Source organism: Escherichia sp. MOD1-EC6162, assembly GCF_002965125.1.
Taxonomy (GTDB): domain Bacteria; phylum Pseudomonadota; class Gammaproteobacteria; order Enterobacterales; family Enterobacteriaceae; genus Escherichia; species Escherichia marmotae.
Genome location: NZ_PTSB01000014.1, coordinates 1 through 115343 on the forward strand (window position 1 = coordinate 1; position 115343 = coordinate 115343).

Annotated in this window: 105 protein-coding genes, 2 pseudogenes and 1 riboswitch; of the genes and pseudogenes, 35 read left to right on the top strand and 72 right to left on the bottom strand. The window is 51.3% G+C overall.

Features of this window, described 5'->3' with window-relative positions; translation table 11 throughout:
* Positions 1-190: 190 nt before the first annotated feature.
* The 21 genes and pseudogenes from A9587_RS13120 to glcD all read right to left on the bottom strand — a co-directional run.
* Positions 191-418, bottom strand: a pseudogene (locus A9587_RS13120) (ABC transporter permease); the annotation flags it as partial.
* 1201 nt (positions 419-1619) lie between these two features.
* A complete protein-coding gene (gene yghD, locus A9587_RS13125; protein ID WP_105263492.1) occupies positions 1620-2156 on the bottom strand; it encodes a GspM family type II secretion system protein YghD in 537 nt (178 codons plus the stop codon).
* Between the two features lies 1 nt (position 2157).
* Entirely contained in the window at positions 2158-3336 is a 1179-nt protein-coding gene (gspL, locus tag A9587_RS13130; RefSeq protein WP_105263493.1) for a type II secretion system protein GspL, read from the bottom strand.
* Positions 3333-4310, bottom strand: coding sequence for a type II secretion system minor pseudopilin GspK (gspK, locus tag A9587_RS13135; protein ID WP_000633185.1), 978 nt, complete (start codon positions 4308-4310; stop codon positions 3333-3335). Before gspK ends, gspL begins: the two co-directional genes overlap by 4 nt.
* Positions 4307-4912, bottom strand: a complete 606-nt coding sequence (gene gspJ, locus A9587_RS13140) for a type II secretion system minor pseudopilin GspJ (protein WP_000822465.1) — start codon at positions 4910-4912, stop codon at positions 4307-4309. The genes gspK and gspJ overlap by 4 nt, the downstream gene beginning before the upstream one ends.
* Complete coding sequence (gene gspI / locus A9587_RS13145; protein WP_000820075.1) at positions 4909-5280, bottom strand: type II secretion system minor pseudopilin GspI; 372 nt, start codon at positions 5278-5280, stop codon at positions 4909-4911. Before gspI ends, gspJ begins: the two co-directional genes overlap by 4 nt.
* On the bottom strand, positions 5277-5840 hold the full coding sequence (gspH, locus tag A9587_RS13150; RefSeq protein ID WP_105263494.1) for a type II secretion system minor pseudopilin GspH: 564 nt from the start codon (positions 5838-5840) through the stop codon (positions 5277-5279). The genes gspI and gspH overlap by 4 nt, the downstream gene beginning before the upstream one ends.
* A gap of 3 nt (positions 5841-5843) precedes the next feature.
* Positions 5844-6299: a type II secretion system major pseudopilin GspG gene (gene gspG, locus A9587_RS13155; RefSeq protein ID WP_001517083.1), complete on the bottom strand. Its 456-nt coding sequence runs from the start codon at positions 6297-6299 to the stop codon at positions 5844-5846.
* A gap of 16 nt (positions 6300-6315) precedes the next feature.
* Positions 6316-7539, bottom strand: a complete 1224-nt coding sequence (gspF, locus tag A9587_RS13160; protein WP_016262541.1) for a type II secretion system inner membrane protein GspF — start codon at positions 7537-7539, stop codon at positions 6316-6318.
* Positions 7539-9032, bottom strand: a complete 1494-nt coding sequence (gene gspE / locus A9587_RS13165) for a type II secretion system ATPase GspE (protein WP_000249315.1) — start codon at positions 9030-9032, stop codon at positions 7539-7541. The genes gspF and gspE overlap by 1 nt, the downstream gene beginning before the upstream one ends.
* On the bottom strand, positions 9032-11092 hold the full coding sequence (gene gspD, locus A9587_RS13170) for a type II secretion system secretin GspD (protein WP_000498809.1): 2061 nt from the start codon (positions 11090-11092) through the stop codon (positions 9032-9034). The genes gspE and gspD overlap by 1 nt, the downstream gene beginning before the upstream one ends.
* A 29-nt stretch (positions 11093-11121) precedes the next feature.
* Positions 11122-12081 carry a type II secretion system protein GspC gene (gene gspC, locus A9587_RS13175; protein ID WP_000135106.1) on the bottom strand — a complete coding sequence of 320 codons (960 nt, stop codon included), beginning with the start codon at positions 12079-12081 and terminating at the stop codon, positions 11122-11124.
* A gap of 17 nt (positions 12082-12098) precedes the next feature.
* On the bottom strand, positions 12099-12509 hold the full coding sequence (gene gspS2, locus A9587_RS13180; RefSeq protein WP_001309757.1) for a type II secretion system pilot lipoprotein GspS-beta: 411 nt from the start codon (positions 12507-12509) through the stop codon (positions 12099-12101).
* A gap of 65 nt (positions 12510-12574) precedes the next feature.
* Positions 12575-13384, bottom strand: coding sequence for a prepilin peptidase PppA (gene pppA, locus A9587_RS13185; protein ID WP_105263495.1), 810 nt, complete (start codon positions 13382-13384; stop codon positions 12575-12577).
* A 456-nt stretch (positions 13385-13840) separates the two neighbouring features.
* Positions 13841-18400 (bottom strand): lipoprotein metalloprotease SslE, encoded by a 4560-nt coding sequence (gene sslE / locus A9587_RS13205; RefSeq protein WP_105263496.1) that lies wholly within the window; start codon positions 18398-18400, stop codon positions 13841-13843.
* A 493-nt stretch (positions 18401-18893) separates the two neighbouring features.
* Entirely contained in the window at positions 18894-20576 is a 1683-nt protein-coding gene (gene glcA / locus A9587_RS13215) for a glycolate permease GlcA (RefSeq protein ID WP_000259271.1), read from the bottom strand.
* A gap of 354 nt (positions 20577-20930) precedes the next feature.
* Positions 20931-23102 carry a malate synthase G gene (gene glcB / locus A9587_RS13220; RefSeq protein WP_105263497.1) on the bottom strand — a complete coding sequence of 724 codons (2172 nt, stop codon included), beginning with the start codon at positions 23100-23102 and terminating at the stop codon, positions 20931-20933.
* A 21-nt stretch (positions 23103-23123) separates the two neighbouring features.
* Complete coding sequence (locus A9587_RS13225; protein WP_000853256.1) at positions 23124-23528, bottom strand: GlcG family protein; 405 nt, start codon at positions 23526-23528, stop codon at positions 23124-23126.
* A 4-nt stretch (positions 23529-23532) separates the two neighbouring features.
* Positions 23533-24756: a glycolate oxidase subunit GlcF gene (gene glcF, locus A9587_RS13230; RefSeq protein ID WP_105263498.1), complete on the bottom strand. Its 1224-nt coding sequence runs from the start codon at positions 24754-24756 to the stop codon at positions 23533-23535.
* Positions 24757-24766: 10 nt separating this feature from the next.
* Complete coding sequence (gene glcE / locus A9587_RS13235) at positions 24767-25819, bottom strand: glycolate oxidase subunit GlcE (RefSeq protein WP_000943105.1); 1053 nt, start codon at positions 25817-25819, stop codon at positions 24767-24769.
* Complete coding sequence (gene glcD, locus A9587_RS13240; RefSeq protein WP_105263499.1) at positions 25819-27318, bottom strand: glycolate oxidase subunit GlcD; 1500 nt, start codon at positions 27316-27318, stop codon at positions 25819-25821. The genes glcE and glcD overlap by 1 nt, the downstream gene beginning before the upstream one ends.
* Positions 27319-27568: 250 nt before the next feature.
* Here glcD and glcC point away from each other — a divergent pair, with 250 nt between their 5' ends.
* Entirely contained in the window at positions 27569-28333 is a 765-nt protein-coding gene (glcC, locus tag A9587_RS13245; protein ID WP_001517090.1) for a transcriptional regulator GlcC, read from the top strand.
* 6 nt (positions 28334-28339) lie between these two features.
* Here glcC and yghO read toward each other — a convergent pair whose 3' ends face one another.
* Positions 28340-29482 (bottom strand): protein YghO, encoded by a 1143-nt coding sequence (yghO, locus tag A9587_RS13250; protein ID WP_001517091.1) that lies wholly within the window; start codon positions 29480-29482, stop codon positions 28340-28342.
* 371 nt (positions 29483-29853) lie between these two features.
* Between yghO and A9587_RS13255 the strand changes: the two genes are divergently transcribed.
* From A9587_RS13255 to spt, 4 genes are read left to right on the top strand one after another with little or no spacing between them, the layout of a single operon-like run.
* A complete protein-coding gene (locus tag A9587_RS13255; RefSeq protein WP_001517092.1) occupies positions 29854-31575 on the top strand; it encodes a fatty acyl-AMP ligase in 1722 nt (573 codons plus the stop codon).
* Entirely contained in the window at positions 31572-32486 is a 915-nt protein-coding gene (locus tag A9587_RS13260; RefSeq protein WP_016249207.1) for an NAD-dependent epimerase/dehydratase family protein, read from the top strand. Before A9587_RS13255 ends, A9587_RS13260 begins: the two co-directional genes overlap by 4 nt.
* A 31-nt stretch (positions 32487-32517) precedes the next feature.
* Entirely contained in the window at positions 32518-32766 is a 249-nt protein-coding gene (locus A9587_RS13265; protein ID WP_000248105.1) for an acyl carrier protein, read from the top strand.
* Positions 32766-33938, top strand: a complete 1173-nt coding sequence (gene spt / locus A9587_RS13270) for a serine palmitoyltransferase (protein ID WP_000524948.1) — start codon at positions 32766-32768, stop codon at positions 33936-33938. The genes A9587_RS13265 and spt overlap by 1 nt, the downstream gene beginning before the upstream one ends.
* Before the next feature lie 34 nt (positions 33939-33972).
* Here the strand turns inward: spt and lptG are convergent, their stop codons facing one another.
* From lptG to A9587_RS13305, 7 genes are read right to left on the bottom strand one after another with little or no spacing between them, the layout of a single operon-like run.
* Entirely contained in the window at positions 33973-35052 is a 1080-nt protein-coding gene (lptG, locus tag A9587_RS13275; protein WP_105263500.1) for an LPS export ABC transporter permease LptG, read from the bottom strand.
* The gene (gene lptF / locus A9587_RS13280; protein ID WP_000779618.1) at positions 35049-36119 is read right to left on the bottom strand and encodes an LPS export ABC transporter permease LptF; all 1071 of its coding nucleotides are present in this window, start codon (positions 36117-36119) and stop codon (positions 35049-35051) included. Before lptF ends, lptG begins: the two co-directional genes overlap by 4 nt.
* A 30-nt stretch (positions 36120-36149) precedes the next feature.
* Positions 36150-36707 (bottom strand): YtfJ family protein, encoded by a 558-nt coding sequence (locus A9587_RS13285; protein ID WP_000952663.1) that lies wholly within the window; start codon positions 36705-36707, stop codon positions 36150-36152.
* A gap of 11 nt (positions 36708-36718) precedes the next feature.
* On the bottom strand, positions 36719-37543 hold the full coding sequence (locus tag A9587_RS13290) for a hypothetical protein (RefSeq protein ID WP_038354416.1): 825 nt from the start codon (positions 37541-37543) through the stop codon (positions 36719-36721).
* Positions 37543-38892 carry a lipopolysaccharide biosynthesis protein gene (locus tag A9587_RS13295; protein ID WP_000896902.1) on the bottom strand — a complete coding sequence of 450 codons (1350 nt, stop codon included), beginning with the start codon at positions 38890-38892 and terminating at the stop codon, positions 37543-37545. Before A9587_RS13295 ends, A9587_RS13290 begins: the two co-directional genes overlap by 1 nt.
* Positions 38893-38937: 45 nt before the next feature.
* Entirely contained in the window at positions 38938-39696 is a 759-nt protein-coding gene (locus A9587_RS13300; RefSeq protein WP_000339328.1) for a hypothetical protein, read from the bottom strand.
* 31 nt (positions 39697-39727) lie between these two features.
* A complete protein-coding gene (locus tag A9587_RS13305) occupies positions 39728-40441 on the bottom strand; it encodes a dTMP kinase (protein ID WP_105263501.1) in 714 nt (237 codons plus the stop codon).
* A gap of 173 nt (positions 40442-40614) precedes the next feature.
* Here A9587_RS13305 and A9587_RS13310 point away from each other — a divergent pair, with 173 nt between their 5' ends.
* Positions 40615-41307, top strand: coding sequence for a dTMP kinase (locus tag A9587_RS13310; RefSeq protein ID WP_001517097.1), 693 nt, complete (start codon positions 40615-40617; stop codon positions 41305-41307).
* Positions 41308-41355: 48 nt separating this feature from the next.
* On the opposite strand, the gene pitB is transcribed toward A9587_RS13310, so the two are convergent.
* Positions 41356-42855, bottom strand: coding sequence for an inorganic phosphate transporter PitB (pitB, locus tag A9587_RS13315; protein ID WP_000933317.1), 1500 nt, complete (start codon positions 42853-42855; stop codon positions 41356-41358).
* A gap of 301 nt (positions 42856-43156) precedes the next feature.
* Positions 43157-45016, bottom strand: a complete 1860-nt coding sequence (gene gss, locus A9587_RS13325; protein ID WP_001517098.1) for a bifunctional glutathionylspermidine amidase/synthase — start codon at positions 45014-45016, stop codon at positions 43157-43159.
* A gap of 204 nt (positions 45017-45220) precedes the next feature.
* Here gss and yghU point away from each other — a divergent pair, with 204 nt between their 5' ends.
* On the top strand, positions 45221-46087 hold the full coding sequence (gene yghU / locus A9587_RS13330; RefSeq protein WP_000131798.1) for a glutathione-dependent disulfide-bond oxidoreductase: 867 nt from the start codon (positions 45221-45223) through the stop codon (positions 46085-46087).
* Positions 46088-46228: 141 nt separating this feature from the next.
* On the opposite strand, the gene hybG is transcribed toward yghU, so the two are convergent.
* The 10 genes from hybG to yghX form a co-directional block, all read right to left on the bottom strand.
* The gene (hybG, locus tag A9587_RS13335; RefSeq protein ID WP_000334894.1) at positions 46229-46477 is read right to left on the bottom strand and encodes a hydrogenase maturation factor HybG; all 249 of its coding nucleotides are present in this window, start codon (positions 46475-46477) and stop codon (positions 46229-46231) included.
* A 12-nt stretch (positions 46478-46489) separates the two neighbouring features.
* Positions 46490-46831: a hydrogenase maturation nickel metallochaperone HypA gene (gene hypA, locus A9587_RS13340; protein ID WP_000544957.1), complete on the bottom strand. Its 342-nt coding sequence runs from the start codon at positions 46829-46831 to the stop codon at positions 46490-46492.
* A complete protein-coding gene (gene hybE, locus A9587_RS13345; protein ID WP_000134011.1) occupies positions 46824-47312 on the bottom strand; it encodes a hydrogenase-2 assembly chaperone in 489 nt (162 codons plus the stop codon). The genes hypA and hybE overlap by 8 nt, the downstream gene beginning before the upstream one ends.
* The gene (locus A9587_RS13350; protein WP_001221938.1) at positions 47305-47799 is read right to left on the bottom strand and encodes a HyaD/HybD family hydrogenase maturation endopeptidase; all 495 of its coding nucleotides are present in this window, start codon (positions 47797-47799) and stop codon (positions 47305-47307) included. The genes hybE and A9587_RS13350 overlap by 8 nt, the downstream gene beginning before the upstream one ends.
* Positions 47799-49502, bottom strand: coding sequence for a hydrogenase 2 large subunit (hybC, locus tag A9587_RS13355; protein ID WP_000083056.1), 1704 nt, complete (start codon positions 49500-49502; stop codon positions 47799-47801). The genes A9587_RS13350 and hybC overlap by 1 nt, the downstream gene beginning before the upstream one ends.
* Entirely contained in the window at positions 49499-50677 is a 1179-nt protein-coding gene (hybB, locus tag A9587_RS13360) for a Ni/Fe-hydrogenase cytochrome b subunit (protein ID WP_000017694.1), read from the bottom strand. Before hybB ends, hybC begins: the two co-directional genes overlap by 4 nt.
* Positions 50667-51653, bottom strand: coding sequence for a hydrogenase 2 operon protein HybA (gene hybA, locus A9587_RS13365; RefSeq protein ID WP_001081870.1), 987 nt, complete (start codon positions 51651-51653; stop codon positions 50667-50669). Before hybA ends, hybB begins: the two co-directional genes overlap by 11 nt.
* A gap of 2 nt (positions 51654-51655) precedes the next feature.
* The gene (gene hybO, locus A9587_RS13370; protein WP_000145417.1) at positions 51656-52774 is read right to left on the bottom strand and encodes a hydrogenase 2 small subunit; all 1119 of its coding nucleotides are present in this window, start codon (positions 52772-52774) and stop codon (positions 51656-51658) included.
* A 189-nt stretch (positions 52775-52963) separates the two neighbouring features.
* A complete protein-coding gene (gene yghW / locus A9587_RS13380) occupies positions 52964-53251 on the bottom strand; it encodes a DUF2623 family protein YghW (RefSeq protein WP_001059136.1) in 288 nt (95 codons plus the stop codon).
* Between the two features lie 119 nt (positions 53252-53370).
* Positions 53371-54258 (bottom strand): YghX family hydrolase, encoded by an 888-nt coding sequence (yghX, locus tag A9587_RS13385; RefSeq protein WP_123057483.1) that lies wholly within the window; start codon positions 54256-54258, stop codon positions 53371-53373.
* 156 nt (positions 54259-54414) lie between these two features.
* On the opposite strand from yghX, the gene gpr reads away from it, so the two are divergent.
* Positions 54415-55455 carry an L-glyceraldehyde 3-phosphate reductase gene (gene gpr, locus A9587_RS13390; protein ID WP_000262134.1) on the top strand — a complete coding sequence of 347 codons (1041 nt, stop codon included), beginning with the start codon at positions 54415-54417 and terminating at the stop codon, positions 55453-55455.
* Between the two features lie 39 nt (positions 55456-55494).
* Here gpr and A9587_RS13395 read toward each other — a convergent pair whose 3' ends face one another.
* The gene (locus A9587_RS13395) at positions 55495-55989 is read right to left on the bottom strand and encodes a TIGR00645 family protein (protein ID WP_001517102.1); all 495 of its coding nucleotides are present in this window, start codon (positions 55987-55989) and stop codon (positions 55495-55497) included.
* Positions 55990-56115: 126 nt separating this feature from the next.
* On the opposite strand from A9587_RS13395, the pseudogene A9587_RS13400 reads away from it, so the two are divergent.
* Positions 56116-56508: pseudogene (locus A9587_RS13400) on the top strand (SDR family oxidoreductase); the annotation flags it as partial.
* Positions 56509-56788: 280 nt separating this feature from the next.
* On the opposite strand, the gene exbD reads toward A9587_RS13400, so the two are convergent.
* Positions 56789-57214 carry a TonB system transport protein ExbD gene (gene exbD / locus A9587_RS13405; RefSeq protein ID WP_001240714.1) on the bottom strand — a complete coding sequence of 142 codons (426 nt, stop codon included), beginning with the start codon at positions 57212-57214 and terminating at the stop codon, positions 56789-56791.
* A 6-nt stretch (positions 57215-57220) separates the two neighbouring features.
* A complete protein-coding gene (gene exbB / locus A9587_RS13410) occupies positions 57221-57955 on the bottom strand; it encodes a tol-pal system-associated acyl-CoA thioesterase (protein ID WP_000527841.1) in 735 nt (244 codons plus the stop codon).
* 251 nt (positions 57956-58206) lie between these two features.
* On the opposite strand from exbB, the gene metC reads away from it, so the two are divergent.
* Both metC and yghB read left to right on the top strand, forming a co-directional pair.
* The gene (metC, locus tag A9587_RS13420; protein WP_016262554.1) at positions 58207-59394 is read left to right on the top strand and encodes a cystathionine beta-lyase; all 1188 of its coding nucleotides are present in this window, start codon (positions 58207-58209) and stop codon (positions 59392-59394) included.
* A gap of 139 nt (positions 59395-59533) precedes the next feature.
* Complete coding sequence (yghB, locus tag A9587_RS13425; protein WP_000268420.1) at positions 59534-60193, top strand: DedA family general envelope maintenance protein YghB; 660 nt, start codon at positions 59534-59536, stop codon at positions 60191-60193.
* Between the two features lie 39 nt (positions 60194-60232).
* On the opposite strand, the gene yqhC is transcribed toward yghB, so the two are convergent.
* The gene (gene yqhC / locus A9587_RS13430; protein WP_016249216.1) at positions 60233-61132 is read right to left on the bottom strand and encodes a DNA-binding transcriptional regulator YqhC; all 900 of its coding nucleotides are present in this window, start codon (positions 61130-61132) and stop codon (positions 60233-60235) included.
* A gap of 193 nt (positions 61133-61325) precedes the next feature.
* Here yqhC and yqhD point away from each other — a divergent pair, with 193 nt between their 5' ends.
* The 4 genes from yqhD to yqhH all read left to right on the top strand — a co-directional run bounded on the left by yqhD (position 61326) and on the right by yqhH (position 64842).
* Entirely contained in the window at positions 61326-62489 is a 1164-nt protein-coding gene (gene yqhD / locus A9587_RS13435) for an alcohol dehydrogenase (RefSeq protein ID WP_001058791.1), read from the top strand.
* Between the two features lie 103 nt (positions 62490-62592).
* Complete coding sequence (gene dkgA, locus A9587_RS13440) at positions 62593-63420, top strand: 2,5-didehydrogluconate reductase DkgA (RefSeq protein WP_000184343.1); 828 nt, start codon at positions 62593-62595, stop codon at positions 63418-63420.
* Positions 63421-63619: 199 nt separating this feature from the next.
* Complete coding sequence (locus tag A9587_RS13445; protein WP_001248952.1) at positions 63620-64549, top strand: YbjP/YqhG family protein; 930 nt, start codon at positions 63620-63622, stop codon at positions 64547-64549.
* 35 nt (positions 64550-64584) lie between these two features.
* Positions 64585-64842 carry a lipoprotein YqhH gene (yqhH, locus tag A9587_RS13450; protein ID WP_001517105.1) on the top strand — a complete coding sequence of 86 codons (258 nt, stop codon included), beginning with the start codon at positions 64585-64587 and terminating at the stop codon, positions 64840-64842.
* A gap of 44 nt (positions 64843-64886) precedes the next feature.
* On the opposite strand, the gene A9587_RS13455 is transcribed toward yqhH, so the two are convergent.
* The 7 genes from A9587_RS13455 to ygiW all read right to left on the bottom strand — a co-directional run bounded on the left by A9587_RS13455 (position 64887) and on the right by ygiW (position 74705).
* Positions 64887-67106: a YgiQ family radical SAM protein gene (locus A9587_RS13455; protein WP_001517106.1), complete on the bottom strand. Its 2220-nt coding sequence runs from the start codon at positions 67104-67106 to the stop codon at positions 64887-64889.
* A gap of 110 nt (positions 67107-67216) precedes the next feature.
* Positions 67217-68629: a cell division protein FtsP gene (gene ftsP / locus A9587_RS13460; protein WP_001517107.1), complete on the bottom strand. Its 1413-nt coding sequence runs from the start codon at positions 68627-68629 to the stop codon at positions 67217-67219.
* A 71-nt stretch (positions 68630-68700) separates the two neighbouring features.
* Positions 68701-69438, bottom strand: a complete 738-nt coding sequence (gene plsC, locus A9587_RS13465; protein ID WP_000965727.1) for a 1-acylglycerol-3-phosphate O-acyltransferase — start codon at positions 69436-69438, stop codon at positions 68701-68703.
* A gap of 228 nt (positions 69439-69666) precedes the next feature.
* Positions 69667-71925, bottom strand: a complete 2259-nt coding sequence (gene parC / locus A9587_RS13470; protein WP_001281917.1) for a DNA topoisomerase IV subunit A — start codon at positions 71923-71925, stop codon at positions 69667-69669.
* 137 nt (positions 71926-72062) lie between these two features.
* Positions 72063-73670: an ABC transporter substrate-binding protein gene (locus A9587_RS13475; protein WP_105263503.1), complete on the bottom strand. Its 1608-nt coding sequence runs from the start codon at positions 73668-73670 to the stop codon at positions 72063-72065.
* Positions 73671-73778: 108 nt separating this feature from the next.
* Positions 73779-74261, bottom strand: a complete 483-nt coding sequence (locus A9587_RS13480) for an AraC family transcriptional regulator (protein WP_016262556.1) — start codon at positions 74259-74261, stop codon at positions 73779-73781.
* Positions 74262-74312: 51 nt separating this feature from the next.
* Positions 74313-74705, bottom strand: a complete 393-nt coding sequence (ygiW, locus tag A9587_RS13485; RefSeq protein ID WP_000712662.1) for an OB fold stress tolerance protein YgiW — start codon at positions 74703-74705, stop codon at positions 74313-74315.
* A gap of 151 nt (positions 74706-74856) precedes the next feature.
* Between ygiW and qseB the strand changes: the two genes are divergently transcribed.
* The 4 genes from qseB (at position 74857) to A9587_RS13505 (ending at position 77898) form a co-directional block, all read left to right on the top strand.
* The gene (gene qseB, locus A9587_RS13490; RefSeq protein WP_001221482.1) at positions 74857-75516 is read left to right on the top strand and encodes a quorum sensing response regulator transcription factor QseB; all 660 of its coding nucleotides are present in this window, start codon (positions 74857-74859) and stop codon (positions 75514-75516) included.
* A complete protein-coding gene (gene qseC / locus A9587_RS13495; protein ID WP_000673336.1) occupies positions 75513-76862 on the top strand; it encodes a quorum sensing histidine kinase QseC in 1350 nt (449 codons plus the stop codon). Before qseB ends, qseC begins: the two co-directional genes overlap by 4 nt.
* Positions 76863-76971: 109 nt before the next feature.
* Positions 76972-77553 (top strand): NADPH:quinone oxidoreductase MdaB, encoded by a 582-nt coding sequence (gene mdaB, locus A9587_RS13500; RefSeq protein WP_000065441.1) that lies wholly within the window; start codon positions 76972-76974, stop codon positions 77551-77553.
* A 30-nt stretch (positions 77554-77583) separates the two neighbouring features.
* Entirely contained in the window at positions 77584-77898 is a 315-nt protein-coding gene (locus A9587_RS13505; protein WP_000633738.1) for a putative quinol monooxygenase, read from the top strand.
* A 44-nt stretch (positions 77899-77942) separates the two neighbouring features.
* Here the strand turns inward: A9587_RS13505 and A9587_RS13510 are convergent, their stop codons facing one another.
* From A9587_RS13510 to A9587_RS13530, 5 genes are read right to left on the bottom strand one after another with little or no spacing between them, the layout of a single operon-like run.
* Complete coding sequence (locus A9587_RS13510; RefSeq protein ID WP_001517109.1) at positions 77943-78830, bottom strand: MurR/RpiR family transcriptional regulator; 888 nt, start codon at positions 78828-78830, stop codon at positions 77943-77945.
* Positions 78827-79774, bottom strand: coding sequence for an iron-siderophore ABC transporter substrate-binding protein (locus tag A9587_RS13515; protein WP_001517110.1), 948 nt, complete (start codon positions 79772-79774; stop codon positions 78827-78829). The genes A9587_RS13510 and A9587_RS13515 overlap by 4 nt, the downstream gene beginning before the upstream one ends.
* A gap of 10 nt (positions 79775-79784) precedes the next feature.
* Positions 79785-80822, bottom strand: a complete 1038-nt coding sequence (locus A9587_RS13520) for a FecCD family ABC transporter permease (protein WP_032141510.1) — start codon at positions 80820-80822, stop codon at positions 79785-79787.
* Positions 80823-80830: 8 nt separating this feature from the next.
* Positions 80831-81814 carry a FecCD family ABC transporter permease gene (locus A9587_RS13525; protein ID WP_001517111.1) on the bottom strand — a complete coding sequence of 328 codons (984 nt, stop codon included), beginning with the start codon at positions 81812-81814 and terminating at the stop codon, positions 80831-80833.
* Complete coding sequence (locus A9587_RS13530) at positions 81811-82620, bottom strand: ABC transporter ATP-binding protein (protein WP_000940884.1); 810 nt, start codon at positions 82618-82620, stop codon at positions 81811-81813. Before A9587_RS13530 ends, A9587_RS13525 begins: the two co-directional genes overlap by 4 nt.
* Before the next feature lie 373 nt (positions 82621-82993).
* Between A9587_RS13530 and A9587_RS13535 the strand changes: the two genes are divergently transcribed.
* Positions 82994-85135: a TonB-dependent siderophore receptor gene (locus A9587_RS13535; RefSeq protein ID WP_001051713.1), complete on the top strand. Its 2142-nt coding sequence runs from the start codon at positions 82994-82996 to the stop codon at positions 85133-85135.
* Between the two features lie 55 nt (positions 85136-85190).
* Here the strand turns inward: A9587_RS13535 and parE are convergent, their stop codons facing one another.
* Genes parE through nudF form a run of 5 tightly spaced genes read right to left on the bottom strand, consistent with a single transcriptional unit; the run spans position 85191 to position 89597 of the window.
* Positions 85191-87083: a DNA topoisomerase IV subunit B gene (parE, locus tag A9587_RS13540; protein ID WP_000195279.1), complete on the bottom strand. Its 1893-nt coding sequence runs from the start codon at positions 87081-87083 to the stop codon at positions 85191-85193.
* Between the two features lie 28 nt (positions 87084-87111).
* Positions 87112-87693: an esterase YqiA gene (yqiA, locus tag A9587_RS13545; protein WP_000105733.1), complete on the bottom strand. Its 582-nt coding sequence runs from the start codon at positions 87691-87693 to the stop codon at positions 87112-87114.
* Positions 87693-88520 carry a 3',5'-cyclic-AMP phosphodiesterase gene (gene cpdA / locus A9587_RS13550; protein WP_000444754.1) on the bottom strand — a complete coding sequence of 276 codons (828 nt, stop codon included), beginning with the start codon at positions 88518-88520 and terminating at the stop codon, positions 87693-87695. The genes yqiA and cpdA overlap by 1 nt, the downstream gene beginning before the upstream one ends.
* Positions 88521-88544: 24 nt before the next feature.
* Positions 88545-88967 carry a DUF1249 family protein gene (locus A9587_RS13555; RefSeq protein ID WP_000833390.1) on the bottom strand — a complete coding sequence of 141 codons (423 nt, stop codon included), beginning with the start codon at positions 88965-88967 and terminating at the stop codon, positions 88545-88547.
* On the bottom strand, positions 88968-89597 hold the full coding sequence (nudF, locus tag A9587_RS13560; protein WP_000917113.1) for an ADP-ribose diphosphatase: 630 nt from the start codon (positions 89595-89597) through the stop codon (positions 88968-88970). It abuts the gene before it with no gap.
* A 204-nt stretch (positions 89598-89801) separates the two neighbouring features.
* Between nudF and tolC the strand changes: the two genes are divergently transcribed.
* From tolC to dsbI, 6 genes are all read left to right on the top strand, one after another.
* Positions 89802-91283 (top strand): outer membrane channel protein TolC, encoded by a 1482-nt coding sequence (gene tolC / locus A9587_RS13565; protein WP_000735302.1) that lies wholly within the window; start codon positions 89802-89804, stop codon positions 91281-91283.
* 147 nt (positions 91284-91430) lie between these two features.
* A complete protein-coding gene (locus A9587_RS13575; protein ID WP_000831543.1) occupies positions 91431-92102 on the top strand; it encodes a DUF1190 family protein in 672 nt (223 codons plus the stop codon).
* A 5-nt stretch (positions 92103-92107) separates the two neighbouring features.
* Complete coding sequence (locus A9587_RS13580) at positions 92108-93268, top strand: glutathionylspermidine synthase family protein (protein ID WP_000442874.1); 1161 nt, start codon at positions 92108-92110, stop codon at positions 93266-93268.
* A 483-nt stretch (positions 93269-93751) separates the two neighbouring features.
* On the top strand, positions 93752-95548 hold the full coding sequence (locus A9587_RS13585; protein WP_000459873.1) for an aryl-sulfate sulfotransferase: 1797 nt from the start codon (positions 93752-93754) through the stop codon (positions 95546-95548).
* A 17-nt stretch (positions 95549-95565) separates the two neighbouring features.
* Positions 95566-96234 carry a thiol:disulfide interchange protein DsbA/DsbL gene (locus tag A9587_RS13590; protein WP_000040026.1) on the top strand — a complete coding sequence of 223 codons (669 nt, stop codon included), beginning with the start codon at positions 95566-95568 and terminating at the stop codon, positions 96232-96234.
* 14 nt (positions 96235-96248) lie between these two features.
* Positions 96249-96920, top strand: a complete 672-nt coding sequence (gene dsbI, locus A9587_RS13595) for a protein-disulfide oxidoreductase DsbI (protein ID WP_001517113.1) — start codon at positions 96249-96251, stop codon at positions 96918-96920.
* A gap of 48 nt (positions 96921-96968) precedes the next feature.
* Here dsbI and ygiD read toward each other — a convergent pair whose 3' ends face one another.
* Positions 96969-97757 (bottom strand): 4,5-DOPA dioxygenase extradiol, encoded by a 789-nt coding sequence (gene ygiD / locus A9587_RS13600; RefSeq protein ID WP_010378843.1) that lies wholly within the window; start codon positions 97755-97757, stop codon positions 96969-96971.
* Between the two features lie 142 nt (positions 97758-97899).
* Here ygiD and zupT point away from each other — a divergent pair, with 142 nt between their 5' ends.
* Complete coding sequence (gene zupT, locus A9587_RS13605; RefSeq protein WP_000115865.1) at positions 97900-98673, top strand: zinc transporter ZupT; 774 nt, start codon at positions 97900-97902, stop codon at positions 98671-98673.
* Positions 98674-98730: 57 nt separating this feature from the next.
* Here the strand turns inward: zupT and yqiD are convergent, their stop codons facing one another.
* Both yqiD and ribB read right to left on the bottom strand, forming a co-directional pair.
* A complete protein-coding gene (yqiD, locus tag A9587_RS25455) occupies positions 98731-98901 on the bottom strand; it encodes a protein YqiD (RefSeq protein WP_000469265.1) in 171 nt (56 codons plus the stop codon).
* A gap of 262 nt (positions 98902-99163) precedes the next feature.
* Positions 99164-99817 carry a 3,4-dihydroxy-2-butanone-4-phosphate synthase gene (ribB, locus tag A9587_RS13615; protein ID WP_001076995.1) on the bottom strand — a complete coding sequence of 218 codons (654 nt, stop codon included), beginning with the start codon at positions 99815-99817 and terminating at the stop codon, positions 99164-99166.
* Positions 99818-99920: 103 nt separating this feature from the next.
* Positions 99921-100069: riboswitch (FMN riboswitch) on the bottom strand.
* Between the two features lie 122 nt (positions 100070-100191).
* On the opposite strand from ribB, the gene ubiK reads away from it, so the two are divergent.
* Positions 100192-100491 carry a ubiquinone biosynthesis accessory factor UbiK gene (ubiK, locus tag A9587_RS13620; protein ID WP_001517114.1) on the top strand — a complete coding sequence of 100 codons (300 nt, stop codon included), beginning with the start codon at positions 100192-100194 and terminating at the stop codon, positions 100489-100491.
* Positions 100492-100524: 33 nt separating this feature from the next.
* On the opposite strand, the gene glgS is transcribed toward ubiK, so the two are convergent.
* Positions 100525-100725, bottom strand: coding sequence for a cell surface composition regulator GlgS (gene glgS / locus A9587_RS13625; RefSeq protein WP_001517115.1), 201 nt, complete (start codon positions 100723-100725; stop codon positions 100525-100527).
* A gap of 268 nt (positions 100726-100993) precedes the next feature.
* Between glgS and A9587_RS13630 the strand changes: the two genes are divergently transcribed.
* The 3 genes from A9587_RS13630 (at position 100994) to ibsE (ending at position 103609) form a co-directional block, all read left to right on the top strand.
* Positions 100994-101623, top strand: a complete 630-nt coding sequence (locus tag A9587_RS13630) for an OB-fold-containig protein (protein WP_105263504.1) — start codon at positions 100994-100996, stop codon at positions 101621-101623.
* 26 nt (positions 101624-101649) lie between these two features.
* A complete protein-coding gene (locus A9587_RS13635) occupies positions 101650-103311 on the top strand; it encodes a flotillin family protein (RefSeq protein ID WP_000341014.1) in 1662 nt (553 codons plus the stop codon).
* A gap of 238 nt (positions 103312-103549) precedes the next feature.
* Positions 103550-103609, top strand: coding sequence for a type I toxin-antitoxin system Ibs family toxin (ibsE, locus tag A9587_RS13640; RefSeq protein ID WP_001387082.1), 60 nt, complete (start codon positions 103550-103552; stop codon positions 103607-103609).
* Between the two features lie 118 nt (positions 103610-103727).
* Here ibsE and hldE read toward each other — a convergent pair whose 3' ends face one another.
* Genes hldE through ygiF form a run of 3 tightly spaced genes read right to left on the bottom strand, consistent with a single transcriptional unit; the run spans position 103728 to position 109373 of the window.
* Positions 103728-105161: a bifunctional D-glycero-beta-D-manno-heptose-7-phosphate kinase/D-glycero-beta-D-manno-heptose 1-phosphate adenylyltransferase HldE gene (gene hldE, locus A9587_RS13645; protein ID WP_000869164.1), complete on the bottom strand. Its 1434-nt coding sequence runs from the start codon at positions 105159-105161 to the stop codon at positions 103728-103730.
* Positions 105162-105208: 47 nt separating this feature from the next.
* Positions 105209-108049, bottom strand: coding sequence for a bifunctional [glutamate--ammonia ligase]-adenylyl-L-tyrosine phosphorylase/[glutamate--ammonia-ligase] adenylyltransferase (gene glnE, locus A9587_RS13650; protein ID WP_010378851.1), 2841 nt, complete (start codon positions 108047-108049; stop codon positions 105209-105211).
* Positions 108050-108071: 22 nt separating this feature from the next.
* Positions 108072-109373, bottom strand: coding sequence for an inorganic triphosphatase (gene ygiF, locus A9587_RS13655; RefSeq protein WP_000046322.1), 1302 nt, complete (start codon positions 109371-109373; stop codon positions 108072-108074).
* A 241-nt stretch (positions 109374-109614) separates the two neighbouring features.
* Between ygiF and A9587_RS13665 the strand changes: the two genes are divergently transcribed.
* Both A9587_RS13665 and cca read left to right on the top strand, forming a co-directional pair.
* Positions 109615-110235: a TIGR04211 family SH3 domain-containing protein gene (locus A9587_RS13665; RefSeq protein ID WP_001125318.1), complete on the top strand. Its 621-nt coding sequence runs from the start codon at positions 109615-109617 to the stop codon at positions 110233-110235.
* 63 nt (positions 110236-110298) lie between these two features.
* Positions 110299-111537, top strand: a complete 1239-nt coding sequence (gene cca, locus A9587_RS13670) for a fused tRNA nucleotidyltransferase/2',3'-cyclic phosphodiesterase/2' nucleotidase/phosphatase Cca (RefSeq protein WP_001517122.1) — start codon at positions 110299-110301, stop codon at positions 111535-111537.
* A gap of 181 nt (positions 111538-111718) precedes the next feature.
* On the opposite strand, the gene bacA is transcribed toward cca, so the two are convergent.
* Both bacA and folB read right to left on the bottom strand, forming a co-directional pair.
* Entirely contained in the window at positions 111719-112540 is an 822-nt protein-coding gene (gene bacA / locus A9587_RS13675; RefSeq protein WP_105263505.1) for an undecaprenyl-diphosphate phosphatase, read from the bottom strand.
* A 90-nt stretch (positions 112541-112630) separates the two neighbouring features.
* Positions 112631-112999 carry a bifunctional dihydroneopterin aldolase/7,8-dihydroneopterin epimerase gene (gene folB / locus A9587_RS13680; RefSeq protein ID WP_010378860.1) on the bottom strand — a complete coding sequence of 123 codons (369 nt, stop codon included), beginning with the start codon at positions 112997-112999 and terminating at the stop codon, positions 112631-112633.
* Between the two features lie 105 nt (positions 113000-113104).
* On the opposite strand from folB, the gene plsY reads away from it, so the two are divergent.
* A complete protein-coding gene (gene plsY / locus A9587_RS13685) occupies positions 113105-113722 on the top strand; it encodes a glycerol-3-phosphate 1-O-acyltransferase PlsY (RefSeq protein ID WP_001272800.1) in 618 nt (205 codons plus the stop codon).
* Positions 113723-113766: 44 nt separating this feature from the next.
* Here plsY and tsaD read toward each other — a convergent pair whose 3' ends face one another.
* Positions 113767-114780, bottom strand: coding sequence for a tRNA (adenosine(37)-N6)-threonylcarbamoyltransferase complex transferase subunit TsaD (gene tsaD / locus A9587_RS13690; protein ID WP_001264356.1), 1014 nt, complete (start codon positions 114778-114780; stop codon positions 113767-113769).
* A 237-nt stretch (positions 114781-115017) separates the two neighbouring features.
* Between tsaD and rpsU the strand changes: the two genes are divergently transcribed.
* On the top strand, positions 115018-115233 hold the full coding sequence (gene rpsU, locus A9587_RS13700) for a 30S ribosomal protein S21 (RefSeq protein ID WP_001144069.1): 216 nt from the start codon (positions 115018-115020) through the stop codon (positions 115231-115233).
* The last annotated feature ends 110 nt before the right edge of the window (positions 115234-115343 follow it).

Sequence of the window (115343 nt, forward strand, 5' to 3'; positions counted from 1 at the left end):
CATTAAAATTTTTTCACATGAACCGATTAGTATAATATTAGATTATACAAAAAACGCACTCACCAAATTTGAATTTAAAAACACAGTTCACAACTTAAGAAGCACAAATTTAAACACATTGATAAAGCAATGAAAATCCCACAAACACTCTAGTTATTAAAATACATAAAAACCGTTATAAAAACAGTTATAATCTATCAAAAACAAAAAAATTAAGTAAAAACACCGGGAATGAGATGTCTGGCATCGTGCGGTGCATAATGTAACCAAAAATGCCCAACAGTATCAGCAAATGCGCAGAGGGTTCGAGAATCGCCCACAAATATCCCAGACGGAACTTACCAAAGCGTGTTCGTATTTCTCGTAGAAATAATGCCTCTACGGTGACTTTCTGGACTTCAAATCCACTTCTTGCCATTTGATGATGTGATCCTAATCTCTTCAGGTACGCTACCGCCCCTGGCTTAACAGCTACCAATACACTGGAGGTAATACTTGTTTGTAACTGGATAAATTTTATTCAGACCAATCAGGCACTTTGTAGCACCCGCGACCAATTTCGCCGGAAATTATTTCGGCAGGGATAAATTGGTTTATTTCTGTCTCTTTTCTCTATCCTATTCTTCAGGCATGAATGTATTCGGTCTTCCTGGAATGTCAGGAAAACAAGCCATTTCAGAATGTAGAGTTAATTCCCATGAAAATGCCCCATCGTTATTTCTACCTCTTTGTGACTACTCTTTATGGCTAAAAAAAGACACAAAGCTTCATGCATCCTGGATTACACCGGAACACATATCTTCATAACGATTTGTTAATTTCGCGAGAAAATTATTATTTATTACCAATATTAACTACTTGATTATAAATCCTCATAAGAATTTGGTGTGCAACAACACCTGCAATCTGCCTTATCTCAGAACGCACGCGATTTATTACCCTTAAATTGTTTTCTGCAAAACTATTTCCCTATTTAAAATTCACTCATTCACTGCTTGTTTATATCTCCTATATACCTGATACAGTAATATTTGTGATTAAGATCACACTGAAATAGTTTTATTTAGCTCACGCGAAGTAATACCTACAGAAACTATTTCTATCAATTAAAATATACAACATGATTATTTGCTGCGTGCATTTTGACCTGTATTATGACCAGCACTATCCTCAGATTGATATATCAAACGGGATAATGTTTAAAATTGATTAATAATTTCTGTGGAAATTGTTTTTTTATTTAAAATTTACTTCCTGATTGTCTCCAGGAATTTTATCAATTTCCAGGCTACACAAAATACAGATCAGTTAATAATTATCCTATATGTTTTGCCCTATCAATTACCACTCAATGATTTATGAAATCTATTAATACTGGTAATATATCACCACTCTTAAGCGTATTTGCAGTCAGGAAAAGTATTGATTAACGGGGGTTAAATAGTGAGAAACGAATTTCTGCAGTATTGCTGAACACTCCATGATGGTATGGAAGGAGGACTCATTCTTACGACATCAATACTCAGCCCGGTGAGCGAGTTTGACAGTTCCGCACTCACCATTGGGCTAAGGGTTATCAGGTGGAGTTAAGGGGATGACTATGACAAGGATGGCAACACCTACCCCCGCCTAAACTCCAGTCGCTGCACATTCACCATTCCTGGCTTCTCACCTGCACTGACATCAATTTGTGTCACCCGCAGCGCATACTTTTCATCCAGTGCGTTTAACCAGTTCAGCAGGTCATTAAACACCACCGGATCTATCCAGACCTGGATATTCTCCCCACGCTCGGCTATCCGCTTGATGACCACAGAATGCGCGGAAGCGCTGTCACTGATAACCCGCGATACCTGTGCAGGCGTTGTCGTGCCGGATTTTCGCGCTGCGATAATATCCGGTGCGGCGCGTTTCAGTCGGGTGTTCATCACCTCCAGTTGCTGCAACATCGTCTCCTGTTGCTCTATCCGTTCGCTCAACGGCTGCCAGATGAGGACGTAATATCCGGCGCTAAACAGGAACGCCGCCGCGGCCAGTAACATGCCCTTTTCGCGCGGCGAACGCCCCGCCAGGTGTTGTGCCAGCCAGTGTTCGCCACGGCTTAACTGGCGCTCACGCCATTGCTGAAAATAGTGAATCAATTTATCGCGTAACATGTTATTTCCTCCGCAACGTTACGCCGCCGGAAACCGCATCACCCTCTTTCTGTAACGCGTCCTGTTGCACAACATAATCTGCCGCCAGTGCGCTACGCAGTTTGTCGAAACTGGCAAAGCTCGCTGCCCGCAACTGAAGGTGGAGCGTCTGGCGTTTTTGATCAAAGGAGAAACCACGCATCTCAATGTCGGAAAGTGATGCCGATTTCAGGGTGCTGGCGATCGCTGACAACTCGGCAAGTAGCCTGGTATCGTCAGTCTGTGGGCGATATTTTTTCATCGCCATCGTCACCTGAGAGCGCAAATTCACAATCCGCTTCTGCTCCGGGAACAACGTTAAGAACTGTTTCTCTGCCTGGGCGCGGCTTTGCGCCACCTGTTCGCTGACGCTCCATAATGTCACGCCCCGTTCCACTGCCAGCGCAACCAGAATCAGCAATACAGGCAGAACCATCACCCGCCAGCGCGCCCACTGTTTTCGGTAGCTGACGCGAGGTTGCCACTGCCCTGTCAGCAGGTTCCCTTCTGGTTCACCGCAGGTGGTAATAGCGGGCAGAGACGTGATCGTCAGGCGTCCGGCGTCTGCGCCAGCCCATGCAGATAGCTCTTCCGGTGCAATGCCGACCACGGTTAACGAAAGCGGTGATTCCTGCTCATTGAGCTGTGCGCGGAACATGACCGGAGCCAGCGCCCACCCGGCACTCCATCCCCGACATTCATCGATGCGGCAGATAACCCGTTGCGCATCGCCAGCCATAGAGCCACAAGGAATGGACATCCAGTCCGGCGCGACGGTAGCGCGGGTGATGCCGTTTGCCTGCAACCACTGCGCAATGTTGCGCATATGCTGTTGGTGAATCACTGCTACGGTTGCCAGTTGCTGGTCGATTTTCAACGGCGCAAAATGCAGTTCATCAATATCCTGGTTCAGCTCTTCTTCCAGTAAGGCGGGCAGAATAGTCGGTATCTGCTTACGGGGAACATCTGGCAGTTCAACCTGCCAGATGCTGATCCATTCGCCGGGAATGTAGAGCCGAATCGTATCAGTTTGCAGCCATTGCTGAAGCTGCTCGTCGGCAATGTCAGGCCAGATGCCGTGCTCCACGTCGGCGGAACGGCGCTGCCAACGAATGGAGTCAGAGGCGCAAAGCGGGAAAAAAATCTCAAGCATGGAACTCACTCACTTTCTCCTGTCTGATGCCAGAGAACCGAAAAGTGTTGTGGCCCCATGCGGACAATTAACGAATTCATCGTCAGTTCAATCTCATTCACGGTGATATCTGAACGCAGCCAGAAGTAGTTGCTGTCCACGCTCAGGACGGTTTTTAGCTGTTTTTTTGTACGCTCATCGACGTCAGCGAGTAGCGGCTGTGCAAGAAACTGATCGACATCTTCCCAGCCCTTCGCCGGACGTTGTTGTAATAATGCTCGCGCCTGAACAGGGCTTAACCACGGGTCGAACAGCGCCTCAAGAATCACGCTTTGCGCGACCTCTAAGGTGTTGATGTTGATTTGTTGGTGGGTCATCGGTAGCGCACAGACCAGCGGTTTGAGTTTTTGATAAAGTCCGGCGTCCATTCCCTGCACCACACGCATTTCGCTGATATCCGCCAGCGGTTGATTCGCGGCGTAGAACGGCACCGAGCGGGCGAGATACTCACTGTCTTCACGACCCAGCCGCGTTTGCACGCTGCGATCTTCGTCAATAAACTCCCACAGACTTTCGGCTATCAGCTCAGCCCGATAAGCAGGCACATCGAGACGCGTGATCAAGGCAATCAACTGTTGCACCGCAAGCGGACGCGTCGCCGTCGTCGACTGTGCGAGAGCATTCAGATTAAAGCAGGCCTGTGCGTCACGCAGGGTGACGGCAATTTGCCCCTGCGGCAGTGGGAAAAAACGGGGGCCGGAAGCCCACGGCTGTGCCAGATACACGCGTTGTTCATTTTTCAGGCTCAGGCTGAGCGCGCTCAGCGCCAGGCTTTCTGCACTGGCGCTGTACCACAGTGCCTGCTGGTACTCCTGCTGGCTGCGCGTTCGCCCAAGCTGTTGCTGCATCCGCCCGGAAAGTGTGATGGTTACCAGCATTATGACCGCCAGCAATACCAGCACCACGACCAGTGCCATTCCGCGTTTTGGTGGTGAGGTGATCATGATAATTGCGGCCCACGTAACAACCAGATGCGTTCAATCTCGCCCCATTGCGGCGAATGCAGAGTCATGCGCACCGCCACAGGGAGCGCCTGCCCTGACGACCAACTCGCCTGCCAGCGCGTGCCGTCGTAGAACTGCAAACGGAGCGAATCTGCCGGAATTAATTTTTGCGTTGTTGGCCTCACGCTGCCTGCTGCATCGGTCAGCGGCCAGGCTAACCGTTCAAGGTAACCGTCATGAATGCGGTAACCGACAGTGAGCAGATTACTGCGCGGCAGGCGCATCAACGGATTAACCACGCCGCCACGCACAAAGCGCATCCCTTCACTCTCAGACGCCAGCACGCCTGCACCCGCCAGTAACGCCGGTTCCCTCTGGCCCTGCTCGCCTCTTACCAGACGCGGCATCATTTGGGTCAGATCATGGGTCAGAAAACTCATCGTTTGCTGCATGAGGTTGAGTTTTTGATCGTGCTCCGCGACGGCGCTATTCACGCGCGTGACACCGTTTGTCACCTGCTGCGCCATCAATGCCAGTGAGGCAAAAATGGCAATTGCCACCAGCATTTCCAGTAACGTAAAACCAGGGCGAATCCTTTTCACTGTTGGCCTCCCACGGCGCTAAACCAGGCGCGCCGTGACTGAACCACCGGCGAAAAGTCTTCGTGAAGGCTGACTTCAATATCCACCGCCTGGAGCAACGCGTTGCCTGTATTCAGTGGGATCGTTCGCCAGTACCAGCGGTTTCCTGCCATATCGCTCTCGCCCTGATGCCTGACCGCCCGCTGTTCGCGGGTCATCAGGTAGAGCAGTGCGATCTGGTTTTCGGCCACCCAGCCAGCTACCGTTTTCTCCTCAAGAACCTGCTGATTGTTTAGCGCGCCGCTGGCGATCTGTAATACCGCCGTGGCAGCCAGCGCAAAAATCGCCAGTGCGATCATCACTTCCAGCAACGTAAATCCGCGCTTCATGGCATCCTCTCATCACATTGACTGAGAGATAACGCGCCATCGTGCGCCAGTTTCACCGCCTGGCATTCGTTTTGCGCCGCAGAATAAAAGCGCAGCGTAAACGGTGTGGCAGGTTCAAAAGGCGAGAAGCGGATTTGCGGTGTCTTCTTTTTCGCCTCTTTTTGCAGCTCCAGTTCAATATCATGCAGCGTCAGGCGACGACGTTGCAGCTCCAGCGCATACTCCTTCTGCCAGATATCACTTCCGGGTTGTAACAGCATCTGCACCTGTTTCGGCACCGTAACCTGTGCCGATAACCGGGGCGCGGAAACGGGCAACCACTGCCCCTGACGACGCTGCATAAACTGGTAGCCACGCGGGTCGATTAGCACACCGAGTGTTTGCCCTTCGATCACTGCCTTGTCCTTAAACTGCGCAAAGCGAGTCAGAAAATCCTGCGCCGCTTTTTTCGCAGGCGATTCAGAATCGGTCGCAAAAGTCTGTACCACGCCTGCACTGGCAAGGCCGATCAGGAAAATCACCAGCATGATTTCCAGAAGAGTGAATCCGCGTCCAGGCACTGATTACTGAAACTCCTGTAAATTCCAGTTACCGATATCTGCGGCAGCCCCTTCTCCGTTTTCCTGACCATCCGCCCCTAAGGTGTAAACATCAAACATCCCTTTTTCACCCGGGCTGAGATACTGATAATCATTGCCCCACGGATCTTTTGGTAGCCGTTTAATGTACCCACCGGTACGGTAGTTGCGAGAATCTGCCATATTGGCCGGTTGCTGGATCAGCGCCTCAAGCCCCTGCTCGGTGGTTGGATAACGCCCGTTATCCAGCCGGTACATGTCCAGCGCGTTTTCCAGCGCCACGATATCGCTGATGGCTTTTTGCCTGTCCGCTTTCTCTTTGTTGCCCAGCAGGTTAGGCACCACCAGACTTGCCAGGACGCCAAGAATAACAATCACCACCATCACTTCCAGTAGGGTAAAACCTGCCCGTGGTTTTTGCGTGCGGGATAACGAATTCATGTGATAACTCCGTAAATTACATTCCAACCATATTGTTCAGTTGCAGCATCGGTTCGAGGATGGCGATGACGATAAACAGCACCACGCCCGCCATCATCACCACCAGCGCCGGTTCAAACAGCCCTAACGCCAGCCCCACCTGGGTATCAAACTCCCGTTCCTGGTTGACCGCGGCCTGTTCAAGCATGGTTTCCAGCTCGCCGCTCTGTTCACCAGAGGCGATCATGTACAACATCATCGGCGGGAACAGGCGCAGATCCGCCAGCGCGGCGCGCAGACTGCTTCCTTCGCGGACGCGATCTGCCGCCAGTAGCAGTTGCTGCTCGACATAGCGATTTGCCGACACGGCGGCAGCGGTCTGAATGCCTTCCAGCAGCGGAACACTGCTGGCGGTGAGGATGCTTAAAGTGCGGGAAAAACGCGCCGTATTCAGCCCGCGAGCAACCCGCCCCGTCACGGGCAGGCGCAGCAAAGTTTTATCCCAGCGCAGCCGCATAGTCGGCTTTTTGAGTAGTCGTTGCCCCAGCACCAGAAGCCCCAGCAATCCCGCCAGCCAATAAACGCCGCTGGCTTGTAAGGCGTCGCTCATGGCGATAAGGGTGCGGGTGGAGGCGGGCAGCGCGTGTCCGAGGTGATCGAACTGTTCGATAATTTTCGGCACCACCGCCGTCAGCAAAATAGTGACCACACCCGTTGCCACCACCAACAGCACCAGCGGGTAGAGCATGGCCTGCAGCAGTCGTGATTTCAGGCGCTGGCGCTGTTCGGTGTAATCCGCCAGGCGATTGAGCACCACATCGAGATGCCCGGATTTTTCTCCGGCAGCCACCATCGAACAAAACAGAGAATCAAAGACGCGGGGATGTTCGCGCAGGCTGTCCGACAGGGTGTACCCCTCCTGAATCCGGCTGCGCAGCGCCATTCCCAGACTTTTCACATGCAGTTTTTCGCTTTGCTCACTGACCGCCTGTAAGCAGGTTTCCAGCGGCATTGCTGCCTGAACCAACGTTGCCAGTTGGCGGGTGAACAGCGCCAGATCTGCCGCCGCCACACGACGATGTGCGTGCCGCCGACGCTGCAACATTCCCCCTGACGAAGCATTCAGCCGGGCTTCAATGTGCACGGGAATGAGGTCTTTAGCGCGCAACAACTGGCGGGCATGACGCGCGGAATCCGCCTCAATCATGCCTTTGGTTTTGCGGCCATTACGCTGTAGTGCCTGATAGTAAAACAGTGCCATTACGCCTCCATCGTTACCCGCAGCACTTCATCGAGAGAGGTTTCTCCGGCGAGTACTTTCTCAATGCCGTTGCTGCGGATACCCGCAGAGTGTTGCCGGACATAACGTTCCAGCTCCAGTTCCCCGGCCTGACGGTGGATCAAATCACGCAATGTGGCGTCCACCACGATCAGCTCATGGATGGCGGTACGCCCACGAAAACCTTTGTGATTACAGGCGGGGCAGCCCTGCGGATGGTACAGAGTGACGGTTCGCGCATCGGTAATCCCCAACAGGCGTTTTTCTTCGTCGGTAGCAGGTGCGGGCTGGCGGCAGTCGGGGCACAGCGTGCGAACCAGTCGCTGCGCCATCACGCCCGTCAGACTGGAAGAGAGCAGGAAAGGCTCTACGCCCATATCCTGCAAACGCGTGATTGCCCCCACCGCCGTGTTGGTATGCAACGTGGAAAGAACCAGGTGCCCCGTAAGCGACGCCTGAACGGCGATTTCTGCGGTTTCGGTATCGCGGATCTCACCGACCATCACTACATCCGGGTCCTGACGCAAAATCGCACGCAGGCCACGGGCGAAGGTCATGCCGACACGGGTGTTGACCTGCGTCTGACCGATCCCTTCAATCATGTATTCGATGGGGTCTTCAACCGTGAGAATGTTGCGCGAGTGGTTGTTCAGCTCCTGCAATCCGGCGTACAGCGTGGTGCTTTTGCCAGAACCCGTCGGCCCCGTCACCAGAAAGATGCCGTGCGGTTTGTGCAGTAACTGGCGCAACTGCGCGGTCAATTCATGACTCAGCCCCAGACGCTCCAGCGTCAGGCGGGCCTGGTTTTTGTCCAGCAGTCGCAGCACCACGCGCTCACCCCAGGCAGAAGGCATGGTGGAGACACGCACGTCAATCGCCCGACCGCCCAGCAGCAGCGCAATACGTCCATCCTGCGGCACGCGCTTTTCGGCAATGTCCAGCCGCGCCATCACCTTGATACGCGACACCAGCAGCGAGGCCAGTTTGCGCCCGGGACGCAGCATTTCATGTAGCGTTCCGTCTACACGAAAACGGATCACCAGACTCTTTTCAAACGTCTCAATGTGGATATCCGAAGCGCCTTCTTTAATTGCCTCTGCCAGCATGGCGTTGATCAGTTTGATGATCGGCGCATCGTCGTCACTTTCCAGCAAATCTTCCGTTTCTGGCAGCTCTTCTGCGAGGGTAAAGAAGTCCTCGGCGGAACCGAGATCTTCCATCAACTGGCGAGCTTCGGAAGAGTCCCGCTGCCAGACCGCATTCAGCCGCTGTTCAAATTCGGCCTCGTCGATTTGCCGCAGCGTAAAGGGCGCGTTCAGCCCCCGTTGCAGCTCCTGCAAAACAGAGAGCGACAACGGATGAACATGGAGGATCTCCAGCGACGCTTCGCACCATGCCACCAGGCTAAACCGACGGCTGAAACTGTAGGGCAGACGCACGGTGTTAGCGGAGGTTTCCTGTGCTACAGGCACCATTAACGCGTTCTCCCGGCATTGAGGAACGCGCGAACTTCCGGCGGTAAGGCCTGGTTTTGCGCTGGTAGTACCGGCTGCGCAGTGTTCGGCATCAGGCTTAAGCCTTGCTCATCGCGATAGATCTGCTCGGCGCGCATATAGTTATATTTGCGCTGCGAAACGCCGTCTGCCGCCATACCGTCACGCAGAATGGTCGGGCGGATAAACACCATCAGATTACGTTTTTCTTTTTTATCTGCCGTGGACTTAAACAGGTTGCCAATCAACGGGATATCGCCCAACAACGGCACTTTCGCCACGCTTTCTCCCGCCTGGTCGTCCATCAGACCGCCAAGCACAATCAGCTCACCATCGTTAGCCAGCACGGTAGTTTTCAGTTTGCGCTCGCCAAACACCACATCGAGGCTGGTCTGTCCTTCCACCTTCGACACTTCCTGCTCAATCACCATCTGTACCGCGTTACCTTCGTTAATCTGCGGCGTGACCTTCAGCATGATGCCGACTTTTTTCCTTTCTACCGTGTTGAAAGGATTGCTGTTATTGGAGCCAACGGTAGAACCGGTTAATACCGGAACGTCCTGACCCACCATGAAGAAGGCTTCCTGGTTGTCCAGCGTGGTGATGCTCGGCGTAGAAAGGACGTTAGAGCTGGAGTCGTTTTTAACCGCCTGCACCAGCGCCATCCAGTCGCCTTTCACCACGCCAACCGCCGTACCGCTAAAGCCGGAAAGTAGCTGGGCGAGCGTGGAGAGGTCACCGTTGGTATCCGGGTTAATGGTGGTGGCACCGTTTTCGCTGATCACCGTGGAACCTTTCTGCGGCTTCGCCTGAGAAATCGCCGCCCCTAGCGTGCCGATAGGGATCTGCGTGCCGTTGGCAAACTGCATTAATCCGGCATCTTTCGACGCCCACTGCACGCCGAAGTTGATATTGCTGCCTTCGGCAACCTCCACGATCAACGCCTCGACATGCACCTGAGCACGGCGGATATCCAGTTGTTCAATCACGCTTTGCAGCGACTGCATGATGTCCTGCGGCGCGGTCACAATCAGGGCATTACTGTGTTTGCTGGCGGCAATAGAAACAACCTCACGTCCGCTACTGACCGTGCCTTCCGCCTCTTCTTTAGCGGCGGTGAGCGTGCCGCTGACCTGTTTCAGAACATCGACCAGATCTTCCGCTTTGCTGTATTTGAGATAGAACACCTGGCTGTTGCCGCTGCGCTCCATTTCTGAATCCAGGCGACGGATCAGACGGCGCATTTTGTCTCGCGTAGCGGGATCGCCGCTGACAATGACGCTGTTAGTGCGTTCATCAGCAACAATCTGTGATTTCAGCGTTGCTGGTTGGTTCTCGCCGCTGTTTTTGGTCAAGCTTTCCAGCACGCGGGCAATTTCCGAGGCCGAGGCGTTATCCAGCGGGATCACCTCTTCGGTGCGGTTTCCCGCATGATCCACGCGCTGAATCACTTCCGTCAGCCGTTCCACAACCGAGGCGCGTCCGGTAAGCATAATCACGTTGGAGGGATCGTAATTAACGACGTTGCCAGAACCCGCGCTGTCGATCATCTGGCGCAGAATCGGTGCCAGTTCGCGTACAGACACATTACGTACCGGCACCACTTTAGTGACCATTTCATCGCCCGCGTAGTTATCGTTACCTTCACCGACCAGCGGCAACGGCTCGACTTTTGCGGCGCTGGATTTCACCACCTTCAGCACGTCGTTTTCCATCGGCACGACGGCATACCCCTGCGCTTCCAGCAGGTTAAGGAATAGCTGGTAATACTGGCGTTCATTGAGCGGGGTCATAGTACGAATACTCACTTTCCCCTGAACGCCCGGCCCCATAATGATGGTTTTATTGAGGTTAGCGCCGACGGTTTCGATAAACGATTTCAGGTCGGTATCTTTAAAATTGGCGGTAAAAGTGGCTTCTTCCGCCCAAACTGGTGAACTGCATAATGCCGCTGCCAGCATCAGCGGCAGTAAACGCTTTTTTGTTTTGAGGCCAGTTGTCTTCTTACGCCAGATCGACAACGTAATATCACGCCAAAACACGATGAATGATTCTCCTGGATTAAATGCGGTTAGCGCAGCGCGATGGAAATGTCGTAGCGCGCACCCTTGCGTAAAACCGTGAGTTGAATGGAATCCATTGAAGGTAACTGCCGCATCAGAGCAATCATTGCTCGTGGATCAGTGAAATCCTGCTGATTTAGCGCAATGGCAATATCGCCTTCCTTAAAACCGCTGGCATCGAACAGAGAACGATCTGCCCCCGGCTTCACTGCATAACCGACAATCCCCTCCTTACGCACAGGCGTAAGCTGGATATAGTTAAAAATTTTCTGCGGGTCTTTCGCCAGTGCCTGGCGCACGGCAGCCGGGATCTCAACTGGCGTGCTGGCGGCAGGTTCAGCGGCTGTTTGCTTTGCTTCGTCACTGACGGTTTTTTCATTGGTCACGGCAACGGTGGAACGCTCCTCTTCTGCCAGACTCAGGCGCTCCATTTTTCCCTGATAACGCAGCACCACATGATCGCGATAAATCTCTTCGATCACCGCGTTGTGAGAGTCAAGCCGTTCGCCCAGCAAATAGACCTGCTGTTTGCCGCCTTCTTCAATAACCGCGCCGGGTCTGGCACCAAAGGCGATCCCGCGCAGTACCACGTTAAGACGTGTTTCTGCCACCGGAGCCGGTTCGGGTTGTTTTACCAGTGCAGCAACGGGCTGATATTTGCCAAACCAGTTTTGCTGGCTGATTAATTGCACGTCTTTTTTATCGAACGTTTTTACATCCGCACGGGTCGATTTATTCACCGATGGGGAAATCGCCGTATATTCCGCAGAAAAGGAGATATAGCGCCAGAGTGAATGCGCCATTTTTGCAGAAATAATAAGCAACATCAGCCAGAACATCCCGCGTGCAATTTTGCGCAGATGCTCTTTGTCTGTATTAAGAGATTGTCCCTGGCTAAGAGTGTAACGAATTTTAGTCAGCCATTGATTGAGATAAATTCGTGCGTCACGAAAAACAACCCGCGCCAATTTATATATACCCGACGTTATGCTTTGACTATTCCACAGGTGGTACGATCCAGTTTCCGCTGATACTGGTTGCCTGTGCGTGTATCATTAATCGTTATGCTGTAATTAATCCCCTCAGTGATCATTAATTTCACCGTTGGGTCAGCGCACATTTGTCGTTGATAGCTGGTTAAAAACGCGTCCGGCGTTTGCGTGGTTTGAGCACCCGCTTCGCTGATAATGGTCATTTTTACCGTCGTGCCGCTACTTTGCGCCAGCACTAAGGTATATCCCGCAGATTTAATCGGCAGGTTTTGGCTGATATTTTGCGCCTGTTTTTTCGCCAGCAAACTGGCGTTTTCATTATGGCTTGCGCAGCCACTTAATAATCCTGTAACGCTTAACAATAGCGATATTAATACCCTCCCTGGCATTTGTTTTATCGACATAGTAAATAATCTCTAAGGTTATTAATGAGAGTAAAAATGTCACTTCGATAATGACGTGGTTATCATTAAAACAATGCCTGTAAATAAAGTGTTGCTATACCGCCCAGACTTAAACACGGTCCAAAAGGCAGCGTCGTTGATCCTTTTTTTGTAATAACGGCATATATCAGCCCGCAGCATGATGCAATTAAAGCAACATGGGGTAGCGACAATGCCCCCACCCAGCCACCTAAAGCAGCGAAGAGTAATACATCGCCCATGCCTAATGCTTCTTTACGCAGAACTATTCCGGCTATCCAGCGCAGGGAGTAAAAAGTGATAAATCCCACCAGTACGCCGGTAACTGCGTCTTGTAGCGTTAACGGACTCTGCTGCGCCCATGCCGCAATCAGCCCCGTCCACAATACGCCCTGAGTAAAGACATCGGGCAGCCATTGGTTATCGAGGTCGATGACACTCGCGGCAATCAGCCAGGCGGATAATATCATCACCGCCAGCCCCCATCCACTTTCCGGCCAGACCAGACTTGCCAACAAAAAAGCGAGTGCCGTCAATAACTCCACCAGCGGATAACGCTTGCTGATTTTCGTCTGACAATCACGGCAGCGCCCTTTGAGCATCAGCCAGGAGAGCAGCGGAATGTTGTCACGAACGCGGATGGTCTGCTGACAATGCGGACAATGCGAGCGTGGCAGCGCCAGGCTTATTTTTAGCTGCGTGCTCGGCGTTTCACCGTGAAACTCCGCCATTTGTTGGCGAAGCATGATGGGGTAACGCCAGATCACCACATTCAAAAAACTGCCGATGATTAATCCTCCGACGGTTGCCAGGACAGGTATCGCAGCAGGATATTGCTGAAAAACATCAAAAAGCATGGTTAAAGGTTATTTGTTGTAACTTGCCGGATGCGGCGTGAACGCCTTATCCGGCCTACAGGTGTCTGCCAACGCAAATAATCGCGGCTTCTTCCCTCCAGGCCCGATAAGCTGGCGCATCGGGCATATATGTTGACCCGGTGCGCCTTATTTCATGCCGGATGCGGCGTGAACGCCTTATCCGGCCTACAGGCGTCTGCCAACGCAAGTAATCGCGGCTTCTTCCCTCCAGGCCCGATAAGCTGGCGCATCGGGCATATATGTTGACCCGGTGCGCCTTATTTCATGCCGGATGCGGCGTGAACGCCTTATCCGGCCTACAGGCGTCTGCCAACGCAAGTAATCGCGGCTTCTTCCCTCCAGGCCCGATAAGCTGGCGCATCGGGCATATATGTTGACCCGGTGCGCCTTATTTCATGCCGGATGCGGCGTGAACGCCTTATCCGGCCTACAGGCTTATTCGGCTGGCATCGAATACTCGGTAACCTTATTAATGGTTTCCGGCCCTTTTTCCGGTTTCGACAGGTGCATCGCCGCGAGCGTGTTGTAAGCCGACTGGCTCACTCCACCTTCGAAGCTCATCTCACTTGCCCCCGGAAGCTGGTAAGCATTTGCGCCCGGATTCCATTTCTTAAAGAATTCCGAAAGATCCGCCTGAGCGACCCAGGATGCACACAGCATCAGCGTGTCAGCAGCGTTACCGTTTGACTCAGCACAGTAATTTCTTTCGCCAAACTTGGTTTTGCCTGCCTCATCGCCGCGCGCTTTACGGTGCATCAACTGGAACAGGTTCCAGCCCTTCATCCCTTTACGATCGCTGTAGAACTTAGGCAGGTCACCATCTGGATACCACTGTTTGATATCAAAGTTTTCCTCTGCCCACTCCTTCAACTGTGCGTACATCAGCAGACGGTCACCCGCACCGCCGCGCGCCCAGGCCTGACCGTTGCTCTCGTCCAGATATTCCGGCGCGACGGTAATGTCGTCAGCGACACGGTTCATCTTACCGAGATAGCGATCCTGCATGTACAGCGCCAGCACGTTGTTCGCCACTTCAGTTGCGCCCGGTACAGTCAGCGGTGTTTCTGCGGCGTTATGCCCTACTTCATGCCAGATCAGCCAGTCGTTCAGCGGCGTCGTCGGCAGCGTGGTGCTGTTCGTCGAGAAGCTGCTGTTCATTACCGGATAACCAGAGTGCGCATCACCGATGGAGATCTGCACATCGTTGGTGAAACGGTGTTTGTGACCCGGCAAGTTTTCAAAGGTAAACATCCGGTGCTTACCGTTTTCGCCATCACGTCCGTAGAAGTCATTCATTGAGCTGGCAAAGGTATCCAGTTCCTTAGCGAATTGTTTTACGCCACCCGTGAAATTGCTGGCATTCAGGTTCTTCTTCGGCGTGGTATAGACGAACGACGCAGACTCCAGCTCGCCTAGCGGCGCAGGGGAGTTCAGCTCGTGTTGCCACTTACCATCTTTATAGAACGGTGCTTTTACCACGCCAGTAAAGGTGAAGTTGGCTGACTCATTCTTTGAGCTGTTGCCCTTGATATAAATCAGACCACCGTAAGGCACCTTGAAGGTCACCGTGCCTTGAGCATCCAGATCATAGGTTTTCGTCACTTTTGGCGGACGGTTCAGAGCAACTTCATGCTTCTCACGTCCGGTCAGGTCGTCAGCCAGCGCCACGGTGACAGTCACAGGAACGTCCGCATTGGACTTAATAGTGACCTCTTTCTGAGCCGGAGCCCACAGGCCAGTAGACTGCATGTTACCCGCAAACCATTTGGTCGGATTCGAGTACAGGCTGATGCTTTCAGTAACCTCCTGCCCCGCTGCCGATACCGCTCCCGGATACTTCTCGACATCAACTTTGATGTTCAGATCCCACCAGGAACGCCCCAGCATCAGGCGTGTCAGCGGTTTTTCCATATAGTTGAGCGGATAGCTCGGGTTCATCATGCCCGCTTTGCCGCTACTTTCACCGTAGATCATCTTGTTATCGATCAGCGATTTTTTCAGCTCATCAGAACACTGCGTGCCGCCAGCATAGGCATTGTTGGCGTAGCAGTTCAGGAACTCGGTGAACGTTTTAAAGCCCAGCTCGTCATCCTTGCTGCTGTCATAGCTATATTCAATTTCATTCCACAGCCAGACCGACATGTTCTGGTACAGACGTTCCAGATCGACGCTGTTCAGACGTTCGCCTTTACTGCCTTTAGTACGGAAATAAAGCTCATGTTGATACAGGCGCTGAATGTTGGTGCCTAAATCCGCAGCCTGCACCATCGCTTTCGCAGTGTCGGCGTCAAGATTCAGTTGCGTATACTGCGGAACATACATTGTCCCCGTCACAGGAACACCCGTACCAGGACGATATTCCAGGCAGTTGACCTCATAGTGATATGTCGAGTCCTTACACTCCTGTAATCCAGGAAACTTTTCAAAGATTTTTGCCTTTGCCGCCTCCAGAGACTCTTTTGTTTTAAACTCCGCCTCATCGATAAAGGCATAGCGCTTGACCTGTTCGCCATCGACATCTTCCAGCCAACTGGCCACTTCCAGTTTCGGCTTGTCATCAGGTTTGTTGTCTTGCTGGTATTTCCAGATAACTTCTTTCGTTGTTTCATCAATGGTATACGGCGGTTTTCCATCGACAAACGGATAACGTTCATAGACCCAGATACCTTTTTCGCGCTGTTGGCGTACGCGATCCGGATAACCCTGCGGATCGTTGTTCACCACCGATTTGTTCAGAGCCATTGACAGACCCGCGGCATCCAACAGACGCACAAAGCCAGACGCGCTCTCTTCCTTAAGATTGCTCATCACGTTTTCCATGATCAGCACTGAGCCGCCTTTGTTCAGATAGGCGATCAGATCGGTCACATCCTGCTGAGTCAGCTTCGGTTTGCTGGTATCTGCACGCAGAGGCACTGCATAGGGATCGCCAGACCACTGAGTCACATATTCAAAACCGTTGAGGATCAGCAACGGAACTTCTTCCGGATTCAGATCGCCATAGCTGGTCAAATGTTTAACAGAAATACCTGCAAAATCCGGATGGAAGCCAAATGGAGCACTGTTCCCAGTGACCTGGCCATGACGTTTGAAATAAACGTTTTCCAGGTTCGTACCCACGGTCATTGTGCTCTTAGTATTCGGCTGCCAGATGTCGTTTGACAGGTAGCGCAGTACGTTCTGCATGAAGTGCTTCATATCATCTGAATCACCGCTGAGCGTACACTCACCTTTATCATTGACACCACCGGCCCAACTGTAACCATTAGGGCAACGCAAAATGCTGTTGTAGTGCGGGTTACCGATAACCATCAGCTTGCCATCACCGACTTGCCCCAGCGAAATAAACGGCAGGTTGAAGGTCGCGGTATCGCGCGTCACGTTTTCCGGCACAACAAGAGAAGGCGCTTCAGTAATGTACGCCAGCTCGTTTTTATCCCAGGCGCGTTTTTCACCAAAGGCCAGCCAGTAGTTTTTATCATTACGCGCCATCAGAATCGGGAAGGCCGCGTTGGAGATATTCACCACCGCCTGACCGCGCGCATTACCGGTGCTGCCATAGAAGTTGGTGGAGTCATGGAATACATGGAACTTGCTGACAGATTGGTAGTTCGTATCCACACCCCACAGTTTGTTGATAACGCCCTGAATCTGACCGTCATTAACATTGCGTGTCGTCAGCGAGAACCAGCGAGCCTCGTTACAACCGGCGGTTTTCGTACAAATCGCGGTATCGATCTCTTTGGCCTGTCCCGTCTTAAACTGCTCGATAAATTCGTTTGGCAGCACAACGGTTTGATCGCCTTCATCCAGCGTCGCGCCATTGGATAACGAGAGATTGATAATCTCGTTAATCACGTTGGGATATTCAGCAAAGACCTTGCGTACATCGTCCGGAACAACACGGGTATTATTTTGCCCGGTCGTCGAATAGCGATGAATCAGTTGATCGACATTCGCGCCGCGAACTTCATCACCCAGTTCAGTCAGCGCAATGGTCGACTTGTTGCCGCGTACTGAGCCAAGTTCAAAGGTATCGATACCAAAGGAGATGGTTTCGCCCCAGCTAAAGGAAAATTCACCATTTTCCCCTGTCACACCACGGCCTGAATTGGTGTAGTAGTCAACACCAGCAACACCATATCCCTGGCTATCCACCAGGCGGCCTTCGGAGAGAATAATTTCAGTAGGTTGATACTGATAAAACTGTTCCGCATTAGCTGACACAAATTTGGCGTTCAGATCCGGCGTTGTTCCCTCTGTCGTGACGGGCACGACCGGTGAGGTATGGGTGGATGGCGCTTTATCGGTCGCGACATTGTTTTCCACTTCCTCATTTACCAGCTTTTTGAATTCTTCCGGTGCCAGATCGATTTGCTTATACAGTTTTTCAAAGCGTGCGCGATCGACCACTGACGAGAAGGTCAGACAAAGTTGTTCTGCATCCGCCGGGCAACTGTCGCTGGAAGTTAACAGAGAGATAGCGTTGGTTTTCTCATTTTCAGAATCCGCCAGCTCCTGCGCGTCCTCGAGGCTAAACGACACTTTGTCAACCGCACGCAGGCTACGCGCAGCTTCTGACTGGGTGTTGAAAGTTGCAATGGTCGTACTACCAACCACACAACTCACGGTGTTGCCAGGTGTAAAAGTAAAGCCATCGCTGGATTCACCATTACAGGTAGCACCAGTTACCCGCTGGCTTCCGCCCAGGGTCAGATAACCCGTTTTCGTGGGAACAGGTTCTGGCTCTGGTTCTGGTGTCGGCTCAGGATCAGGTGTTGGATCCGGCGTAGGTTCTGGGTCCGGCGTCGGCTCAGGCGTCGGCTCCGGGTTTGGTGTTGGATCAGGTTTCACTTCCGGCAAAGACCCTGTTCCAGAATCTACAGGCGGAGTATCGGAGGACGAGCCTGAACCACCGCCATCACAACCGGCTAACAGGGTTGCGCTTAAAATAGCCGCTAAAAGCGATTTCTTATATTTAAATTTCTTATTCATTAATAACGCAAGTGACAAAACAAAGTTAAAAAATTCGTAACTGTGGAAATAGTTTTATGTTTTACCTTCTCTAAAAATAACCTCCATTCTTAAGAAATCTGCATTATTGATAACGAAATAGATAAAATTTATAGGAATATCCCCTATACGATGTCAGAGGGGTGATTTATAAAAATTTTTAACAAACAAAAAAGTAACAATTATTCACAATATTACTATCTCAAGTCATTGATAGTTTTAACGATTGCGATTGCAAAAGCAACAGATAGCACGCTACTTGCTCATCAAGCGAACACAATTAATACAGCTTGTTTTGCGTGGTAAAAAAACACAGATTTTCACGCCATTAATTATTTACCTGGTTATCTAATCATCAAACATTATTGATCTGATGATAATAAATAGAGAAATAATCTTGCTATTGTTTAGCCGGAATAACGAAACAGATATGAAAAAAGCCGGATGATATTTACAGCCATCCGGCTCTATTGAATTACGAAACCAACATTCCGGTAAACACATATGCCTGCAGCAGCGTGATAATGCCAATAACGCTGGCAAAGATCAGACTGTGCTTCACGGTGTAACGGAACAATTCAGATTCTCTGCCCACCATGCCCGTCGCGGCGCAGGCCACGGCGATAGATTGCGGGGAGATCATCTTGCCGGTCACGCCGCCGCTGGTATTTGCTGCCACCAGCAGAGTGTCCGAGACGTTGATTTGCTGCGCGGTGGTTGATTGCAGTGAACCAAACAGGGCGTTCGAGGATGTGTCAGAGCCGGTAAGAAATACCCCCAGCCAACCAAGGAACGGCGAGAAGAACGGGAACATCACGCCAGTACCCGCCAGTACCAGCGCCAGCGTAGTGGACATGCCGGAATAGTTGGTCACGAAGGCAAATGCCAGCACCATGCCAATCGACAATATCGGCCACTTCAGGCTAATTAGCGTTTCTGCGAAAACGCCAATACCTTTCTTGATCCCGACACCAAGAATGAAGATAGAGATAATTGCCGCGATAAAAATCGCAGTTCCGCCAGCGGAGAGTGGATCAAATTTAAACACCGCATCCATTGGCGTCGGTTGGGCGACAATGGGTGCCGCTTTCAGTACCTGTTGATGCAAATGGGGGATCTGGAAGTTAATCACCAGCGAATAAAACGCGCCGCCCGGAGCGAATAACGCTTTAAACGGCTTCATGGTCCAGATGGTGACCAACACCGTTAAGATTAAAAACGGTGACCACGCACGAATGATTTGCCCAAGGCTGTATTCTGACGGTACTGGGCCGCCAGAAGACGGTTTATTCACCACCATCGCACCTGCGGATTGCCCCATGCTGATTGCCGTTTCGGTATTTTTCGGCCGCCAGACTTTGAGGAATAAAGAGAGTGAGACGATACTCACCAGCGCCGAAGTAATATCCGGCAGTTCCGGGCCAATGTAGTTAGAGGTAAAGAACTGGGTAACTGCGAAGCTACCACCCGCCACCAGCGCCGCTGGCCATGTCTCTTTCACCCCTTTCCAGCCGTCCATCATCGCCACCAGCCAGAACGGCACCAGTACCGACAGGAACGGCAACTGACGTCCCGCCATTGCGCCAATGTCGAACGGATCGATGCCAGTCACCTGACCGGCAACCAGAATAGGCACGCCCAACGCACCAAACGCCACCGGCGCGGTGTTGGCAATCAGACACAGCCCCGCCGCGTATAACGGTTTAAAGCCCAGTCCCACCAGCAGCGCGCCAGTAATCGCCACCGGCGCGCCAAAGCCCGCAGCTCCTTCTAACAGTGCGCCAAAAGAGAAGCCAATCAGCAACACCTGCAAACGTTGATCGTCGGTGATGGAGATAACCGAGCTGCGGATAATATCAAACTGGCCGCTGGCAACGGTTAATTTATAGAGGAATACCGCCGCGACAATAATCCAGGCGATTGGCCATAAACCATAAATAAAACCATATCCCGCAGCAGCAAATGCCATATCAATCGGCATTTTAAAGGCGAATATCGCAATCAATATCGATAATATAAGGGTTATTGCTCCGGCGACATGCCCTTTCAGACGTAATATCGCAAGCGCAACGAAGAAGAATATTATCGGGATCAGGGCAACCAGAGCGGATAGCCCCAGCCCTCCCATCGGCATATACATTTGGGTCCAGGTAACCATATTGTTCAGTCTCTTATTATCTTTATATGCTTGATATGCTTAAGGTTGTAATAAGCAAAAGAGGACTGAACTGTAAAATATAGGCGTTATACTTTACAGCAACAGCACGCCGCTAACGCAATTGCTACCTCAGGCATAACAAGTATATCGGGTAAGGGGTTCTGTTCCGCACCCGCAGGCGCAGAGTATCGTTAAGATGTCCATATTGTTGTTTTAACCCGCTAATGATGCGCTACGGGTATTTAATTTTATTAAACCCTGATAATCGCTCCGGTTATTTCCGGGATAAATGTACTACCGCAGTAACTATAATAGCCCCAGCGGTAAAACTTGCCGGGGCTTTTGCTATTGCTATTAATGACTTTCTTTTTCGCGTAAACGCCAGGCATGTAATAACGGTTCGGTATAACCGTTTGGCTGTTTCACACCGAGGAAGATTAAATCGCTGGCGGCTTTAAACGCACACGAGTTAGCAAAATTCCCCACCATCGGACGATACGCCGGATCGCCAGCGTTTTGCTGATCAACCACTTTCGCCATATTCTCCAGCGACGCCTGCACCTGTTCTTTGGTCAGAATACCGTGACGTAACCAGTTGGCGATATGTTGGCTGGAGATGCGCAGCGTTGCACGGTCTTCCATCAGCGCCACGTTGTGGATATCCGGCACTTTTGAACAACCAATCCCCTGCTCTACCCAACGCACCACATAACCCAGAATCCCCTGCACGTTGTTATCCAGCTCTTGTTGGATCTCTTGTGCCGACCAGTTTGCGTTTTCAGCAACCGGAATGGTCAGCAGATCGTCCAGCAGAGGCTCAAATTCTGCATTGAACTCTGTGTTGGCAATGTTGGCTTGCACGCTCTGTACGTTGGTTTGGTGATAGTGCAACGCATGCAACGTGGCTGCGGTCGGTGACGGAACCCAGGCCGTGTTCGCCCCGGCACGTAACTGATCGCCCTTTTGGCTGTACATGTCTGCCATCAGATCTGGCATTGCCCACATCCCTTTACCGATTTGCGCTTTACCGCGCAGCCCACAAAACAGGCCGGAAAGCACGTTATTGCGCTCGTAGGCTTTGATCCACGGTGTCGATTTCATCTGGTTTTTACGCAACATCGGGCCCGCTTCCATCACCGAATGCATCTCATCACCAGTACGGTCGAGGAAGCCAGTGTTGATGAACGCCACGCGGTTGCGTGCCTGCGCGATACAACTACGCAAGTTCAGCGAGGTCCGGCGTTCTTCATCCATAATGCCCATTTTCAGGGTATTTGGTTCCATACCAAGCATGGTCTCAACGCGGGTAAACAGTTTGTTGGCAAACGCCACTTCCTGCGGACCGTGCATTTTCGGTTTCACAATATAGACGCTGCCAGTACGCGAGTTTTTCTGCACTTTTAAGTCGTAGAGGGCAATCGCGCCTGTCATGACGCCATCAAGAATACCTTCCGGAATTTCATTGCCTTCGCTGTCCCAAATTACGGGGATAGTCATCAAATGCCCCACGTTGCGGATAAACAGCAGCGAGCGCCCGTGCAAAGAAATTTCAGAACCATCGGCGGCAGTGTACTGACGATCGTCATTCAGTTTACGCACGATTTGCCGACCGTTTTTCTCCATTTTCTCTTGCAGAGTGCCCTGCATCAGCCCCAACAGATTGCGGTACAGCAGGATTTTATCTTCAGCATCAACCGCAGCGACCGAGTCTTCACAATCGAGAATGGTACTGATGGCGGCTTCGACGATAACGTCGTTGATATGCGCCGGATCGTCTTTGCCAATCCGTCCGTTGGCATCGATTTGCAGTTCGATATGCAGACCGTTATTTTTCAGCAAAATGCAGGTCGGTGCAGCAGCATCGCCACGGTAGCCGACAAACTGCGCCGGGGTACGTAACGTGGTTTCTGAGCCATTTTTCAACAGAATACGTAATTGTTTGTCGACCACCTTAAACGCCGCCACATCCTGATAGCTGCCGTTTTCCAGCGGTAGTGATTCATCGAGGAAGCAGCGAACCCAGGCGATAACCTGCGCACCACGCTGCGGATCGTAGCCGCTGACCATCGCCCCTTCCTGCGGGATGATGTCGCTGCCGTATAGCGCATCGTACAGTGAACCCCAGCGAGCGTTCGCCGCATTCAACGCGTAGCGGGCGTTCATTGCCGGAACCACCAGTTGCGGCCCCGCCTGGCTGGTGATTTCGCTGTCGATGCCGGTGGTTTCCACCGTCACATGGCCCGGCTGCGGCACCAGGTAGCCCAGTTCACGCAGGAAAGATTTATAGGCTGCTTTATCTTTTACCGGCCCCGGATTGCTGCGATGCCATTCGTCGAGCGCCGCCTGAATGCGATCGCGCTCTGCCAGTAACTGACGATTCTCTGGCGACAGATCGTGAACAATATCATCAAAATTGTGCCAGAACGCCGCAGAGTCCAGCCCTGTTCCGGGTAAAACTTCTTCATCAACAAAACGTTTAAAGTTGGCGTCAATGCGTAAACGGCCCTGGGTTATGGTTTCACTCATTGTTAATCTCCTCGTTTTCGCTTATTTCGCCAATACCGCTGCTGCCGCTTTCGCGACCTGCGCATCCTGTGCCCCGGTTAAACCAGACACACCCACAGCGCCAATAATCTGCCCATCAACAACAACCGGTACGCCGCCTTCCAGCGACGTCAGTAACGGTGCCGTCACAAACGCCGTACGTCCGTTGTTCACCATCTCTTCATAGCCCTTAGTTTCGCGGCGCCCCAGCGCGGCGGTACGCGCTTTCTCCTGGGAGATGTAGGCCGCAATCGGCGCGCAATCATCCATACGACTTAACGCCAGCAGATGACCGCCGTCATCGGCAACAGCAATGGAAACGGACCAGTTATTTTTCTGCGCCTCTTCCTGACCTGCGGCAATAATTGCACTCGCCATTTGCTGGCTAAGAATGACTTTAGTTTTCATTTTGTTATTCCTTTTCAAGGGCTTGTTCTACAATTTCAATCCAGTGACGCACAGAGGTACGACCGGCGCTCGCCAGATGCGTCTGGCAACCAATGTTGGCGGTAACGATCATTTCCGGTTTGCCGCTTTCCAGCGCATTCATTTTGTTATCCCGCAACTGGCGCGCCAGATCGGGATGCGTTAACGCATAAGTTCCCGCCGAACCGCAGCACAGATGGCTGTCGGGAACGTCGGTTAAGGTAAATCCCAGCCGCAGTAACACTTTTTCTACTTCGCCATTCAGTTTTTGCGCATGTTGCAGGGTACACGGACAGTGGAAGGCCAGTTTTTTATCGCCGCGAATCGCCAGCTTTTCCAGCGGCTCCTCACGCAAAAGCTCGACTAAATCAACCGCCAGTTCGCTGACCTGACGCGCTTTATCGGCATACAACGCATCGTTTTTCAGCATCTGCCCATACTCTTTGACGAACGCCCCACAGCCGCTGGCAGTCTGCAAAATTGCCTCTGCGCCTGCTTCAATCGCCGGCCACCAGGCATCAATATTATTTCGCGCGCGCGCTAACCCTTTCTCTTGCGCATTAAGATGATAGTCCACCGCGCCACAACAGCCTGCTTCGTTAGCTGGCATGACGCTGATCCCCAGACGATCCAGCACCCGCGCGGTTGCCGCGTTGGTGTTGGGCGAAAGCGTAGGCTGGACGCAACCTTCCAGCATTAAAACCCGACGCTTATGACGCAACGGCGGACGCGGTTTGGCTTTCACGATCCCGGCGGGGAGTTTTGCTCTAATCTGCTCTGGCAAAAACGGTCGTAGCACCAGGCCTACTTGCGTCAGCGCACGGAAGACCGCCGGACGCGGCACTACCTGACGCAGCCCTTCGCGTAGCATTCGATCCGGCAGTGGACGTTTCACTTTTTGCTCGACGATATCACGCCCGATATCCAACAGAGTGTGATAGCGCACACCAGAAGGACAGGTGGTTTCACAGTTGCGGCACGTGAGACAGCGATCGAGATGCTCCTGCGTTTTAAGTGTAACTTCGTTACCTTCCAGCACCTGTTTAATCAGATAGATGCGCCCACGCGGCCCGTCCAGTTCATCACCCTGGAGCTGATAGGTCGGGCAGGTTGCGGTACAAAATCCGCAGTGCACACAGGCGCGCAGAATGCTGTCAGCTTCCAGCGCCCGCGTATTCTGGCGCATCTCTTCGGTTAACCGGGTTTGCATAGTCTGCTCCTTAAAGTTCCGCGTACATGCGACCGGGGTTAAACACACCGCAAGGGTCGAGCTGCTGTTTAAGCTGCTGGTGATAGCGGAATAAAGGGGCAGGCAACGGAGCAAAACTGCCATCACCTGGACTAAAGCGAGTTGCGTGGCCGCCAGCGTTGCGGGCGATACGGTGGATTTGATTGTCATCGGCTGTCGATTTCAGCCAGCGTAACGCGCCCCCCCAGTCGATCAGTTGCTCGCCGGGTAAATCCATCATCGGTGCATCGGTGGGTAATGAAATGCGCCACAAAGTCCCTGGTAACGAGAAGAATGGTAGTTGTTGTTCACGCAATTGCTGCCAGAACTGACCCGCAACCTCTTCGCCCCCCAGCAGTTCACGCGCCGCTTTTACCGAGCCTTCACCGCCTTCAAGGCGGAGCCACAAGCCGTTGTCGAAGTAACATAAACCGCTAATGGGTAATGGCTGGAGTTGCCACTGGGCGATTTCGTTCATGGCTTCTTGCAGGCTGATTTCCCGACGCAGGCTGATAGTGGCGCGCGGTCGAGGCAACACTTTCATTGAGATTTCAGTAAGTACGCCAAGACAGCCATAGCTTCCGGCCATTAGCCGTGAGAGATCGTATCCGGCAACGTTTTTCATCACTTCGCCACCAAAACGCAGATGTTTTCCACTGCCGGTAATAATGCGCGTACCAAGGACAAAATCGCGTACCGAACCGCTCCACGGTCGACGCGGCCCCGCCAGACCGCAAGCGACCATGCCGCCCCAGGTGGCTTCTTCACCATAATACGGTGGCTCGCAGGGCAGCATTTGCCCCGCACTTTCCAGCGCCGCTTCAATCGCCATCAGCGGCGTTCCGGCACGAGCGGTGATCACCAACTCGGTCGGGTCGTAATTCACAATGCCGCGATGACAACGCACATCCAGCGTTTGCCCGGTGACAGGGCGACCTAAAAAGGCTTTGCTATTGCTTCCCTGAATCACCAGCGGCGTTTTATTACTAATCGCCTGATTCACCTGTTCCAGCAGCGCCTGGCTGTAATCACACTCACGTAGCATCAGAAACGCTCCAGTTCAGGGAAAGGTAAATGACCGTGGTGCACGTGCATGGCACCAAATTCAGCGCAGCGGTGTAGCGTGGGAATGTTTTTTCCAGGGTTCAGCAAACCATCGGGGTCAAATGCCGCCTTGACCGCATGGAAGGTCGTGATTTCATCGCTGTTGAACTGGGCGCACATTTGATTGATTTTTTCGCGCCCAATGCCATGCTCCCCACTGATGCTGCCGCCCACGTCCACGCAGAGTTCGAGGATCTTCCCACCCAGCGCTTCCGCGCGGGCAAATTCGCCGGGTTCATTGGCATCGAAAAGGATTAACGGGTGCATGTTACCGTCTCCGGCATGAAAGACGTTGGCGACGCGTAAATCATATTGCTGCGATAAACGAGCAATGCCTTCCAGTACGCCAGGCAGCGCGCGGCGTGGGATGGTGCCGTCCATGCAGTAGTAATCGGGAGAGATGCGCCCCACCGCCGGAAAGGCGTTTTTACGACCGGCCCAGAAACGCACACGCTCCGCTTCGTCCTGCGCCAGACGGACGTCAGTCGCGCCCGCTTTCCGTAAGATGTCGTTAACCCGTTCACAATCTTCCTGTACGTCAGACTCCACGCCGTCCAGCTCGCACAATAAAATCGCTTCGGCATCAACGGGATAACCGGCATGAATAAAATCTTCTGCCGCGCGAATCGACAGGTTATCCATCATCTCCAGCCCACCAGGGATAATGCCATTGGCGATGATGTCACCGACGGCGAGTCCGGCTTTTTCTACCGAGTCAAAGCTGGCTAACAGAACCCGTGCCACGGGGGGCTTCGGCAGCAGTTTTACCGTCACTTCGGTGGTCACGCCGAGCATACCTTCTGATCCAGTAAACAGCGCCAGCAGGTCAAAACCCGGCGAATCCAGCGCATCCGATCCCAGTGTCAGCGTCTCTCCGTCCAGCGTTTGCACTTCAATTTTCAGCAGGTTATGTACGGTAAGCCCATATTTCAGACAGTGAACGCCACCGGCATTTTCCGCCACATTGCCGCCAATGGAACAGGCGATTTGTGAAGAAGGGTCCGGCGCGTAATAGAGATTATGCGGCGCTACGGCCTGGGAGATAGCCAGATTACGCACGCCCGGTTGCACGCGCGCACGGCGACCGACGGGGTTTATATCGAGGATCTCTTTAAAGCGCGCCATCACTAACAACACGCCTTTTTCCAGCGGCAACGCGCCGCCAGAAAGCCCGGTGCCCGCGCCACGAGTCACCACCGGCACACGCAGACGGTGGCAGACAGCCAGAATCGCCGCCACCTGTTCTATCTGCTTAGGCAGAACAACCAGTAATGGACGCGTGCGATACGCGCTCAACCCGTCACACTCGTAAGGAGTGATCTCCTCATCGGTATGCAGGATCTCGAGTCCGGGGACATGCTCACGCAGTGCCATCAGTACCGATGTTTGGTCGACATCGGGTAAAGCGCCATCAAGACGCTCTTCGTACAAGATGCTCATGAGTAGGGTTCGCTTTGTTGTGTTGTGTGGTAGCTGATTTTTGCGTGCTGCTTCTGTGAACAGTTATTAAGCGGGCTTTTTGTTTTCGTCTATCTCTTTAGTTACCGGTCAGACCATTTTTTTTCCAGCTCTGTGACCACGCATAGGTTAATTCAATGTTAAATTGATGTAACATAATCACTTGCATGATGTGCGTGTTTCGCGAATTAAGAACAGAAAAATTGGTCCTACCTGTGCACGAGGTCCGGGAATGAAAGATGAACGTCGCCCTATTTGCGAAGTGGTTGCAGAGAGTATCGAACGGTTAATTATCGACGGTGTGTTGAAGGTCGGGCAGCCGCTTCCCTCGGAACGTCGACTGTGCGAAAAGCTCGGCTTCTCGCGTTCCGCACTGCGTGAAGGGCTGACGGTGCTGCGCGGGCGCGGGATTATTGAAACGGCGCAGGGGCGCGATTCTCGGGTCGCGCGACTTAATCGGGTACAGGACACCAGTCCGCTGATCCATCTGTTCAGCACGCAGCCGCGAACACTGTATGATCTGCTCGACGTCCGGGCATTACTGGAAGGCGAATCAGCAAGGTTGGCGGCAACGCTGGGAACCCAGGCTGATTTTGTATTGATAACTCGCTGTTATGAAAAAATGCTCGCCGCCAGTGAGAACAACAAAGAGATTTCACTGATCGAACATGCGCAGTTGGATCACGCTTTCCACCTCGCTATTTGTCAGGCTTCCCACAATCAGGTGCTGGTTTTCACTCTGCAATCATTGACCGATCTGATGTTTAATTCGGTGTTTGCCAGCGTGAATAATCTCTACCATCGCCCCCAGCAAAAAAAGCAGATCGATCGCCAACATGCGCGGATCTATAACGCGGTTTTGCAACGACTGCCGCATGTGGCCCAGCGCGCGGCCCGCGATCATGTGATGACCGTGAAAAAGAATCTCCACAATATCGAACTGGAAGGTCACCACTTGATTCGCTCGGCGGTGCCGCTGGAGATGAGCCAGAGTTAGCGGGTGTTAAATCTGCTTTTCATACACACGGTAACGCTTATATGGCTGTGCGCCAATACGTTCCAGCATGTTATTCATGCCCGTATTGGTTTCGAGGATCCATGACATCTCCAGCGCGTCGATCTTCCTGCGGGTAAAGGGATCGCGTAATGCTTCAATCAGCAACAGCGCGATTACCGGTCCGATACGACTAAACTGATATTCGTCGCGCACACCCATTAGCGGCACTCGCGCAGTGCGCATACCACTGACTTTTAAGCGCCACAGCAATTTTGCCCAGCCGAGGGGAAAGAGCGATCCATTCAGATCAGCAATCGCCTCGTTGATGTTCGGTAAGCCGACAACAAACGCGCAGGGTGCAGAGTCTATCTCAGCAATGTAGATCATATCGTCCGGCACCAGGTATTTAAGCTGATCGCCCATGATGGCAAATTCGCGTTCGGTAAACGGCACAAAGCCCCAGTTGTGCTGCCAGCCAGAGTTGAAAATCTCACGCAGGATCTGCATCTCTTCAGCAAACCGCTGGCGATTGATGCAGCGAATGGTCACCTTTTTGCGTACCTGATCCATCAGTTTTTTTAGCGCCGGAGAGAAAGTGAGATCGGTTCGCTGCATCCACCACGCCAGTAAATCAATGCCTTTCTGATAGCCCAATTGCTCGAGATGCGCGGCATACCACGGTTTGCCGTGCGGCATCATCGCGCAGGGCGGCGTATCAAACCCTTCAATCAGTAACCCACTCTCCTGATTGATATTCAGGCTGAAGGGGCCAGTGATGTTGCGTGCCCCTTGTGACTTCAGCCACCCTTCCGCTGCGTCAAATAAGGCCGCAAATACCTGTGGATCATCAATGGCGTCAATCATGCCAAAATGCCCCGTATCTTCGCCGTATCGCTCGCGGTGCAAGGTATCGATTTGCGCCGTAATGCGCCCGACTATCTGCCCCTCTTTTTTTGCCACCCACGCCTGCCAGATAATATGGTCCGTTCCCGGATTCTTTTGTGACAGATGCTCACTGCGTTCAATGCATAAAGGGGGGATCCAGTTTGAATCATTGGAATAAAGTGACGACGGAAAAGCGATAAATGCCTTTAAGTCATTTTTATTTATTACTTTTTCAATTTTAATCATCAGCAGATCGCATTCCATATTTACGTGGATAACAAATAATTAACGGTGAAAAACAGGCTGCAACTGCAACGAACGGCACCTTCATAATCCACCCAATGAATACAAACGAAGATAAAATAATATTTATTAATAATTACGGTAAAACCAGAGCCTGCGTAAGACGGTTAATAATGCCTTTTATAGACTTAATGCGACCAGACAAGGCATTACTTAATACATTCATAAATTAAATATCATTCACAATAAGAAACAAAAAAACAGAACTTATTATTTTAATCAATGTTCAATATCGCACCAATGAAAATACTATCTCATTTATCTTTTATGCATATATAATCCACCGCATTATTGTCATTTTATTTTTGATATCCAATTTTCTTGTGGTGTATATGTCCAATAAAATCTTTACGCATTCCCTGCCTATGCGCTATGCCGATTTTCCAACGCTGGTTGATGCTTTGGACTATGCCGCTCTGGGTAACGCCGGAATGAATTTTTATGACAGGCGTAGCCAGCTTGAAGATGAACTGGAATATCACACTTTAAAAGCACGTGCGGAAACAGGAGCCAGGCGACTGTTATCGCTAAACCTGAAAAAAGGCGATCGCGTGGCGCTGATTGCGGAAACCAGTAGCGGGTTTGTCGAAGCGTTTTTTGCCTGCCAGTATGCCGGATTAGTCGCTGTCCCACTGGCGATTCCGATGGGCGTCGGTCAGCGGGATTCATGGAGCACAAAACTGCAAGGGTTGCTGGCAAGCTGCCAGCCTGCGGCGATTATCACTGGTGATGAGTGGTTGCCGCTGGTCAATGCCGCGACGCAGGGCAAACCCGAGTTACATGTTTTGAGCCACGCCTGGTTTAAAACCTTGCCAGAAGCCGATGTTACGCTCCCGTTGCCAGTGCCAGACGATATCGCCTATCTGCAGTACACCTCCGGCAGCACCCGTTTTCCCCGTGGCGTCATCATCACTCATCGCGAAGTGATGGCCAATCTACGTGCCATCAGCCACGATGGCATTAAATTACGCCCAGGCGATCGCTGTGTCTCCTGGCTACCTTTCTACCATGATATGGGGCTGGTCGGTTTTCTTCTGACACCTGTCGCCACGCAGCTTTCAGTGGATTATTTGCGCACCCAGGATTTTGCCATGCGCCCACTGCAATGGCTTAAATTGATCAGCAAAAATCGCGGCACCGTCTCCGTTGCGCCACCATTTGGCTATGAATTGTGCCAGCGCCGCGTGAATGAAAGAGATCTCGCTGAACTGGATCTCTCCTGCTGGCGCGTCGCCGGTATTGGCGCAGAGCCTATCTCCGCCGAACAACTCCATCAATTTGCTGAATGTTTCCGTCCAGTTAACTTTGACGATAAAACGTTTATGCCGTGCTACGGACTGGCAGAGAACGCGCTGGCTGTCAGCTTTTCCGATGAAGCCTCTGGGGTTGTGGTTAACGACGTGGATCGCGACATCCTCGAATATCAGGGGAAAGCCGTTACGCCGGGTGTTGAGACACGTGCCGTATCAACTTTCGTCAACTGCGGTAAAGCGTTGCCGGAACATGGCATTGAAATCCGTAATGACGCGGGGATACCGGTAGCGGAACGTGTGGTGGGCCATATTTGCATCTCTGGCCCCAGCCTGATGAGTGGCTACTTTGGCGACATGGCTTCACAAAACGAGATTGCCGCGACGGGTTGGTTAGATACTGGCGATCTCGGTTATCTGCTGGACGGTTATCTGTATGTCACCGGGCGCATTAAAGATCTGATTATTATTCGTGGCCGCAATATCTGGCCGCAGGATATTGAATATATTGCGGAACAGGAACCGGAAATTCACTCTGGCGATGCCATTGCTTTTGTTACCGCCCAGGAAAATATTATTTTGCAGATCCAGTGCCGGATCAGCGACGAAAAGCGCCGCACGCAGCTTATCCACACGCTGGCGGCGCGGATACAAAGCGAATTTGGCGTAACTGCGGCTATCGACCTGTTACCGCCCCACAGTATTCCCCGCACCTCTTCCGGCAAGCCCGCCCGCGCAGAAGCGAAAAAACGTTATCAGAAGGCCGTTGCCGCTAATCCTCATGTTCAGGGATCTCTCGTATGAATCAAACTGTCGCGGTGACGGGCGCTACCGGGTTTATCGGGAAATATATTATCGATAACCTGCTCGCCCGCGGCTTTCACGTTCGCGCTTTGACGCGTACTACCCGCGCTCACGTTAGCGATAATCTCATCTGGGTGCGCGGTTCGCTGGAAGATACGCATTCGCTTAGCGAACTGGTTGCCAGCGCCAGCGCGGTGGTCCATTGCGCCGGGCAAGTGCGCGGACACAAAGAAGATATCTTTACCCGTTGTAACGTCGACGGCAGCCTGCGCCTGATGCAGGCGGCAAAAGAGAGCGGCTGCTGCCAACGTTTCCTGTTTATCTCTTCACTGGCGGCGCGTCATCCCGAACTCTCCTGGTATGCAAAATCTAAATTCGTAGCCGAACAACGACTGGCAGCAATGGCTGGCGAAATCACGCTGGGCGTTTTTCGTCCAACTGCAGTGTATGGCCCCGGCGATAAAGAGCTAAAACCGCTGTTTGACTGGATGCTGCGCGGACTTCTGCCACGTACTGGCGCACCAGATACGCAGCTCTCTTTTCTGCACGTCACCGATTTCGCCCAGGCTGTGGGTCAGTGGTTAAGCGCCGATTCCGTACAGACGCAAACGTATGAATTATGCGATGGCATCGCCGGAGGTTATGACTGGCGACGTGTCCAACAGCTTGCTGCTGTAGCCCGTTGTGGTTCTGTGCGGATGGTCGGTATTCCTCTGCCGTTACTCACCTGCCTTGCGGATATCAGTACCGCGTTGAGTCGCCTCGCAGATAAAGAACCCATGCTGACCCGCTCGAAAATCCGTGAATTAACCCATGCCGACTGGTCGGCAAGTAATAAATGTATTTCTGAAGATATTAATTGGTTTCCCGGGGTTAGCCTGGAACACGCATTACGCAACGGGCTATTTTGATTGTCTTGTTTAAAGGTGTGTTAACGTTTCTATGGTAAATCGTGAAATAGTAATGGATTACATCCTTTCCTGTTTACAGGAGTTGGTCGAAAACGGTGTGGAAATTAAGCCCGACAGCGATCTCGTCAACGATCTCGGCCTGGAGTCGATCAAAGTGATGGATCTCTTAATGATGCTGGAAGACAGATTCGATATTTCCATTCCTATTAATATTCTGCTGGATGTCAAAACCCCTGCGCAATTAATGGAAACTCTACTTCCATGGCTGGAGAATAAATAATGGGGCTTTATGATAAATATGCGCGCCTTGCTGGTGAGCGGCTGCAATTTAGTGATAACGGTTTAACGCCGTTTGGCACCTGTATTGATGAAGTGTATTCCGCCACCGAAGGCCGTATCGGCAATAAAAAAGTGATTCTGGCCGGGACCAATAATTATCTCGGATTAACCTTCAATCATGATGCCATTGCGGAAGGTCAGGCGGCGTTAGCGACCCAAGGCACCGGCACCACCGGTTCTCGTATGGCTAATGGCAGTTATGCGCCGCATCTGGCATTAGAGAAAGAAATTGCAGAGTTCTTCAATCGCCCTACCGCTATCGTTTTTTCAACCGGTTATACCGCGAATTTAGGTGTCATCAGCGCACTTGCCGACCATAACGCCGTGGTATTGCTCGATGCCGACAGCCACGCCAGTATTTATGACGCCTGTTCTCTCGGCGGTGCGGAAATTATTCGTTTCCGCCATAACGACGCCAACGATCTGGAGCGTCGCATGGTTCGCCTCGGTGAACGGGCAAAAGAGGCGATTATCATCGTTGAGGGCATCTACAGTATGCTCGGTGATGTGGCACCGCTGGCAGAAATCGTTGATATCAAACGTCGCCTCGGTGGTTATTTGATTGTCGATGAAGCGCATTCGTTTGGCGTATTAGGCGCAACGGGCCGCGGACTGGTTGAAGCCGTTGGCGTTGAAGACGATGTGGATATTATCGTCGGCACCTTCAGTAAAAGCCTGGCCTCCATTGGCGGTTTTGCCGTGGGTTCGGAAGCGATGGAAGTGCTGCGCTACGGCAGCCGCCCGTATATTTTTACCGCCTCTCCTTCCCCTTCCTGCATTGCGACCGTGCGCTCGTCGTTAAAAACCATTGCCACACAACCAGAGCTGCGGCAAAAGCTGATGGATAACGCCAACCATCTGTATGACGGGCTACAAAAGTTGGGTTATGAGTTAAGCTCGCATATCAGCCCGGTAGTGCCGGTGATAATCGGTTCGAAAGAGGAAGGGTTACGTATCTGGCGCGAGCTTATCTCGCTGGGCGTTTATGTGAATCTTATCCTGCCGCCTGCCGCACCTGCGGGTATTACGCTGCTGCGCTGTAGCGTTAACGCCGCTCACAGCCGCGAGCAAATCGATACCATCATTCAGGCATTTGCTACCCTGAAGTCGTAATATTGGCCCGCCGTGGTGTTACGCCACGGCTGGATTAATGTTGCCTGTCATACCAATACACCAGAATCAACGCGACCAACACAAACGCTACCGGTAAACCGAGCGCGGTAACGGGCGCGCTCAACGCAAATAGCAATCCCAGATTGACCATGATTTGATAGCTGATCCAGGTAAGCAAGCCAACGATGACGCCTACAGCAAGACGGCTGCCCATCCCCGGCGAGCGCGGAGTGCTAAAGGTAAAGGGTACAGCCAGTAAAATCATCGCCAGAGTTAAGATGGGTTGCCCCAGCTTTTCCCACAGTGCAAGGCGGTATTCGCTGCCCGGTTGTCCGGTTTCCTGCAAATAATGGATGTAATGGTTGAGTTGACGGACAGAAAAAGTATTCCCCGGCATCGATAACTCTTCGAGATTCATACTGGTGAATGCCGATTGCCAGGCAAGATTGGCTAATGCTTCCTGCGTTTCTTTACCGTTAAGCCATTTTTTGTGATTCACGCCGTGCAGGATCCACGTTTTGTCGTTTTCAATGGTGGCACTGCGTGCATAAATGTAGGATTCGAGCGAGAGATCGTCGCGGTAATGAAATATCTCCACGCCCACAGGCTGACCCAGTTCGTTCAGCGATTTCACCGTCACAAATTCATTGCCGCGCCTGGCCCACAGCATATTGCCGGTAATATCATCCTCATCTCCCAACGCTACCGCGGTAGATTTAATTTGCAGTGCCTGTTGCTGCAATGGCGACGCAACCCACTCATCAATCACGCCTAACGAAACAGTCCACAGTATTCCGGCGACCAGCGCCACCAGTGCAATACGGAAAATAGAAAAACCCGTGCTACGAATGGCGGTAAGTTCGCTGTTTTTCGATAGTTGTCCCAGGCCGACAATCCCACCCAATAACGCGATAAATGGTGCAAGCTCGACCAGTGTGCGCGGTAAGGTCATCAGTACCACCAGCACCGCCTGAGTCCAGCGATAACCACCAGGGCTGACATCATCCAGTTCGTTAATCAGGTTGAAGGTGGTAAAAAGCGGCAACAGTAGCCCGGCCGCGGCAGCAAAACCGAGGAAGAGATGGCGGATTAAATAGCGACTGAAAACATTCATCGGGAAAATTTCTGCAGCAAAGAGAAGTCGCGAGCAACCAGCATCAACAGACCTATTAGCATGAGTCCGGGCACTAACCACAAACCAGGAATGAGGGGAATCGCGCCGTTAGCTACCAGGGTGCGGCAGACGTCGCCGCCATAAAAAATGGCAATAAACAGTAATGTCAGTGGCAGTAACGTAGAAAATCGCCCCTGCCGCGGTTTTACCCGGCTTAAAGAAATAGCCAGCAGTGCCATCAACAACGCCGTCAGGCCACGGCTTTGTCGCCATTGCAGCTCGGCATGATCGGCAGGAAAGACAGAGTGTGCCAGTTCCGTGACCGATTTCGCTTTGCGTTTGACGTTAGGGCTTTGATCCAGCGGATTCAGATGTAATTGCAGATTACGGTAAAGCTGTTCGTTGTCGTCACGGCCCTGATGATCGAGAAGATAGGCAGTTCCGTTATGCAACATAACGGTAGGTTTCTCGGGTGATGGGTCGACCACATCGACCGAACGGGCGCGGAAAATACGTGTTCGATTGGCGGTAGAAGTATAAATCAGCGCATCGGTCAGGCGGTTATTATCTTGATCAACCGTCTGAGAGAGGATCATTCGTCCGTTATCGTTAGTGTTAAATTTCTTTGCCCGCAACTGGCGAACATCCAGCTCCGACTGCGACTGTTGCTCCAGTTGATAAATCTGCGCATAAGCCCACGGCCTGCCATACATCGACAACAGAGTGACAAAAATACTTAGCGGTATCGCCAGGTAAAGAACGGCTTTGTACAAACGCGCCGGACTGCCTCCCGCCGCAGAGATAGCGGTAATTTCTGAATCGGTATACATCTGCCCAAGCGTCACGCCAACCGACACATACAGGCCAACCGGTAATAACATCTCCAGTGCAATCAGCACCTTGTAGAAAACGATATCCAGTACAACATCAAGCGCTAAGGTTCCATTTGCCGCTTCGGTCAGATAACGCTGTGCGGAGTAGCTGGCAAAAATAAAGATCAGAAAACCGATGATAATCAGCACCAGACGGCGCGTACCACGCATGATGTAGTGCTCAACCAACTTCATCTCACTAACGCCCTCAATCCTTTGAATTTTTTATTCATTGATCAGCTTATGTGCCAACGCAATAACATGATCTACTTCTTCCGGCACCAGGCTACCGTCCTTTGCCCACTGGATTTGCCCGTATTTATTCAGCACCAGAATGGTTGAACTCTGCTCCGGCAGTTGCCAGGCAAGACGTCCCAGACCATTGGCGTCAATAACAAATTGCGCCCACGGATAGCGGCGTTTATTTTTTTCAATTTTACCTGCCACGAAATAACCGGTGCCAAAGATGGCATCATCGGTGTTCACTATGGTGGTGGGCTGAAAACGATCCTGAGGGAAATTTGCTATTTCTACTGCTTTGATTAGCAATGAGTTCTTTTTCTTTGCCGACTTTCGCCCGGCAATATACTGGATAATACGAACTTTTCCCGCCAGTTGCGTGCTATTCCACTTTTGGTAGTGAATCTCTTCGTTATTAAGCAGCAACTCACCGCCTTCCTGGATATAAACAGGGGGAACCGGTTTTCCTGTGACGAAATTGTGTGCCTGCGCACCAGGTAATAAGAGCATGATAATCAGTGCGACAATCAAACGAGATAACATCATTACCCCGGTTATAGCGGAAAACGCGAAATCAGCAGTTCTAAACGCTGACGAATATCGCTATCGAGTGCCACTGGTGCATCATACGACTGGCGATTTTCCATATCGTCCGCCACCATGTCGTCGTGCTTATCTCCCATCAGGCCATTAATGGCTGCGAGAAAGCGGGAAATCTGCAACGCCTCTTTATTTTCAGGATCAAGCGATCTTAACGTGTCGTAATAAGAAACCTGCTGGCTGATGATTTTTCGCACATCATGAAATTCCCTGCCTGTAAGCTGTGGTTTGGCAACAATCTCCTTCAGAATGTGCATTTGCTTCTGGCGATAAGCGATAAAGCCGTTCACGCTTTCTAACTGGCTATGGCGTAATAAATAACTCACCAGCCACCATACAAGAGGGCTTAAATAAATACGTAACAAGTTTCCGTAATACGACACGATATTTTTCTTACCGTTACGAAAACCGTCCTGAAAACGCCCAAGAAAAACCGTCGTTTTGCCGAATAAGAATCCCGCCCGGTGTTTTTTTAAATACAACCGTTGGGCAAAACGTAAATGCTTGTAGCGCGCCCGCATGTATTTAAACTGTTTGCGCTCGTCAGACGTAAGCTCCTCACCTTTGGACTGTTTGCGGATTAAATGCAGTAACTCCTGACGATTAACACCATTCAGCCAGAATTGCAGACATAACGCATAGTTATCCTGAATGATTTCAGCAGTACAACGCAAAGCAATTGTCGATGGTAAACTGACCCACTCATCAATAACATCATCTTCCTCAACCGCAATAAATAAACGCTCGCTCGCCTCAAGCGGGAAATATTTTCTCATCATCAGGATTTCTCTCCGGCTGCGTTATAACGCAATGAATGGCGCTGAAAAAACGCCTTTAAGGTCGGAATTAATGAGAGCGCCACATCCAGACATTGACCGCCGAAATAGGCAAACGCCGCCCCCAGCACGCCAAACAGATGGCAGAACATGAACAGCAACACGATGTAGCCGATTGAAGCGATGGTTTGCGCCACGAGAAAAGCGCGTTGTTTCCCCGCCATCAGCAGCAATGATTCCTGCGGGAAACCCAGCATCGAAATAACAATCGCGCCCAACATGACCTGAATCAGGTCATATGCTTCGAGATATTTAACGCCAAATACCAGCGAAATAAGTGGTTTACCAACGATCAACACCGCAAGCGCAACCAGAATGCCGATCCCGCCCGCCAGCAAGCCGGACTTCACGCCTAACAACCACGGTCTGGTGGTTCGAGGATCTAAACGCATCACTTCAGGGTAAAAGCTCTTACCCAGCAAACTGGCGGGCGTTCCGGCAGCGTCAAAGAATGTCATAGCGATTTTAAATAATCCGGCGGCCGCTGGCCCTAACACGATCCCCACCAGCACCGTGCTGCACGAGTTACGCGCCGACCAGATGGAGTGAGCAATGTTGGTTGACCAGACAAAACTCCACGCGCCTTTAATGTGTCTGGCAGACTCAAACAGATTTAATTTGAAGGCGTTATGGATATTTCTACGACGCAGTTCACGCGCAGCAAACCACCAGTACATCGTGCCACCAACCAGATTCGAGGCGTACCAGGCGATCACGAAGCCCGCAAAACCAAAGTCAAAATACCAGGCAATGACGCTTCCCGCCGCACGCAGAAAAGGTTTCGTCGCCTGCTGCACCGCGATTAAGTCGAAGCGATCCACTGCGCGCAAAATGCCGGTCGGCGTGGAGGAAGCCATTGAGGGGATAAGCGTGCAATAGAGCGCCGCCAGCCAAAAACTTTGCTCATCCAGACCTAACGAGTGAGAAAGAAATGGCAGCAAGGCAATGCCGCCGACAATCGCCACCGCACCACTGACGATATCCAGCGAAAAGGAAAAAGAGACAACATTGCGAAATTGTTGGGGATTATTATTGGTTAAGGCTGGCGTGCCATACTGCACTACCAACTGCCATGTCTGAAACTTAATAAAATCACTGATCGACTTGGCATACGATTGCACAATCACCAGTACGCCAAACATGGCTGGCGTCATCCCTTTCCCTGCGCATGAAAGCGCCAGTAAACCCAGCAAAGCGCTCACGACATTGCTGGAGCCTAACCAGGCGCTATTGCGAATAATGGTGCGAAATGCGCCATCTGCAAACCAATGTTTGATGTTAAAACCCGCCAATTCAGCCAGACCTTATCGTTGAAAATGAAAAACAGCCCGCCAGCCTTAAGTTAAACGTCGGCGGTCAGAAACGATGGCAACCAGAGAAACCGCTTTCTGTGCCTGTTCCAGCACTTCGCTGTAGGGCGCTCTGGAATCAATCTCAAGAATTTTTGTGCCGTTATAGCCAATCTTCGACATGACACCGATTTTGTCCTGCAACTCGGCATAGTCATGGTCAGGCTTGCGGGAGATAGCAGTATCAATATCAATACCCAGACGAATGATTAATTCCGGGCGGTATTGCGCCATTTGTTGGTATAACTGCCGCTCACGCTGCGCCAGGAACATGTTGATTTTCCCGGCCGCACGTTCGACGCCAATCCCAGGACCGTCATAATAGAAACCGGAAATTTCAGCCTGCGGAAAGCGATCGCTGACCACCAGAACACCACTTTGCGCCAGTCGCTGAACTTTGCGCAGATTTGCCATTCTTCGCAGCGAAAAGCCATACATAATCGCCGCCGCCCAAAGCGCCGGAGATTGGGTTTTCATACTTTGGGTTTTGGAGGATTTTGCCGCCAGTCTCCGCTCCAGCCAGACACCAACAAACGGTAAGCGTTTAATTTTGTCGCCGTCTTCGCCCGAGAGCAGCCCCAGATAGCGGCGCTCGGTTTGCCAGTGCTGTTGCAGTGATTTCACCAGATCGGTGGTCAGCGTGGATTTCCCCGTGCCATCACACCCGACCACCGCAATCAGCCCTGGAATGTAGTTGGGCTGCGGCGCAGTTGTGCTATTAGCAGTTTGCGTGTGTAGTGCATCCATTCGTTAAATTATCCCTTATCCATTTTGGTGATCAGGAAAGCGCGGCGTGAATTGAGCGTAGTGACACTTGCAGGACTTCATCGGCGGGTTGCCGCCCATCCAGTTCAAGGATCTTTGCGCCATTGAACGTCAGTTGTGGCGTGACGGCGATTTTTTCCTGTAACGCCGTCAGTTGATGGTCGGGCTTACGCGAAAACGCCGTCTGTTCATCAATAGCAAGACGAATCAATAACACAGGTAAATAAGACGCCATCCACTGGTATAGTTTCAGTTCGCGCTGCCTTAACATTTTTATCCAGCCGTTACCGCCAGTAGTTTTTGCCAGTTGCGGGCCATCAAAGCGAAAACCCGGCACTTCAACCTGCGGGTAGCGATCTGTAATGAGCAGATAGCCTTGCTGGCTTTTGCGCAACATTTTGCGAAACTTGTACGCCCGCCAGCAAGAAAGCAAATAAATAACCAGCGCGGTAATATTACCGGGCGGCGTTGAAGGCTTTTCATGCACATGTGCCGCTTTGCCTCGCAAATAACGGCCAAAAGGTGCACCAATAATGGGGAGCTGTGAAATCCACTCACCAATTCGCCCGGACGATTGCCCGAGATAAATGTGTTCTGTTGGCATTTTTGCTGCCAGTTCATTCACCAGGCTTGCCGTGAGGGTCGATTTACCCGAACCATCACATCCCACAATGGCAATAACGCGCACTGGCGTGGAATTAATTATTGACATATTACGTTGATTCACGAAAAACCCGGCAGCAAATAATGTATTGAATATTACGTGGTCCGTGCTCAGAATATCCGTTCAACCTTATTGTGACAATGGTTAATTGTGGTATTACCCTGAATTACGCTTTCATAAAAACATATTAACCAAATAAATATTTTGGGTGGATATTTAAATTTAAGGATATATTCATGCAATCAATAACCTCTCCGTTAATTGCCGTTATCGGCAGTGATGGTTCAGGCAAGTCAACGGTGTGTGAACATCTCATTACCGTTGTCGAAAAATATGGTGCCGCAGAAAGAGTTCATCTCGGGAAACAAGCAGGGAATGTGGGGCGAGCAGTAGTCAAATTGCCCTTAATGGGGAAATCACTTAATAAATCTATTGAACGCAATAAAGTGAAAACGGCGAAAAAATTACCGGGTCCCGTTCCGGCGCTGGTAATTACAGCATTTGTCGCCCGTCGCTTACTACGCTTTCGCCATATGCTTGCCTGTCGTCGTCGCGGGTTAATTGTTTTAACCGACCGTTATCCGCAAGACCAAATTCCTGGCGCTTACGATGGTACGGTGTTCCCGCCTAACGTTGAAGGCGGTCGTTTTGTCTCATGGCTGGCAAGTCAGGAACGTAAGGCGTTTCACTGGATGGCGAGCCATAAGCCTGATCTGGTCATCAAACTCAATGTCGATCTGGACGTTGCCTGCGCGCGTAAACCCGACCACAAAAGGGAATCGCTGGAAAGGAAGATAGCCATAACGCCGCAGTTAACCTTTGGCGGTGCACAACTGGTTGATATCGATGCCAATCAGCCGCTGGAGCAGGTGCTGATTGATGCGGAAAAAGCGATTAGGGATTTTATGACGGCACGAGGTTATCACTAGTCAGAAGTGATAATGCCCGATCGCAGGGAGCGGGCATTATCAGGAAGGTTAAATAAGCTGCAATGCTATCCAGTACAGACTACCAGACAGAAAAATTGCCGCCGGTAAGGTAAACACCCAGGCCATCAGGATACTGGTTACCGTTTTACGCTGTAACCCACCGCCATCCACTACCATCGTCCCCGCCACCGCAGAAGAGAGTACGTGCGTTGTGGAAACAGGCATACCGATGTAACTGGCAAGACCGATAGACACTGCCGCCGTCATTTGCGCCGCCATGCCTTGCGCATACGTCATGCCACGCTTACCAATTTTCTCACCGATGGTCATCGCCACACGACGCCAGCCAATCATGGTGCCGATACCGAGCGCCAGTGCTACCGCCATGATAATCCACACCGGAGCGTACTCAATGGTGCTTAACATATCGCTGCGCAGTTTTTTCAGCAGGTTCTGGTCTTCTTTGCTAACGCCTGGCAGTTTCGCCAGTTTCGCGGAAGTATCAGAGATGCAAAGCATAATGCGCCGCAACTGACTGCGTTGACTTACGTTTAACGGCTCGTAGCTTTCCATATTGCCCGGCAGCATCGTTTTGACACGAGCAATCGCATCAAAAGTATTTGCTGGATGACAGTGGAACTCCGTCGCTTGCGTGCCTTCAGTTGATGCCGCAGGCAACGGGGGTTCCATCGCAATCAATTTCTGCGGCAGTTCCGGATGCTGTTGCAGATAGTGTTCGAAGTTGGTCACTGCATCGCGAGTACGGGTAATTTCATAGCCGGAAGCATTCATATTGACGACAAACCCGGCGGGCGCAATCCCCACCAGAACCAGCATCACCAGGCCGATCCCTTTCTGTCCGTCGTTCGCGCCGTGCGAAAACGCTACGCCCGCAGCGGAAACAATCAGTGCAATGCGCGTCCAGAATGGCGGCTTACGTTTACCTTTTTTCTTTTTGCGATCTTCAGGAATGCGGTGAATACGGTCACGCTTTTTCGTTCCGCTCCAGAAACGGCGCAGCAGGAAAATCAACCCTCCCGCAATGACAAGACCGACGATAGGGGAGACAATCAGCGAGGAGAAAATCTTGGTCACTTCACGCAGGTTTAACGCATCCATCACCGATGAGCCGGTTAACAGCGCGTTGGTTAAACCAATGCCGATAATAGCGCCAATCAAGGTGTGCGAACTGGAGGCCGGTAAACCAAAGAACCATGTTCCCAGATTCCAGATAATCGCCGCCAGCAGCATGGAAAAGACCATCGCCAGACCATGAGTTGACCCCATATTCAGCAACAAATCGGTTGGCAACATATGGACGATGGCATAGGCGACGCTAAGTCCGCCAAGCAATACACCAAAAAAGTTAAAAAATGCTGCCATCACCACAGCAAGTTGTGGCTGCATGGCACGGGTATAAATAACGGTTGCGACCGCATTCGCTGTGTCATGAAAACCATTAATTGCTTCATAGAACAACACAAACGCCAGAGCAAGTAATAACAAAAGCCCCGTATATACATCAAGGCCAACAAATAAATTTAGCATATATTAGATTACGCCATTTTGAATTTACGAACGAACGCATTATCAGTGACTTTAATGGCATGGGCAAAGTGAAATATCGCTTTTTAGTGATAAAAACAATGTTATTTCTTTAGGATCAGGGAATAAGTCACCATTCAGAAATCACGGAAAGAATTCATGACAAAGAATTTCAACCCCTAATATATTTATATTATGAATTTATTAATCTAAATAAATCCACCCGATAAATGTTTTGATTATTACACAAACAATTTTCCGCACTGGTTATTTCCATAATCAGTGCGGTTTATGGCAAAGTTTATTACTCTTTCACCACAATTAACGGTTCAATATCACTCTCTTTCTTGATGACCAGTGATTCATCTCCGCGCAAGCAAGTCCCACCGTAGTTACCGCCAACAGTAAAGGTACATACCTGAATGTATTTACCGTCCACTTTTGGCAGACACCACAACTGCTGGTAAATGTTTTTCTGCTCGGCAAATTTACCGCTGGTTTTGTCCAACACCTCTTCATGATGGCTGACGAGGTCGATATTGCTGCCACAGCGACCGGCAATCGGCTTCACGGCGTAACCGGTTTTCACCAGCTCATCATTAACGGTGAAATCGGTATCCAGCAGGTAGCGATGGTGCGGGAACAACGACCAGAGGATCGGCAGAATCGCTTTGTTGCCAGGGATCACCGTCCACAGCGGCTCAAAGACCAGTACTTCCGGACGCAGCAGAACGTCTATCAGGCGCACTTCATTTTGCGGATGGCCGGTACGGATCGGCACCGCAGCAAACTCACGGTCGCTGACTTCGCGAATCTGATCAAACGCGGTTTCCCATGCCCAGGTTTTCCACACGCAGTTAACCAGTCGCCCTTCCCCATCAATCAGTTGCCCGGCAGCATCCCAGCGCAGCTCGTCTAACCCGCGCAAGATACGCGTTTCAAAGCCCGCCTGTTGCAGCGCCTGCTCCATAAACTGCGCGTGATAGTTCTCCTCGATATCTTTGTCCTGCATGATATGGACAAACGGACGTGCACGACTGTGTTTCCAGGCTCCAGCCAGTTCGTTAATCAGCCCTTCAGCCGGATTGAAGCCGTTGCCTTTATAGCCTTGCTCCGCCCAACGTTCGAGGATCAAGCCCGCTTCAGTATGACAGGAGGCAGAATCGGCGTTGTATTCATAGACTTTCAGGCCGCGCTCATCCATGCAGAAATCCATACGACCGGTGATCATATGGTGACGGCGACGCTGCCAGGAGAGACGCAAACGCGGCCAGAGGATTTTCGGAATGTCGAACAGCGCCAGCAGATTGTCATCTTTCAGCACCTTGTCGGTGGCGTGGAGATACATCAGGTGCAGCTCGTTGGTGGCTTTAATCAGCTCCTGCTCGGCACTCTCGGTAATGGTGTAATAATGATACGGATCCTGATTGATCACTTGACCGTTCGCCTGCACGTAGGCGTTTTGTAGCGGATCTTTTTCATCCAGCCATTTGCCGTCAAACTGGCCTTTGTTTTCCAGCCGCGCCCCGCTGATTTTCAACAAATCACCTGCAATTTCCGGCTGCGGTAAACTGTGTTCGGTATCTTCTGTCTGGATCATCCAGCCCAGGATGGTGGTGTCATCGAAGGTGTCTTTCAGGGTATAGCAGCCGTTTTCGACCACCATTTCCAGCTCACGCGTCCACTGTTGCCCTTGCGGCAATGGAGAATGAATCACGTTCTGTTCCGCAATACGGACTTTATTGCCGCGTAATTGGGTAATGATGGCGACATGGCCGGTGTCTTTAAATTCACCGCCCTTATCCCAAATAAGAAGCGCTCCTGCGACCGGCGCACGCGGCGAGCCGTTAGGAAATGCCTGCAATGGCAGGATGTTGTCGTTAACCACTTCACGCAGGAAGCGCAATGAGAAAATCTCCCACGCCATGCCCACATCGGTGAAGACCACACCGTAATTCAAAAAGAGAAAACGGCGAGCAAATTCAACACATTGCCATTTGTGGCCCATATATTCATCGTCGATATAGCTACGGAATACGGCGTCATCTTCGTATTCCTGCGGATCGAGAGAACTGTAATCTGAAGAGTAGATTGCTACACCACCGGGGGCGTAGCCCAATAATGTCCCGAACGGGGCATCCTGGCTGGTCGTTCCTTTGCTCATCACTTTACCTTTAACAATACAACCTAAGCAGTTGGCGTAATTGTTGTGCTCTGATTACCTGCTCAGCGACATTAACCGGACAGAGGTCTGACTTATCATACACCTCAACGCAGCGGCTGGTGCAAAGGGTTAAAAAATTCACAATCTGTACAGCAAGCGAGCTGCTACACTGCTTCAACACTACCACTCAGAAGGCAATTCAGTATGACAGACAATACTTATCAGCCCGCGAAAGTCTGGACGTGGGATAAATCTGCTGGCGGCGCGTTCGCCAATATCAATCGCCCGGTTTCTGGTCCGACGCATGAAAAAACGCTGCCTGTTGGCAAGCACCCGTTGCAACTTTATTCGCTGGGTACGCCAAACGGTCAGAAAGTAACGATTATGCTCGAAGAGCTGCTGGCGCTGGGCGTCACCGGCGCAGAGTACGATGCCTGGCTGATTCGCATTGGCGATGGCGATCAATTCTCCAGCGGTTTTGTCGAAGTGAACCCGAACTCAAAAATCCCGGCACTGCGCGATCATACGCATAATCCGCCGATCCGCGTGTTTGAGTCAGGTTCGATTCTGCTTTATCTGGCGGAGAAATTTGGCTACTTCCTGCCGCAGGATCTGGCGAAGCGCACTGAAACGTTGAACTGGCTGTTCTGGTTACAGGGTGCTGCGCCGTTCCTCGGTGGTGGTTTTGGTCACTTTTACCATTACGCGCCGGTGAAAATTGAGTACGCCATTAACCGCTTTACTATGGAAGCCAAGCGTCTGCTCGACGTGCTGGATAAGCAACTGGCGCAGCATAAGTTTGTGGCGGGCGATGAGTACACCATTGCTGATATGGCAATCTGGCCGTGGTTTGGCAACGTGGTGTTAGGCGGCGTGTATGATGCCGCAGAGTTTCTTGATGCGGGTAGTTATAAACACGTGCAACGCTGGGCGAAAGAAGTGGGTGAACGTCCGGCGGTGAAGCGTGGGCGTATTGTTAACCGCACCAACGGACCGCTGAATGAGCAGTTGCATGAGCGCCATGACGCCAGTGATTTCGAGACAAATACAGAAGATAAACGTCAGGGGTAATGGTTAGCGTTCGTCGCAGCAAGCCCTCCAGACCGATGTAGGCCGGATAAGGCGTTCACGCCGCATCCGGCAATCAGGCACAATGCCTGATGCGACGCTCGCGCGTCTTATCAGGCCTACGAAAGCATCCGACTTTAATTATCACGCGCTGGTAATGTCGTAATCCATATTGCGCAGCGCGTCTAATGTGGCTTTGGCTTCATCTTCATCGATGATGCTCATGGCAAACCCGACGTGCACCAGCACCCACTGGCCCAGCAAATCAGCCGGATTGCCTTCGCAAATCAGGGCGATATTCACGTCGCGCTTGATACCACAAACTTCAACCTGCGCAAGTTGGTGAATATCTTCACCGACGGCCAGCACCTGGCCAGGAACGCCAATACACATTGTTAACTCCGGTTATTCAACTTCAATACTTTTGACGATCAGCGAATCGCCGGTATCGACACGCAACCGCTCGCCATGACAGAGCGGACACTGCGCATCGTGCTGATGAATTTCCACTACCTGGCTGCAATCCCAGCACCAGGCCTGGGCGGGTTTATAGACGATATGTAAATCGCACCCTTGCGCCACCGTTCCCTGGCAGACAATTTCAAAACTAAAACGAACCGCGCTCTCCTCAACGCAGGAGAGCGCGCCAATTTCCAGCCACACGGCGGTGACGCGCTTAACATCGTGCTGCTCCGCCTGCCGTTGGATAATTTCAACGGCGCTCTGGCAAAGCGACAACTCATGCATTTTCATCACTCCTGCGGCCAAACAGCAGGGCGCGACGCCCTGCGTGTGGCACATCCGGATTCGTGACTGGCAGCGAAAGGATCATTCGCGCGCAGTCATCCGTCAGGCGTTTGCCCTCTTCAATCGACATGCTGTGCGAAAGCGGCGACATCAGCGAGCAAGAGAGGTATTGCGAAACACCGTCCAGTTCGCCAACGGTAAAGGTCATAGTGCCATAAGGCAGTTGCAGACCGATCTTCTCACTCACTTTGCGCAGCGGCCAGAGTTGATCCGGGCCGGGGAAGATCACTGCACTCAGCATCCACGGGGTGATCACACACCCCGTCCACTGACCTTCGAACAGCGTAAAATCGGAAACATACACCGGCATGGAAGGATGCAGAAACGAGAGGTCGTGCATCGAACGCCGGGCAATTTCTTCAAACGCTGCCTGTACTTGCGCCTTTGGGGAGGTCTGGAAACCAGCAATCTCCTCAGTCATGTGCTGCCTCCCGCGGGATGGCTTCCACGCCTGATTCGCGCAGCGCAGCCAGAACCTGCTCAAGCGCAGGTTCAATCATTGCTTCGACCGTCGGCGTTAAACCGATGTGCGGCTCCAGCGATTCCGGGATCACGCCGACCAGAGTCAGCTTTTTCGGAAACTCGCCGGTGAAGCGCAGGGCCGACAATACGTCGGCCAGGCCAAGCTGATGCGGAGAGATTTTGTTGGTAAACAACGCCGGAACTTCTTCGTCCCGCAGGATCATCATCGTTCCCGGCGCGTTCTTTTTCGACACAATGGCATCGGCAATGATCAGATGATCGCGATTTGCCATGTCGCCAAGCAGTTCCATTCCCGCCGTGCCGCCATCGAGGATCTCAACATAATCCGGCAGAATGTATCGTTGCTCTAACGCTTCAACAATCCGCACGCCGATGGCTTCATCGGTCAGCAAAATATTGCCGACCCCTAAGACTAAAATACGCATTACAGAACCTTCACTGAAACCACTTCGTTGCCGTCGGCATCCACTACGTGAACCGCACAGGCCATGCACGGGTCGAAGGAGTGAATGGTACGCACCACTTCCAGCGGTTTATTCGGATCGGCAATCGGTGTACCCACCAGCGACTGTTCATACGGACCGACGTCATCATTGAAGTTACGCGGGCCAGAGTTCCAGGTGGATGGAACGACCGCCTGGTAGTTGCTGATGATACCGTCTTTAATCACCATCCAATGGGAGAGCATACCGCGCGGCGCTTCGAGGAAGCCAACGCCTTTGAACTCGCCCGTTGCTGGAATGTTCGGCTTCACGAACGTGGTGTGGTCGCCTTTGCCGATATTAGTGATCAGTGCACTGTATTGATTTTGCAGGATATCCTGCAATTCGCAGCAGTGAACGGTACGACCTATAATACGCCCCAGCGTGGAGTGCAGTTGCGCCACTTCCAGCGTGTTGCCCGTCAGTTTCTGATAAATCGCAACGATTTCATTCAGTTTGTTCTGGGTAGACTCGCGTCCTGCCGCCAGTTTCACCAGCATGTTTGCCAGCGGCCCCACTTCTACCGTTTTGCCGTAGAAAGTCGGTGATTTCACCCAGGAGTATTTACCGTCGTCAGACCAACCGTCGTAAGCCGGAATGGTTGTGCCTTCCCACGGTGCCTGCGGTGCTTCGTCTTTATACCAGGAGTGTTTCGCGCTTTCCTGAATCCCTTTGATCAGGTATTCATCGGAATGGGAAGTAATCGGACGATACGAGGACAAATCCGCGTTTTCGATATATCCGCCAGGGAACAGGAAGCTACCGTTTTTGCTGTCGGTCGGGAATTCCGGCACACTCAGGTAGTTCACCGCACCTTTACCGCGCTCCAGCCATTCCGGATAAAACGCCGCGATAACGGCAGTATCAACCTTATAAACCTGCTCAACAAAGTCGCTCAGCTTGTCGATGAAGGACTTGATGTACATCAGGCGCTCAAGGTTCAGTACGCCCAGACCGTCGAGGTTGATCGGGTTAGCGACCCCACCTACCGCCAGGTTCTGAATGTGCGGCGTTTTACCGCCCAGCAGCGCCACCACTCGGTTTGCGTCACGCTGGCACTCCAGCGCCTGTAAGTAGTGCGCTACCGCAATCAGGTTCACTTCCGGCGGCAGTTTCATCGCCGGGTGCCCCCAGTAGCCATTGGCGAAAATACCCAACTGACCGCTGGCAACCAGATCTTTGATCTTGTTCTGAACTTTGGTGAACTCTTCCGGGCTGTTCAGGTGCCAGGTCGAAACACCTTTCAACATTTCAGAAGCTTTAGTCGGATCAGCTTGCAGTGCAGAAGTGATGTCCACCCAGTCCAGCGCAGAGAGCTGATAGAAATGGACGATATGGTCATGCGTGGTATGCGCAGCCAGAATAATGTTACGGATGTATTGCGCGTTAACCGGAACGTCAATGTTCAGCGCACTCTCTGCCGCACGAACAGAAGAGAGCGCGTGAGTGGTGGTACATACGCCACAGATACGTTGCACAATCATCCAGGCATCGCGCGGATCGCGGTTTTTCACGATCTCTTCCATGCCGCGCCACATGGTTCCGGAAGCCCATGCTTTCGAAACGACGCCATTTTCGATTTCGCAATCGATGCGTAAATGCCCTTCAATACGGGTTACCGGATCAATAGTAATTCTCTGGCTCATGCTTTGCTCGCCTCATGACGATTATGATCGTTTTGTTTTAAAGGAGGAAGTATCGGCAGTAGACGAATGAGTACGATGTAAGCGCAAATCTCAATAGCCACAAAACCAATAGAAATCAACAGTTCTTCCCACGTCGGGAAGTAGGCGTAACCGCCGCCCGGGTTGAATGCCACCAGCGAATAGGTCAGACGCCAGGTTGCACAACCTAACAGTGCGCTCAGTGCCGACAGGAACAGCATACGTGAATCATTACGCAGCTTCGCCACACGCAGAACGACCAGCGGGAAGAGCATCAGCAGGACTTCAATCCAGAACATGACGGAGTAGAAGTCACCGGCAAACGCTAACGACAGCTTGTCGCGATAGATTAACTCGCCAAAGCGCAGCACGATGAAAATCGCCAGCAGCACGCTGATGGTGTTGGTCAACTTGACGAACAGGCTCTTCTCATCCGGCCCGTTGCCACGCAGACCCGCCTGCACCAACGAACCTTCAAAGATGACTATCGAGAAGCCCATGATGAACGCCGTCAGCAGCGAGAACAGCGGCAACATTTCATAGCTCTGCCACAGCGGATGCACTTTGTAGCCCGCCGAGATCATCAGTGATCCCATGGAAGACTGGTGCATAGTCGGCAGCAGCGCGCCAAGCGCGATGATAAAGAACATCACCTTGTTCAAACGCTTGAGCGATACCTTCCAGCCCAGACGTTCAAACAATGCAGGAGCAAACTCCAGAGCCATCACACCGATGTAGATGGTCATACAAACCGCCGTCTCGAACAGTACCGAGTTCACGTTGAAGTGACCCGGAATGTAGAAGTACGGCAGGTTCCAGTAACGACCGACGTCGATGGTAATCGACAAGCCACCCAGTGAGTAACCGAACAAACTTGCCAACAGCGCCGGACGCACCAGCGGATGGTATTGTCCACGGTTAAAGACGTATACCGCCCACGCCAGCGCCCAGCCGCCACAGGCGAAACCGGTGCCGATCAGCAGGTCAAACGCAATCCACACGCCCCACGGGAAGCCGCCATTCAGGTCGGAGACAGAACCCAGACCGAACACCAGACGCTTCACAATCAGGAGCATACAAATGACGATTAACGGTCCAAAAATCATGACCGGTTTACTGATGATTTTGCCGCCCAGCGGTTGTGGATCATGACTCATGATCGTCTCCTCCGTCGTGATGGTCGTTTTTGGTGTTGCGACGAACCAGCACGGTTAAGCCCGCCAGCACAGCCAGTGGTAGCATCATGCCTTTATACAGGGTGTGTTGAATATTTTCGGAACGCGCGCCGGTAGAAAGATCGTCCAGCTTCGGCAAGTCGAGATTTTCATAAGGAACCCCCGTCAGTACCAGAACCTGAGTACCGCCGCCCTCTTTCTCGCCGTACAGATGCGGATAATATTTCGGCACTGTGTGCAGGTAAGTGTCGCCAGATTTCAACGTCTGACGCGGATAGTGGTATTCGCTGCCAGGCTTCAGCGCCAGGCGTTTTTTCGCCTCAGCCATCAGCTCTTCACGCGTACCAAAAATCACCGCGCCCGCCGGACACACTTCTACGCAGCCAGGTAGACCGCCTTTATCGAGACGCTCCACACCTTTCTGGTTACACAGCTCACACTTATGCAGCGCACCAAACGGGTTGTTGTAGTCGTACTTCGGCACATTGTACGGGCAGGCGACCATGCAGTAACGGCAGCCGGTGCACACGTCTTTGTCGTAATGGACAATGCCGGTTTTCGGATCTTTTTTCAGCGCAGAAACCGGGCACACGGAGACACAGTTCGGATCGACGCAGTGCATACACTGTTTCTTAATGTACGCATAGCCATTCTCTTCCTGGTCTTTGTTGACGCCAGTGCCGCTGGTCCACACCTGGATGATGTTATTGGTATACGGCGACAGTTTGTCGTTGTTCGACCACGTCTGTTCCCCTTGCGGGTTACGTTCCGGGAAGTTGATATCCTGACACTTAGTCACACAAGCCTGGCAGCCTACGCACAAGGTCGAGTCATACAACATTCCCAGCGATCCCGGAATTGGCGGGCGGTTTTCAGCAGCCGCATGGCTGACAGACGGCAATGCGCCCGTCAGCAATGCCCCGCAGGAGGCTGCTTTAATAAAATTACGTCTGTTCACGGTTATTCTCCCCGTGAGTCAGCGTTATCTTTCTTTTGCTGACGACCCAGTTCACGCACCGCCATCACGCTGACACCGGCAACCAGCCCAACCACACCGCCAAGCAAACCGATAGCGCCCGCAGAAACGTTGCCGCCCTCTTTAGCGTTAACGTCCGGTTTCTGTGAACGCGGCGTCTGGTTTTCGACGTTGGCAAGCTGATGGATGCCTTTATGGAAGCCGATACCTTCTTCGTTACAGCCGTAGCACGGGTGACCAATCGCCACCGGCCATACACCGCCAACGTCGCAGAATTGCAGTGTGGAGCAGTTACCGTAAGTTTCCGGTCCTTTACAGCCGAGGTGGTACAGGCACCAGCCTTCGCGATGGCCATCATCACCAAACTCTTTGGCGAAACGACCAGCATCGAAGTGCGGGCGACGTTCGCAATGTTCGTGAATCAGACGCCCATAGGCGAAGGTCGGACGGTTTTTGTTATCCAGCTTCGGCGGTTTACCGTAAGTGATGATGTGCGCAACGGTCGCAAGGAAGTTGTGCGGGTTCGGCGGGCAGCCTGGAATGTTGATAACGGTTTTGCCCGGCAGAACTTCTTGCAGGCTGACCGCACCGGTTGGGTTAACCCCAGCAGCGGCGACACCGCCCCACGCGGAGCAGGAACCGATAGCGATAATTGCGGCAGCACCTTCTGCCGCTTTGCGGATGTGATCCACAATCGGCTCACCGGCGACCATGCAGTAAATACCGTTATCTTTTAATGGGATGGAACCATCCACAACCAACACATACTGCCCTTTGTATTTCTCGAGCGCGTTATGTTTGTTCTCTTCAACCTGATGGCCGAAAGCGGCGGAGAGCACTTCGTGATATTCCAGAGAGATAGTCTCCAGCACGAGGTTTTCTACCGTTGGATGCGTTGCACGAAGCAGAGATTCCGTACAACCAGTACATTCCTGCGCGCCAATCCAGATAACCGGCGGGCGCTGCGGGTTAGTGACCGATTCGGCCATCTCTGCGGCGGCTTTGCTACTCAACCCCATGGTGGCGGCTAATGCTGCACAAAGCTTCATGAAATCACGGCGATTAATGCCGTGAGAATGGATGAGGGTGTTATCTCCAGTCATTTATAGTTATTCCGTTGCGAAGACCTGGCATATATTTTGCCTCAACCGCAAAATCGATAATGCGATCGATGCGCCATTTACCACACATTTATTATGGTTATCATTGTCATGATACTGCGGCGGGGCGCTAAAACGAAGGGGAAGGAGCATTAGTGTAATTAATTAAAGCAAGATAATACGTATGTTTGATCAATTTTCGAGGCGATAACCAGCCATAAAAAAGCGCAAAGTAGAACAGGAATTATTCTCACGAAAGAAATCCATTACCATCTCTTTATCCAGCCCATAACGCCGCGTCAGAATGCCTGCTTCCCAGGCGCTAAGCTGACGATCGCCGGTCTTTTCATACATCCGGTGCGAGTAGCCTAATACAAAACCGCGTTTATAATCGGCGCAGAATTTCGTCACATTAACCGCACTGTCGGCATGTGTTGCTTTTAATCCCGCCATTAAGCCTTTACCAAAATGGTTATTCATAATTTATCTCCAATCGCTATATACGAATCTATATAGCGATATTTTAGGCAAAGTACGACTTTTACGCACGCTATTTTTTCCTGTATGTGAAAGACGTTATCCAGTAAGAGATAAACGCATCAAGAGAGATATTTGTCGAACCATTTCAGCGTTCTTTGCCAGGCAAGATCGGCGGCAGATTTGTCATAACGGGGAGTGGAATCATTATGGAATCCGTGATTAACCCCCGGATAAATATACGCCTCATAGACCTTATTATTCGCTTTCAACGCTGCCTCATAAGCGGGCCAGCCTTCGTTAATTCGCGTGTCCAGTTCGGCGTAGTGGAGCAGTAAAGGCGCTTCAATTTTCGCCACATCGGCGGCCAGAGCCTGGCGACCATAAAACGGCACCGCGCAGGCCAGTTCCGGATATGCCACCGCTGCCGCGTTCGATACCCCACCGCCATAGCAAAATCCGGTTATACCTACCTTGCCAGTGGCTTGCGGATAGCGTTGCATAAACTCAATCGCGGCAAAGAAGTCATTCATCAGTTTGGTTGGATCGACCTGCTGTTGCAGCTCGCGGCCTTTGTCATCGTTCCCGGGATAGCCGCCAACGGAACTTAAACCGTCAGGAGCGAGGGCAATATATCCTGCCTTCGCCACTCGCCGCACCACATCTTCGATATACGGATTCAGCCCGCGATTCTCATGCACCACCACTACGGCTGGCGTTTTGCTGTTCATCTTCGCAGGTTTCACCAGATAGCCGCGCACCTCACCATGACCATTTGGCGAAGGATACGTGATGTACTCCGCAACAATATCCGGATCGGTAAACTCCACCTGGGTCGCCCATGCATAATTTGGCCTGAGCAAATCAAACAATGCTAATGCCGTCATCCCGCCCACTGCATACTTCGCCGCAATATTGAGGAACTCACGTTTCGATATTTTCCCGTGAGCGTAATAGTCGTAGTAGTCCAGCAACTCTTGTGGGAAATCTTTAGCGGTCAGACGCGGCATCGTTTCACTCCTCAACTGGTGTTTTTTTAAGCAAAGCATAAGCACGTGTTTTTGCCCAGTTTTTCGTCACACTGTGAGCGATGCTACGGGATCTCCCCTGGCAAATCGCTAGACTAGAAACATCGTTTCGAAATTGAACAGTGGAAAGGAGATGTCATGGTCTGGTTAGCGAATCCCGAGCGTTACGAGCAGATGCAGTACCGCTATTGCGGAAAAAGCGGTTTACGCCTGCCCGCGTTATCGCTCGGTTTGTGGCACAATTTTGGTCACGTCAACGCGCTGGAGTCACAGCGTGCGATCCTGCGTAAAGCCTTTGATTTGGGCATTACGCACTTTGATTTAGCCAACAACTACGGCCCGCCTCCTGGCAGTGCGGAAGAGAACTTTGGCCGTCTGCTGCGGGAAGATTTTGCCGCTTATCGTGACGAGTTAATCATCTCCACCAAAGCTGGCTACGATATGTGGCCCGGCCCGTATGGCTCTGGCGGGTCGCGTAAATACCTGCTCGCTAGCCTCGACCAAAGCCTGAAACGTATGGGGCTGGAGTATGTCGATATCTTTTACTCTCATCGCGTCGATGAAAATACGCCGATGGAAGAAACCGCGTCGGCGCTGGCCCATGCGGTGCAAAGTGGTAAGGCTCTGTATGTAGGGATATCGTCTTACTCGCCAGAGCGAACGCAAAAAATGGTCGAGTTGCTACACGAGTGGAAAATTCCGCTGCTAATTCACCAACCTTCGTACAATTTACTGAACCGCTGGGTGGATAAAAGCGGTCTGCTGGATACCCTGGAAAATAACGGTGTGGGCTGCATTGCCTTCACTCCGCTCGCCCAGGGATTGTTAACCGGAAAATATCTCAACGGTATTCCTGAAGATTCTCGGATGCATCGTGAAGGGCACAAAGTTCGCGGCCTGACGCCGAAAATGCTTACCAACGCCAACCTCAACAGTCTGCGTTTATTAAATGAAATGGCACAGCAGCGTGGTCAATCTATGGCTCAAATGGCATTAAGCTGGTTGCTGAAAGATGATCGAGTGACGTCGGTATTGATTGGTGCCAGCCGTCCGGAGCAACTGGAGGAGAACGTACAGGCGCTAAATAATCTGCTGTTTAGTGCCGAAGAACTGGCGCAGATTGACCAACATATCGCTGATGGCGAGCTAAATCTGTGGCAGGCGTCTTCCGATAAATAACGTGTTAATACCGGGCGCGAGAACCGCGCCCGAATAAGATCAGTGATTATGACGGGTGAGTCGGTCAAGATAGCCCATCACAAATGCAGAGAGCACAAACGTCAGATGGATAATGACGTACCACATCAGTTTGTTATCCGGGACATTTTTCGCATCCATAAAGACGCGCAGTAAGTGAATGGAAGAGATTGCCACAATCGACGCCGCCACTTTATTTTTCAGCGACGTAGCATCCATTTTCCCCAGCCAGTTCAGCTTCTCTTTGTTCTCGGAGATATCTAACTGCGAGACAAAATTCTCATAACCGGAAAACATTACCATCACCAGCAAACCGCCAACCAGCGTCATATCTACCAGCGACAGTAACACGAGGATCAAATCAGATTCCGCTATCGAGAAGATATTCGGCAATACGTGAATAATCTCCTGAAAGAACTTCAGCGCCAGAGCAACCAGCGCCAGCGAAAGGCCAAAGTACACGGGGGCAAGCAGCCAGCGAGAAGCATACATTGCATTTTCAAGAAAACGTTCCATACATTCCTGTCGTGTAGTTAAAACGGGCAACAGTATATCGTAATTGAGTAAACAGCACGCAACAGCCAATCAACATATACGTTAATCCTTTGTCGCATAAATCCGACGTTTAGGGATCTTCCTGGTTACCTTATTAACCAGGAAGCGATTCCATTGTTGCCGAAAGGCTCCGGTATCATAACCACTTCGTCAATCCAGGCGTATCAGCCAAGCCCACACTTGCTGGATTATGCTGCAACGAAAACGGCGATTCTTAACTACAGCCGTGGTCTGGCGAAACAGGTCGCGGAGAAAGGTATTCGGGTGAACATTGTCGCGCCTGGCCCTGTCTGGACGGCACTGCAAATTTCCGGCGGACAGACGCAGGATAAGATCCCGCAGTTTGGCCAGAAAACACCAATGAAACGTGCCGGACAACCGGCGGAACTGGCCCCTGTGTATGTTTATCTGGCAAGCCAGGAATCGAGCTACGTCACTGCGGAAGTGCACGGCGTGTGCGGCGGTGAGCATTTAGGCTGAAAAAATGCCCGGTTGTGAGAAGCGACCGGGCATCATTGTGCTTTTAACTCTTGCCTGATGCGGCGAAAACACCTCATCAGGCCTGCAAACTCATGAAAATTCAAAACGTTGCAATAGATTTTGTAGGCCGGATAAGACGCGCCAGCGTCGCATCAGGCATTGAGCACCGAATGTCGGATGCGGCATGAACGCCTTATCCGGCCTACAAATTCATGCAAATTCAATATATTGCGATAGAGTCTGTAGGCCTGATAAGCGCAGCGCATCAGGCAATTCTGCGTTACTTCGCTTTGGCAGTTTCTTCGCCAACCAGACCTATCTTCAGGTAACCCGCCTGATGCAGCGTATCCATTACCTTCATCAACGTCTCGTAATCGACGGTTTTGTCCGCGCGGAAGAAGATGGTGGTATCTTTCTTACCTTCGGTTAACGCATTCAGTGCCGTAACCATCGTTTCATCGGTGACAGGATCGTTACCGATGAACATCGAGTTATCCGCCTTCACCGACAGATAAACCGGTTTTTCCGGGCGCGGCTGCGGCGTGCTGGTAGAAGCAGGCAAGTTCACCTTCACATCTACCGTCGCTAACGGTGCCGCCACCATAAAGATAATCAGCAGAACCAACATCACGTCGATAAACGGCGTCACGTTGATGTCGTGCATTTCGCCGTTATCGTCGAGGTTTTCGTTAAGATGCATTGCCATCGGACATTATCCTGCGCGTAATTTTTGTGCGACACGAACCGGATGCGCAGCGGCGCTGGCTTCCAGATCCAGATCACGGCTTTGCAGCAACAGCACCTGCGCTGCGACATCACCCAGCATCGCTTTAAAGCCGCCAATCTGACGTGCGAATACGTTATAGATAACAACCGCCGGAATTGCTGCCACCAGACCGATTGCCGTTGCCAGCAGCGCTTCTGCGATGCCCGGTGCAACAACTGCCAGGTTGGTAGTCTGCGTTTGCGCAATACCGATAAAGCTGTTCATGATGCCCCAGACTGTACCAAACAGCCCCACAAACGGCGAAATCGCGCCGATGGTTGCAAGGTAGCCGTTACCGCGCCCCATTTGACGCCCCACTGCGGCGACCCGACGTTCAAGACGGAAACTGGTGCGCTCTTTAATACCGTCGTTATCGTCGCTGCCTTCTGACAGTTCCAGCTCGTTCTGCGCTTCATTGAGCAAATGCAGACTTAAGCTTTTGCTACCAAAATCAGCGGCGATATCGTTGGCCTGGTTTAAGGAGCGAGCTTCAGCCAGCAGTTGCTGTTCACGCTTCAGGCGACGCTTCTGGTTGAAGAACTCAACGCTCTTGCTGAAGAAGATTGCCCAGGTGACTACGGAGGCCAGAATCAGCCCAATCATCACGCACTTAACGACAATATCGGCGTGCTGATACATACCCCAGACGGAAAGATCCGTCTGCATTAAATTATTACCCACTGTGTATCTCCAGGACGCAAGTCACAAAATCTGCGCACAATAATATCAAAACGACGTCGAATTGATAGTCGTTCTCATTACTATTTGCATACTGCCGTACCTTTGCTTTCTTTTCTTTGCGTTTACGCAGTAAAAAAGTCACCAGCACGCCATTTGCGAAAATTTTCTGCTTTATGCCAATTCTTCAGGATGCGCCCACTATTATTCATGCTAGTTTAGACATCCAGACGTATAAAAACAGGAATCCCGACATGGCAAACAAACAACTTGATACTCAACTGGTCAATGCAGGACGCAGCAAAAAATATACCCTTGGCGCGGTAAATAGCGTGATTCAGCGCGCCTCTTCGCTGGTCTTTGATAGTGTGGAAGCAAAAAAACACGCGACGCGTAATCGTGCCAATGGTGAATTATTCTATGGCCGCCGCGGAACGTTAACGCACTTCTCATTGCAAGAAGCGATGTGTGAACTGGAAGGTGGCGCAGGCTGCGTGCTGTTTCCTTGCGGGGCGGCAGCCGTTGCCAATTCCATTCTCGCGTTTGTCGAACAAGGCGATCATGTGTTGATGACCAACACAGCCTACGAACCGAGTCAGGATTTTTGTAGCAAAATCCTCAGCAAATTGGGCGTAACGACATCGTGGTTTGATCCGCTGATTGGCGCGAATATCGTTAAACATCTGCGGCCAAATACCAAAGTGGTATTTCTGGAATCGCCAGGTTCCATCACTATGGAAGTGCATGATGTTCCGGCGATTGTCGCCGCCGTGCGCAGCGTGGTGCCGGACGCCATCATTATGATTGATAACACCTGGGCTGCCGGAGTGCTGTTCAAAGCCCTCGATTTTGGTATCGATATTTCCATTCAGGCCGCCACCAAATATCTTGTGGGTCACTCAGATGCGATGATCGGCACCGCGGTGTGCAATGCCCGTTGTTGGGAGCAACTGCGGGAGAACTCTTATCTGATGGGGCAGATGGTCGATGCCGATACCGCCTATATGACCAGCCGTGGCTTGCGCACTTTAGGCGTGCGTCTGCGTCAGCATCATGAAAGCAGTCTGAAAGTTGCGGAATGGCTGGCAGCGCATCCGCTGGTTGAGCGGGTTAACCACCCTGCTCTGCCGGAAAGTAAAGGCCATGAGTTCTGGAAACGAGACTTTACAGGTAGCAGCGGACTATTTTCCTTTGTGCTGAAGAAAAAACTCAACGACGAAGAACTGGCGAACTATCTGGATAACTTCAGTTTATTTAGCATGGCCTACTCGTGGGGCGGCTATGAATCGTTGATCCTTGCGAATCAGCCGGAACATATCGCAGCCATCCGCCCACAAGGAAAGATTGATTTCAGCGGCACGTTGATTCGCCTGCATATTGGTCTGGAAAACGTCGACGATCTGATTGCCGATCTGGACGCGGGCTTTGCACGAATTGTGTAACATTGCCAAATTTGGACAATTTTGCAGACATTTAATTGTGATTAGTCTTAAATTGTTGCGTCCGGGATCAAGGCGTCCCGGACGATTCAGGAGTACAATAGGCAAATAAAGGCTTAAACGCTGTTCCACAGGAAAGTCCATGGCTGTTATTCAAGACATTATCGCTGCGCTCTGGCAACACGACTTTGCCGCGCTGGCGGACCCTCATATTGTTAGCGTTGTTTACTTTGTCATGTTTGCCACGCTGTTTTTAGAAAACGGCCTGTTGCCCGCCTCGTTTTTGCCAGGCGACAGCTTGTTAATACTGGCTGGCGCACTGATTGCCCAGGGGGTTATGGATTTTCTGCCAACAATCGCGATTCTGACTGCCGCAGCCAGTCTGGGCTGCTGGTTAAGTTATATTCAGGGACGTTGGTTAGGTAATACCAAAACGGTGAAAGGCTGGCTGGCGCAGCTTCCGGCTAAATATCATCAACGCGCCACCTGTATGTTTGACCGCCACGGTTTGCTGGCTCTGCTGGCTGGGCGTTTTCTCGCATTTGTCCGCACGCTGCTGCCAACAATGGCGGGGATTTCCGGTCTGCCAAACCGTCGCTTCCAGTTTTTCAACTGGCTAAGTGGACTGCTGTGGGTCAGCGTGGTGACCAGTTTTGGTTACGCCTTAAGCATGATCCCGTTCGTTAAACGCCATGAAGATCAGGTGATGACGTTTCTGATGATCCTGCCAATTGCCCTGTTAACCGCAGGCCTGTTAGGCACGCTGTTTGTGGTAATTAAAAAAAAATACGGTAACGCCTGACATTTTCCTCTGTTCCCGGCAGCAATGCCGGGAACGCATTTAACTCCCCTGCATCGCCCGCATTCTTGCTGCATCTTCACCCGGCGTCACACCGAAGTAACGTTTAAATTCGCGGCTGAACTGTGATGCACTTTCATAACCTACACGCATCGCTGCCGCACTGGCTTTCATGCCATCGTGGATGATCATCATTCGCGCCTTATGCAGCCGGTAGTTCTTCAAATACTGCAAAGGCGAGGTGCTGGTGACAGATTTAAAATTATGATGGAAGGCAGAAACACTCATATTGGCTTCTGCCGCGAGTTGCTCGACGCTTAGATTTTCGGTGTACTTATTCTCAATACGTTTCAGCACGCGGCTAATCAGACTGAAATGCGTCTGGCGACTGACCAGCGCCAGTAATGCTCCGCCGCAAGGTCCGGTCAGCACGTAGTAAAGAATTTCGCGGATGATCTGCTTGCCGAGAATGCGCGCATCCAGCGGTCGCTCCATCACATCCAGTAACCGCTCCGCCGCACATAAAATCTCTTCTGACAGCGTGGCGGAGTTTATGCCGCTGGCTGCCATCGACGGTTGAAAATGTTCATCCTCGCCAATGTCCATCAACAGTTCCTGTAACTGCAAAATATCAACATTGAGACGTAAGCCCGCTAATGGCACCTCCGGCGTAGCGTAAGTTTCGCACTCAAAGGGTAATGGCACCGTCAGTAGCAGATATTCATTGGCATCATAACGAAACACTCGTTCATTGATATAACCGATTTTATGCCCGGAAAAGAGAATTATGATGCCTGGCTCGTACATTACCGGCGTACGTGCCCCGGGATTCTCGCCAAACAGCAAGCGCACATCAGGCAACAGTTCTGACAAACTATTTTCTTTATTTTTCAGATTATTAATTTTATCCGTCAGCAGTCGGCAAATCTCTTCACGTTTCATATCGTGTAATTTCTTAGGATTAATGCGGCAATTTGATTGTGCGCAATTTTGTACTATTTCTCCAGCACTCTGGAGAAATAGGCAAGACATTGGCAGAAATGAGCATTGAGAGCCACGGCGCTGGCGACCACAATGACAAACATCAGGCAGACTGATCTCTGCCCTCATATTGGCCCAGCAAAGAGAGCAAGTAATGAACAACTTTAATCTGCATACCCCAACCCGCATTCTGTTTGGTAAAGGCGCTATCGCCGGTTTACGCGAGCAAATCCCTCACGATGCCCGCATATTGATTACTTACGGCGGCGGTAGCGTTAAAAAAACCGGCGTTCTGGATCAAGTACTGGATTCCCTGAAAGGCATGGACGTGCTGGAGTTTGGCGGTATCGAACCAAACCCGACTTATGAAACGCTGATGAACGCCGTGAAACTGGTTCGCGAACAGAAAGTGACTTTCCTGCTGGCGGTTGGTGGCGGTTCCGTACTGGACGGCACCAAGTTTATCGCCGCAGCAGCAAATTATCCTGAGAATGTCGATCCGTGGCACATCCTGCAAACGGGTGGTAAAGAGATTAAAAGTGCCATCCCAATGGGCTGCGTGCTGACGCTGCCAGCGACCGGTTCAGAATCCAACGCAGGTGCGGTGATCTCTCGCAAAACCACCGGTGACAAACAGGCGTTTCATTCTGCCCACGTTCAGCCGGTATTTGCCGTGCTCGATCCGGTTTATACCTACACCCTGCCGCCGCGCCAGGTGGCTAATGGCGTAGTGGACGCCTTTGTACACACCGTAGAACAGTATGTTACCAAACCGGTTGATGCCAAAATTCAGGATCGCTTCGCAGAAGGTATTTTGCTGACGCTTCTCGAAGATGGCCCGAAAGCCCTGAAAGAGCCAGAAAACTACGATGTGCGCGCGAACGTCATGTGGGCAGCGACTCAGGCACTGAACGGTTTGATTGGCGCGGGCGTACCGCAGGACTGGGCAACGCATATGCTGGGCCACGAACTGACTGCTATGCACGGCCTGGATCACGCGCAAACGCTGGCTATCGTCCTGCCTGCGCTATGGAATGAAAAACGCGACACCAAGCGCGCGAAACTGCTGCAATACGCTGAACGTGTCTGGAACATCACCGAAGGTTCCGATGACGAGCGTATTGACGCCGCAATTGCCGCTACCCGCAACTTCTTCGAGCAATTAGGCGTGCCGACGCGCCTGTCCGACTACGGTCTGGACGGCAGTTCTATCCCGGCATTACTGAAGAAGCTGGAAGAACACGGCATGACCCAACTGGGCGAAAATCATGATATTACGCTGGATGTCAGCCGTCGCATTTACGAAGCAGCCCGTTAAGCTTTTTCCTCCTCACACTTTCGTTTTTGGGTATTTCGTCCAGACTTAAGTTCACAACACCTCACCGGAGCCTGCTCCGGTGAGTTCATATAAGGAGGAACATATGACTAATCCAACCGTTATTAAGCTACAGGATGGCAATGTCATGCCCCAGTTGGGACTGGGCGTCTGGCAAGCAAGTAATGAGGAGGTAATCACCGCGATTCAAAAAGCCCTGGAAGTGGGATATCGCTCGATTGATACCGCCGCGGCCTATAAAAACGAAGAAGGCGTCGGCAAGGCACTGAAAAATGCCGCACTTGCCAGAGAAGAGTTGTTCATCACTACCAAACTGTGGAACGACGACCACAAGCGTCCCCGTGAAGCCCTGCTGGACAGCCTGAAAAAACTCCAGCTTGATTATATCGATCTCTACTTAATGCACTGGCCCGTTCCCGCTATCGACCATTATGTCGAAGCATGGAAGGGAATGATCGAGCTGCAAAAAGAGGGGTTAATCAAAAGCATCGGCGTCTGTAACTTCCAGATCCACCATTTGCAACGTCTGATTGATGAAACTGGCGTGCCCCCCGTGATTAATCAGATCGAACTTCATCCGCTGATGCAGCAACGCCAGCTTCACGCCTGGAACGCTACGCACAAAATTCAGACCGAATCCTGGAGCCCGTTAGCGCAAGGCGGAAAAGGTGTCTTTGACCAGAAAATCATTCGCGATCTGGCGGATAAATACGGCAAAACTCCAGCACAGATTGTCATCCGCTGGCATCTGGATAACGGCCTGGTGGTGATCCCAAAATCAGTCACACCTTCACGCATTGCCGAAAACTTTAATGTCTGGGATTTCCGTCTCGACAAAGACGAACTTGGTGAAATCGCGAAACTCGATCAAGGTAAACGCCTCGGTCCCGATCCCGACCAGTTCGGCGGCTAACGCACAAATTCTCCCGGTGGCGGTAATGTTCCGCTACCGGACTTTTCAGAAATCATTTATTCCCCTCGCCTCCCGCCCGTTGTTACTCTCCTCCGTTCAGAAATGCCACATTTAAGGACATCATCATGCGGAGCTGGAAGCTCTTAAAGCAACAAAGCATCTACAATATGGATAAACGCGACGGTGAGGTAAAAAACAGATGAGACAAATACTTCTTCTGTTTTTGGCTGTTTTTGCAAGCTTCACGACTCAGGCACAATCACCATCGCTAACCGCTGAACAAACAGTTCGCCTGATTTATCAAAACTATAAATCGGATGCCAGTGCGCCTTATTTCGGTGCAACAGGAGAGCAGGCAATAACATCTGAACGCATACAAAAGGTGCTAACCCTGAATGATAATCTCACTCTACCGGGCAATATTGGCTGGCTGGATTACGATCCGATTTGTGACTGTCAGGATTTTGGCGATCTGGTGTTAGAAAGCGTAGCGATTACCCAAATAGACGCCGACCACGCGGATGCCGTTGTGCGCTTTCGTGCCTTCAAAGACGATAAAGAAAAGACCACACAAACGCTGAAAATGGTGGCCGAAAATGATCGTTGGGTCATTGACGATATTGCCAGCAATCATGGTAGCGTCTGGCAGGCAGTTAATAGCGAGAATGAAAAAATCCTGGCAACGCTGGCATCGCTGCAAAAAGAACAGCCAGAAGCTTTTGTCAGTGAACTATTTGAGCATATTGCCGATTATAGCTGGCCCTGGACGTGGGTTGTTTCCGACACTTATCGTCAGGCCGTTAATGCCTTCTATAAAACTACCTTCAAAACTGACAGCAACCCCGATGAAGATATGCAAATCGAGCGGCAATTTATTTACGATAATCCGATCTGTTTTGGCGAAGAAACGCTATTTTCTCGCATTAATGAAATCCGTGTACTGGAGAAAACCGCTGATTCCGCCCGCATCCATGTTCGTATTGCGCTGACCAATGGCAACAGCGAAGAGCAGGATTTGGTTTTACAGCGGCGCGAAGGGCTGTGGGAAATTGCAGATTTCATCCGTCCGAATAGCGGAAGTTTGCTTAAACAGATTGAAGCGAAGACTGCGGCCAGATTAAAGCAGTGAGTTGAATAGGAATAATAAATAAAAGGGAACACTATATGAAAACGATTTTCACCGTGGGAGCTGTTGTTCTGGCGACCAGCTTACTAAGTGGCTGCGTCAATGAACAAAAGGTCAGTCAACTGGCGGGTAATGTACAAACATTAAATGCCAAAATCGCCCGACTTGAGCAGGATATAAAAGCATTACGCCCGCAGATCTACGCCGCCAAATCCGAAGCTAACAGAGCCAATACACGCCTTGATGCGCAAGACTATTTTGATTGCCTGCGCTGCTTGCGTATGTATGCGGAATGATAAAAATATCCCCGGTAGCTATTCTGCTACCGGGGATAATTAACTTAACGACCAACAGCCACTTTTGGGCGTTTCTTCGCCCCTGCATTCACCGGGCGAGATTGCGCGGGTGGCGCTTTCTTTGCTCCGGCAGGTGTCTGGCGCTGGGTCGCCATTGGCGTATGTTTGGTCAACGCCGGACGGGTATTGCGGTTCTGGCGACGGGCCTCGCGCATCTCTTCAATGGTTGGCGCAGGCACTAAGCAATCGCGACGACTGCCAATCAGATGCTTTTTACCCATCGCTTCCAGCGCCTGGCGGATTAACGGCCAGTTTGCCGGATCGTGGTAACGCAATAACGCTTTATGCAAACGTCGCTGCTTGTCGCCCTTCGGTACGAAGACGTCTTCGCTCTTATAACCAATCTTCGCCAGCGGGTTTTTGCCGGTGTAATACATGGTGGTCGAGTTAGCCAACGGCGACGGATAGAAGTTCTGCACCTGGTCGAGACGGAAGCGGTGTTTTTTCAGCCACAGCGCCAGGTTCACCATATCTTCATCACGCGTACCGGGGTGTGCGGAGATGAAATACGGGATCAGATACTGCTCTTTGCCTGCCTGTTTCGAGTAGGTGTCGAACAGCTCTTTAAAGCGGTCATAGCTACCCATGCCCGGCTTCATCATCTTCGACAGTGGCCCTTCTTCGGTATGTTCCGGCGCAATCTTCAGATAACCACCGACGTGATGGGTCGCCAGCTCTTTGATGTAGCGCGGATCTTCTACGGCGATGTCATAGCGCACGCCGGAGGCGATCAGGATCTTTTTAATGCCTTTCAGATCGCGGGCACGGCGATAGAGATTGATCGTCGGCTCGTGGTTAGTGTCCATATGCGGACAAATATCCGGATACACACACGACAAGCGGCGGCAGGTCTGCTCGGCGCGTGGCGATTTGCAGCGCAACATATACATGTTGGCCGTTGGCCCGCCGAGATCGGAAATCACGCCCGTAAAGCCCGGAACGGTATCGCGGATCGCTTCAATCTCATTAATGATCGAGTCTTCCGAACGGCTCTGAATAATGCGCCCTTCATGCTCGGTAATAGAACAGAAAGAACAGCCGCCAAAGCAGCCACGCATAATATTGACCGAGAAACGGATCATTTCGTAAGCCGGAATACGGGCATTACCGTAAGCCGGATGCGGCACGCGCTTGTACGGCAACGCAAAGACGCTGTCCATCTCTTCGGTAGAAAGCGGAATGGCTGGCGGGTTGATCCACACATAGCGGTCGCCATGTTTTTGCATCAGCGCACGAGCGCAGCCTGGGTTGGTTTCGTGGTGCAGAATACGCGAAGCATGTGCGTACAGCACTTTATCGCCCTTCACTTTCTCGAATGAAGGCAACAACACGTAGGTTTTTTCCCACGGTTTCGGACGCGGCGGCTGCACAGTAACGACTTTCGCTTCCTGTTTTTTCGGTGTCACCGGTTTGTTATCCGCGCACGGCAAATCTTCGCCATACGGATGCGGGATCGGGTCAATTTTCCCGGGAGTGTCGAGACGAGTAGAATCCACGCCACTCCAGCCAGGTAGCGCTTCTTTCACGATAATCGCGGTATTACGTACATCGCGGATTTCACTAATCGGCTCGCCCATCGCCAGACGATGCGCCACTTCCACCAGCGGACGCTCACCGTTACCGAACATCAGCATGTCGGCTTTGGAATCTACCAGCACCGAACGGCGCACGGTGTCAGACCAGTAATCATAATGCGCGGTACGACGCAGGCTGGCCTCGATACCACCGAGGATCACCGGTACATCTTTCCATGCTTCTTTACAACGCTGGGTATAAACCAGTGTCGCGCGATCCGGACGCTTACCCGCGACATTATCCGGGGTGTAGGCATCGTCATGACGTAAACGACGATCGGCAGTGTAACGGTTGATCATCGAGTCCATGTTGCCTGCGGTCACGCCGAAAAACAGATTCGGTTTGCCCAGACGCATAAAGTCATCTTTGCTGCTCCAGTCCGGCTGGGCGATGATCCCGACACGAAAGCCTTGCGCTTCCAGCATACGACCGCAAATCGCCATCCCGAAGCTCGGGTGATCAACATACGCGTCGCCAGTAACCAAAATGATGTCGCAGCTATCCCAGCCAAGTTGATCCATCTCTTCACGAGACATCGGCAAAAACGGTGCCGGTCCAAAACAGGCGGCCCAGTACTGCGGCCAGGAGAACAGGTCGCGATCCGGTTGGATCAGGGAGATAGAGCTCATTTTGCTTCCAGAAATGGTAAAAAAATAATCAAAGGCCGGGGATTATAAGCCGGAACGAAAGAGAAATCGAAAGGTATTCCATACTCGCCCTCCTCGGGCGAGTATGGAGATTAAGGTACCGGATTAACCAACAGTTGCCCGATGGAACCGCGATCCGCCATTTCCAGTGTCTGGCTATTAAAGTAGAACGGGAAGTGCGCCCAGGAAGGCTGACCGAAATAGACAAGCAGTTCCACTTGCCCATCAACCCATACGGTGTCTTTCCAGCCTCTGTCTTCCGGGAATGGCATCGCGCCGTTCACGTTACGGATCTGGAACATCACGCCTTCAATATGGAATGATTGCGGCTCATCTGCCCGCACCGTCCAGCGTTCCCACGTACCTTGCTGCGCGGTGACATCAATACGATTGACGTCCCACAACTGCCCGTTGATGCCAGGATCGTCACCCAAGCTAATATCACGGCTGCGAATCGGAGAGCCGGCCATTATTTCGGTCGGTAACAAACGCATCGGCAGGCTGTCTGTCACCAGCGGCAGAAGACCGGTCGGGCGCAGCGTCAGCACCAGCGTGGAAACCAGAATGCTGGATGGCTCAAAGAAGCCACGAATACGATCAACAATGCTCGCCGCTTCACCACAGGTGATCGACACTTCATCACCGTTGCTCATATCCACCAGAATCTCACGACGCTCGCCCGGTGCCAGCGAAAGCTGTTTCACCGACACGGGTGCAGGCAGGAACCCCTGGTCGCCAGAAATCACGTGCAACGGACGTCCGTCACTCATCTGTAATTGATAACGACGGGAGTTCGACGCGTTCAATAAACGCAGGCGCACCCAACCGCGCGAAACTTCAACATACGGGCTTTGTACGCCATTGACCAGTAGCGTATCGCCAACAAAACCGCCGCTTCCCGGCTCGTTGTATTCCGGCGTGCCAAAGTTATCCAGCCGTTTATCCTGGATAATGACCGGAAAATCATCCACTCCATAATGATTAGGGATTGGCAGCGACTTGCTGACTTCATCTTCCACCAGCCACATCCCGGCAAGGCCGTTATAAACCTGCTGTGCCGTGCGGTTCGGTGTGTTGGCGTGATACCACAGGGTCGCGGCGCTCTGACGAATTGGCAGCACAGGTGCCCAATCAGCATTTGGCGACATCATGCGTGCAGGCCCCCCCATCAGCGGGCCTGGCACCTGTAGCCCGGCGACTGTCATTGAGACATTTTCTGTCAGTCGGTTGCTGTAAATCAGCTTAACATCATCGCCCTTCCAGACGCGGATAGTCGGCCCAAGGTAGCGACCATTGATACCCCAAACCGACGCGCGCGTTCCTGGCGTAAATGACCAGTGCGCACGTTGTACTGTCATAAACAGCGGTTGCCCACGGCGAGATTCAAGCAGCGGCGGAACGGGCAGTGGTTGCTGTTGCCCGGCTGCGCTTGCCTTCAGGGGGACTGCTCCTGCACACAGTGCAATCCCCGATGCCTGAATGAACTGACGCCGACTGAGTGACATATTTGCTCCATGTAAAACTGGCTAAAGTAATACCGTGCAGGAAAACATTCCCGCAAAAACAGACTGCCGACTTAAACTTTTCCGGCGGCTTCGCGCTCTGCGACTTCTTTATCGAGCTCGGCTATTTTTTGTTCCATTATCGAACGACAATGGGCAGCCAGCTCGCGAACCTGATCTTTACCATATTGACTGACGTCAATTGGCGGCAGCATTTCTACGATCACTAAACCATTATTCAGTCGGTTAAGATTAATCTTATTCGAAGTTGTGGAAACACACACGGGAATAATGGGGACGCCTGCCGCAATCGCCGCATGAAATGCCCCTGTTTTAAACGGCAGCAGGCCACGACCACGGCTGCGCGTTCCTTCCGGGAACATCCAGATGGAAATACGGCGTTTTTTGAAGTGATTCACCACTTCCGCGATAGTGCCGTGCGCTTTAGTACGATTGTTTCTGTCGATCAATAAGTTGCCAGTTAACCAGTACAACTGACCAAAAAAGGGGATCCACAGCAAACTCTTTTTACCCACAGTGACTGTCGGTGGCTGCACGATATTCGATGCCGTCACCATGTCATAGTTGTTCTGGTGGTTAGCGATATAGATAGCATTACCATAACTTTCAGCATCAGCGGGTTTGCGACACTCAACTTTAAGGCCGAACAGCGGTGCAAGACGACCAAACATATGCCCAAAGGTGGCCACATGCTTCGGATTTCTCGGGCTGAACAGACAGTAAATGGAGCCGAAAACACAGACTAACAAGCTGTAAATCACGGTAATAATAAGACGAAAGATATATAGCATAACACCCTCTGAAGATCTGAGAGACTGGCATTGTACGTCACCTGAAATCAGGTTAGGGCATTGTTAAAAGCCGCTCTCTGGAAAAGCGTATTGTTAATCGCAACGCATGAATAAACAACGGTTTCAAGGGAATTTTTATCGTTTCCTGGGGCTGATTACGCTGCCGGATGACGACTTAACGTTCCATCCGGCAGTCCTTGCAAACGGGAGAAAGCCCCCTCCGGCATATTACTCTTCGCTATCGCTGCTGCTGGCGCGGAGAGGCGAATCAATCTCGACACGGTCGATACGCTGCAAACCACGCATCAAGGTGCCGCGACGGCCACGCTCACCGGTAACTTTCAGCAATTCTTCCGGGCGCAGTTTGATTTTGCGTTTCCCGACATGAATGGTCAGGGTACTTTGCGGCGGCAGTACATACAGGTGTGCCAAACCATCCTCGCCCCGCGCGGCTTCTGCCGACGGAATGTTGATGATCTTGTTGCCTTTACCCTTCGACAGTTGCGGAAGCTCGCTTACCGGGAACATCAACATGCGGCCTGCCTGAGTAATTGCCAGCAACATATCAGAAGCATCTTCAATGACTACCGGCGGCATGACATGCGCATTTTCCGGTAAAGTGATCAATGCTTTACCTGCACGATTACGCGCCACCAGATCGTTAAAGGTGCAGACAAAACCGTAACCCGCATCGGAAGCCATCAACAGTTTCTGATCGTCGCTTTCCATCAGCATATGGTCAACGGTAGCACCTGGCGGCAACGTCAGTTTGCCAGTAAGCGGTTCGCCCTGACCACGCGCCGACGGCAGCGTAATTGGGTCGATGGCATAGCTGCGTCCGGTAGAATCAACAAACACCACTGGCTGGTTGCTCTTGCCTTTCACCGCAGCTTTAAAGCTGTCACCCGCTTTGTAGTTCAAACCTGGGGCGTCAATATCGTGGCCTTTAGCGCTACGCACCCAGCCCATCTGCGACAGCACGATGGTAACGGGTTCAGACGGCAGCATGTCGTGCTCACTCATTGCTTTCGCTTCTTCGCGTTCCTGCAACGGTGAACGGCGATCGTCACCATATGCTTGCGCATCGGCCTGCAACTCTTTCTTCAGCAGATTATTCATCTTGCGCTCGGAAGCCAGAATGCTCTGCAACTGGTCACGCTCTTTTTCCAGCTCGTTCTGCTCACCGCGAATCTTCATCTCTTCCAGTTTGGCGAGATGACGCAGTTTCAATTCGAGGATCGCTTCCGCCTGGGTTTCCGTGAGGCCAAAACGCGACATCAGCGCCGGTTTCGGTTCATCTTCATTACGAATGATCTCAATCACTTCGTCGATATTGAGAAACGCCACCAGCAAACCTTCCAGGATATGCAGGCGCTTGAGGACTTTCTCCAGACGATAGTTCAAACGGCGGCGCACGGTATCGCGACGGAATACCAGCCATTCGGAGAGGATTTCCAGCAGGTTTTTCACCGCCGGACGCCCATCCAGACCGATCATATTAAGGTTAATGCGATAGCTCTTTTCCAGATCGGTGGTGGCGAAGAGGTGATTCATCACCTGATCCATATCCACGCGATTAGAGCGCGGCACAATCACCAGACGGGTCGGGTTCTCGTGGTCGGATTCATCGCGTAGATCGTCAACCATTGGCAGCTTTTTGTTACGCATTTGCGCAGCAATTTGCTCCAGTACGCGCGCACCAGAAACCTGATGCGGTAAGGCACTGATGACCACCGCGCCATCTTCTTTCTTCCACACTGCGCGCATACGCACAGAACCACGACCATTTTCGTAGATTTTGCGGATCTCCGCCCGGGAGGTGATGATTTCCGCTTCGGTCGGGTAATCCGGCCCCTGCACAATATCCAGTAACTGATCGAGCGTGGTTTTCGGCTGGTCGATTAAGGCGATTGCTGCCTGTGCGACTTCGCGCAGGTTATGTGGCGGAATGTCCGTTGCCATCCCGACAGCAATACCGGTGGTGCCGTTAAGCAAAATATTCGGCAGGCGGGCAGGCAGCATTTTCGGCTCCTGCAAGGTGCCGTCGAAGTTTGGCACCCAATCCGCCGTCCCCTGCCCCAGCTCGCTCAATAACAGCTCGGAATATTTCGACAGACGGGATTCGGTGTAACGCATTGCCGCGAACGATTTCGGATCGTCCGGCGCGCCCCAGTTCCCCTGACCATCAACCAGCGGATAACGGTAAGAAAACGGCTGCGCCATCAGAACCATCGCTTCATAGCAGGCGCTGTCGCCGTGCGGATGGTACTTACCCAGTACGTCACCGACGGTACGGGCCGACTTTTTAAATTTGGCGGTAGCATTCAGACCCAGCTCAGACATCGCATACACAATGCGGCGCTGAACGGGTTTCAGACCATCACCAATAAACGGCAACGCACGATCCATGATGACGTACATGGAGTAGTTTAAGTAGGCGTTTTCCGTAAATTCATGTAGCGCAAGGCGCTCTGCCATATCGCTCATTAATTCTGATTCCTCAACTTATTCGCCAGCCTTCAAAGGGGCAATATTGCCGGAGATACTACATTATCTGTCGCGTCGAGTCACAGGAGATCAGCGTGAATAGCGCCGCCGGACGTGCTCCGACGGCGATAAAGGCATCAATGTGCCTTGATATACAACTCTTTGCTGTAGACATAATCCTGGGGATTATGCAGCGGGAAACCGCCAACGTAAGGTTTAAGCAATTTGATCAGCGGCTGATAGTAGATGGGAATGAGCGGTGCCTGCTGATTAATGATCATCTCTGCCTGCTGATACAACGCATTACGCTTTGTCGCGTCAGTGGTCTGCGCCGCCTGATTTAGCAACGCGTCATACTGCGCATTTTTCCAGTGACCGACATTCTCTTCACTATCGCTTTTGAGCGTGTTCAGGAAAGTGGAAGCATCATTGTACGTCGCATCCCACGACTGCCGCGATAGCATGAAATCACCGGCTCGCCGGGTATCAAGATAGGTTTTCCACTCCATCGTGCGCAGCGTCACCTGTGCACCAAGCCATTTTTTCCATTCGGAAGACAACGCAATTGCCGTTTTTTCATGCAAATCATACTTGTTGTAGAACAGTTCAAAGCGTAGCGGATGAGAAGCATCGTACCCCGCTTGTTTGAGCAAGGCTTTTGCCGTCGCCACGCGCTCACTCATCGGCTTTTGCAGTTCATCAAACGTCGTCGCGTTAAAGCCTTCTACCTCTGGCGGCGTCAACGTGGTTGCAGGCGTTCGCAACCCGAGTATCTTTTGCGCAATTAACGGCCTGTCGACCGTCAGATATAGCGCCCGCCGGACACGAACATCGTCAAACGGTGGTTTCTGGATATTGAAATTGTAATATTCACTGTTCAGACGCGGGATAATTTGCAACTCACCAGGCAGTGATTTTTCAATAGCAGGAATTTGTTGTGCCGGAACCCAGGTGAGATCGACTTCACCCGCACGATAGCGGTTATAGCCGGTGACTGAATTATCCAGTGCCAGATACTCAACCTGCTGCAATACCGTATGTTGTGCATCGCGGTACTTTGGATTTTTGCGTGCGGTAATCTTTTCGTTAACCACCCATTTATCAAGCACAAAAGCACCGTTGTAAACCATATGCTCTGGCTTACTCCAGCTATCGCCATACTTCGCAATCATATGATGCGGAACCGGAAACAGCGTCGGCCAGGCTAGCATTGTCGTAAACCACGGTACGGGCTGCTCAAGCGTGACTTCAAAAGTGCGGTCATCCGTCGCTTTCACGCCTAACGATGAGACATCCGATTTTCCCGCCGCGATAGCCGCTGCATTTTTAATATGCGCCTGCGCCAGATAGCCAGCAAAAGGGCTTGCCGTTTTGGGGTCAACCGCGCGCTGCCAGCCGAGGACAAAATCCTGCGCTGTCAGAGGCTGACCATCAGACCACTGTAAGCCGTTGCGTAAATGGAAAATATAGCGTTTGCCGCCATCTGACACTTCCCAGGATTCAGCCTGGGCAGGTTGCACTTTACCTTCGCCGTCCATCCATACCAGACCTTCAAACAGATCCAGCACAATCTGCGCGGCGGTATTCTCCTCAACCTTTTGCGGGTCAAGCGTGCCGGGGTCGCTATGATTGTTGTAACGAAAGAGCTGTTGCGGGGCGAGCGGTGTGTTGGCGGGAACGTCAGCACCATAGAGAGGAGCCGCACTTACCAGGCTGACCAGCCATAATAAATTTCGCGTATACATGGTATTCCTTACCGGAGAAATTATAAGCCTGACAACAATACGCCAGTGGCATTGTTAGCTCAAACTTATCGCGAGTGATTTGGCTCACACTCCGGAAAAGATCCCCCTTCACATTAACGGCACATAAATATCCGTTTCCAGCCGCTTCTCTGACATCCCTTCGGCCAGGTTGGTGTAGTGAAACAATATCGGTGCGTTACGCATTTTCTCGCCGCTATCAGGAAGCCAACGGCGAATGATGGCCCGGATAGTGTGAGATATGTTATCCAGGGCGCCAGAATGACGGGCAACCGCATAACGCCCTGCGGTGAGTTCGCCATTACTCACACCATAACGATTCTCCGGAACAGGCTCGTTAACGCTGCCGCAAATATCAAAGCGAAACGCGTCTGGCGCAGTGGTGGCAGGATCGTCCCAGGCGACGCCAAAAGTCTGGCTTTGGTTAACGGGAGATAACCCCGTGTCTTTGCGCCACATGATAAATTTCGCCACGCTGTAGTTGAGCAACTCAGGGCTACAGCGATGCGGCAACATCGCCACGCGGGTTGATGGGAAATCGATAATATTTACGTCCAGTGCACGGTTTTTCATGTTGCTCCCTGCGAAATTATTCCCGGGAACGCGTCCCGGGAGCAGTAACAATTACGGATTGACTTTACTGATCTGTTTCACGTCAATCTCAACAGAGTTCCAGTCTTTATCCACTTCCCCCTGAATCTCAACCGTATCTTTCGGCGTAACTGTCACGCCGTTCCAGCGTTTGTGGTCGATATCGACATTGATGGTGCCGCTGGCATCTTTGAACACATACAGATCGTCAGAGATGCGCTCAACGATATTGCCACGCAGAGTTACCCAGGTGTCGTCACGCAAAGATTTCGCGTTTTCTACGTTAGTTACGCTGCCGTTCGGCCCCTGGAATCCTCCGGTTTGACTTTGTGTTGCCGATGGGCCAGAAAAGCCCCCCTGCTCTGCTGCCATAACCGGTGCGCTACACAGGGCCATTACTGCAATTACTGCTGCGAATTTTTTCATGTTTGTTACTCCCTTTGATGTCTGTTTCCAGGCATTAAACAAGATAGTCCTTAACAACTTCTTAAGGAAAAAAAAGAAAATTTAGTACTGTACAGAGCGCGTTACAACACGGTTTACTGACAACGAATACAGCTATCGCAGGGATGAAAAGATGCGAATTTTACTGATAGAAGATGACATGCTGATTGGTGACGGCATCAAAACAGGTCTTAGTAAGATGGGCTTTAGTGTTGACTGGTTTACGGAAGGTCGTCAGGGAAAAGAGGCGCTTTATAGCGCACCTTATGACGCGGTGATCCTTGATCTCACCTTACCGGGAATGGATGGCCGCGATATTTTGCGCGAGTGGCGGGATAAAGGTCAGCGTGAGCCGGTACTGATCCTGACCGCGCGCGACGCACTGGCGGAACGCGTGGAAGGTTTGCGTCTGGGGGCCGACGATTATCTGTGTAAACCTTTTGCATTGATAGAAGTGGCCGCCAGGCTGGAAGCGCTGATGCGCCGAACCAACGGCCATGCCAGCAACGAGCTACATCACGGCAACGTCATGCTCGACCCGGGCAAACGGATCGCCACCCTGGCAGGTGAATCCTTAACACTCAAGCCAAAAGAATTTGCCCTGCTGGAATTACTGATGCGTAACGCTGGTCGTGTTCTACCACGCAAACTGATTGAAGAAAAACTGTATACCTGGGACGAAGAGGTCACCAGCAATGCCGTCGAAGTACATGTGCATCATCTGCGACGCAAACTCGGCAGTGACTTTATTCGCACCGTTCACGGTATTGGCTACACATTAGGTGAGAAATGAAATTTACCCAACGCCTTAGTCTGCGAGTCAGGCTGACGCTGATCTTTTTGATTCTGGCCTCGCTGACCTGGGTTGTCTCCAGCTTTGTAGCCTGGAAACAAACGATTGATAATGTCGATGAGTTGTTCGATACCCAGTTAATGCTGTTTGCCAAACGATTAAGTACGCTCGATCTTAACGAAATTAATGCGGCAGATCGTATGGCAAGAACGCCGGATAAATTCAAACACGGCCATGTGGATGACGATGCCCTGACATTTGCCATTTTTACCCGCGACGGCAGAATGGTTCTTAACGATGGCGATAATGGAGAAGATATTCCCTATAGCTATCAGCGTGAAGGTTTTGCTGACGGGCAACTGGTGGGTGATAAAGATCAATGGCGCTTTATCTGGATGACATCACCTGATGGTAAATATCGCATCGTTGTCGGCCAGGAATGGGAATACCGTGAAGACATGGCGCTGGCAATCGTCACCGGCCAGCTCATCCCCTGGCTTGTTGCGCTACCCATCATGTTAATCTTCATGATGGTGTTACTGGGTCGTGAGCTCTCGCCACTGAACAAACTAGCGCTGGCGCTACGTATGCGCGATCCCGACTCGGAAAAACCACTCAACGCCGCGGGCGTACCCAGCGAAGTGCGTCCGCTAGTCGAGTCGCTGAATCAACTGTTCGACCGTACACATGCGATGATGGTGCGTGAACGGCGCTTTACCTCTGACGCCGCTCACGAACTGCGTAGCCCGTTAACAGCGCTGAAAGTACAAACCGAAGTCGCACAACTTTCTGACGATGATCCGCAGGCACGGAAAAAAGCACTGACGCAATTACATTCGGGGATCGATCGCGCCACCCGTCTGGTTGATCAACTGCTCACACTATCGCGGCTCGACTCGCTGGATAACCTTCAGGACGTCGCGGAGATCCCACTTGAAGATCTCCTGCAATCGGCGGTGATGGATATCTACCACACGGCGCAGCAGGCAAAAATTGACGTGCGGCTGACGCTCAATGCCCACGGCATCAAACGCACCGGACAACCGCTATTGCTAAGTCTACTGGTACGAAATCTGCTGGATAACGCAGTACGCTACAGTCCACAGGGCAGCGTAGTGGATGTCACTCTGAATGCAGATAATTTCACCGTAAGAGACAACGGCCCCGGCGTGACGCCAGAGGCGCTGGCGCGAATTGGCGAACGTTTCTACCGCCCACCAGGACAAACCGCTACCGGCAGCGGGCTTGGGCTATCGATTGTCCAGCGAATCGCAAAATTGCATGGCATGAATGTTGTATTTGGGAATGCGAAACAAGGTGGATTTGAGGCGAAAGTGAGCTGGTAGTGGTGAGACTTTTGCAAAATTCGCAAAAGACTTTGCACATTTTGCTAATTTCACCGCACCGCTCTGTGACGTACTATTGTCGGTAAACGTCTCTCCTTGAGGATAAAAAATGAGCAACATTCTGATTATCAACGGTGCGAAAAAATTCGCCCACTCCAATGGTCAACTGAACGACACCCTGACCGAAGTCGCGGATGGCACGCTGCGCGACCTCGGACATGATGTCCGCATCGTTCGCGCTGAGAGCGACTACGATGTCAAAGCCGAAGTACAAAACTTTCTCTGGGCTGATGTGGTGATCTGGCAGATGCCTGGCTGGTGGATGGGCGCGCCGTGGACGGTGAAAAAATACATTGATGATGTGTTCACCGAAGGTCACGGCACGCTGTATGCCAGCGATGGTCGTACCCGCAAAGATCCGTCGAAAAAATACGGTTCTGGCGGTCTGGTACAGGGTAAAAAATATATGCTCTCGCTGACCTGGAACGCCCCAATGGAAGCCTTCACCGAAAAAGATCAGTTCTTCCACGGCGTTGGCGTTGACGGTGTGTATCTACCGTTCCATAAAGCAAACCAATTCCTCGGCATGGAACCGCTGCCGACATTTATCGCTAATGACGTGATAAAAATGCCTGATGTTCCCCGCTATACTGAAGAATATCGCAAGCATCTTGTGGAAATTTTTGGTTAACTAGAGCTCTGGCTTTAGAAGGAGTTAACCATGATTACAGTAATCGCAGAAATCCGTACTCGCCCTGGCCAACATCACCGTCAGGCGGTATTGGATCAGTTTGCTAAAATCGTTCCAACAGTTCTGAAGGAAGAAGGTTGCCACGGCTACGCGCCAATGGTGGATTGCGCTGCTGGCGTGAGTTTCCAGTCTATGGCGCCGGACTCTATTGTGATGATTGAGCAGTGGGAAAGCATCGCGCACCTTGAAGCGCATCTGCAAACCCCGCACATGAAAGCATATAGCGAAGCCGTAAAAGGCGATGTGCTGGAGATGAATATTCGTATCCTGCAGCCGGGACTTTGATGTTCCTGAAAAGAGGCCGGTGTTGTTACCGGTCTCAGGCCTGATTAGCCATTCTTTCTTCCCGTTTTCAAACCCCGATGGAAATCGTTAATTCGCTTAATGGTTTTAACCGCACGCTGCGGCACCGCTGAGGCCACCGACCAGACAATCATTTCCAGGCACAACAATACCGTACCATGTAGCGGCGTTTTCCCCTTTTCATCCCCGCGCGGAACGTGGATGACGATACTGGCGTCTTTACTAAAACGCGAATCCAGAGCGTTTGTCAGCAAAATAACCGGGATCCCCAGCCGTTTCGCTTCACGCAGCGTTGTCAGCCCTTCCCGGTGTGCAGATTTTTGCGCCATCATGATCAGCACATCGCCACGCTGAAGCGCGATCAATTGCTCGGCAAGGCCAATACCCGTACGGTTTAGCGCCGTGGCGGGCAAGCCAATGCGGTTGAATAGCCGCGCGGTATAATCCGCCAGAATACCCGAAGCGCCAATGCCAAAAATAGCAACTTGCCGCGCCTGCACCAACAAGGCTACCGCTTGCGCAAGCGAGTGGCGGTTTTCAGGCTCTGACAGGACATTGCAGGTATACAGATGCCCTTCAAGAACAAAGTCGATTGCGGTGTTAACATCGCTCGTCAAGTTACTCACCGTCGTAGACATCTTTTCGCTGGAGCTAAGGGCTGGGCCAAGCCACTGTTCCAGAGTACGTTTCAGATCGCGCAGCCCGGCAAACCCCAGAGCCTGTATAGCCCGAATTACTGTGGCATCGGAAGTGTTTAACGTGGCCGCAATTTCCATCGCCGTTTGCTCGAGGACCACTTCACGGTGCTCATTAATGTAGCTGGCGACGGTTCTTAACCCTGGCGTTAACTGACTCGCACGAGTACGAAAACGCTCCCCAAAAATATCAACCCGCGTTTTGTCTTTCTGGATCATTTGGCCTCCGGTAAAGGTCGCCCCGCAATTTGTGATTGTATCTGCGCAGCCATCAATCCCAGAGATGCAAAGGAGTTAGAAATCGCCTCTTCACGCGAAATCAACACATAACGTCCGGAACGACAGGCTGTCAGAAACTGACACCATCCCGGCATGACTTTTTCCATTGCTGCCAGCTCGTCCTGAGGTTTACCACCAGAATCACCGCGCCAGGTTGCAAAAACAAAATCGGCATCCAGTTCAGGCAAACGCTCCGCGCTCACATCCATTCGCCCACCTTCAGGAATGCTCTCAATCAGCGGCGGAAAGCGAAAACCAGCATCGCGTAATACCCGCCCCAGCGAATGATAGCTATGCATCACATTAATTTTTCCCTGATTTGCCTGAATCACCGATACCGTTATTTTTTGACTGTCCAGCGTCGCCTTCAGCGCATTGATTTGCGCCTGATAGCGGCGTTCAAGTATCGCCAGCCGCGCCTGTGTTCCTGTAAGTTCGGCCAACTTGCGGTAGATTTCTGGCGCGCCCCCTTTGAGATGATCAATGCTCACCGTGGGCGCAATTTTCTCCAGTTGTTCAATGGGCGTATTACGGGTCGGTTCTGTGATGATCAGGTCCGGCTTTGCCGCCACAATCGCTTCAATATCAATATCGGCTGTTCCAATGAAGGCGATCGATGAATTATCGAAATCAACACCTGTCAGTAACGCACCTGATCGAATGAAATGGCTACCGTCAGGCCGTGTACGCCCGTGGCTGGCGACAGGAGGTACACCGAGTTCAATCAGAGGAATGGTGATATCAAGATCGTGTAAAGAAACGATTCTCTTTGGATGTGCAGGCACTGTGACTTTGCGCCCTAAATCATCGGTAAACACCTGAACAGGCTCTGTTGCACGAGCAAAAAATGACAACAGTATCAGCAGAGAAAAAAATAAACGCATATAACTCCCGTTAAAAACTGTTCCTGCGTTGCCAGAGAAGTAGCAGAAAGAATGGTCCACCAATCAGTGAGATAACGATTCCTGCAGGGAGTTGCAAAGGCAAAAAAGCCAAACGACCAATGCTATCCGCCAGAATGACTAACAACGCCCCCGATACGGCGCTCCCCAGCAGTAATGTCGTCTGTCCACCACGCAGAATAAAACGTGATATATGAGGTGCTATCAGCCCGACAAAGCCGATGTTGCCAACACAAGAAACGCAGACGGCTGTCAGGATTATTGGCGCGGCTACACGCAACAACGCCAGACGAGAACTGTTCACGCCTAATCCGGTTGCAACCTGATGACCAAGCAGAGCGATATCCGCAGTCCGGGCTGTGAACAGCAATAAAAGAGCGGCTGGCAACATCCAACAGGCTGAAATACCGACTAACATCCAGTTGGCTGCATGTAGGCTTCCCGATAACCACATCAATGCAGTTTGTACGTCACGAACATCTGCTGTGGTCATAAATACACCGATCCCCGCGGCGAAAAACCAGGAAACGCCAATGCCGATCAAAACAAATCGCGGGCGGGAAATATCGCGTGCACAGAAAATCACCACTAACGCAACGAATAAGCCGCCAGCGAGGCCGGCCACTGGACGCCAGAACATCCCCAGCATTGGAAACTGGAAAATCAGCCACAGCACTGCCACGCTACATCCTTCCTTGACCCCGATAAGACCGGGATCCGCAAGGCTGTTACGAGCAATAGACTGCATTGCGGCTCCCGCCATACCTAACATGGCTCCGCATAGCAACGCCATGATGACTCTCGGCAAGCGAATATCCTGCACAATATAACGTGTGTCTGTGTTCACATTTTCTGGAGAGAACAACGCTCGTCCGACTTCCGATGCCGGGACAGAAAAAGAACCATGCATCAGACCGAATATCAGTATTCCAACAGCAAACAGAGACAGTCCACCAAGCAACACCAGATTTTTAGGGCGTACCAGTGTCGAAAACTCACCAACACGTAGCGGGCGTAACCCAACGTTCATTATCCGGCTCATTTGAACATCCTCGTCGCCATAATGACAAAAACAGGTGCACCAACTAATGCCGTCATGACACCTGTCGCCAGCTCATGGGGCGTGAAAAGCGTCCTGGCAATAATATCTGCCAGTAATAGCAGTAAGGCACCGACACAAGCTGAAAGAGGTAGCAGAACGCGCAGATCCGTTGATACCAGACGCCGGACAATCTGCGGTACGAGCAAGCCGACAAAACCAATCGGGCCAGCAATCGATACGGCTGCGCCACAGAGCAACGCGATCGCAATCAGAGTGAATGTTCGCGTGCGTAGTACCGAGACGCCCAGGCCCTGCGCCATGCGATCGCCCAGTGCCAACATGTTAAGAGAGGGCGCAAGATAAAGAGCTAATACAAATCCCCCCAGAGAAAACCAGGCGGACGTACCAAGCGTCGCCCAATCCAACCCCGCTAAATCACCCGCTAACCATGTCCGCATCGCCAACAACGTTTGTTCGTCAAGAATCAGGATTGCAGCCGTTATTGAGGAAACGAACGCCGATAGCGCCACGCCGCATAAGGTAACTTTCATTGGCGTTAACCCTGAACGTCCTGCGGAAGAGAGCAGCAATATCAGCAGGAACAGTACCGCGCCTCCCGCTGATGCCAGCAATGGACGCCCAACAGGAAATGCCAGTCCTAGTGCACTGGCAGCAACGACAGCCAGGGCGGCTCCGGCATTTAAGCCTAAAATATGTGGCTCCCCCAATGGGTTACGAATGACAGCCTGCAACAAAGCACCAGCAACACCAAGAGAAGCACCAGTAAGCAATGCTGCCGCCAAACGCGGCAAACGGAGTCTTATAATCACGTTGTGATCGAAGTTTTGCGGTTCAAAATGGAAAAATGCCTGCAACACCGTTTGTGGTGCAATAAATCGGGCACCAATCCCAGGATATACAACGCATCCCACCAGCAGTAAGGTGAGGAAAAAAACAGTAACCAGCCCCGTGCGCATCATACTTTTTCTACACCACGAAACGGCATGAAAAACGGTTTTCCCGTCAGAGGATTTATTGATGCGTGAACATCAACGTCAAAGACAGCTTTCACCAGCTCAGGCGTGCAATGCTCCCCCTCATTCAACACACGCACCACTTTCCCCTGGCGTAAAAATATCAGCGTATCGCCATAATTGACGGCAAAATTCAGATCATGCAACACCACAACGACTGTACGCCCGTGATGGCGCGTTAAGTCATGTAATAACTCAAGAATTTCAACCTGATAACGTAAATCAAGCCAGGTTGTTGGTTCATCCAGCAGGATATAAGGCGTCTTTTGCGCCAACACCATCGCAATCCAGCACCGCTGGCGCTGCCCACCAGAGAGTTTTTCAACAGGTAAATGCGCAAACTCCTGCGTACCGGTTAATTTCAGGGCCTCTTCTACCGCCTGCTCGTCAGCGTCGCTCCATTGACGTATAAAATTCTGCCAGGGAAAGCGCCCGCGCGACACCAGTTCATAAACGGTTAAGCCCTCCGGCAATAATGGCGACTGCGGTAAGATCCCAAGTCTGCGGGATAACGCTTTCGTTGGTTGCTCGTGAATCGCTTTGCCATCAAGCAATATCGAGCCGCCCATGGGTTGCAATATACGCGCAATGGTACTGAGCAACGTCGACTTTCCACAGCCGTTTGCCCCAACCAGAACGGTCATTTTCTCTGTGGGAACGGAGAAAGAAACACCATCAACAATGATGTTCTTGTGATACCCGGCAGAAACATTGTCGAGGATCAGCCCCTGCCCTTTTGCGTTATGTGCCACGTGTACGCCAACTTAATCAAAGACAAACAAAAATAAAACTCATTCTCCTTTGAGAGTTTGACGCCACAAAATGTAGTAGTCAAGAAGTTAAAAGCCACACAAAAACAAGGTAAATAACAGGTAAAATCTTTTTGAAAATAAAAATTAAAACATTAAATATCAATGAGTTAAAAACAATCAACCTGCATTAAATCATCGTGAAAACACCTGTAGCATTTTTTCGTTATTTCTCATTTACTACTACATTATTGCATGATTGAATGATTCTCAATTACATATCCGATGGCGAAATAACAAACGGATAGTGCTTAGTGAGCAACAAGAAACAATTTTCACTCGCGACAATCCGCGAGTTTTTGGGGTAAAAGACTAAATGGCTAAGTTCACACCTTCATTCTCAGGAGTCAAAGGTCGGGCGCTCTTTTCACTGCTCTTTGCGGCACCGATGATTCATGCAACAGACACTGTAACGACCAAAGATGGCGAAACAATCACGGTTACCGCGGATGCGAATACCGCAACTGAGGCGACCGATGGTTATCAGCCTCTGAGCACCTCCACGGCGACATTAACCGATATGCCGATGCTGGATATTCCGCAGGTGGTCAATACGGTTAGCGATCAAGTTCTGGAAAATCAGCATGCGACGACGCTGGATGAGGCGCTTTATAACGTCAGTAACGTGGTGCAAACCAATACATTAGGCGGGACTCAGGACGCTTTTGTACGTCGTGGGTTTGGTGCAAACCGGGATGGCTCCATCATGACCAACGGCCTGCGAACCGTACTTCCTCGCAGTTTCAACGCCGCAACAGAACGTGTGGAAGTGCTAAAAGGCCCGGCCTCCACGCTGTATGGCATTCTCGATCCTGGTGGGCTGATTAACGTCGTGACAAAGCGCCCGGAAAAAACGTTCCATGGTTCTGTCTCAGCCACGTCCTCCAGTTTTGGTGGTGGTACAGGGCAACTTGATATCACAGGTCCCATTGAAGGCACTCAACTGGCCTACCGCCTGACGGGGGAAGTGCAGGATGAAGACTACTGGCGGAACTTCGGTAAAGAGCGCAGTACATTTATTGCCCCATCACTCACCTGGTTTGGTGATAATGCAACAGTAACCATGCTCTATTCACATCGGGACTATAAAACGCCATTCGATCGCGGAACAATTTTCGATCTTACGACGAAACAGCCCGTAAACGTTGATCGAAAAATACGTTTCGACGAACCGTTTAATATTACAGATGGTCAGTCCGATCTGGCGCAACTCAACGCAGAATATCATCTCAATAGCCAGTGGACTGCGCGCTTTGATTACAGCTACAGCCAGGATAAATACAGCGATAATCAAGCTCGCGTTACCGCGTATGATGCAACAACAGGAACGCTGACACGGCGTGTTGATGCAACTCAGGGCTCTACTCAGCGCATGCATTCTACTCGTGCGGATCTGCAAGGGAATGTCGATATCGCTGGATTCTATAATGAGATTCTGGGCGGGGTGTCATATGAATATTATGATCTTCTGCGCACAGATATGATTCGCTGTAAAAACGCTAAAGATTTCAATATATACAACCCTGTTTATGGCAATACCAGCAAATGTACAACGGTCTCGGCATCGGACAGTGATCAGACGATCAAACAGGAGAGCTACTCAGCTTATGCTCAGGACGCGCTCTATCTGACCGATAACTGGATTGCCGTCGCCGGGATCCGCTATCAGTATTACACGCAGTATGCGGGTAAAGGCCGTCCTTTTAATGTCAATACTGACAGCCGCGATGAGCAATGGACTCCCAAACTGGGGTTGGTCTACAAACTGACGCCATCGGTATCCTTATTTGCCAATTATTCGCAAACATTTATGCCGCAATCGTCAATTGCCAGCTACATTGGCGATCTTCCCCCGGAATCATCTAATGCTTACGAAGTCGGGGCAAAATTCGAGCTGTTCGATGGTATAACCGCAGATATTGCGCTGTTTGATATCCATAAACGCAACGTGTTGTATACCGAAAGTATTGGTGACGAAACCATCGCCAAAACGGCAGGCCGCGTTCGTTCAAGAGGGGTAGAAGTCGACCTTGCGGGAGCATTAACTGAAAATATTAATATTATTGCCAGCTACGGCTATACCGATGCTAAGGTTCTGGAAGATCCTGATTATGCAGGAAAACCATTGCCGAATGTTCCTCGTCATACCGGTTCGCTATTCCTGACCTATGACATTCATAATATGCCTGGCAATAACACGCTGACGTTTGGCGGTGGCGGACATGGCGTAAGCCGTCGTTCAGCAACCAATGGGGCTGACTACTATCTGCCGGGCTATTTCGTTGCCGATGCCTTCGCCGCATATAAAATGAAATTGCAGTATCCGGTCACTCTGCAATTAAACGTCAAAAACCTGTTTGATAAAACGTATTACACCTCTTCCATAGCCACAAATAATCTGGGTAATCAGATTGGCGATCCGCGTGAAGTGCAATTCACGGTGAAAATGGAATTTTGATAAAAAAAGCCCGGTATGTTTACCGGGCTATATTTTATTCTCCTGGCGGGAATTATCAGACCTCAATCTCCGCCATATCACCTTTCTCTTGCAACCAGTTACGGCGGTCTTCCGAGCGTTTCTTCGCCAGCAGCATGTCCATCATCGCGTCAGTACGCTGATCGTCTTCATCATCGATGGTTAACTGCACCAGACGGCGAGTATTCGGATCAAGCGTGGTTTCGCGCAATTGCATCGGATTCATTTCGCCCAGACCTTTAAAACGCTGGACGTTAGGCTTGCCTTTTTTGCGTTTTAACTGCTCAAGCACGCCCTCTTTTTCTTCTTCCGTCAGCGCGTAATAAACCTCTTTCCCGAGGTCAATGCGGTAGAGCGGTGGCAGAGCAACGTAAACGTGGCCGTGTTTCACCAGCGTGCGGAAGTGCTTTACAAACAGTGCGCAAAGCAACGTAGCAATGTGCAGGCCATCGGAGTCCGCATCCGCCAGGATACAGATCTTGCCATAACGCAACTGGCTAAGGTCGGCGCTGTCAGGATCAATACCGATCGCCACTGAAATATCATGCACTTCCTGCGAGGCCAGTACTTCATCGGAAGAAACTTCCCAGGTGTTAAGGATCTTACCTTTCAACGGCATGATCGCCTGATATTCACGATCGCGCGCCTGCTTGGCAGATCCACCTGCGGAGTCACCTTCCACGAGGAACAGTTCGGTACGATTGAGATCCTGCGCGGTACAGTCAGCCAGTTTGCCAGGCAACGCCGGGCCACTGGTCAGCTTTTTACGTACCACTTTCTTCGCCGCACGCATACGACGCTGGGCGCTGGAAATCGCCATCTCCGCCAGCAATTCAGCAGCCTGGACGTTCTGGTTCAACCACAGGGTGAACGCATCTTTCACCACGCCAGAAACGAATGCCGCACATTGACGCGAAGAGAGACGTTCTTTGGTCTGCCCGGCAAACTGCGGATCCTGCATTTTTACTGACAGCACATATGCGCAGCGATCCCAGATATCTTCCGCTGACAGTTTCACGCCGCGCGGCAGAATGTTGCGGTATTCACAGAATTCGCGCATCGCGTCCAGCAGGCCCTGACGCAGACCATTAACGTGCGTCCCGCCCTGCATCGTTGGGATCAGGTTGACGTAGCTTTCGGTCAGCAGTTCGCCACCTTCCGGCAGCCACAAGAGCGCCCAGTCCACCGCTTCGGTATCGCCAGAAAAATTACCGATAAACGGTTTTTCCGGCAGCGTCGGCAAGCCATTTACCGCTTCCGCGAGGTAATCATTCAGACCGTCCTGATAGCACCAGCGTTGTTCGGTATTGTTGATCTCATCTTTAAAAGTGATCTCAACGCCGGGGCACAGTACCGCTTTGGCTTTCAGCACATGCGTAAGGCGCGAAACAGAAAAACGCGGGCTGTCAAAGAAGGTTTCATCCGGCCAGAAATGTACGCTGGTGCCGGTATTGCGTTTACCGCAAGTGCCGACAACCTGCAAATCCTGTACTTTTTCGCCATTTTCAAACGCGATGTTATAAATCTGGCCATCGCGCCGCACGTTGACTTCTACGCGCTTTGACAGGGCGTTAACCACCGAAATCCCCACGCCGTGCAGGCCGCCGGAGAACTGATAGTTTTTATTGGAGAACTTACCCCCCGCGTGCAGACGGCAGAGGATCAATTCTACCGCCGGAACACCTTCTTCCGGGTGAATATCCACCGGCATTCCACGGCCATCGTCAATGACCTCCAGCGACTGGTCAGCATGTAAAATAACGTCCACGCGTTTTGCGTGACCGGCCAGTGCTTCATCGACACTGTTATCAATAACTTCTTGCCCCAAATGGTTTGGGCGAGTGGTATCGGTATACATCCCCGGGCGGCGGCGAACCGGCTCAAGCCCGGTGAGTACCTCAATGGCATCAGCGTTATAAGTTTGCGTCATGGTTTAAGTTAGCAATTCGAGTTGATCGTCAGAGATGGTGCAGACCAAGAAAATCGACGATCGGGTTGAAATAATCTTCGAAGCCCGTGAATGCGTGGTTGCCGCCTTCTATTACAGTCTGGCGGCAGGAGGCGTAGTACGCCACCGCCTGGCGGTAATCCAGCACTTCATCTCCCGTCTGTTGCAGCAGCCAGATAAGATCCGGTGCTTCCAGTGGGTCAATCTGCATGACTTTGAGATCGTAAATATGGCGTGACTCTAGCACATATTGCTGCCCGGTGTAGGGGTTCTCGTTCTGACCGAGATAGTCCGTCAGCAGTTCAAACGGGCGCACAGCCGGGTTTACCACTACCGCTGGCAGCATAAAACATTGCGACAACCAGGTAGCGTAATAACCCCCAAGTGACGAACCAACGATACCCAGCGAATCACCACCATGTTCCAGCACAATGGATTCCAGCAGTTCTGCCGCATCGGAAGGATACGGCGGCAACTGCGGAATAATCATCTCAACGTCAGGGTGATGCTCCGCCAGCCAGTTTTTCAACAAGCTCGCTTTCGCTGAACGCGGCGAACTGTTGAATCCATGCAAATAAAGAAGCGTTGACATCAGTAGCCTTCTGAAGCGGTATCTGGTTGGAAACGAGTGTCCGCCAGGCGGTGCACTTCGGTAGTCAGGGTGCCATCGGCATGGAGTTCCAGCGTACGCCAGCCTGGGGCAATAGTGTCCAGCGTAAAGTTGGAACAGTGTGGTTTAAACTGCACACAGGTTGACGGCGTTGCCAGCAGGCGGCGACCATTCCAGTCGAGATCGAGTTCCTGATGGATATGTCCGCACAACAGATATTTGACGTGCGGAAACTTCACCAGCACGTTATCCAGTTCACCCGCGTTACGCAGACTGTGCTGGTCAAGCCAGCTACAACCCGCAGGCAACGGATGATGGTGCAGCAGCAGCAAAGTATGACGTTCTGGCGCATCGGCCAGTTTACGTTCCAGCCAATCAAGCTGAAACTCGCTCAACTCGCCGTGCGGTACGCCAAACACCTGGCTATCCAGCATCAGGATTTGCCATTGCTCACCAATAAACACACGCTTCGCCGGGGAGATACCCGCATCCTGTAATGCGCTGTACATCGCAGGCTGGAAATCATGGTTACCCGGCAGCCAGACGCAGGGCGCACGAAAGCTTGCGATGCCTTCTGCAAAGTGCTGATAGGCCGCAGAGGATTGATCCTGTGCCAAATCACCTGTCGCGACAATCAGGTCGAATTCGTGCTGGTGTGGGCGAATCGCCTCCAGCACCGCCTGATAGCTCTCCCAGGTGTTTACCCCCAGCAGGGCTTCGTGCTTTTGTGCAAACAGGTGAGTGTCGGTAATTTGTAAAATCCTGACTCTGGCCTCACCAGCCAGAGGAAGGGTTAACAGGCTTTCCAAATGGTGTCCTTAGGTTTCACGACGCTAATAAACCGGAATCGCCATCGCTCCATGTGCTAAACAGTATCGCAACCAGTCCGCTAAAAACTGATTAATTTGATGCTTTTCGTCGCGTTGATGCAACTTTTTATTAGGATAATCATACCGCGCTTTAAAGCGAAAAATCTGCTGACTTGAACACACTTCAGCCACCATCGCGTCATGATACAGACGCACCGTCATTGACGGAAGGCTCCAGTAACTGATTGCAGGTGCAATCTGTTCAATTGTCACCAGGGTAGTGTATCGGGTCGATTCCACAATCGTTAACCGATATTGTGCGTTTGCCACCTGATAGCTTACAGTTTCGCCGGGTGCGTCATTGCGCGGCAACAAACGGCGCAATTGTGAAAAGTTCATCTCGCACAGGCGCATCATTTCAGGAAAGTCAGGTGTGTAACGCTTCATTTATGCCCACTCATTTTTTAACGCTTGATGATGCAGTTGCAGCCATTGCAAAGCGATGACCGACGCTGCGTTGTCGATTTTCCCCTCTTCTACCCACCGGTATGCCTGTTCCCGGCTTACCACATGAACGCGAATATCTTCGTTTTCATCAGCCAGACCGTGAATACCGCTTGCGGTCGTGGCGTCCACTTCGCCCACCATAATTGACGAACGCTCACTGGTGCCGCCCGGGCTTGCCAGGAAACTTAACACCGGTTTGATCCGTTTGACTATCAGTCCCGCCTCTTCAATCGCTTCGCGACGGGCGACATCTTCTACGCTTTCACCTTCTTCGATCATCCCGGCAACCATTTCCAATAACCAGGGCGTTTCGCTGGTGTCATAGGCGGCAATCCGAATCTGCTCAATCAGCACAACTTCATCGCGTACTGGGTCAAAGGGTAGCAAGACTGCGGCGTGCCCGCGCTCAAAAATTTCCCGCCGGACCTCATGACTCATTTGTCCGTTGAATAGACGATGGCGAAATCTATAAAGATCTAATGAAAAAAAGCCGCGATAAAGTGTTTCTCGTGCAATAATTTCTACATCGTTTTTGCCAAATGTAACGGGCAGGTTGTCTGGCTTAAGCATTGTTAATGTCCTGACACTAATAGTGAATTAAATGTGAATTTCAGCGACGTTTGACTGCCGTTTGAGCGGTCATGTGTTAAATTGAGGCACATTAATGCCCTATGGCACGTAACGCCAACCTTTTGCGGTGGCGGCTTCTGCTAGAATCCGCAATAATTTTACAGTTTGATCGCGCTAAATACTGCTTCACCACAAGGAATGCAAATGAAGAAATTGCTCCCCATTCTTATCGGCCTGAGCCTTTCTGGGTTCAGTACGTTGAGCCAGGCCGAGAACCTGATGCAAGTTTATCAGCAAGCACGCCTTAGTAACCCGGAATTGCGTAAGTCTGCCGCCGATCGTGATGCTGCCTTTGAAAAAATTAATGAAGCGCGCAGTCCATTACTGCCACAGTTGGGTTTAGGTGCAGATTACACCTACAGCAACGGCTATCGCGACGCGAACGGCATCAACTCTAACGCGACCAGTGCGTCCCTGCAGTTGACCCAGTCCATTTTCGATATGTCGAAATGGCGTGCGCTGACCTTGCAGGAAAAAGCGGCCGGAATTCAGGACGTCACTTACCAGACCGATCAACAAACTCTGATCCTCAACACCGCGACCGCTTATTTCAACGTGTTGAATGCGATTGACGTTCTTTCCTATACCCAGGCGCAAAAAGAAGCGATCTACCGTCAGTTAGATCAAACCACCCAACGTTTTAACGTGGGTCTGGTGGCGATCACCGACGTGCAGAACGCCCGCGCACAGTACGATACCGTGCTGGCAAACGAAGTGACCGCACGTAACAATCTCGACAATGCCGTTGAGCAACTGCGTCAGATCACTGGTAATTACTACCCGGAACTGGCGGCGCTGAATGTTGAAAACTTTAAAACCGACAAACCACAGCCGGTGAACACTCTGCTGAAAGAAGCTGAAAAGCGTAACCTGTCGCTGTTACAGGCACGTTTGAGCCAGGACCTGGCACGCGAGCAAATTCGCCAGGCGCAGGATGGTCACTTACCGACTCTGGATTTAACGGCCTCTACCGGAATTTCTGACACCTCCTACAGTGGTTCGAAAACCCGTGGTGCGACCGCAGGCCAGTATGACGACAGCAATATGGGCCAGAACAAAGTGGGCCTGAGCTTCTCGCTGCCGATTTATCAGGGCGGAATGGTTAACTCGCAGGTGAAACAGGCGCAGTACAACTTCGTGGGTGCCAGCGAGCAACTGGAAAGCGCACACCGTAGCGTCGTGCAAACCGTGCGTTCCTCCTTCAACAACATTAATGCATCTATCAGTAGCATTAACGCTTACAAACAAGCCGTTATTTCCGCCCAAAGCTCATTAGACGCGATGGAAGCTGGATACTCGGTCGGTACGCGTACCATTGTTGATGTATTGGACGCCACCACGACGCTGTACAACGCCAAGCAAGAACTGGCGAATGCACGTTATAACTACCTGATTAACCAGTTGAATATTAAATCAGCTCTGGGTACGTTGAACGAGCAGGATCTGCTGGCATTGAACAATGCGCTGAGCAAACCGGTTTCCACTAACCCGGAAAACGTCGCGCCGCAAACGCCGGAACAAAATGCTATCGCTGATGGTTATGCACCTGATAGCCCGGCACCAGCCGTTCAGCAGGTATCCGCACGCACTTCCACCAGTAACGGTCATAACCCTTTCCGTAACTGATGACAACGACGGGGCTTCGGCCCCGTTTGAACGTAAGGCAACGTAAAGATACGGGTTATCTGCCGCATTCTTCCCCCTTCTCGCTTCAATTTCGACCAGCCATCCTCTATTCTGATGGGTATTTACCACTGGTCCCGGAAGACAAAAATGAAACGGACAAAATCCATACGCCACGCATCGTTCCGCAAAAACTGGAGCGCACGCCATCTGACACCTGTCGCTCTTGCTGTTGCCACTGTTTTTATGCTGGCGGGCTGTGAAAAGAGTGATGAGACCGTGTCTCTGTATCAGAACGCTGATGATTGTTCAGCCGCAAACCCAGGCAAAAGCGCAGAATGCACCACCGCGTACAACAATGCGCTGAAAGAAGCCGAACGTACCGCGCCGAAATACGCCACCCGTGAAGACTGTGTTGCCGAATTTGGCGAAGGTCAATGCCAGCAGGCACCTGCCCAGGCAGGCATGGCACCAGAAAACCAGGCGCAGGCCCAGCAATCCAGCGGAAGCTTCTGGATGCCGCTAATGGCAGGTTACATGATGGGTCGTCTGATGGGCGGCGGAGCGGGTTTTGCACAGCAACCGCTGTTCTCCTCAAAGAACCCTGCCAGCCCGGCTTACGGTAAATATACCGACGCAACCGGTAAAAACTATGGCGCAGCCCAGCCAGGCCGCACCATGACCGTACCGAAAACAGCAATGGCACCAAAACCAGCGACCACCACCACCGTTACCCGCGGCGGCTTTGGCGAGTCTGTTGCCAAACAAAGCACCATGCAGCGTAGCGCAACCGGCACCTCTTCTCGTTCAATGGGTGGTTAATACCGATGGAAAGAGTCAGTATTACCGAGCGCCCGGACTGGCGCGAAAAAGCCCACGAATACGGTTTCAATTTTCACACCATGTACGGCGAGCCGTACTGGTGTGAAGATGCCTACTACAAGTTGACCCTCGCCCAGGTTGAAAAACTGGAAGAAGTTACCGCCGAACTGCACCAGATGTGCCTGAAAGTGGTGGAAAAAGTGATCGCCAGCGATGAGCTGATGACCAAATTCCGCATTCCAAAGCATACCTGGAGCTTTGTACGTCAGTCATGGCTGACCCACCAGCCGTCGCTTTATTCACGTCTTGATCTGGCGTGGGACGGTACAGGCGAACCTAAGTTACTGGAAAATAACGCTGATACGCCAACATCACTGTATGAAGCAGCGTTCTTTCAGTGGCTCTGGCTGGAAGATCAGCTTAACGCTGGCAACCTGCCGGAAGGCAGCGATCAGTTTAATAGCCTGCAAGAAAAGCTGATTGATCGCTTTGCCGAGCTACGTGAACAGTATGGCTTTCAGTTGCTGCATCTCACCTGCTGTCGCGACACGGTGGAAGATCGCGGCACTATTCAGTATTTGCAGGACTGCGCGACCGAAGCTGAAATCGCTACCGAGTTTCTGTATATCGACGATATCGGTTTAGGTGAAAAAGGTCAGTTCACGGATTTACAGGATCAGGTCATCGCTAACCTGTTCAAACTATATCCGTGGGAATTTATGCTGCGCGAAATGTTCTCTACCAAGCTGGAAGATGCTGGCGTACGCTGGCTGGAACCGGCGTGGAAGAGCATTATCTCCAACAAGGCGCTTCTGCCACTGCTGTGGGAGATGTTCCCGAATCACCCGAACCTGTTGCCCGCTTATTTTGCGGAAGATGATCATCCGCAAATGGAAAAATATGTGGTTAAGCCGATCTTCTCACGTGAAGGTGCAAACGTGTCGATCATTGAGAACGGTAAAACCATTGAAGCGGCGGAAGGCCCGTATGGCGAAGAAGGAATGATTGTTCAGCAATTCCATCCGCTGCCGAAATTTGGCGACAGCTATATGCTGATTGGAAGCTGGCTGGTGAACGATCAACCTGCCGGAATTGGCATTCGTGAAGACCGTGCATTGATCACCCAGGATATGTCTCGCTTCTACCCCCATATTTTTGTTGAATAATACTGCTTAAAATTGCCCCGATAACCGGGGCAATTCATTATTAATCCGCAATTCATAACTCCAATCAATATATAACCACATACATCTCTACATTTTATTTAACATTAATAATCAATCTAATGTTAAATCGTCATATACAGACGGTTTTGTAATTAAAACAAGTAAAGAAATCACAATACAAGTCACTGATATTCCTTAAATATTTTGTTTTTATCACATTAAAATTTGATTTAATAATAAAAAAACAATGCCGCAGAGATCACACTACACAATATTGAATATTGTTATTGATATATCGCCACCCTACTATCCATTAAAGATAAATATTCATTTCAGAGAATGACAATATATTAAAAAACAACAAAAACATTCTCACTATTTATTTAACCTGCATCTTCATTCATAAAATGAATTTATTAGTCCTATCTCAACAGTCGATATTCATCATTATTATATATTTGCGTTATATAAGGAGATATATCCATGTTTGATAAATACAGAAAAACACTGGTAGCCGGAACTGTGGCATTAGCTCTGGGTTTATCTGCAACTGGCGTGATGGCTGCGGGTTTTAAACCAGCGCCACCAGCCGGGCAACTCGGTGCTGTCATCGTTGATCCCTACGGTAATGCACCTCTGACCGCTGTGGTTAATTTAGACAGTCACGTCATTTCAGACGTCAAAGTTACCGTCCACGGTAAGGGCGAAAAAGGCGTTGAAATCAGCTATCCCGTGGGTCAGGAGTCACTAAAAACTTATGATGGCGTACCGATTTTTGGTCTTTATCAGAAATTTGCAAACAAAGTGACCGTTGAATGGAAAGAAAACGGCAAAGCCATGAAAGATGACTACGTGGTGCAGACTTCAGCCATCGTCAACAATTACATGGATAACCGCTCCATCTCCGATCTACAGCAGACCAAAGTTGTTAAAGTCGCCCCCGGTTTTGAAGACCGCCTCTATCTGGTTAATACCCATACCTTTACCGCACAAGGTTCCGATCTCCACTGGCACGGCGAAAAAGATAAAAATGCCGGTATCCTCGATGCAGGCCCGGCAACCGGTGCACTGCCTTTTGATATCGCCCCCTTTACCTTCATTGTCGATACCGAAGGTGAATATCGCTGGTGGCTGGATCAAGACACCTTCTATGATGGCCGTGACCGCAACATCAACAAACGTGGTTATCTGATGGGTATCCGCGAAACACCGCGTGGCACCTTTACCGCAGTACAAGGCCAGCACTGGTATGAGTTCGACATGATGGGCCAGGTGCTGGAAGATCACAAACTGCCGCGTGGATTCGCTGACGCTACCCATGAATCCATTGAGACGCCTAACGGCACGGTACTGCTGCGCGTAGGCAAGAGCAACTACCGTCGCGATGATGGCATACACGTCACGACCATTCGTGATCACATTCTTGAAGTCGATAAATCGGGTCGCGTTGTCGATGTATGGGATCTGACAAAGATCCTTGATCCGAAACGTGATGCTCTGCTTGGCGCACTGGATGCCGGCGCAGTTTGCGTTAACGTTGATCTGGCCCACGCGGGTCAGCAGGCAAAACTGGAACCGGATACACCGTTCGGTGACGCTCTGGGTGTAGGACCAGGCCGTAACTGGGCGCACGTTAACTCCATCGCATATGACGCCAAAGATGACTCAATTATTCTCTCCTCTCGTCATCAGGGCGTAGTGAAGATTGGTCGTGATAAGCAAGTGAAATGGATCCTTGCACCATCCAAAGGCTGGGAAAAACCGCTGGCCAGCAAACTGCTGAAACCTGTGGATGCCAATGGTAAACCTATCGCCTGTAACGAAAATGGCTTATGTGAAAACTCGGATTTCGACTTCACCTACACCCAACATACCGCATGGATCTCCAGCAAAGGTACGCTCACTATCTTTGATAATGGCGACGGTCGCCATCTGGAACAGCCCGCCTTACCGACCATGAAATATTCACGCTTCGTGGAATATAAGATTGATGAGAAGAAAGGTACTGTTCAGCAAGTTTGGGAATACGGTAAAGAACGCGGTTACGATTTCTATAGCCCAATCACCTCCATCATCGAATATCAGGCCGACCGTAACACCATGTTCGGCTTCGGCGGTTCCATTCATCTGTTCGACGTCGGTCAGCCTACCGTCGGTAAGTTGAACGAAATCGACTACAAAACCAAAGAAGTGAAAGTGGAAATCGACGTGCTGTCTGATAAACCCAACCAAACTCACTATCGCGCGCTGTTAGTCCATCCAAAACAGATGTTTAAATAATTAAGAAGGGAATAAAAATGTCGAAATTAGGGATCTCATCACTGCTTAAAAGCGTGCTACTTACCGCTACCCTGGCGGTTTCATTTACTGCTTCCGCCTTCACCGAAGGCACGGATTATATGGTTCTGGAAAAACCCATTCCGAACGCCGACAAAACGCTGATCAAGGTTTTCAGCTATGCCTGCCCGTTCTGCTACAAATATGACAAAGCAGTTACCGGCCCGGTATCGGAGAAAGTGAAGGATGTCGTCGCTTTTACCCCATTCCATCTGGAAACCAAAGGTGAATACGGTAAGCAGGCAAGCGAAGTCTTTGCAGTATTGATTAATAAAGATAAAGCGGCCGGCATTTCTTTATTTGATGCTAACTCGCAGTTTAAGAAAGCCAAGTTTGCTTACTACGCGGCTTATCACGACAAAAAAGAACGCTGGTCTGACGGTAAAGATCCGGCTGCTTTTATCAAAACCGGTCTGGATGCCGCAGGTATGAGCCAGGCGGATTTTGACGCCGCACTGAAAGAGCCTGCGGTACAGGAAACACTGGAAAAATGGAAAGCGGCCTATGACGTAGCCAAAATTCAGGGCGTTCCGGCCTATGTCGTCAATGGTAAATACTTGATCTATACCAAGAGCATTAAATCTATCGACGCTATGGCAGACCTTATCCGTGAGTTAGCAAGCAAATAACAGGGAAACAGGCTATGGGTATTAAGGGAATGTGGAAAGACCTTAGCACTTCACCGGTGAACACGCTGGTAAGATGGCAGGAACAACGCTTTTTATGGTTGTTAATGGCTGTTGCGATGGGCGCGCTGATTATCCTGGCGCACTCTTTCTTCCAGATCTATCTCTACATGGCACCCTGTGAGCAGTGTGTTTACATTCGCTACGCCATGTTTGTGATGGTTATTGGTGGATTGGTTGCGGCGATTAATCCGAAGAATATCGTCCTTAAGTTGATTGGCTGTGTGATGGCCTTTTACGGCAGCATTATGGGACTGAAGTTTTCGCTCAAACTGAACGATATCCATCATGCAGTGCATAACCCGGATCCCGATTCACTGTTTGGCGTACAGGGTTGCTCGACCGATCCCACTTTTCCCTTTAATCTGCCGCTGGCACAATGGGCTCCAAACTGGTTCAAGCCTACCGGGGATTGCGGCTATGATGCGCCAATCGTTCCTGATGGCGTCACACTGAGCAGTATGCAGCAGTGGTTTGTGGAGATGTATCAGCAATCTGAAGGTTGGTATCTGCTACCTCCGTGGCACTTTATGAACATGGCACAGGCCTGTATGTTGGCTTTTGGTCTCTGTTTGTTGCTGCTACTGGTGATGAGCGGTGCGTGGGGACTTAACCTGCTGAGAAAGTAAGGTAATGCAAACCGAAGCCAACAATTTGGCTTCGGTTTTCTTCATCTATTAACCTACCTGCACCGATAGCATACTTAAACTCCCCATTTCTATGCCATCGACTGGAATGGTAATTGCCTCTTGCCCATCCCATGCGCCTAAAATATACAAAAGCGGTAGATAGTGTTCCGGTGTTGGGTTCGATAACGCCCCGCCCTCATGGTCCAGGTAGTTCACCAGAGGATGCTGTTCCACTGGCCCTTGCCACGTTAAATTCGCTTTCACATACTCATTGAACGACATCGCCCACGGATACGGTGAGCTGTCGCCATGCCATTTTACTGTGCGAAGGTTATGCACCACGTTGCCGCTGGCGACTAACATTATTCCTTCATCGCGCAGCGCCGCCAGTTTACGCCCCATTTCGAAATGCCAGGCGATGGGTTTAGTACTATCGATACTCAACTGCACCATCGGAATATCAGCTTGCGGATACATCTTAATCAGCACGCCCCACGAACCGTGATCAAAACCCCAGGCTTCTTGATCCAACGTGACAGGGACTGGCGCTAACAATTCAACCAGACGTTGCGCCAATACTGGCGATCCTGGAGCCGGGTAATGAGTGTCGTAAAGCGCCTGCGGAAAGCCACCAAAGTCATGAATAGTGGGCGGCGCTTCCATCGCAGTAACTCCTGTTCCCCGGGTAAACCAGTGAGCCGAAACCACAACAATCGCTTTCGGGCGCGGTAACGTCATCCCCAACTTGTACCAGCTACGGGTATATAGATTATCTTCCAGCACGTTCATCGGGCTACCGTGACCTAAAAACAATGCTGGCATACGTGTTGAAGACATGATGATATCCTTAACTAAAGGTGTCATTTTGATATCCTCACAATACGCTTGTTCGGCGGAGTAAGAACCCGGATAACAATGATGATCATCATCAGTTATTTTGAAGATCCGCCTGAAGGTGAAGATTTATAAGGAGTAGTCGATGTCAGTACCTCTCATTCTGACCATACTGGCGGGGGCAGCCACGTTTATTGGCGCGTTTCTCGGCGTTCTCGGGCAAAAACCCTCGAACCGGCTACTGGCGTTTTCGCTAGGATTTGCAGCGGGGATCATGTTGCTTATCTCATTGATGGAGATGCTACCTGCCGCATTAGCCGCTGAAGGGATGTCCCCTGTTCTGGGCTATGGGATGTTTATCTTTGGTCTGCTGGGCTATTTTGGTCTGGACCGTATGTTACCGCATGCGCATCCGCAGGATTTAATGCAAAAATCGGTGCAACCGTTACCAAAATCGATCAAGCGTACTGCCATTCTGCTCACTCTTGGCATCAGTCTGCATAACTTCCCGGAAGGTATCGCTACCTTTGTAACGGCAAGCAGCAATCTGGAACTGGGCTTTGGCATCGCGCTGGCCGTTGCATTACACAATATTCCTGAAGGTCTGGCAGTGGCGGGTCCTGTTTATGCAGCTACGGGGTCAAAACGAACAGCGATTCTGTGGGCGGGAATTTCTGGGCTGGCGGAAATACTCGGCGGCATTCTGGCGTGGTTGATCCTCGGCAGCATGATTTCACCCGTCGTTATGGCGGCAATTATGGCGGCGGTGGCTGGGATTATGGTGGCGCTCTCTGTTGACGAATTAATGCCGTTAGCGAAAGAGATAGACCCCAATAATAACCCGAGCTATGGCGTGCTATGCGGAATGTCAGTGATGGGATTCAGTTTAGTGCTGCTACAAACGGCAGGAATTGGCTAAAAACAATTTCAGATGTTGTCCTGTACATGGACAACATCTGCTGGCTCCCATAAAGCCCTATTCTAGCTTTTCGGCCGTCTCTTCTCTCGTACTGTTTAAGTATTTGTTTCGCGCTTCCAGCAGTGCGTCTCTATCCTGGCGAAAAGCCCGACAATAACGTTTCAAATGCAGGAAATAACCCACTACAACCAGCGCAATCAATACAATCCAGTACCAGGCGATAAACATCCTTTTTACCCTTAATATTTAACAATACTAAACATTTGGCGCATAAATTTCACATACCCTTTTCGGATATATTCATATGGTCGCATAATAACGGAACAAATATATGATTTTGATCATAATGAAAAAGGTTGGCTGATATCAGTGAAATTTTTTCATAGAAAAAGAGGGGATATTTACATTCCGTCAGGTGAAGACAAAATAAAACCGAAGCCTGCTACCGCTTCGGTTTCTTTGATTATCGCGCCAGTTTAAGCAGCCGTTTTCAGCTAGCTTTACGCTCATGCGCCTGCCGATACGCCACCAAATCTTCAATGGTGACCAGCGCCATATTGTGTTTATTGGCAAATTCAATGCATTCTGGCGCACGCGCCATAGTGCCATCATCATTAGTCAATTCACACAGCACACCTGCTGGTTTAAAGCCTGCCAGCGTCACCAGATCGATAGTCGCTTCAGTATGACCACCGCGAGTCAGTACACCACCCGCCTGTGCACGCAATGGAAATACGTGACCCGGACGATTGAGGTCAGAGGGTTTCGCATCATCGGCAATGGCGGCACGAACGGTCGTAATACGATCAGCAGCAGAAACACCGGTAGTCACACCTTCAGCAGCTTCAATGGTTACAGTAAAACCGGTGCCATAGGCACTGGTGTTATTTTCTACCATCATTGGCAGATCAAGTTGTTTACGGCGATCCTCGGTAATGCACAGGCACACAATACCGCTACCGTGGCGGATGGTCAGCGCCATCTGCTCAACGGTCATGGTTTCTGCCGGGAAGATCATATCGCCTTCGTTTTCACGGTCTTCGTCATCAAGCACCATTACACCGCGTCCTTCACGCAGCGCAGCCAGTGCATTTTCAACACGTTCGAAAGGCGTACCAAAAGAGGAAAGTAGCGTCTGATTCATGGTAAAAAAACCTCACTAAAATTATGGTTACCAGAATCAGGGCAGTCTTAGGAGTGGCGGCATACAGCCAAAATAACGTGAGCGGGTCCATGCCCGACAGAATCGTTACTCTCTCCCATCCGGACTTTAACCGTCGGCCCCGGAATTACACCGGATCTGCTGTCCTTTGAGTTTGCACCCAAAGCGCTCGCGGGCTTTCAACTATGTTGATTTACCGCCGGTGGGGAATTTCGCCCCGCCCTGAGAATAAGCGAGATCACTATAACGCTAATGGCTAGCGGCAGCAACGCTGCAGGTTCACATAATTCTGGTTTATGCCTGTCTCTTATCGCACTACAATGTTACTCAATACCTATCAGTTCAGGGAAACTACAATGATTGACCCGAAAAAAATTGAGCAAATCGCTCGCCAGGTTCACGAATCGATGCCTAAAGGAATCAGGGAGTTCGGGGAAGATGTGGAGAAGAAAATCCGCCAAACCCTACAAGCGCAGTTGACGCGTCTCGATCTGGTAAGCCGTGAAGAATTCGACGTTCAGACGCAGGTCTTGTTACGGACTCGTGAGAAACTGGCATTGCTGGAACAGCGCATCAGTGAACTGGAAACACGCTGCACCCCGACAGCAGAAACTCAATCTCCACCAGCTATCCCACCAGTTGATAAGCCTGAATAAAATAAACAAAAACGGGCCAAATGGCCCGTAATATCAATGTTCTAATTCCAGTTCTCTTGGCTGTGTCATCTGCTGGCAATACCATGCATAGCGGGCGCAAAACCAGGTTCGATGTTCTTCATCCATATTACCGGTGACGGCCAGAATATCGACCGGGCGGCCTTCAGTATGCATTCTGGCAAAACTACGCGCCAGGAAATCGAAATTATTTAAAGAATTAAGACTATGATCCATAAGCACATCCTCCGGTTATCGCATACCTTTTAAGGCTATATGCTTTTTCTGATTTCAGTATTCCTTAATCAGTGTAGTGCCTTTAAACATAACGTGCGTAAATATATTGTTTCGGATCACACTTTTTATCGAAAAATAAAAAATAACATTAATGGACTTCCCCTTTTAAAACATCACTAACACATGTTATTATTAGCAAAAGCAAATGTAAGAAAGGAAACAATACCATTGTAAACAATGCGTCACTGAATGGACGATGGAGTGACAGATGATTTTATTTACCGACTATAACGCACCTTATCTTTTTGCTATTTCCTTTGTACTATTGATCGGTTTGTTGGAAATTATTGCCATTATCTGTGGTCATATGCTCTCCGGCGCTCTTGATGCACATCTTGATCATTACGATTCCATAACCACAGGTAATATTAGCCAGGCACTTCATTATCTCAATATTGGAAAACTGCCAGCCCTCGTCGTCCTCTGTCTGTTGGCAGGCTTTTTTGGCCTCATTGGCATTCTTCTTCAGCATGTCTGTGTCATGCTCTGGCAAACACCACTCCCAAACCTGTTCGTAGTTCCAGTTAGTTTACTGCTCACAATTATCATGGTGCATTATACCGGCAAGGTGATTGCGCCCTGGCTCCCTCGCGACCATAGTACTGCCATTACAGAAGAAGAATATATTGGCTGCATGGCGTTAATTACTGGTCATCAGGCCTCTTCCGGAAAACCCTGTGAAGGAAAACTCACTGATCAATTTGGTCAAATACACTATTTATTACTGGAACCCGAAAAAGGGATATTCTTCAATAAAGGCGATAAAGTATTAATTATTTGTCGACTTTCTACAACGCGGTATTTGGCTGAAAAAAATCCCTGGCCAAACATATTGTAATTATTTAATTAAAAGGAAATTTAATAATGGATGATATTGTCAACTTAGTTCCGTCATGGATGTTTACCGCGATTGTTGCCGTATGCATTCTATTTATTATCGGTATTATTTTCGCGCGGCTTTATCGTCGGGCATCCGCCGAGCAGGCATTTGTCCGTACCGGATTAGGCGGGCAAAAAGTAGTCATGAGCGGCGGCGCAATTGTTATGCCTATCTTCCATGAAATAATCCCCATCAATATGAATACATTGAAACTGGAAGTCAGTCGCTCGACAATTGATAGTCTGATCACGAAAGACCGTATGCGCGTCGATGTGGTTGTCGCTTTCTTTGTGCGCGTAAAACCTTCAGTTGAAGGAATTGCCACCGCAGCTCAGACGCTGGGGCAACGCACTCTGTCGCCTGAAGATTTACGTATGCTGGTCGAAGATAAATTCGTCGATGCCCTACGTGCGACAGCGGCACAAATGACGATGCATGAGTTGCAAGATACGCGCGAAAACTTCGTTCAGGGAGTGCAAAATACCGTTGCAGAAGACTTATCGAAAAACGGCCTGGAACTGGAAAGCGTGTCACTCACCAACTTTAACCAGACCTCCAAAGAACATTTCAACCCGAATAATGCCTTTGACGCTGAGGGTTTGACCAAGCTGACCCAGGAAACAGAACGTCGCCGCCGCGAACGTAACGAGGTTGAACAAGATGTAGAAGTTGCGGTTCGTGAAAAAAACCGTGATGCGCTGTCGCGGAAGCTGGAAATTGAACAGCAAGAAGCGTTTATGACCCTTGAGCAGGAGCAGCAGGTGAAAACCCGCACTGCCGAGCAGAACGCAAAAATTGCTGCTTTTGAAGCTGAACGTCGGCGTGAAGCAGAGCAAACGCGTATTCTTGCTGAACGTCAGATTCAGGAAACCGAAATCGACCGCGAGCAGGCCGTCCGCTCCAGAAAAGTTGAGGCTGAACGTGAAGTTCGCATTAAAGAAATCGAACAGCAACAAGTCACCGAAATCGCCAACCAAACGAAATCGATCGCCATTGCGGCCAAATCGGAACAACAATCGCAGGCAGAAGCCCGTGCCAATCTGGCTTTAGCAGAAGCAGTAAGCGCCCAGCAAAACGTAGAAACGACACGTCAGACCGCCGAAGCTGACCGTGCCAAGCAGGTAGCGCTGATTGCAGCAGCACAGGATGCGGAAACCAAAGCAGTTGAACTGACCGTGCGGGCGAAAGCAGAGAAAGAAGCTGCAGAAATGCAGGCGGCAGCCATTGTTGAGTTAGCCGAAGCTACGCGTAAAAAAGGCCTGGCAGAAGCAGAAGCGCAACGAGCGTTGAACGACGCCATCAACGTACTTTCTGACGAACAAACCAGCCTTAAATTCAAGCTGGCACTATTGCAGTCTCTGCCTGCTGTAATCGAGAAATCCGTTGAGCCGATGAAGTCTATTGACGGTATCAAGATTATTCAGGTCGATGGCTTGAATCGTGGCGGCGCTGCGGGTGATGCGACATCAGGCAGCGTTGGCGGAGGAAACCTGGCGGAGCAGGCATTATCAGCCGCTCTTTCTTACCGTACACAGGCACCGCTTATTGACTCTCTACTTAATGAAATCGGTGTTTCAGGCGGTTCGCTGGCGGCACTGACTTCACCATTGGCTTCATCGATTCCCGTCGCAGATAAAGTAGAATAAATCTTCTTATATTCACATCCCTGGCTCAAAAAGCCGGGGATTTTTTATATCTACGTTCCAGCAAAAAGTGCAAATGATCAGGCTGTTGCAGCGTTTTGCGTGACCGCTCGGGGAAGACCAAACTGCATCAGAGAAAGCATTGTGCGGGGTCTGTCACTCATCAACACTCGGAGAGTCAGTAAGGGGTTGAAACGGAAAAGCCCCTCCCAAGGAAGGGGCCTTATAGAAGGAAAGGGTTATGATGAAGTTCGTCATCATACTGGTTGTGTTGTTACTGTTAAGTTTCCCGACTTACTAACAACTCATCAGAGGGAGAGAAATCCTCCCTTACCCTTGTTCCTTTACCTTAGGTTGAAAAAACAACAGCGCCAATAGCTCTACCTGGCACGAAGCGAGATCTGCGAACCGCTTTCCAGTTAGCCTTTTTTATCCTGTTGGATCTTCTTGATGATGTTGGTTGTCGAGCAACCATCTTCGAAGTTGAGCACCAGCACTTCACCGCCGTTGGCCCAGACTTCTTTACTCCCGGCGATCTCTTCCGGTTTATAGTCGCCGCCTTTCACCAGCAGATCCGGCAGGATCCCGGCGATCAGGCGCTGCGGCGTATCTTCTTCAAATGATACCACCCAGTCGACCGCTTCCAGTGCGCCCAGTACAATCATGCGCTGTTCGAGCGGATTAACCGGACGAGAATCCCCTTTCAGCCGTTTAGTGGAGGCATCGCTGTTCACGGCGACAATCAAGCGGTCGCCCAGTTTACGGGCATTTGCCAGATAGGAGACATGCCCGGCATGCAAAATATCGAAGACGCCGTTGGTCATCACCACTTTTTCACCGCGTTTACGCGCCGCGGCTACAGCCAGCTTCAGTTCTTCTTCAGTCATCACGCCAAAGCCGGTGTCCGCACGTCCACGTACTGCGTTTTCCAGCTCGATCGGTGAAACCGTGGACGTCCCCAATTTACCGACAACAACGCCTGCTGCCGCATTCGCAAAGAAGCAAGCTTCTTCCAGTGAATTACCCGCAGCCAGCGTTGCCGCCAGCACGCCAATCACCGTATCGCCTGCGCCAGTTACGTCATAAACTTCCTGCGCCTGAGTTGGCATATGCAGCGGCGCTTTCCCCGGTTGCAGCAGTGTCATCCCCTGTTCGGAACGGGTTACCAGCAGCGCAGAGAGTTCATAATCGGCAATCAGTTTCATGCCGCGTTCAACAATCTCTTCTTCGGTCTTACATTTACCAACAACAGCTTCAAATTCAGAGAGATTCGGCGTCAGCAGTGTAGCGCCACGGTAACGTTCAAAATCAGTACCTTTTGGATCAATCAGCACCGGAACGCTCGCTTTACGCGCTAGTTGGATCATATGCTGTACGCTTGCCAGCGCGCCTTTGGCGTAGTCAGAAAGCACCAGCGCGCCAATCGAACCCAGCGCCTGATTAATCCGCTCGTGCAGTGGCTGCGGATCGACGCCTTCGAAACCTTCTTCAAAGTCCAGGCGGATAAGCTGTTGGTTACGGGAAAGCACCCGCAGTTTGGTAATGGTTGGATGCGTCGGCACAGAAACGAAGTCGCATTTTACGTTCACGTCCGCCAGTGATTTACTGAGCGCGCGCGCCGCATCATCAATACCTGTCAGCCCAACCAGACGCGCGTTAGCACCGAGAGAAGCGATGTTCATCGCCACGTTGGCTGCGCCGCCCGGACGTTCTTCAATGGTATTGACCTTAACCACAGGCACCGGCGCTTCCGGCGAAATACGACTGGTGGGGCCGTACCAGTAACGATCCAGCATCACATCACCAACCACCATCACTCCAGCACGTTCAAACTCTGGCAGCGTTACTTTCATTCCTGTCTCCTGAGAGATTCAAAATTTGCGCGCGATAATATCACACTTCATTCCTCCACCAGCCACTTCTGCCAGCTTGCCCGCACCAGTTCACGCTCTGCGGTGAAGCACTCATCCGGCACATGGCCCGGCAACTCCTGTAACGCCAGGTGGTGAAGTTCATCGCGAAGCGTAGTGTAAGCACGGGTTAGCGCCATCGCTTCCCGCTCTTCCATAATGTCGTTTTGCGCCAGCAGTTCCAGAATGCGCACGTTGTCTGACCAGCGCGTTAACTTTGGTTTTTCATGAGCGTAGCGCAACACCAGATATTGGGTAATAAATTCGATATCGGTAATTCCGCCCTCATCGGCTTTGATATCAAAGCGATCGCGATGTTTATTGCCGAGATGAGCGCGCATTTTCTCGCGCATTTCCCGCACTTCCGTTTGTAGGTTTTTACCTTCACGCGGCAGTGTCATAATTTCCCGACGCACCGCGTCGAATTGCGCTGTCAGTTGTGGATCGCCATACACCACACGCGCACGCACCAACGCCTGATGCTCCCACGTCCAGGCCTCGTTTTTCTGATAATCGGCAAACGCTTCTGTGGAGGTAACCAGCATTCCCGCCGCTCCGGACGGGCGCAGCCGCGCATCCACTTCATACAAAATGCCGGAAGAAGTACGTGTGCTGAACAGGTGCATAATGCGTTGCGCCAGACGCAGATAAAACTGCCGTCCGTCGATTTCCCGATCGCCGTCGGTCATTACATCCATCGGGCAATCGTGCAGGAAGATCAGATCAAGATCAGAACTGTAGCCTAACTCCCAGCCCCCCAGCTTACCGTAGCCGACCACCGCAAAACCGCGGCCTTCGCGTTCACTCAGGTGATTCGGTTTACCATAGCGGGCAACCATTTGTCCCCATGCTTGCTGTACCACAGCATCGATCATCGCCTCCGCCAGCCAGGTTAAGTGATCGCTCACTTTCATCACTGGCAGCGTTCCGGCAATATCCGCGGCAGCAATACGTAACAACTGTGCCTGTTTAAATTGACGCAACGCCTCAAGCTGCTGTTCTTCATCATCTTCTGGCACGCGCAGCAAATACTGGCGCAGTTCATCACGATATGCATCAGTCGCCGTCGGCTGGTAGAGCGTGTTCGGATCGAGCAGTTCATCCAGCAATAATGGATAACGCGCCAGTTGGCTGGCAATCATCGGAGATGCAGCGCACAGCGAAATCAAATGTTTAAGCGCCGCCGGAAATTCACTGAGCAACTCAAGATAAGTGGTACGAGTGACAATCCCCACCAACAAGGCGGTAATACGCGACAGCGTGACGGCGGCATCTTCACGCCCACAAACGTCACTCAGCAGATGCGGCATCAGATGGTCGAGTACCTGACGTCCGCGCGGCCCGATGGTACGTTTGTCTAACTCTTTACGGAAATCGGCAATCAGCGCCAGCACTTGTTTGCGATCATCCTCGCTAAGATGCGCCAGCACCGGCGTGGTGTCATCTTCCTGCAACGCATCCTGCCACAACTCACGCCACTGCTCCGATAGCGACTCTTCCTGAGTTTCGCTTTCGTCATCGCCAATCAGTTCGTTAAATACCCGGCGCACATTGGTCATATGTCCGATCAGCGCTCCGGTCAGTTGCAACCAGTCAGCGAAATCCATCGCCCACGCCAGCCGCGCACGGTTAAGCTCATCGGCTGGAAGCGTCTGGGTTTGTTCATCATTAATGCTTTGCAGCAAGTTTTCCAGACGACGCAGAAACAGATATGCCACTCGCAATTGTTCGGCATCGTTTTCAGAAAGCAGATGCAGCGCGGCAATGGCGCTGAGTGTTGGCAGTAAAGAGCGTGATTGCAGCGACGGTTCGCGCCCACCGCGAATGAGCTGAAACACCTGGACGATAAATTCAATTTCACGAATGCCACCGGCACCAAGTTTGATGTTGTCAGTAAGGCCACGACGGCGGACTTCACGGGCAATCATCCCTTTCATATTGCGTAGCGACTGGATCACGCTGAAATCGATGTAACGGCGGAAAACAAACGGACGCAGCATCGAACGCAATTCGTTAGCATAAACGCCATCGCTATCGCCCATAATCCGCGCCTTGACCATCGCGTAACGCTCCCAGTCACGCCCCTGTTCCTGGTAATAATCTTCCAGCGCCGCGAAACTCAGCACCAGCGGGCCACTTTCACCAAACGGGCGCAGCCGCATATCCACGCGATAGACAAAGCCATCTTGCGTCGGTTGATCCAGCACTTTAATCAGCCGCTGGCCCATGCGGGTAAAGAACTGAGCATTATCCAGTTCGCGGCGTCCTCCCTGCGTGCAACCATGTTCCGGCCAGGCAAAAATCAGATCGATATCCGAGGAGAAATTCAGTTCTCCACCACCCAGCTTACCCATGCCTAAAATCAGCAGCGGTTGCGCTTCGCCCTGCGCATTACACGGCGTTCCCCATTCGCGGCAGCAGGCGTCATACAGCCAGTCACGCGCCGCGACAATCAGCGTCTCCGCCAAATGGCTGAGTTGCTGCAAAATGTTCTCTTCCGCAACCAGCGCCAGTGTTTGCGCCCAGGCAATACGCACCATAATGCGCCGACGGAACAGCCGCAGTTCGCGCATTAAGCTGGCTTCATCGTTTACATCACTGAGCGCCTTCTGTAACCATGCAGCGTAATGCTGCCATTCGTCGGCCTGCGGTGGTTCGCTTTCCAGTTCCACCAACCACTCTGGATGCGCAATCACACTGTCCTGCACAAAATCACTGAAGGTAAGTACTGACTTCGCCTGTGAGCTAAGTGATTCCTCGGCTAAAGGCGCTGGCAGCCGCTCAACAACGGTCTGCCAGTACTGCTGTAACGGTGAAGAGAGCGGCTTCATACGCGATTTTATCCTTGCCTGATTAACGTTTTCCGCTGTGCAACCAGAACGGTTCCTGATTGTTTGCCTCATTACGGAAATGTTCAATTTCAATGCGTTGCCCGGTCGCAATAGCGTGACGCAGCCCCTGCCAGTTCTCCAGCCAGGCTTGCGCGACGAGAGGATCGTAATAACCTGCCAGCAGCAATACGGAGTCAATATCACGCGTAAGACGTGGCAACTGATCACGATAGCGATCGCCCAACGGCTGGCAAAAAACACTTTTCAGCTCAGCGGCGTGGCGGGAGAGATGGATATCAGCAAAGCGTTTAAAGGAATCACTCATTTTGCTCTGCGCTTTGCTATCTAAAAACGGCTGCCAGGCTTTGCTTACCAGCCATTCGGTCAACGCCAGTTTCGCCATTGCCGTTTCGGTAGAGTAGACAGCCGTTACGGCAGAAACCGCAGAAACAATTGTCGCTTCACATTGGGTCAGCAGATCACGTAAGTGAGTGCTCGCTTTACGTGGGACAATGCCACCGAACAGCATCAGCGTATGACGAACCAGGCCGATGGCTGCCAACACTTGCTCTTTCGCCGCATCGTTGCCGCGTACCCACAGCTCCTCATGATACTGCCATTGCGCTAATGCCAGCTCCAGCGCCGCTTCCAGCCCCTGCTCGACATCCGCTTTTGCCGCAACATGCAGAATAGAGGTGGGTTTAATTTCACGCGCAGGATTGCCCTGTGCCAGGTGATAACCACGTGCGGCTTTGCTCAGGCTGCCCTGACGCAATCCGGTTTGCGATACCAGTTGGCTCGCCAGTTTCAGCACCGCGCGCGTTTCACCGCTAAGTAATTCCAGCTCCAGTTCGCAGATGGGTTCAGCAAATTCACCGGCTTTCACTTCCCCCAAATCGAGGGCAATCTCAATCTGGCTGCCATCAACATCTACCAACCATTTTTCGCGATAAAAATCAGTGCTGAACAGCGGCTGTACGCGGGAAGCAAGATCGGCAGGTAATTCATTGTTTGGCCAGACTTCTACTGGAAACTGTGCCAGATCGAGGTTCGCCTCACTCAACGCAACGTTATATTCCGGTCGCTGGTGTAACCCGCCCGTTACCCGCCCGGCAACTTTCATGGTCATCTCATAGCGACCATTTTCGCCACGAATACGCAGGCCCATATCGTGCCCACGCAGCCAGTTATCCGGCGTTTCGTAGTAGACGTTGAGCAACTGCACGGGGTCATGATGCTCACCGCCCAGCGTATTGAGATGGTCACGCAACGCCTCAACGGCACTGTGATTAACAATAAACTTTAATTCGATTTCCTGAGCCATGGCCTTTACTTATCGGTTATGTCACATAAGTGACGATGAACGGCGAACTAAATGCGATCTTTTTTGTCAGTAGATAGTATTTTGCGCCAAATTGCCATGCAACGAGCATTTTGACGGGCGTAAAAGTTTGAAACAGTGGCAAGAGCTGACACAGAGGATTCCGATTGATGCCGAATGCTTTGCGTAGCGACACTGATGCCACTACTATCGTTCCACTTTCCATGACAATAACGACAGCCTGATGCCAAAATTACGCCTGATCGCACTAACTTTACTCGCGCTTAGCGCCACTGCCGTCTCTCACGCGGAAGAAAAGCGCTATGTTTCTGACGAACTGAATACCTGGGTCCGCAGTGGCCCGGGAGATAATTATCGCCTCGTGGGCACGGTTAACGCCGGTGAGGAAGTGACATTATTACAAACTGACGCCAACACCAGTTACGCCCAGGTGAAAGACAGCTCTGGTCGTACCGCCTGGATCCCGTTGAAACAACTTAGCACAGAGCCAAGTCTACGCTCCCGTGTGCCAGATCTGGAAAATCAGGTCAAAACCCTGACCAATAAGCTCACTAATATCGATAACACCTGGAATCAGCGCACGGCAGAAATGCAGCAGAAAGTGGCGCAGAGCGACAGCGTGATCAACGGGTTAAAAGAAGAAAATCAGAAGCTGAAAAACGAACTGATTGTCGCCCAGAAAAAAGTTGATGCCGCCAGCGTGCAACTGGATGACAAACAGCGCACCATCATCATGCAGTGGTTTATGTATGGTGGCGGCGTGCTGGGGCTTGGCTTGCTGCTCGGTCTGGTATTGCCGCACCTGATCCCAACGCGCAAACGTAAAGATCGCTGGATGAACTAAATCGCCTTCTTCGTCACACTATCTTATTATTAGGAATTGTGTATTTGACGAAGGGAAAATGGCGTGAAGATTTATCTGGTCGGTGGTGCGGTTCGGGATGCGTTATTAGGGCTACCGGTCAAAGACAGAGATTGGGTGGTTGTCGGCAGCACGCCACAACAGATGCTTGACGCGGGCTACCAGCAGGTAGGCCGCGATTTTCCTGTTTTTCTGCATCCGCAAACGCATGAAGAGTATGCGCTGGCGCGTACCGAGCGGAAATCCGGTTCGGGATACACAGGTTTTACCTGTTATGCCGCGCCTGATGTCACGCTGGAAGATGATCTTCAGCGTCGCGATCTGACTATCAATGCGCTGGCCCAGGATGATGACGGCGATATTATCGATCCGTACAACGGTCTGGGCGATCTGCAAAGCCGTCTTCTGCGCCATGTTTCCCCCGCTTTTGGCGAGGATCCGCTACGCGTGCTACGCGTAGCGCGTTTTGCCGCACGTTATGCTCATCTCGGTTTTCGTATTGCCGATGAAACAATGACGTTGATGCGCGAGATGACCCACGCGGGTGAACTGGAACACCTGACGCCCGAACGCGTGTGGAAAGAAACTGAAAGCGCCCTCACAACCCGCAATCCACAGGTGTTCTTTCAGGTACTACGCGATTGCGGCGCATTACGCGTTTTATTCCCGGAGATCGACGCGTTGTTTGGTGTCCCCGCTCCGGCGAAATGGCACCCGGAAATCGATACTGGTATTCACACCTTAATGACACTCTCAATGGCGGCGATGCTAAGTCCGCAGGTCGATGTCCGTTTCGCAACGTTATGCCACGATCTCGGTAAAGGGCTAACGCCGCCGGAGCTGTGGCCACGTCATCATGGTCATGGTCCGGCAGGCGTGAAATTAGTAGAACAATTGTGCCAGCGCCTGCGCGTCCCTAATGAAATCCGCGATTTAGCCAAACTGGTCGCGGAGTTTCACGATCTCATCCACACCTTCCCAATGCTGAATCCGAAAACCATCGTCAAATTGTTTGATTCCATCGATGCCTGGCGTAAACCGCAGCGTGTCGAGCAACTGGCGCTGACCAGCGAGGCAGACGTGCGCGGTCGAACCGGTTTTGAAGCGGCAGATTACCCACAAGGACGCTGGTTACGTGAAGCGTGGGAAGTAGCGCAGTCAGTACCAACAAAGGCGGTTGTTGACGCGGGATTTAAAGGCGTGGAGATCCGCGAGGAGCTGACACGACGCCGAATTGCGGCGGTGGCTACCTGGAAGGAACAACGTTGCCCAAAGCCTGAATAAGTTTTGGGCATTTTGCCGGATGCGGCATAAACGCCTTATCCGGCTACATGTCAACGACGGTTGTAGGCCTGATAAGACGCGCAAGCGTCGCATCAGGCGTTGATTGCCGGATGCGGCGTGAACGACTTATCCGGCCTACGCAATCGTGGACAATTCCAGGCATCCGACACTGTTCTTCACATCAAAAGAACACAACGTACACCGCAGCCGCCACAATAAAGCGATAAATGGCGAACGGGATAAACGAAATCCGCTTAATTAATTGCAGGAAGGTTTTAATCGCAATCAGCGCCACCACAAAGGCGGTGAAAAACCCAACGGCAAACATCGGGATATCACCGGTTGTCAGGAACCCCCAACTTTTATAGAGATCGAGCGCCGTTGCGCCCATCATCATCGGCACCGCCAGCAGGAACGAGAACTCAGAAGCGGCGTAACGACTCACGCCCATCAGCATCCCACCAGAAATAGTCGCTCCGGAGCGGGAGAAACCCGGCCACAGCGCCAGACACTGGAAACAGCCAATCATAAACGCCTGACGATATGTCATATCATCCAGACCCGGCGCGCGCGGCTCTTTCGGCTTCAGGCATTCCGCGGCAATCAACAATAGACCGCCAACGACCAGCGCGTACATGACATTTATCGGGTTAAACAATGACTTAATCGTATCGTGGAATAACAGCCCCAGGACAACTGCCGGGAGCATCCCCAGTAAAATGTGGATCAGCGTTAACCGGCCTTTGCTTTCTCCTTCGCGCTGCAATGGACGGCCAAAATGAATGCCAATCAGGCCAAACAAACGCCGCCAGAACATGACAACCACAGCCAGAATCGATCCTAACTGGATAACGACTTCAAAGGTTTTCGCCGTATCGCCCTCAAATCCCAACAAATGACCGACAATAATCATGTGGCCCGTGCTGGATACCGGCAGAAATTCTGTCAATCCTTCGACCACACCCAATATTGCCGCTATCAGCAGCGAGTGCATATCGCTCATCAATAAACCCCTAAATTATAAAAATATACCGCTTGTCCAAACTACTGCAGTATGACCCGCTTATAACCATTTGGTTTAACAGCTATAAAATTAATTATTCTCTTTCAGATTATTGCCACGCTCAATGATTACGCCAACATTAACAGCGCGCGCCACTGCACCTGGCTTGCTGAGTTTGATGCGCACCCACGGAGAGTTAAAGCGAGTCAGTAGCAATTCCGCCACTTCTTCCGCCACGCGTTCCACTAACGCAAAACGCGCCCCCTCGACGTGGCTAACCACCGTTTCTGCGATGTCTGCGTAGCTGAGGCAGTCCGCCACATCATCGCTTTTCGCCGCTTTACGGTTATCCCACGCCATTTCGATATCGAACACCAGCTTCTGCTCGATGGTCTGTTCCCAGTCGTAAACACCAATAGTGGTGATTACCGAAAGTTGCTCTATAAATACAATATCCATCACGACCTGCTCGCTTTTTGGCTAACCCGGATACCACTTCCGGCGAAATGTGCGTATTATCCACGGATTCATCGTTAAACACGAATTTTCAAAACGGAACAGCTTATGAGTGCAATCGCGCCTGGAATGATCCTCATCGCGTACCTCTGCGGCTCCATTTCCAGTGCCATTCTGGTTTGCCGCTTGTGTGGTCTGCCCGATCCGCGAACCAGCGGCTCCGGTAATCCTGGCGCAACCAATGTATTACGTATCGGTGGCAAGGGAGCAGCCGTAGCAGTACTGATTTTCGACGTTCTGAAAGGAATGTTGCCCGTTTGGGGCGCGTATGTATTAGGTGTCAGCCCCTTCTGGTTAGGCTTAATTGCCATAGCTGCCTGTCTTGGACATATCTGGCCGGTTTTCTTCGGTTTTAAAGGGGGGAAAGGCGTTGCCACCGCTTTTGGTGCAATAGCCCCGATTGGCTGGGATTTAACGGGCGTGATGGCGGGAACCTGGCTGCTTACCGTGCTATTGAGTGGATATTCGTCGCTGGGGGCGATTGTCAGCGCGCTGATTGCTCCGTTTTATGTCTGGTGGTTTAAGCCACAATTCACCTTCCCGGTTTCGATGCTCTCTTGCCTGATCCTGCTGCGTCATCATGACAACATCCAGCGTCTGTGGCGTCACCAAGAGACAAAAATCTGGACGAAATTCAAAAGAAAGCGCGAAAAAGATCCTGAGTGATTTTTCAGCCCGTGCTTATCCTTTTCACAGGCTGAATCATAGCCTTACGCAGCCGGTAACTCTGCCAGTGGCCAGCGCGGACGCACACTCACGCCGAGATCCGCCGTCGCGCCTGCTTTAAACCGCACCATTCCGGCATAGGCGATCATCGCGCCGTTATCGGTACAAAACTCCGGACGCGCGTAGAATACCTCGCCACGACGCTTTTTCATCATTTCCGCCAGTTTCGCCCGCAGCGTGCGGTTAGCACTCACGCCGCCTGCCATGACCAGTCGCTTAAAGCCCGTCTGATCCAGCGCTCGCTTACACTTAATCATCAACGTATCGACCACCGCATCTTCAAAAGCGCGAGCGATATCAGCACGCGTCTGGTCGTCGGTGCCGTTGTCACGAATGGTATTTGCCGCGAAGGTTTTCAGGCCAGAGAAGCTGAAATCCAACCCCGGACGGTCGGTCATCGGACGCGGGAAGACAAAGCGCCCGGCAGTACCCTGGGCGGCCATTTTCGACAGTAACGGCCCGCCTGGATAATCCAGCCCCAGCAGCTTCGCGGTCTTATCAAACGCTTCCCCGGCAGCGTCATCAATGGACTCACCGAGCAACTCGTACTGACCAATACCAGTGACGCTGATTAACTGCGTATGACCGCCGGAAACCAGCAGCGCGACAAACGGAAATTCCGGTGGGTTATCTTCCAGCATCGGCGCTAACAGATGCCCTTCCATATGGTGTACCGGGATCGCCGGAACGCCCCAGGCAAACGCCAGCGAACGCCCAACCGTTGCGCCAACCAACAGCGCGCCGACTAATCCAGGGCCTGCGGTATAGGCCACTGCATCAATATCTTTTGCTGTCAGCCCGGACTCTTTCAGCGCCGCCTGGATCAACGGTACGGTTTTACGCACGTGATCGCGGGAGGCCAGTTCAGGCACTACGCCGCCGTAGTCAGCGTGTAATTTCACCTGACTATACAATTGGTTGGCTAACAAACCTTTTTCATCGTCGTAAATGGCGATGCCGGTTTCATCGCAAGAAGTTTCAATACCCAGTACACGCATGACTTGTTTTACCTCGCTTTATTACCGCGCAGTGTAGGACCAATGCGGGTTGATGTAAAACTTTGTTCGCCCCTGGAGAAAGCCTCGTGTATACTCCTCACCCTTATAAAAGTCCCTTTCAAAAAAGGCCGCGGTGCTTTACAAAGCAGCAGCAATTGCAGTAAAATTCCGCACCATTTTGAAATAAGCTGGCGTTGATGCCAGCGGCAAACCGAATTAATCAAAGGTGAGAGGCACATGCCGGTAATTAAAGTACGTGAAAACGAGCCGTTCGACGTAGCTCTGCGTCGCTTCAAGCGTTCCTGCGAAAAAGCAGGTGTTCTGGCGGAAGTTCGTCGTCGTGAATTCTATGAAAAACCGACTACCGAACGTAAGCGCGCTAAAGCTTCTGCAGTGAAACGTCACGCGAAGAAACTGGCTCGCGAAAACGCACGCCGTACTCGTCTGTACTAATTCCCCGAGAGCGTTGCTCTCCGATCAGACCGAGTTGTAGTTGTAAGGCCGTGCTTCCGAAAGGAATGCGCGGCTTATTTTCGTTTATGAATTGCTAAAAATCGGGGCCT

Bases quoted from the DNA above. Each gene is read 5' to 3' on its own strand.
- yghD (WP_105263492.1), bottom strand. From the start codon at position 2,156: ATGTTACGCGATAAATTGATTCACTATTTTCAGCAATGGCGTGAGCGC.
- gspK (WP_000633185.1), bottom strand. From the start codon at position 4,310: ATGATCACCTCACCACCAAAACGCGGAATGGCACTGGTCGTGGTGCTG.
- gspI (WP_000820075.1), bottom strand. From the start codon at position 5,280: ATGAAGCGCGGATTTACGTTGCTGGAAGTGATGATCGCACTGGCGATT.
- gspG (WP_001517083.1), bottom strand. From the start codon at position 6,299: ATGAATTCGTTATCCCGCACGCAAAAACCACGGGCAGGTTTTACCCTA.
- gspF (WP_016262541.1), bottom strand. From the start codon at position 7,539: ATGGCACTGTTTTACTATCAGGCACTACAGCGTAATGGCCGCAAAACC.
- gspE (WP_000249315.1), bottom strand. From the start codon at position 9,032: ATGGTGCCTGTAGCACAGGAAACCTCCGCTAACACCGTGCGTCTGCCC.
- gspS2 (WP_001309757.1), bottom strand. From the start codon at position 12,509: ATGTCGATAAAACAAATGCCAGGGAGGGTATTAATATCGCTATTGTTA.
- pppA (WP_105263495.1), bottom strand. From the start codon at position 13,384: ATGCTTTTTGATGTTTTTCAGCAATATCCTGCTGCGATACCTGTCCTG.
- sslE (WP_105263496.1), bottom strand. From the start codon at position 18,400: ATGAATAAGAAATTTAAATATAAGAAATCGCTTTTAGCGGCTATTTTA.
- glcA (WP_000259271.1), bottom strand. From the start codon at position 20,576: ATGGTTACCTGGACCCAAATGTATATGCCGATGGGAGGGCTGGGGCTA.
- glcB (WP_105263497.1), bottom strand. From the start codon at position 23,102: ATGAGTGAAACCATAACCCAGGGCCGTTTACGCATTGACGCCAACTTT.
- A9587_RS13225 (WP_000853256.1), bottom strand. From the start codon at position 23,528: ATGAAAACTAAAGTCATTCTTAGCCAGCAAATGGCGAGTGCAATTATT.
- glcF (WP_105263498.1), bottom strand. From the start codon at position 24,756: ATGCAAACCCGGTTAACCGAAGAGATGCGCCAGAATACGCGGGCGCTG.
- glcE (WP_000943105.1), bottom strand. From the start codon at position 25,819: ATGCTACGTGAGTGTGATTACAGCCAGGCGCTGCTGGAACAGGTGAAT.
- glcD (WP_105263499.1), bottom strand. From the start codon at position 27,318: ATGAGCATCTTGTACGAAGAGCGTCTTGATGGCGCTTTACCCGATGTC.
- glcC (WP_001517090.1), top strand. From the start codon at position 27,569: ATGAAAGATGAACGTCGCCCTATTTGCGAAGTGGTTGCAGAGAGTATC.
- yghO (WP_001517091.1), bottom strand. From the start codon at position 29,482: ATGGAATGCGATCTGCTGATGATTAAAATTGAAAAAGTAATAAATAAA.
- A9587_RS13255 (WP_001517092.1), top strand. From the start codon at position 29,854: ATGTCCAATAAAATCTTTACGCATTCCCTGCCTATGCGCTATGCCGAT.
- A9587_RS13260 (WP_016249207.1), top strand. From the start codon at position 31,572: ATGAATCAAACTGTCGCGGTGACGGGCGCTACCGGGTTTATCGGGAAA.
- A9587_RS13265 (WP_000248105.1), top strand. From the start codon at position 32,518: ATGGTAAATCGTGAAATAGTAATGGATTACATCCTTTCCTGTTTACAG.
- spt (WP_000524948.1), top strand. From the start codon at position 32,766: ATGGGGCTTTATGATAAATATGCGCGCCTTGCTGGTGAGCGGCTGCAA.
- lptG (WP_105263500.1), bottom strand. From the start codon at position 35,052: ATGAATGTTTTCAGTCGCTATTTAATCCGCCATCTCTTCCTCGGTTTT.
- lptF (WP_000779618.1), bottom strand. From the start codon at position 36,119: ATGAAGTTGGTTGAGCACTACATCATGCGTGGTACGCGCCGTCTGGTG.
- A9587_RS13285 (WP_000952663.1), bottom strand. From the start codon at position 36,707: ATGTTATCTCGTTTGATTGTCGCACTGATTATCATGCTCTTATTACCT.
- A9587_RS13290 (WP_038354416.1), bottom strand. From the start codon at position 37,543: ATGATGAGAAAATATTTCCCGCTTGAGGCGAGCGAGCGTTTATTTATT.
- A9587_RS13300 (WP_000339328.1), bottom strand. From the start codon at position 39,696: ATGGATGCACTACACACGCAAACTGCTAATAGCACAACTGCGCCGCAG.
- A9587_RS13310 (WP_001517097.1), top strand. From the start codon at position 40,615: ATGCAATCAATAACCTCTCCGTTAATTGCCGTTATCGGCAGTGATGGT.
- pitB (WP_000933317.1), bottom strand. From the start codon at position 42,855: ATGCTAAATTTATTTGTTGGCCTTGATGTATATACGGGGCTTTTGTTA.
- gss (WP_001517098.1), bottom strand. From the start codon at position 45,016: ATGAGCAAAGGAACGACCAGCCAGGATGCCCCGTTCGGGACATTATTG.
- yghU (WP_000131798.1), top strand. From the start codon at position 45,221: ATGACAGACAATACTTATCAGCCCGCGAAAGTCTGGACGTGGGATAAA.
- hybG (WP_000334894.1), bottom strand. From the start codon at position 46,477: ATGTGTATTGGCGTTCCTGGCCAGGTGCTGGCCGTCGGTGAAGATATT.
- hypA (WP_000544957.1), bottom strand. From the start codon at position 46,831: ATGCATGAGTTGTCGCTTTGCCAGAGCGCCGTTGAAATTATCCAACGG.
- hybE (WP_000134011.1), bottom strand. From the start codon at position 47,312: ATGACTGAGGAGATTGCTGGTTTCCAGACCTCCCCAAAGGCGCAAGTA.
- A9587_RS13350 (WP_001221938.1), bottom strand. From the start codon at position 47,799: ATGCGTATTTTAGTCTTAGGGGTCGGCAATATTTTGCTGACCGATGAA.
- hybC (WP_000083056.1), bottom strand. From the start codon at position 49,502: ATGAGCCAGAGAATTACTATTGATCCGGTAACCCGTATTGAAGGGCAT.
- hybB (WP_000017694.1), bottom strand. From the start codon at position 50,677: ATGAGTCATGATCCACAACCGCTGGGCGGCAAAATCATCAGTAAACCG.
- hybO (WP_000145417.1), bottom strand. From the start codon at position 52,774: ATGACTGGAGATAACACCCTCATCCATTCTCACGGCATTAATCGCCGT.
- yghW (WP_001059136.1), bottom strand. From the start codon at position 53,251: ATGAATAACCATTTTGGTAAAGGCTTAATGGCGGGATTAAAAGCAACA.
- yghX (WP_123057483.1), bottom strand. From the start codon at position 54,258: ATGCCGCGTCTGACCGCTAAAGATTTCCCACAAGAGTTGCTGGACTAC.
- gpr (WP_000262134.1), top strand. From the start codon at position 54,415: ATGGTCTGGTTAGCGAATCCCGAGCGTTACGAGCAGATGCAGTACCGC.
- A9587_RS13395 (WP_001517102.1), bottom strand. From the start codon at position 55,989: ATGGAACGTTTTCTTGAAAATGCAATGTATGCTTCTCGCTGGCTGCTT.
- exbD (WP_001240714.1), bottom strand. From the start codon at position 57,214: ATGGCAATGCATCTTAACGAAAACCTCGACGATAACGGCGAAATGCAC.
- metC (WP_016262554.1), top strand. From the start codon at position 58,207: ATGGCAAACAAACAACTTGATACTCAACTGGTCAATGCAGGACGCAGC.
- yghB (WP_000268420.1), top strand. From the start codon at position 59,534: ATGGCTGTTATTCAAGACATTATCGCTGCGCTCTGGCAACACGACTTT.
- yqhC (WP_016249216.1), bottom strand. From the start codon at position 61,132: ATGAAACGTGAAGAGATTTGCCGACTGCTGACGGATAAAATTAATAAT.
- yqhD (WP_001058791.1), top strand. From the start codon at position 61,326: ATGAACAACTTTAATCTGCATACCCCAACCCGCATTCTGTTTGGTAAA.
- dkgA (WP_000184343.1), top strand. From the start codon at position 62,593: ATGACTAATCCAACCGTTATTAAGCTACAGGATGGCAATGTCATGCCC.
- A9587_RS13445 (WP_001248952.1), top strand. From the start codon at position 63,620: ATGAGACAAATACTTCTTCTGTTTTTGGCTGTTTTTGCAAGCTTCACG.
- yqhH (WP_001517105.1), top strand. From the start codon at position 64,585: ATGAAAACGATTTTCACCGTGGGAGCTGTTGTTCTGGCGACCAGCTTA.
- A9587_RS13455 (WP_001517106.1), bottom strand. From the start codon at position 67,106: ATGAGCTCTATCTCCCTGATCCAACCGGATCGCGACCTGTTCTCCTGG.
- ftsP (WP_001517107.1), bottom strand. From the start codon at position 68,629: ATGTCACTCAGTCGGCGTCAGTTCATTCAGGCATCGGGGATTGCACTG.
- plsC (WP_000965727.1), bottom strand. From the start codon at position 69,438: ATGCTATATATCTTTCGTCTTATTATTACCGTGATTTACAGCTTGTTA.
- parC (WP_001281917.1), bottom strand. From the start codon at position 71,925: ATGAGCGATATGGCAGAGCGCCTTGCGCTACATGAATTTACGGAAAAC.
- A9587_RS13475 (WP_105263503.1), bottom strand. From the start codon at position 73,670: ATGTATACGCGAAATTTATTATGGCTGGTCAGCCTGGTAAGTGCGGCT.
- A9587_RS13480 (WP_016262556.1), bottom strand. From the start codon at position 74,261: ATGAAAAACCGTGCACTGGACGTAAATATTATCGATTTCCCATCAACC.
- ygiW (WP_000712662.1), bottom strand. From the start codon at position 74,705: ATGAAAAAATTCGCAGCAGTAATTGCAGTAATGGCCCTGTGTAGCGCA.
- qseB (WP_001221482.1), top strand. From the start codon at position 74,857: ATGCGAATTTTACTGATAGAAGATGACATGCTGATTGGTGACGGCATC.
- qseC (WP_000673336.1), top strand. From the start codon at position 75,513: ATGAAATTTACCCAACGCCTTAGTCTGCGAGTCAGGCTGACGCTGATC.
- mdaB (WP_000065441.1), top strand. From the start codon at position 76,972: ATGAGCAACATTCTGATTATCAACGGTGCGAAAAAATTCGCCCACTCC.
- A9587_RS13505 (WP_000633738.1), top strand. From the start codon at position 77,584: ATGATTACAGTAATCGCAGAAATCCGTACTCGCCCTGGCCAACATCAC.
- A9587_RS13510 (WP_001517109.1), bottom strand. From the start codon at position 78,830: ATGATCCAGAAAGACAAAACGCGGGTTGATATTTTTGGGGAGCGTTTT.
- A9587_RS13515 (WP_001517110.1), bottom strand. From the start codon at position 79,774: ATGCGTTTATTTTTTTCTCTGCTGATACTGTTGTCATTTTTTGCTCGT.
- A9587_RS13520 (WP_032141510.1), bottom strand. From the start codon at position 80,822: ATGAACGTTGGGTTACGCCCGCTACGTGTTGGTGAGTTTTCGACACTG.
- A9587_RS13525 (WP_001517111.1), bottom strand. From the start codon at position 81,814: ATGATGCGCACGGGGCTGGTTACTGTTTTTTTCCTCACCTTACTGCTG.
- A9587_RS13535 (WP_001051713.1), top strand. From the start codon at position 82,994: ATGGCTAAGTTCACACCTTCATTCTCAGGAGTCAAAGGTCGGGCGCTC.
- parE (WP_000195279.1), bottom strand. From the start codon at position 87,083: ATGACGCAAACTTATAACGCTGATGCCATTGAGGTACTCACCGGGCTT.
- yqiA (WP_000105733.1), bottom strand. From the start codon at position 87,693: ATGTCAACGCTTCTTTATTTGCATGGATTCAACAGTTCGCCGCGTTCA.
- A9587_RS13555 (WP_000833390.1), bottom strand. From the start codon at position 88,967: ATGAAGCGTTACACACCTGACTTTCCTGAAATGATGCGCCTGTGCGAG.
- nudF (WP_000917113.1), bottom strand. From the start codon at position 89,597: ATGCTTAAGCCAGACAACCTGCCCGTTACATTTGGCAAAAACGATGTA.
- tolC (WP_000735302.1), top strand. From the start codon at position 89,802: ATGAAGAAATTGCTCCCCATTCTTATCGGCCTGAGCCTTTCTGGGTTC.
- A9587_RS13575 (WP_000831543.1), top strand. From the start codon at position 91,431: ATGAAACGGACAAAATCCATACGCCACGCATCGTTCCGCAAAAACTGG.
- A9587_RS13580 (WP_000442874.1), top strand. From the start codon at position 92,108: ATGGAAAGAGTCAGTATTACCGAGCGCCCGGACTGGCGCGAAAAAGCC.
- A9587_RS13585 (WP_000459873.1), top strand. From the start codon at position 93,752: ATGTTTGATAAATACAGAAAAACACTGGTAGCCGGAACTGTGGCATTA.
- A9587_RS13590 (WP_000040026.1), top strand. From the start codon at position 95,566: ATGTCGAAATTAGGGATCTCATCACTGCTTAAAAGCGTGCTACTTACC.
- dsbI (WP_001517113.1), top strand. From the start codon at position 96,249: ATGGGTATTAAGGGAATGTGGAAAGACCTTAGCACTTCACCGGTGAAC.
- ygiD (WP_010378843.1), bottom strand. From the start codon at position 97,757: ATGTCTTCAACACGTATGCCAGCATTGTTTTTAGGTCACGGTAGCCCG.
- zupT (WP_000115865.1), top strand. From the start codon at position 97,900: ATGTCAGTACCTCTCATTCTGACCATACTGGCGGGGGCAGCCACGTTT.
- yqiD (WP_000469265.1), bottom strand. From the start codon at position 98,901: ATGTTTATCGCCTGGTACTGGATTGTATTGATTGCGCTGGTTGTAGTG.
- ribB (WP_001076995.1), bottom strand. From the start codon at position 99,817: ATGAATCAGACGCTACTTTCCTCTTTTGGTACGCCTTTCGAACGTGTT.
- ubiK (WP_001517114.1), top strand. From the start codon at position 100,192: ATGATTGACCCGAAAAAAATTGAGCAAATCGCTCGCCAGGTTCACGAA.
- glgS (WP_001517115.1), bottom strand. From the start codon at position 100,725: ATGGATCATAGTCTTAATTCTTTAAATAATTTCGATTTCCTGGCGCGT.
- A9587_RS13630 (WP_105263504.1), top strand. From the start codon at position 100,994: ATGATTTTATTTACCGACTATAACGCACCTTATCTTTTTGCTATTTCC.
- A9587_RS13635 (WP_000341014.1), top strand. From the start codon at position 101,650: ATGGATGATATTGTCAACTTAGTTCCGTCATGGATGTTTACCGCGATT.
- hldE (WP_000869164.1), bottom strand. From the start codon at position 105,161: ATGAAAGTAACGCTGCCAGAGTTTGAACGTGCTGGAGTGATGGTGGTT.
- glnE (WP_010378851.1), bottom strand. From the start codon at position 108,049: ATGAAGCCGCTCTCTTCACCGTTACAGCAGTACTGGCAGACCGTTGTT.
- ygiF (WP_000046322.1), bottom strand. From the start codon at position 109,373: ATGGCTCAGGAAATCGAATTAAAGTTTATTGTTAATCACAGTGCCGTT.
- A9587_RS13665 (WP_001125318.1), top strand. From the start codon at position 109,615: ATGCCAAAATTACGCCTGATCGCACTAACTTTACTCGCGCTTAGCGCC.
- bacA (WP_105263505.1), bottom strand. From the start codon at position 112,540: ATGAGCGATATGCACTCGCTGCTGATAGCGGCAATATTGGGTGTGGTC.
- folB (WP_010378860.1), bottom strand. From the start codon at position 112,999: ATGGATATTGTATTTATAGAGCAACTTTCGGTAATCACCACTATTGGT.
- plsY (WP_001272800.1), top strand. From the start codon at position 113,105: ATGAGTGCAATCGCGCCTGGAATGATCCTCATCGCGTACCTCTGCGGC.
- tsaD (WP_001264356.1), bottom strand. From the start codon at position 114,780: ATGCGTGTACTGGGTATTGAAACTTCTTGCGATGAAACCGGCATCGCC.
- rpsU (WP_001144069.1), top strand. From the start codon at position 115,018: ATGCCGGTAATTAAAGTACGTGAAAACGAGCCGTTCGACGTAGCTCTG.